Raw genomic sequence first — 115,343 nt, 5'->3', positions numbered from 1 at the left:
CCCGCTGGCTTCCCACGCCTTTGTGGAAACCGCCTACTGGCGCCAGTATGACCGCACCTTCAACACCGACACCATCCTGCTGTATGCGGAAGACAGCCATGAATTCGGTGACCTGACACTGAGTGCCGGCCTGAAGAAATTCTTCGTCGATATCGAGCGCAAGGACGATTTCGGCAATGAAGCCAACTTCAGCAAAAACAGCGACTCTGACGTTCTCTTCTCTGTCGGTGCGGTTTACAACATCACTGAAGAACTGGAAGTCTTCGGCGGCTTCTCCCAGAACTTTGCCGCCATCAAAGACGGTGTGATTGAGGACCTCTCCGACCTGGCCGGATCCGGCAATGCCGAGATCCAGGCGTCCATCGACAGTGTTGACCCGGAAACGGCTGACAACATCGACCTTGGTGTTCGCTATTCCAACGACTGGATCCGCTTCAGCCTGACCGGTTACAGCATCAAGTTTGAAAACCGCATTGAAGCCATCTGCTCCAACAACGTCAGCGGCATCGATTATCTTGGTGATGACGAATGTGCCTACACCAACGTCGGCGGCGTGAAGTCCAAAGGGATCGAGGCTTTTGTTGACATTCGTGTGAATGACAACTGGAAGCTCTATTCCGCTCTGACCGTCAACGACTCCAAGTATGCCGGTACAGATGTGAAGGTTGCCCTGGCGCCGGAATTCCAGCTGGTCGGCACCCTGAGCTATACGAAAGACGGCCTGAACGCCGGTATTTCCGCCAAACATGTGGGCAAGCGATGGGGTAATTATACCACTGCCGCTGACGGGATTACGCCGGCTAGCAATGTGGATCGTCTGCCGTCCTTCACCATCGCCGACTTCTGGGTGGGTTATACCCTCGAGGGCGCCCTGGGACTGGACGCCATCGATTTCCGCCTGAACGTCAGCAACCTGTTTAACGAAGACTACCTCGGTGGCGGTACACCGGGTGGATACTTCCTGGGCACGGCGCGCCAGACCCTGGCGACCATGACCATGAAATTCTGATCACAGAACTGAACTGGGGGAAGCCTGCGGGCTTCCCCCTTTTTTCCGTTTCAGGGGATAAAAACATGAGAAAGATTACCAGAAATAATATTACGAGGCGTGAATTTCATCTCGGTGCAGCGGCAAGCCTGGCGGGCGCGACGGCTCTGTCCACCGGGCTGATGACAGGAGGAACCGCATTCGCGAAGGAAGCGCAGAAGCCGCTGACCCGCATTCTGTTCGGTTCCTGCTGCCATCAGGACAAACCGCAGCCGATCTGGGACCCGATCCTGCAGCTGGAGCCGGAACTGTTCATTTTTCTCGGCGACAATATCTATGGTGACAGCCGGGATATGGCAGTGCTCAAGGCCAAATATGACAAGCAGCGGAAAAACTTCACCCGTCTCAGGGAAAAGACCCCGGTGGTGGCGATCTGGGACGACCATGATTTCGGCGAAAATGACGCCGGCAAGGAATATCCCTTCAAGGACCCGTCCAAGGAGCTGTTTTTCGACTTTTGGGACGAGCCCAAAGACAGCCCGCGCCGCCGCGATGGCGACGGCATTTACGGCTCCTGGCTGTTCGGGCCGGAGGACAAGCGCATCCAGGTGATTCTGCCCGACCTGCGCTATAACCGCGATGCGCTCCGCACCGTGAAGAGCAAAGAAGACTATCGCCAGCGCGACCTGGTCGGCTTCGGCCCCTATCTGCCGGTGGGCGAGGACAAAACCATGCTCGGCGAGGCGCAGTGGGCCTGGCTCGAGGAACAGCTGCAGGTGCCGGCCAGGCTGCGCATCATCGGCTCCAGCCTGCAGTATCTGGCCAATCATCCGGGCTGGGAAGGCTGGTATAACTTCCCGCACGAGCGCAAACGGATCATCGACCTGATCGAAAAGCACCGGGCCGAAGGGGTGCTCTTCATTTCCGGTGACACCCACTGGGCGGAGCTGAGCTGCCAGCGCGACGGCATGCCCTATCCGATCTGGGACCTCACCTCCAGCGGCCTGACCCAGACCTGGCCCAACGTGGGTCCCAATGTCTATCGCTGGAACGACCTCAGCTTCGCCGGGCAGAATTTCGGCGGCCTCTATATCGACTGGGAACAGAACGACCCGCTGGTGGTCATGGAAGTGCGCGACAATCAGGGCAACCGGGTCCTGCAGCACAGTATCCTGCTGTCCAGCCTGTCCTTCAAATAACTCCCCAAAAAAAGAGCCCGGCAGAATATTGCCGGGCCATGCTTCAGTTGGGGGTAGATAAACTTTATGAGGGCATAGGCATCTACTTGAACATGCTGTCGATCGGCGCCCCGGCGTCCATATCCGGATGGCTGTCTTCGTACGTCAGGCCGAGGAATTTGGCGGCGGTGGCGGCAATCTGCTTCTGGTACACTTCCTCTGTGTTCTGCATTTCCCCGCCAGCCGGAGTGTCGGGACCGATCACCGCCATCCAGATGGCGCCGTCGCCCGGGAAGTCGCTCACTTTATCCGCGCCGTCCTTGTCGGTGTAATGGAAGCGGCCGTGATGTTTCCAGTTCTCCAGCGCCGCGCCGCGGCCATGGTCGGTGGTGACGATCAGGGTGGTCTTGTCCTTGTAGCGGGGATCGCTCTGCACCCAGCTCCAGATCCGGCCGATGAAATCGTCGGCGCGGTGGGCGGCAAGGACATACTGGTCGTAAAATCCCTCATGGGCGAAATCGTCAGTCTCGCCGAGCGAGATATAGAGCAGGCGCGGGGCTTTTTCTTTCAGGTATTCAAAGGCGAAGCCGAAGGTGAAGGCGTCGAGCCGCACCGTGTCCCAGGGGCTCGGCACTTCCTTCTGCAGCTCGTTGAGGAAGGCGACTTTCTCATTGTCGCCCATGCCGGTCATTTCCTCAAACCCGGCATTGACCGGCACGCCGCTGCGGGCTTCATTGAGGATATAGGGGAACACGTCCCAGGAGCCGAAGGCGGCTTCCCGGCCCTCGAAGCCCTTCTGCTTGTTGAGCCACTCCAGCACATTAACGTTAGGGTTCAGTACCTTGTCGTTACTGTCGACGCGCGGGTCGGGCAGGCCGGTCAGGATCTCGTTATAACCGGGATAGGAGAAATGATAGGGATTGGTGACGCTCACGGCGCTGCCCTTGTCCCGGTTGCCGTAAAGCTGGCCCTTGGTGGCCACGGTGGACCAGAGGAAGGGGAAGACGGCGGCGCGATTTTTCTCGGCTGAGCCCTGGTTATAGGTTTCTTTGAACGCCTCATGGGTCTTGTGATAGGCGTTATAATCTTTCTGGTCGAAGAATTTCTTGTCGACACCGCGGAACACTTCTTCCCAGCGCACCCCGTCCAGGGTGATAAGGATGACATTTTCCGTCTTCAGCTCCTCCGCCCGGGCGGGCAGGGCGGCGAAAGCCACAGAAAAAGCAACAATAATCAGTTTAAAAAATTTCATCATACAGGTCCTGAATTTAACTCAGATCCGTGTTTATCATTGCTCTGTGATGCTTCTGTGAAGCTTTGGTGTCGGACATGTTTTTTATTTATTTCCGCCGCTAACAGGAAATATGCTAAAAAGTGAAAAAACAATCTGTCGAGGGGAATAGATGTCGTCGTCACATGCTTCCAAAAAGGTGATTTTTGCGGCGCTGGCCGGTAATTTCATGATTGCCGTCACCAAATTCGCCGCCGCCCTGTTTACCGGGTCCTCGGCCATGTTTTCCGAAGGTATCCACAGCCTGGTCGACACCGGCAACCAGGGGCTCCTGCTGTTCGGGCTCCGGCAATCGAGAAAACCCGCCGACAAGCAGCATCCCTTCGGCTACGGCATGGAGCTTTATTTCTGGACCTTCGTCGTCGCCATCCTGATTTTCGCCATCGGCGCCGGGGTCTCCATCTATGAAGGCATCCAGAAAACCCTGGATCCACATCCGGTGGAAAATATCTTCATCAACTATATTGTCCTCGGCTTTGCCCTGCTGTTCGAGGGATTTGCCTTTACCGTGGCGTTCCGGGAATTCAATGCCGCCCGCACCCGCAAGAGCGTGCTGGCTGAAATTCATGCCAGCAAAGACCCGACCATCTTCACCGTGCTGTTCGAGGATACCGCCGCCATGCTCGGCCTGCTGGTGGCCTTTATCGGCATTTCCGCGGCGGATTACTTCGATATTCCCATGCTCGACGGCGTCGCCTCCATCATCATCGGCGTGATCCTGGCCATGACCGCCGTCCTGCTGGCCTATGAATCCAAGGGCCTGTTGATCGGCGAGGCGGCGAGTTCGACCCTGGTCAAACGGGTCGAGGAAATCGCCCTCGACCATCCGGCGATAGAAGGCATCAACGAGACCCTGACCATGCACCTGGGGCCCCGGGATATCCTCTTGAACCTCAGCCTCGACTTCCGTAACGATATTCGCGCCGGCGACCTGGAAAATGTGGTCAGCTACCTGGAAAGCGTGATCAAGGCCGAATTCCCGCAGATCAAACGCATCTTCATCGAGGCCCAGGGGGGAACCGCAAACTTGAATGCAAATTAAGTTGAGCACTCGAATTGTCATCCTGGTAGCAGACGTTGCCATTAAAATCCCTAAACTCCCAGTCTGGAAAAAAAGGTTTTGGCATTATTATCTGGAAGGATTGCGGCAAAATAGGAATGAGATTGATTGGTGGGAAAGAACTCATGATGGCCGGTTATGTCCTATCAAAACACATTTTTTGGGTGGTCAGATATTGGTAATGCAACGGGCAACGCAACTCACCGAACAGCAGTTTAAAGAGTATTTCCCTCATCCTTCCTCTTTGGAAGAGTATTTTGACAACTCATATACGTATCCAGATTGTGAATTAACGACATCCTATATGCCATATGAACACAAGTCAGATGGATTTGGTCTTCTAAGTGGCAAAGTTATCGCGCTCGATTATGGAAACGATGATTTGCCAAATCTTTAGATAATAAAAATTACTACCACGACTAATGACCTGTGAAAAAGACTCGCCGATCGCCACCCGCCCCATTAAAATGGTTAACAGGTGAAACGGTTTTCTGCTATGCTGCCGTTAAAACCATCTCCTGCGGAGGAGTGGACCATAAGGGGCTTGGGGTACACGAGGAAATATGACCAATAACACCAGGATCAAAATCTACCTGCCGTTGTTCCTGCTCGTCTTTGCGCTGATCTTTTCGCTGATCCTGGCGCTGGTCTGGGGCGACGGGGACGGCTTGTCCCTCTGGCTCGACCTGCTGCCCGGTACCTTGTTGAAAGCTGTGGTGGTGATGCTGATTGTCGAGGGCCTGCTGTTTTTCTTTCTGCATGGGGAAGCAGGCCCGGCAGACCCCGGGACGGGAAGCGACAAAGCACCGGAAAAGGCGAAAGCCGAATAAAACAGATAAATTACTTAACAAGTTAACTGTTTTCCGCTAAGCTGTTCCAAACCGCTTTAACCAGAGGCCTTTATGGAAGAATTCAACCGCAGCCTGCCCATGCGCCTGCTCAGGGCGCGAGAGGTCTATCTCAAACTGTTCCGGCCGATCTTCACCACGCACGAGATCACCGAACAGCAGTGGCGGGTGTTGCGCGCGCTCCGGGACGAGGGCGAGCAGTCGGGCCAGACCCTGAGCAAAAAATGCATCATTTCCGGGCCGAGCCTGAGCCGCATCATCAGCCTACTGAACAAGAAAAAATATATCACCCGTCGGATCCAGCCCGACGACCAGCGCTATATGCTGATTGCCCTGTCGGACGAGGGCCGTGCGCTCTGTGACCGGATCGCACCGCTGATCGACGCCAAATACAGGGAACTGAAGGGCATTATCACTGAGTCCGAGACCGACCAGCTGCATGGCCTGCTCGACAAAATCATCGCCCACGACGAGTAGGCGAGGCGTCAGACCACCTCATCCTCGATACCGTTGCTCAGCACCCCAATCCCGTCCACTTCCACTTCGACCACATCGCCGGGCTTGAGCCAGATCGGCGGATCGAAGCGCGCGCCGGCGCCGGTCGGCGTGCCGGTGGCGATAATGTCGCCGGGCTGCAGTTCGGTAAAAGTGGAGATATAATTCACCAGATAGGCGATCGGATACATCATGCTGGCGGTGGTGTCATCCTGCCGCGTCTCGCCATTGACCCGGGTCCGGACCCGGAGATCGGTATAATCCTTGACCTCGTCTGCGCTCACCATCCACGGCCCCAGTGAGCCGCTGCGTTCGAAATTCTTGCCCTGGGTGACATTGAATTTGGCGTGGCGGATCCAGTCGCGGATGCTGCCCTCGTTCATGATGGTCAGTCCGGCGATATGGTTGTAGGCCTCGCTTTCCGGAATGCGGCGGCCGCCTTTGCCGATCACCAGCACGATCTCGCCTTCATAATCCAGCTGCTCGCTCTCCGGCGGGCGCACCAGATTCTCGCCGTGCGCCACCAGCGAGCCCGGTGTGCGCATGAAAATGCTGGGATATTTCTTGACCGCGCTGCCGTCCTTATATTCTTCGTTGCGGTTTGCGTAATTGACGCCGACGCAGATCACCTTGCCGGGATTGAGGATTGGTTTCAGCAGTTTGATCTCGTCGAGCGGGAAATCGGGCTCGAGCCCGGCGCATATGTCCCGGGCGGCGCTGACCAGGCCGTGGATCACCAGGTCGTCGACGGTCCTGATGTCGTCGCCCAGTTTACCTCCGAGATCCACCACCTGGTCGTCGCGGACCGCACCGAAGGAGATCTTGCCGTGCCGTTCAAAATTGATGAATTTCATGATGTCCTCCCTCTAGATCAGTCCCGCGCGCTCAAGCACCCCGTCGAGCCGCTTTTCCAGTTCCGGGGTAGCCGGACACATGGGCAGGCGATGCTCATTCTCCGGGATCAGGCCCATACGCTTCATCATATATTTGATGGGGATCGGGTTGGTATCGTAAAAGACCGACTGGTTCACTTCCAGCAGTTTCTGGTGCTGGGCCATGCCGGCCTGCATGTCATTGTCCCACACCGCCTGCACCATATCGGCCAGCACCCGGGGGCTGAGGTTGCCGACCGCATTCATCAGGCCGACGGCGCCCACGGCCATCATCGGGAAGCTCAGTTCCTCAAGCCCGACAAAGAATTTCAGTTCCGGACTGACATGGCCGAGGCAGTCACTGACAAAACCCAGGTCATTGACCGCATGCTTGAGGCCGACAAAATTGGAAGACTCATCCTTCAGGGTCCGCACGGTGTCGACGGTGACGCCGACGGCGGTGCGGCCCGGAATATGATAGATCATCCACGGCACTTCGTGATAGTCGGTCAACGCCTTATAATATTGAATCAGGCCGCGCTGCGGCGGACGGATATAATAGGGGGTGACGATCAGCAGCGCATCGGCGCCTTCCTCGACCGCATGGCGGGTGAGTTGCTCGCTTTCGGCCAGTGACTGGGATCCGGTCGCCACCACCACCGGTATGCGCCCGGCGGCGGTCTTGATGGCGAGGCTGGCGATGCGGTTGCGTTCCTCCACAGTCAGGGTAGAGGGCTCGGAGGTGGTGCCGTTGACCAATATCCCGTGCGAGCCGTTGTTGATCTGGAATTCCACCAGCCCGGCATAGGCGTCATAATCCACCTCGTCACCCCGGAACGGGGTGATCAGCGGCGGGATCGAGCCTTTCAGGCGGTCGGTTGACAGGGTCATCTTTGTCTCCTTGGCGCTTCTGCGCTACAATATACTCCTTGACAGCGGGGCGTGCAGCAGTATATTAATGAACATGTTATCTATTAACTTGTTAATTAATATACTGCTGCCTGTCAATTTGTTTTTATAGGGAAGGCGCTACCGGAGAAAAAACGTGCCGCATTTCATTGTCGAATATTCCGCCAATATCGAGAAGGAGCTGGATCTGCCGGCCTTCCTGCCGAAGATCCGCGATAAGGCGGTGGAAACCGGGGTTTTCCCGCTTGGCGGTGTGCGGGTCCGGGCGGCACGCCGGGACCATTATGTGGTGGCCGACGGGGCGCCGGAGAATGCCTTCGTCCATGTCACGGCCCGGCTTCGGGAAGGGCGGCCTTTTGAGGTGCGCAAAGAGGCCGGCAATGCTATCTTTGAGGTGATCTGCGACCATCTGCAGCCGATCTTCGACAGCCGTCCGCTTGGCATCAGTTTCGAAATGCAGGAAATCGACATGGACTTTAATTTCAAGAAGAATAACCTGCACCGGATTATGCGGGAAAAATATCCCGAGAAGAATTTGTAAGGACCAGACATCATGGGACAGTTTGAAGACAATCTGGCCAAAGCCGATCAGCTGCTGCAGCGGTTCCGGGACGCCCCCGCCGGTCATTTTATCGGCGGTGCCTGGACCACAGGGCAGAGTGGTGAGACCTTTGAAAATCTCACTCCGGTCGACAATAGTGTTCTTGGAAAAGTGGCGCGCGGCAATGCCCGGGATGTGGATGACGCCTGCCAGGCGGCCTGGTCGGCCTTTCCGGCCTGGCGCGACATGGCCCCGGCCGCGCGCAAGAAAATCCTGCATCATTTCGCCGACCTGATCGAGCGCGATGCCGAAGAAATCGCCCTGCTGGAAAGCATGGACACCGGCCAGCCGATCCGCTTCATGAGCAAGGCGGCGATCCGTGGTGCGGCCAATTTCCGCTTTTTTGCCGACCGCTGTCCGGAAGCCCGCGACGGCCAGGCCCTGCCCATGCAGGAGCATATCAATTACACCATCCGCCAGGCCATCGGTCCGGTTGGCGTCATCACCCCGTGGAATACGCCCTTCATGCTGTCAACCTGGAAGATCGCCCCGGCGCTTGCCGCGGGTTGCACGGTGGTGCACAAACCGGCGGAATGGAGCCCGCTTACGGCGGTGAAACTGGCCGAACTGGCGGAAAAAGCCGGAATACCCGCCGGGGTCTGGAACATGGTGCAGGGACTGGGTGAGGAGGCAGGCAAGGCGCTCACCGAACATCCCCATATCAAGGCACTGGCCTTTGTCGGTGAAAGCAGCACCGGCAGCATGATCATGGCCCAGGGCGCGCCGACCCTGAAACGGGTGCATTTCGAGCTCGGCGGCAAGAATCCGGTGATTGTTTTTGACGATGCCGACCTGGAGCGGGCGCTGGATGCGGTGGTGTTCATGATTTACAGCCTGAACGGCCAGCGTTGCACTTCGTCCAGCCGCCTGCTGGTGCAGAAAAGCATCGAGCAGGAGTTTGTCGCCCGCGTCGCGGACCGGGTCGCCAACATCAGGGTCGGCCATCCGCTTGATCCCGGCACCGAAGTGGGGCCGCTGGTGCATAAACGCCATTTTGAAAAAGTCATGAGCTACATGGACATCGCCAAAGAGGACGGTGCCGACATCCGCGCCGGCGGGGCGGCGGTCGCCGATCTTGCCCCCGGCAACTATGTGCAGCCGACTCTGTTTGCCGAGGCCCGCAATGACATGCGCATCGCCCAGGAGGAAATCTTCGGTCCGGTGCTGACTGCGATTCCGTTTGCGGATGAGGCCGAGGCGCTGAAGCTGGCCAACGATGTGATCTACGGCCTTTCGGGCTATATCTGGACCGCGGACGTGGGCCGGGCCCATCGCATGGCCCAGAATGTGGATGCGGGCATGATCTGGGTGAATTCGGAAAACAACCGCCATTTGCCGGCGCCGTTCGGCGGCACCAAGGCCAGCGGCATCGGCCGCGACGGTGGCGACTACAGCTTTGAATTTTATATGGAAACCAAGAATATCTGCATTGCCCTCGGGAAGCACAACATCCCCAAACTGGGCGTGTAAGGGAGACGGAAAATGGGTGAAGTGGCACTGGCCGCCAAGATTTGTCATGTCCCGACCATCTGGATGTCGGAAATGATTGAGGGTTTCGAGGGCATCCGGCAGTTCGCCATCGACGGCCTTAAGGAAATCGGCCGCCGGGCCGAGGCGCGGGGCGTGGACACCTTCATCCTCTGTGATACCCACTGGCTGGTCAACCAGGGCTTCCATGTCAACGGCCGGGATGGCTGGTCAGGCACCTTCACCAGCCATGAACTGCCGCATATGCTCAACGGGCTCGAATATGACTATAGCGGCGATCCGGAACTGGGCGACCTGATCGCAGAGGAAGGCAATGCCGCCGGCCTCAAAAGCCGCTGCCACAAGATGGAAGGCATGAACCTGGAATATGGCACCCTGATCCCCATGCGCCACGCCAATCATTTTGGCGCCAAAGTGCTGCCCATCGCCGCCAACCAGTTTTCCAGTGTTGAGGAAAACCGCATTTTCGGCGCCGCCGTGCGTCGGGCGGTGGAAAAAAGCGGCCGCCGCGTCGCCTTCCTCGCCTCCGGTTCCCTGTCTCACGAATTCGCCCCCAACCATATCTCCCAGGAAAAGCTCAACGACATCACCGACGAATTCCATCGCCAGGTGGACCTGCGGGTGATGCAGCTGTGGACCGAGGGCCAGATCGAACCGTTCCTCAGGATGTTGCCCACCTATGTAAAACTGTGCCAGGGCGAGGGGGCCATGGCCGACACTTCCATGCTGTTTGGCCTCCTGGGCTGGGATCAATACCGGGGTAAAGGCGAGGTGATCTGCGACTATTTCCCCTCCAGCGGCACCGGACAGACCATCGTCGAATTCCCGCTCTAACCGGACCTCGGGCGATATTCCCACAATCTGGTACAGGTTGTTCATATTTTTTCTACTGTTCGGATAGTCTTTGGGCTATAGTCGGGACAAAATTTCTGCATTGCCGTCATAATTCCGGCTATTGTAATCTGCTGATAATATTGGCCTTTTAACGCTATGCCCGTCCGGAATATCGAATAGAGGAACTTTTCATGTCCCTGTGCCGCCGTCTTTTTATTTCAGTTTTTACGGTCTTCCTCCTGCTGACTGCCCTGGCAGCTCAGGCGCAGATGCCGGGTGGGACCATGAAGCCGACCGTGGTTGCGGTCCGCGTTGTGGAAGAGGAAGTGGGACGGCAACTGCAGCGGGTCGGCCGCGTCCAGGCGGTGGAGAAAATCGAACTGAAAACCCGCGTGGAGGGGTTCCTGGAAAAGCGGCTGTTCGAAGAAGGCGGCCGGGTTAAAAAGGGCGAACTGCTGTATCTGATCGAACGGGCGCCTTACCGGATCATGGTCGACAAGCGACGGGCAGAACTGACCGGCGCCGAAGCTTCCTATATCAATGCGTCCGCGGCGCTGAAGCGAACCCGGGAACTGCGGAAAAAGGGCGTGGCCTCGCAGGCGAGCCTCGACAATGCCATCAACGAGGAAGTCAACGCCAAGGTGGCCCTGATGCAGGCTCGGGCCAATATGGAAGAGGCCGAGCTCGACCTCAGCTACACCGAGATCCGCAGCCCCATTGACGGGCAGATCAGCATGTCCAACTTCAGCGTCGGCAACCTGGTCAAACCGGACTCCGGCACGCTGGCCACCGTGACCAGTGTCGATCCGATTTATGTGACATTGTCGGTGTCAGAAAGGAACCTCCTCGAAGTCCGGCGAGAAGGACTGCACGACGAGAAAAAGCCGTTTTTTGCCCGGCTGCAATTGTCGGACGGTTCCATCTATGATCATGCCGGGGAATTCGATTTTCTGGGAACGGAAGTCAGCCAGACCACCGACACCATCACCGTGCGGGCGACATTTCCAAATCCGGACGGGCTGCTGTTGCCGGGCCAGTTTGTTCATGTTCTGGTCGAGGAGCGGGAAAAGCAAAAACGCCTGCTGATTCCCCAGGCGACGGTCCAGCAGGACCGGCAGGGCTATTTCGTCCTTGTGATTACCGACGACAATCAGGTCCAGCAGCGCCGGATCCAGATCGCCGGGGCCCAAGGCACCAACTATATCGTTTCCAGCGGCCTGGCCCGCGAAGAGCGCATTATTCTTGAGGGGCTGCAGAAGGTCCGCTCCGGCATGGAAGTCAACGTGGTGGAGCAATAGGATGTTTTCCGTCTTTTTTGTCAGGCGCCCCAAATTTGCGCTGGTGATTTCCATATTCATGGTGCTGGCCGGCCTGCTGGCGCTCAGCGGTCTGCCGGTGGCGCAGTTTCCGGAGATCACGCCGCCCTCGGTTGTTGTCAGCGCCAGCTATCCCGGCGCCAGCGCCGAGGTGGTGGAGCAGACCGTGGCCTCGGTGATGGAGGCCGAGGTCAATGGCGTGGAAGGCATGACCTATATGGAATCCCGCAGCACCAATGACGGCAGCTATTCCCTGACCATTCATTTCAAGGTCGGCACCGATCCGGATATTGCCGCGGTCAATGTACAAAACCGGGTGGCCATTGCAGAAAACAAACTGCCACTGGATGTGACCCGGATGGGGATTGTCACCCGGTCCCAGTCCAGCAACATGCTGATGATCGTCAATGTGGTGTCACCGGAACAGAGCCACAGCGAGCTTTACCTGAGCAACTATGCCTCGATATATTTGCAGGATGTTCTGGGGCGGATCGACGGGGTAGGGTCTGTCTCGCAGCTGGGCGCCAAGAATTACGGTATGCGAGTGTGGGTCAATCCCGACAAGCTGACCTCGCTCGGCCTGACCAGCCAGGATGTGGCGGATGCCATCGCGGCCCAGAATATTCAGGCTTCGGTGGGCAAGATCGGCGCCCCGCCCAATGATCGGGAAGTGCAGTTCCAGTATCCGCTGAGCGCAAAAGGGCGTCTTGTCACCGTCGACGAGTTCGAAAATATCGTGGTCCTGGCCCGGGAAGACGGTTCCCTGGTGCGGCTCGCGGATGTGGCGCGGGTGGAACTGGGCTCAAGTTCCTATTCCGGCAGTGCCAAAATGAACGGGATTCCGTCGGCGGCGATGGCCATTTACCAGTCGCCGGGGGCCAACGCCCTGGCGGTTGCCGATGCGGTGAAAGCCGAACTGGACAAACTGTCCGCGAAATTTCCGGCGGATATGGAATATAACATCCTCTACGACACCACAAGCTATGTGGAAGCCTCCTTGGCGGAAGTGGTGCAGACCCTGTTTATCACCTTCCTTCTGGTGGTCGGGGTGACATGGTTGTTCCTTGGCGACTGGCGGGCTGCCGTTATTCCCGCCTGCGCCATTCCGGTGTCCCTGATCGGCTCTTTTGTCGTCGTTGCGGCGCTGGGCTTTACGGTCAATACCATCACCCTGTTTGCCCTGATCCTGGCCATCGGCATTGTGGTGGATGATTCCATCGTTGTGGTGGAAAATGTGATGCGCAACATGTCGGAAACCGGGCTCGAGGCCGCGACGGCGACCGAAAAATCCATGGGCGAGGTGTTCGGCCCGGTTATCGCCACGACCCTGGTGCTTTTTGCGGTTTTCATTCCCGTTGCCTTCATGCCGGGGATCACCGGGGAGCTCTACAAGCAGTTTGCCGTGACCATCTGCGTCGCTGTGGGGTTCTCCTCCATCAACGCGCTGACCCTGTCGCCGGCGCTCTGTGCCCTGCTTTTGGGCAGGGGCATCAAATCACCGACCGGAATCTTCCATTATTTTGAACGGCTGGTGGAGGTGTTGCGAAATTTCTATGTCAAATATGTGAGGCTTTCGGCCGGCCGGACGATGTTGATGCTGATCGGCCTGTTGATCATCAGCGGCTTTACGCTGTTGCTTTTCCGAACAGTTCCCTCGGGGTTCCTGCCCATGGAGGACAGCGGCCATTTGCTGGTCAACATCCAGTTGCCGGACGGGGCTTCGCTGAACCGCACAGACGAGGTGGTGGAACAGGCCCGGAAGATGATTGCCGACGTTCCCGGCGTGACCAACATTATTTCGGTTTCCGGCTTCAGTTTGCTGGCCGGGGAATCCGCCAATGGCGGCGTGATGTTTGTGATCCTGGAACCCTGGGAAGACCGGACTTCGCTGGAAAAGCAATGGTTTTCGATCCTTGGCCAGATCAATGCCAGGGTGTCGACCATTGCGGCGGCGGATATTTTTGCCTTTCCCGTTCCACCCATTTCCGGGCTCGGTATTTCCGGCGGGGTAGAGGCGCAGGTCCAGGATTTCGAGGGACGCACCTCCCAGGAGCTGGCCGCAGCGATCCGCAGCCTGATCTTCTCTGCCAACCAAAGCGGATCCTTCGCCCAGGTCCGGAGCACCTTCAGCGCCAACCTGCCCCAATATGAACTCAATATTGACCGGGAGAAAGTCCGCACCCTCGGCCTGGACCTGTCCAATGTCTTCAGGGTGTTGCAACAGAACCTGAGCGGCTACTACATCAATGACTTTAATCTGTTCGGCAAGGTCTATCGGGTCACCTTGCAGGCAGAATCCGAATATCGTGACGAAATCCAGGATATCGGCCGCCTGTTTGTCAAGAACAGCAGCGGCGACATGGTACCGCTCAGCGCCATCATGGAGGCGGTGCCGGTCCTCGGCCCGCAAAGCGTGAGCCGCTATAATATCTATAAATCGGCGATGGTGACGGCGACACCCATGCAGGGGGTGAGCACCGGGGAGGCCATGGCCTCCCTGGAAAAGCTGGCACAGGAGGCCTTGCCGGCAGGCTATGGGATTGAATGGACCGGTACGGCCCACGAACAACTGGAGGCGGAAAAGCTGGTGCTGATGATTTTTGTGCTGGCCTTCACTTTCGCCTATCTTTTCCTGGTGGCCCAGTATGAAAGCTGGACCATCCCCATGGCGGTTATTCTGTCAGTGGTGGTGGCACTGCTCGGCGCGGTCCTGCCGCTGTGGCTGCATCCCAGGCTGGACAACAATCTTTACGCCCAGATCGGCATGGTGATGCTGATCGGACTGGCCAGTAAAAGCGCGATCCTGATCGTGGAGTTTGCCAAGAAACGACGGGAAGAAGGATTGTCGATAGAGGAGGCCGCGGTCGAGGCGGCCCGTCTCAGGTTCCGCGCCGTGTTGATGACGGCCCTGTCTTTCATCCTCGGCGTTATGCCCCTGATTTTCGCCAGCGGCGCTGGCGCTGCCAGTCGCCAGGTGATCGGCTATGTCGTCTTTTTCGGTATGATTTTTGCCACCACGATCGGAATTTTCTTCATTCCGTCGCTTTATGTGGCGGTGGAAAGAATGCGCACCAGGTTCAAAAAACAACACCAGGAAATGGCAAAAAAATCCGAGTCGGAATAATTTTCCTTTATTTTCTAACGTTTTAATATTAAAGAATGACGAAGTCTGAAGGACGCAATATTGTCAGGCAAATATTGTTCACATATTTCTAAAGTAACGCTAGAATAAGGGCCTATACACAGTCAGGCAGAAATGAAGTCCAAATGAATTTTTCCAATATTTCCATTCTCGTGGTGGATGATAATGAAAATATGGTGACCCTTCTGCAGGCCATGCTGACGGCGTTTGGAAACGAGCAGTTAAAGGTTGCCTACAGCGCCCAGGACGCGCTGAAAATCATGAAAAACTGGACCCCTGACCTGATCATCACCGACTGGCGCATGAAACCCATGGGCGGGTATGAATTTGTGAAGCTGATGCGCTCGGAGAACAATTTCCCGGAGTGTTTTACACCGATTATCGTGGTCAGCGCCTACAGTGAGATCACCCGGGTGAAGGAAGCCCAGGCGGTGGGAGTCAATCAGTTTCTGGTCAAGCCCGTCTCGCCGGAATCCCTCTACAAACGCATCATGTGGACCATCCAGCATCCGTTCCAGTACCGTCTGGTCGATGGCCGTTACGTGCCGGTGTTTGACAGTTCCGCCCAGAACAAGACCCTATCAGGACGCAAGGTCAAAGACGAAGACAGCTTTGTCTGGGATATTGATGACGAGGTGGAAGGTGACGGGATCATCTATAACTGATCCGGCCATTGCCTTATTCGGTCAGGTCGTTCCACAGGTCCTTGACCTTGTTGAAAAAGCCTGAGGATTCAGGGCTGACTTCATCTCCGCATTCATCGGCAAAGGCGCGCAGCAGCTGTTTCTGCTTTTTCGTCAGGTTGACAGGTGTTTCCACCCGGGCCTGAATGACCATGTCGCCGACCTGGCTGGATTGCAGCACAGGCATGCCCTTGCCGCGCAGGCGGTACTGTTTGCCGGTCTGGGTGCCGGCGCTGATTTTCAATGTGGCTTTTTCACCGCCAACGGTGGGAACGTCAATTTCCCCGCCCAGGGTTGCCGTCGTCATGGCGATCGGGATCTCGCAGAAAATAGTGGATCCCTCCCGCTGGAAAATCGGGTGATATTCAATATTGATAAAGATATAGAGGTCACCGGGCGGGGCGCCGCGCCGGCCTCGTTCGCCTTCACCGGCAAGACGAATACGGGTCCCGTCTTCTACCCCGGAAGGAATCTTGACTGACAGGGTTTTTGTTTCCTCGACCTGACCAGCCCCGTGGCATTTGTCACAGGGATCGGTGATGACCTGGCCTTTGCCGTTGCAGGTGGGACAGGTGCGTTCCACCATGAAGAAACCCTGCTGGGTCCTGACCTTGCCGATCCCGTTACAGGTGGCGCAGACTTCCGGGCTGGAGCCTTCCTTGGCGCCGGTTTCCCCGCAGGCGTCACAGGGGACAGCGCGCGGGATGGTGATCTTTTCTTCCTTGCCGCTGAAGGCATCTTCCAGGGTCACCGTCAGATTATATCTCAGGTCGGCGCCGCGCTGGTTGGCGCGGGAGCGCCGTCCACGGCCACCGGCCATGCCGAACAGGTCTTCAAAAATATCGGAAAAAGCGGAGTCAAAACCGCCGAATCCCTGACCGCCGCCACCGGGGCCGCCGCCGTTCTCAAAGGCCGCATGGCCGAACTGATCATAGGCAGCACGTTTCTGGTCGTCTTTCAGGATATCGTAGGCTTCGTTGACTTCCTTGAATTTGGCTTCCGCGTCCGTATTGCCTGGATTACGGTCGGGATGAAACTGCATGGCTTTTTTGCGGTAGGCCTTTTTCAGATCGGCGGAACTGGCCGATCTTTCCACTTCAAGGATTTCATAAAAACATGCTTTTGCCATTGCTACCCCGGTCTTCTACCTTTGCTGAGCGATGGCGCCGCCCTGATAGGGATTTTGATCCTTCAGGACGGCGCTTTTTCGGTTTGCTCAGTATTCTAGCGATCCACACATGACGTGTTGATTATTTGTTGTCGTTGTTTTCGTCAACTTCTTCGTAATCAACGTCAACCACATCATCGTCGGCAGAAGATTCTGTGCCGCCGGCTGCTTCGCTACCTTCGGCCTGGGCCTTGTAGACGGCTTCGCCAAGCTTCATGGCAACCTGCTGCAGGTTCTGCACAGCCTGGTTGATGGCGTCCACATCCTCACCTTCAGCCGCTTCCTTGGTGGCTTTGACTGCCTCTTCGATGGCGGATTTTTCACCGGCATCGACCTTGTCGCCATGCTCAGCCAGCTGGCTTTCCACGGAGTGGGCGAGGCTTTCAGCCTGGTTGCGGGCTTCCACAAGGGCTTTACGCTTCTTGTCTTCATCCGCATGGGCTTCGGCGTCCTGAACCATCTTTTCGATGTCCTCATCGCTGAGACCGCCGGAAGCCTGGATCCGGATCTGCTGTTCCTTGCCGGTGCCCTTGTCCTTGGCGGACACATTCACGATACCGTTGGCATCGATGTCAAAGGTCACTTCCACCTGCGGTACGCCGCGCGGTGCGGCCGGAATGCCGACCAGGTCGAACTGGCCGAGCAGTTTGTTGTCGGCAGCCATTTCACGCTCACCCTGGAACACCCGGATGGTCACGGCAGTCTGGTTGTCTTCCGCAGTGGAGAAAACCTGGGACTTTTTGGTCGGGATCGTAGTGTTGCGGTCGATCAGGCGGGTAAACACACCGCCCAGCGTTTCAATACCGAGGGACAGCGGGGTTACGTCCAGCAGCAGCACGTCTTTCACGTCGCCCTGCAGAACACCGGCCTGGATCGCGGCGCCCATGGCAACCACTTCGTCCGGGTTCACACCTTTGTGCGGTTCCTTGCCGAAGAATTCCTTTACCGTCTCGATGATTTTCGGCATGCGGGTCATACCGCCCACCAGAACAACCTCGTCGATTTCCGCCGCAGTCACGCCAGCATCTTTCAGGGCTGCTTTACAGGGGGCGACAGTGCGCTGAACCAGATCAGCAACCAGTGTTTCCAGCTTGGCCCGGGTCAGCTTGAGGGTCAGGTGTTTCGGGCCTGACTGGTCGGCTGTGATAAAGGGCAGGTTGATTTCAGTCTGCTGGGAACTGGACAGTTCAATCTTGGCTTTCTCGGCAGCCTCTTTCAGGCGCTGCAGGGCCATATTGTCGTTGCGCAGGTCGATGGTGTTCTCTTTCTTGAACTCATCGGCCAGATATTCCACCAGGCGCATGTCAAAGTCTTCACCGCCGAGGAAGGTATCGCCGTTGGTGGATTTCACTTCGAATACGCCGTCGCCGATTTCCAGAATGGAAACGTCGAAGGTACCACCACCAAGGTCGTAAACTGCGATGGTCTTGCCTTCTTCCTTGTCCAGGCCATAGGCCAGGGCGGCAGCAGTCGGTTCGTTGATGATACGCAGGACTTCAAGGCCAGCGATCCTGCCGGCGTCTTTGGTGGCCTGGCGCTGGGCGTCATTGAAGTAAGCCGGCACGGTAATCACCGCCTGGTCAACAGTCTCGCCAAGATAGTTCTCGGCGGTTTCTTTCATTTTCTGAAGAATGAAAGCGGAGACCTGGCTCGGGCTGTAGTCCTTGCCCTGGGCTTCAACCCAGGCGTCGCCATTGTCGGCCTTGATAATTTTATAAGGCACCATCTCCATGTCTTTTTTGGTGGCCGGATCGTCAAACGGACGGCCAATAAGACGTTTGATGGCAAATAGTGTATTTTCGGAGTTGGTGACGGCCTGGCGTTTCGCCGGCTGGCCGACGAGGCGTTCTCCGTCATCTGTGAAAGCAACCATTGAAGGTGTCGTGCGACCACCTTCCGCATTTTCGATAACCTTAGGCTTGGCTCCATCCATGATAGCGATACAGGAGTTTGTTGTACCTAAGTCAATTCCAATTACCTTACCCATTATAATCCTCTGTCTTGCGGCTATTCCGTTCGACCATCACATGCATCGCACGGGATACCATTTTTCAGTTACTTCAAAAATTTCCGCCGCAGTCCGGCAGCGTCTGGTTTATGAGGGTTATATAGGGGTGTTTTCCAACGCTGCAAGGCGATAATTGCCAAAAATTATATTTTTTGCGCCTTGAAACGGGCATATTGCGCTATTAATGATCAGGAACCAGACCAGAACGAAAATTATCGCGTTTCATTTACAGGAAAATACCAAGTCATGCGCGCCATATTTGTAACTATTTTTGCAGCCTTCATGTCACTATCATTTGTCTCCATCGCTTCTGCCGATGAGACGCAGATCGAAGTGACCAACGCCTGGGCAAGGCCGGTGTTTATGGCCGGGCGGACCGGTGCCGCTTATTTCATGCTGAAGAACAACGGGGCGGAAGATGACAGGTTGCTCGCCGTCAAAACCACCTTGTCGGAGCGGGCTGAACTGCATGAGCATATCCACGACCAGGGGGTGATGAAAATGCGCCAGGTGGACCATGTCGACGCTCCTGCCGGGAAGATGGTGATGTTTGCCCCCGGCGGTTATCACGTCATGATTTTCGATGTTAAGGAAAAATTGTCAGAAGGAGACAGTTTCCCCCTGATCCTGACATTTGAGAAAGCCGGTGATGTGGAAGTGACTGCCCATGTCATGAAACAGGCGCCGATGCAGGGACATGATCATTCCGGTCATCACTGAGCGGCGTCGCGGGAGCCGTTGGATTTATGGCTGACGGGAAGACGGCAGTAGAACATGCTGCCTTCACCTTCCTTGCTTTCGAAGCCAATGACCCCGTCCATCAGTTCGGTCAGTTTCTTGCTGATGGCCAGGCCCAGCCCGGTGCCGCCGAATTTGCGGGTGATGGAGGCATCTTCCTGGGTGAATTCCTTGAAGATATTTTTCTTGTTCTTTTCCGAAATACCTTTGCCGGTATCCCGGACAGAGAAGCAAATGGCTTCGGTTAGCGGTTTGCCGATCTCGCAGGGATAAGCCCGGAGGATTACGGACCCCTTTTCCGTAAACTTAATGGCATTGTCCATAAAGTTGGCCAGAACCTGTTTGAGGCGGTCCGGATCGGTTTCGATTTCCCCGGGTATGTTGGGTGAAATGTCCAGGTCAATGGTCAGGCCCTTGTCCCGCGCCCGGTAGAAGTAGATGTCGACGATATCCTCGAGGAATTCTTCCACCGGTACAGAAGTATATTCAAGGTCCAGTTTATTGGCCTCGATTTTGGAGAGATCCAGAATATCGTTGATGATGGTCAGGAGCATGTCACCGGAACTTTTCGCCGTCTCGACATAGTCCCGTTGTTTGTCGGAGAGTTCTGTGGAACGGATCAGGTCGAGCATGCCGAGCAGCGAATTCATCGGTGTCCTGAGTTCGTGGGTCATCACCGCCAGGAAATTTGACTTCGCCCGGTTGGCGGCCTCGGCCCGATCACGGGCGTCCCGGAGGGCTTCGCCCCGTTCTTCCAGCTCTGCAGTCCTGGCGCGTACTTCATTATCCAGGTTGTCGCTCAGTTCCTTCAGTTCCGCATTGGAGGCATGAAGATGCTCCACCATCTGTTCGAAGGCATGCCCGAGTTCGGCAATTTCATCTTGTCCCTTGACCTTGAGGGCGACATTTTTCTCGCCTTGGGCAATGCGCTTCGCCTTGCCGGTCAGGTCGGCCAGCGGCTTTGTAATATGGTTGGCAAAAATGCTGGACAGGAACAGGGCGATGGCCGCGCAGAAACAGGCAATCGCCAGTTGTTCAAGAAGTTGTTTATCGATGGTGGCATTGGTGCGTTGCAGGGAATATTTTACAAAAATATAGCCTATCGTATCCTCTTTGGAGATTTTTACCGGACCGCCGACCCAATAATGGTCCGCAAGATTGTGGGCACTGATCTGTTTTTGATCGAACAGGGATTGAGGAAATAATGCCGAGGCATTCTCTCCCCTCAGGGCGTTTTCCGTAGTGCCGTCGGTAAGGACTTCGCGGTTGTGGTCCAGTACAAAACTTTCAACGATATTCCTGTTGGCGGAGAGGGAACGCAGGTAATCCCGGATATTCACGCTGTTCAGATAGTACACGTCATCGGCAATGATTGAGGATATGGTCTCCACCGAGGTAACACTGTCGCGAACCTGTTGGCCGATCAGTTCCTGCCGCGAGATCGCTGTTGTGAAATAGGTCGTTGCCCCCGTCACCAGAATAATGACGGAAGCTGTAAACAGGCGCAATTTGGTGCGTATACTCTTGGTCCAGAGTCGTTTCATTCTATTTTTCAGCGCAGGGACATGGTTATTTGTTCAGAGAGCTGTCTTTTAATCGGACGTAAAGTTCCCTGATATAAGTTGTTTCCGATGGCGGCATAATATCGAATTTGGTGGTTTTTTCAGCCTTTTTCAGAATCTTCCGGCCTTCTTTCGTCAGGTCGAGCGTCGTCAGGACATTTATGATTTTAGCGGTCGCGTCGTCAGACAGGTGCGGGGACACTGTTACCGCATGACGCGGCAATAACCTGGACCGGCTGATGATTTTCAGCTTGGTCATGTCTGCATTTGACAGCCTTTCCAGCTTGATGTTGGACATGGCGCCGGCATCCGCTCTCTGGTGCAGGACCCAGGTCAGGGTATTTTCGTCATGACCGGAAAAGAAAAAGTTGACCGCATCACTGCCGAAATCATCATTTTCCCCCGGACGGGCTTCCTTCAGCGGCAGGCCCTCATCCTGAAACAATATCCGGGGCATTATATGGCCGGTTGTAGACGCGGGGTCGTCGAAGGCAATCGTCTTTCCGACCAGGTCGGGAAGCGCCTCTATGGGGCTGTCCCTGAGGGTAAAGATGACACTGTGGTAATGGGCGGTGCCTTTTTTCCAGCGTCGGAGGACCGTTTTGCTGTCGGCCAGGTCGTTCACTTTTTCGACCACCAGGGGGCTGTCCATGAAAATATCCACAACACCGTCGCGAAAGGCTTTGGCAACGGCCTCAGTGTCGCGTGCGATAAAGACGCGGCTCCGGGTATAGCCGAATTCTTCAAGGCTTTCCTGCAGGTGTTCAGCAAGCTTCTTGAATTTCTTTACTTCTTCCGAAGGTTTTTCACTGATGGAGGCAATGACAAATTCTTCCTTGGCTTTCGCGGCGAACGAAAGGGAAAGCATCAAGAAAAACAAAAATACCGCGGGAAATACTCGCCTACACACGATCAAGCACCTTAACTCGCCTCAATGAAAAAAATCTTGTTTTACCAATATAGCATGGCAATAAAAAAGGCCAGTTCGTAGACTGGCCTCAATTCATGAATATTGTCTTAAGGTTAGGCGGTGGTGTCCACATGTTCGGTTTTTTCGCCGGATCCGCCTTTGGCGACACCAACCATGGCCGGGCGCAACAGGCGGTCTTTCAGGGTATATCCCACCTGCATGACCTGGACGACTGTGCCATCCGCTTCCCCGCTGTTGGGAACTTCAAACATGGCCTGGTGCAGATTGTGATCGAATTTTTCCCCTTTGGGGTCGACCATGCGAATGCCGTGCTTCTCGAAATTGTTGAGCAGTTCGCGTTCGGTCATCTCCACGCCTTCCACCAGGGCCTTGAGGGTTTCATTTCCGTCGGCATCCTCGGGCAGGCTGTCCAGCGCCCGGCGCAGGTTGTCACTGACCGGCAGCAGGTCGCGGGCAAAGGCGGTAACGGCATAGTTGCTGGCATCCTGACGTTCTTTCTCGGCGCGCCGGCGCAGGTTCTCGGTTTCGGCAACGGCTCTGAGCAGTTTGTCCTTCAGGTCGGCGATTTCCGCCATGGCCGCCGCCAGGGCGTCATCAGCGGACTGTTCTGCTGTCTGTTCAGCGGGTGCGCCTTCTGCGTCAGCGGCCTGCTCTTCAGGTTTTTCCTGGGTATGCTCTGTGTTCTCGGTCATATCTTGTTCTTCTTGTCTTTAAAGGATGTTTCCAATCACCTTGGCGGTATAGTCAACAATGGGGATGATACGGGCATAATTCAACCTTGTCGGGCCGATTACGCCGATCACTCCCAGAATGTTATTGTCCGCGTCCATATAGGGGGATGCGATAACAGAAGATCCGGAAAGGGAAAAGAGCTTATTTTCCGAACCGATAAAAATTCTTACACCTTCGGCATTTTTGGCCAGGTCCAGGAGACTGATCAGGTCATTCTTGGTTTCCAGGTCGTCAAACAGGGTCCTGATCCGTTCCAGGTCTTCCCGGGCCTCGACATTATCCAGCAGGTTTGACCGGCCACGGACGATCAGGGTGTCGGACAGGCCGCCTTCCTTTCCGGCGCGCACTGCCAGGCCCTGTTCCACAACCTGCTGGGTCAGTTTGTCCAGTTCCGCTTTCTGCTGCTGCAATTCCTGCTGGATGATTTTCTGGGCTTCGGCGAAGGTGCGGCCGACCATGCGGGCATTGAGATAATTGCCGGCTTGGGTCAGGGCGGACGGCGTCAGGCCGTGCGGCACCTCGATAATACGGTTTTCCACATCGTCGCCTTCGCTGACCAGCACCACCAGGGCCCGGCCGGGGCCGAGATGAACAAATTCGATATGTTTCAGGGGGCGTTCATATTTCGGCGCCATGACGATGCTGGCGCACTGGGACAGGCCGGACAGCAGGCTGGTGGCCTGGGGCAGGATTTCCTCCAGACGGCTGCCTTTTTCATGGCACTTGATGCGGATATTGGTGCGTTCGTCTTCCGACAGGTTACCTACCTCCAGAAGGCCGTCCACAAACATGCGCAGTCCCAGCTCGGTTGGAATGCGCCCGGCAGAGGTATGGGGCGAATAGATCAGGCCGCTGTCTTCCAGGTCGGCCATCACGTTGCGGATGGAGGCCGGTGACAGCGGGTTGGTCAGAATTTTCGACAGGGTGCGCGATCCGACCGGGTCGCCTGTCGTCAGATAGGCATCCACAATATGACGGAAGATATCCCGCGATCTGTCGTTCAGTGTTTCCAGAAGCATGATCCTGAATCTATTCTTCCTGTGGGAAATTTCAATAATTTGCGTGCGAAAAAACGGCTGAACCGACTATTGGGGTGGACGTTGGCGCGGGATAGGGATAGAACAACGGGAATTGCACAGGAATGAGGAGAGATTTTTATGCGACCTTCCGGCCGTACACCCGACCAGCTCAGAGACGTCAAACTTGAAATCGGATTTTCCAAATATGCCGAAGGCTCCTGTCTGGCCAAATTCGGTGACACCCATGTCCTGTGCACCGCCACGCTTGAAGACAAGGCGCCGCCGTTCCTGCGCGACACCGGGCAGGGATGGGTCACTGCCGAATATGGCATGCTGCCCCGTTCCACCCACAGCCGTATGGGCCGTGAAGCTGCCCGCGGCAAGCAATCTGGCCGCACCCAGGAGATCCAGCGCCTGATCGGCCGCGCCCTGCGCGCCGTCTGCGACATGGAAGCCATTGGCGAACGTCAGGTCCGGATCGACTGTGACGTGATCCAGGCTGACGGGGGCACCCGCACCGCCTCCATCACCGGCGCTTATGTGGCGCTCTATCAGTGTTTCAAACGCATGCTGGCCGACGGCCTGATCGAGAAAATGCCGATCACCACCGAAGTAGCGGCCGTGTCCTGCGGGATTTATGAAGGAACCCCGGTGCTGGATCTGGATTATGACGAGGACAGCGCCGCCGCGACGGACGCTAACTTCGTGCTGACCGGCGACGGCCGGATTGTGGAAATCCAGGGCACGGCGGAAGAAGAACCCTTCAGCGAGGAAGAACTGCTGCGCCTGATGCGGCTTGCCAAAATCGGCGTGTCCCAGCTCGTCAAAAAGCAGAAAGAGGTTCTGGAGGGCTGAGCCATGGCCAGGAAATTCCGGGAGCACAAACTCGTTGTTGCCAGCCACAATCCCGGCAAGGTGCGCGAAATCAGTGAACTGCTGCATCCTTTCGGTGTCGAAGTCTATTCCGCCGAGGAGCTAAATCTGACTGAACCGGAAGAAACAGGCGCCACCTTCCTGGAAAATGCCGAGCTCAAGGCCAGGTCAGCAGCCAGTGAGTCCGGCCTCGTCGCCCTGGCCGATGATTCCGGCCTGGTGGTGCCGCCGCTCGGTGGTATCCCGGGCATCTATTCCGCCCGTTATGCGGTCCGGCCTGACACCGGCGAGCGCGACTTTGATTATGGCATGGAAAAACTCACCCGGGAGCTGGAAGACAAACATATCGAAAAACGCAGCGCCCATTTCAGCTGTGCTTTGAGTCTTGCCTGGCCGCCGAGCGAGGAAGAACCCGAAGGACATGCCGAATCCTTTGAAGGGCGTGTTTACGGGACATTGGTCTGGCCGCCGCGCGGGGAAAACGGGTTTGGCTATGACCCCATTTTCGAGGCGGACGGCTATCACCAGACTTTCGGGGAAATGGACCCGGAAGAAAAGCATGACATCAGCCACCGGGCCGATGCCTTCCGCAAACTGATCAAGGCCTGCTTTGAACAAAACAGCTGACGCCGCACAGTCCCTTGCCGTTTATGTGCACTGGCCCTTCTGCCGGTCCAAATGCCCCTATTGTGATTTCAACAGCCATGTGCGTGAAAGTATCGACGAAGCAGCGTGGCTCGATGCCTTGTGTCGGGAGCTGGATCATTATGCGGGCTTAAGCGGTCCGCGTGGTATCGGCAGTATTTTCTTTGGTGGCGGCACCCCGTCGCTGATGTCGGCCCGGACGGTGGAAGGTCTGATTGACCGCATCGGCAGGAACTGGTCCCTGCCGGACACGGCGGAAATCACCCTTGAGGCCAATCCCACCAGTGTCGAGGCGGAAAAATTCCGCGATTTCGCCGCTGCCGGCGTCAACCGGGTGTCGCTCGGCATTCAGTCACTCCGGGATGACGACCTCAGGGCGCTGGGCCGGGAACATAGTGTCGCCGAAGCCAAGGACGCCATCGCCCTGGCCCAGAAATATTTCCGCCGCAACAGTTTCGACCTGATCTATGCCCGCATGGGCCAGACTGTGGCCGAGTGGGAGAGGGAACTGCAGGAAGCGCTGGATCTGGCGGCCAATCACCTGTCGCTCTATCAGCTGACCATGGAAAAGGGCACGCCGTTCCATGCCGCTTATCGCAAGGGGCAGCTGATCCTGCCCGATGAAGACGCCTCGGCCGAAATGTATGACCTGACGCGCGAGGTTTGTGCCGCTGCCGGCCTGCCGGCTTACGAGGTCTCGAACCATGCCGCACCGGGGGAGGAAAGCCGCCACAATATGACCTACTGGACTTACGGCGACTATATCGGAATCGGTCCCGGCGCTCACGGCCGCTTGACGGTAGAGGGGCGACTGCATGCCACCTGCCAGCGGCGCAAACCGGAGTTCTGGCTGCGGGATGTGCAGGAAACAGGCCATGCCACCGAACAGGACGAGCTGCTGGATCGCCGGACCATGGCCGAGGAAATGATTATGATGGGTCTTCGGCTGAGCCGGGGAATTGCTCTGGCAGAGTTTCAGGCGCGGATTGGAGATCCGTTGGAAGATCATCTGGATCAAAGCCGCCTGGAAGCTCTTCTTGCTCAGGGATATCTTGATAAGGACGCGGGGCATCTTCGGGTAACAGGGAAGGGAGCGCCCCTGCTGAATTACCTTCTGGGCGAGCTCCTTGCCTGACCAGGCCGTAGAAGATTTTATCCACCTCGGAATCCGTCAGCGGCACCCGTGACGGCGGGATAAAGCTGGTCGGCGCCGGGCTGATTTCCCGGAATACCCCGGTGGTGATTTCATAGACCGCCAGGCCCCGTTCGCAACTGCCGTCGGTGCGGAAGCGAAACAGGCCGTCGATGCCTATGAAGCCGGCCGGATCGGTCAGGCGCTCATCGGAGAAATCGGGAACCGGGGTCTGCCGCACCATGGTCGCGGCCAGGGCGACGGCGTCATAACCCAGGGTGGCCAGGCGCGGGGCGGTAAGCCCGTAGGTCTTTTCATAGCGCTTGAAGAACCTGTCGCTCGTGCCTTTTTCCGGGGCGGCGTACCAGCCGCCGATCAGCGGCGGTTCATGACGCAGCATGGCGTCGTCCCACAGGCCGGTGCCGAGGAATTTAACCTTGGCCGGATCAATTTCATAGTAGGGCAGCAATGGGGCCAGCGTACGCAGCAGGGCGCCGCCTTCAGGGACCAGAATCGCATCGAAATCCACTTCGCCCAGGGTTTCCAGATGTTTGATGTCTTCCATCAGGTCATGGGCGAAATCATCATCGTCACCCAGGGATTCCAGGAAATCCACTTCATTCAGATACTCCCGGCGCCGCCTATCGTAATTGGCCAGGGTCTTGACCGGATCAAACAGTTCGTTGGCCATGGGTTTGTAGGTCTGGACGGCGGTCATGTCCCGATGCAGGCGCAGCAGGGTTTTGCCGAAAATTTCCAGCACCCGTTCGCCGTAAGCGGTTTCGGGGATCAGGGCGGCGAAACTGTCGTGCCCCTGTTCCGCGGCATATGTCAGGATTCTCTTGACCTGCTCGGCCGGGCGGAAGTTGAGCAGGTAGGCGCCGTCACCGGACACGGTATGGTCGGTGGAAAAGGCGATGATCTTGATCCCGGCTTCCTGCGCCAGCGGCTTGATGGCCCGTACATTGTCAGCAAACAGGGGGCCGAGGACGATATCCGCTCGTGCCGAGAGGACCTCTCTCATGGCGGCTTCGGCACCGGGGACGGTACCCCTGGTATCGGCGGGGAGCAGGACCAGCCGTTTGTCCCCGGAATCGAACAGGGCCATGTTGGCGGCGTTGAGCAGGGCCTGGCCGATTTCAGAATCAGGACCGCTGAGCGGCAGCAAAAGAGCGATACGGATTTGTAAGCGGGGCCCTGTTTCTTCTTCCTGCGGCGCTTCTTCCTCGCTCGGCTCGGCCAATGACGGCGCCTGGTCCCGGATTATGGGTGTCGGCGCCGGTCCGCAGCCGGAGAGGCCCGCGGCGACAACGATCAGAAGAAGGAGGAAATGTCGCAAAGAACTCATGCGCTGGAGGGAGCCTTCCAATTTTTCCGTTAAAGCCAGTAAATTCTTTAATAACCTGTATGACTGGGATAGGCTAGCCATGAATTAAGACAAAAGTTTGGACATGATTGAAAAGACTGAAAAAAAAGTGGCTCCCGGGCTGTATGTCACGGCCACGCCGATCGGCAATCTGGGCGACATTACCCTGCGCGCGCTGGAGGTTCTGGGCCAAGCCGACGTGATTGCCTGCGAGGATACCCGGGTGACCGGCAAGTTGCTCGCCCGCTATGACATTAAAAAGCCGACGATCGCCTATCACGATCACAATGCGGAACGAATGCTGCCCAAACTGCTGGATCATCTGGAGCAGGGACACAAGGTGGTGCTGGTCAGCGATGCCGGCACGCCGCTGATCTCAGATCCGGGATACCGCCTTGTTCATGAGGCCCGCAAGGCCGGCCATCATGTCACCAGCCTGCCCGGGGCAAGCGCCCTGCTGGCGGCGCTGGCCAGTGCCGGGCTGCCCACGGACCGCTTCCTGTTTGCCGGCTTCCTGCCTCATAAAACCGCGGGCCGACACAAGGTTCTGGAAGAATTCCGTTCCCTCAAGGCGACCCTGGTGTTTTACGAATCTCCGCACCGGCTGCTGGACAGCCTGAAAGATATCCGCGAGGTGCTGGGTAACCGGCCGGTGGCGGTGTGCCGGGAGCTGACCAAGCTCTATGAAGAAATCCGGCAGGGGCCGGTTGATGATGTGGTAGCCCATTATGAGCAGGCCGCCCTGCCGAAGGGGGAAATTGTTGTCGTGATCGGACCGCCGGAAGAGGCCGAAGTGTCCGACAGTGACGTGGATGAAGCTTTGGTCCAGGCGCTGAAAAAGCTGTCGGTCAAGGAGGCTGTTGCGGCGGTGACCGGCGCCACCGGTCGCAAACGCAAGGAGGTTTATGCCCGGGCGCTGGAACTGGCGGGCAGGGACTGACATGGGCTCCAGGCGCAGGAAAAAAGCCTATCAAAAAGGCGTTCTTGCGGAGATTGTCGCTGCCGCCTGGCTTAACCTCAAGGGCTACCGGATCAGGGAACGCCGGTTTAAATGCTCCTACGGTGAAATTGACCTGATAGCCGAGCGGGGCAAGACCATCATTTTTGTGGAAGTGAAGGCCCGCGGAACTGCACAAGAGGCGGCTGAGGCCATCCAGAGGCCCCAGCGCCAGCGCATCTCCCGGGCGGCAAACTGGTATATTGCCCGACATCTCCCGGAAGCCGACGCTGCTCACTTTGGATACAGGTTTGACAGCATTCTGCTTGTGCCGTGGAGGTGGCCCTGTCATATTCTTGACGCCTGGCAGGAAGAAAGTTAATAGCGATAACATGACACCAAGTTCCATAACCCCGAGTATTGCAGAGCAGTATGATTATCTTAAATCTGTCGGTCGACTGACGGATGAGGAAGTTGATATTGCCAGGACGGCGCTGATGCTGGCGGCACTGGACCGCCCGGGGATTTCCTTCCAGAAATATGAGCACCATCTGAAAATCCTGGGGCTGGACCTGGCGAATGAGGGATATGAGGCGGAAACGGCCGAGGAGCGGGCCCTGGCCCTCAAGGACGTGCTGCATGACCGGCATGGCTACCAGGGAAATGAAAAAAATTATGACGACCTGCAGAATGCCAACCTGATGTCGGTGATTGACCGGCGGCTCGGTATTCCGGTCTCGCTGGGCATTCTCTACATCCATGCTGCCCGGGCCCGTGGCTGGCAGGCGGAGGGGGTGAATTTCCCGGGGCATTTTCTGGTCCGGGTTTATGGCGAGCAGGACCAGGCGATCATCGATCCTTTTCACGGTGGCCGGGTGCTGGATGCTCACCATCTGCGGGACCTGATCCGCACCATCGGCGGCGACAAGGCGGAACTGAAGCCGGAGTATTATGCCACGATCTCGGACCGGGGAATCCTGGTGAGGATGCTCAACAACATCAAGGTGCGCTGCCTGCAGGTCAGTGATTTTTCCCTGGCCGCAGATATTCTTGAGCGCATGAGCCTTATTGACCCGGATAAAATCGAACATACATATGAGCATGGCATCCTGCTGTCCCATCTCGGCGAGCATGAGAAAAGCCGGCAGAAGCTGCTGACCTGCCTGGACCGGTTAGAGGACGGGCAGGGAGACAAACGCCTGAAAAAGCATATACTGGAGACATTGAAGGATCTGTCGAAAGCCACCAACAGGAATGTGCTTTCATTGATCAGCAACGACACGGACGAGGAATAACCGGACATGAGTTTGGCAGTGGCAATCCAGATGGACCCTATCGAGTCCATCGACATCAACGGCGACAGCACTTTTGCGCTGGGCCTGGAAGCGGAAAAGCGCGGGCATCGCCTGTATCATTATCATGTGAACGACCTGTCCTACGAGAATGGCAGGATCCTGGCCCATGCCCGGCCCTTGACCCTGCGCCGGGAACTGGGCAATCACTACAGCCTGGGCACCGAACGCCGCCTCGATCTGGGGGAACAGACCGATGTGGTGCTGATGCGCCAGGACCCGCCGTTTCACATGGGCTATATTACCGCCACCCATCTGCTGGAACATGTCCATGGCACCGGAGAGGGAAAAACCCTGGTGGTCAATGATCCCTTCTCCGTGCGTAATGCGCCCGAGAAAATTTTCCTGACCAAATTCCCGGAGCTGATGCCGCCGACCCTGATTACCAACAATATCAAGGATGTGACCGAGTTCCGCAATGAATACAAGGACGTGGTGGTCAAGCCGCTCTATGGCAACGGCGGCAAGGGGGTATTCCGCATTACTCCGAAAGATGAAAATATGGCCAGCCTGATCGAGCTGTTCCAGGAATTCTATGTGGAGCCCTTCATTGTGCAGAAATACCTGTCCGACGTGCGCAAGGGCGACAAGCGGATTATCCTGGTGGACGGTGAGGCGGTCGGCGCCATCAACCGGGTGCCGGCGGAAGGCGAGGCCCGCTCCAACATGCATGTGGGTGGCGTGGCCGAAAAGACCCTCCTGACAGAGCGGGAAATGGAAATCTGTGAAGCGATCGGCCCCGTGCTCCGCGAACAGGGACAGATTTTTGTCGGCATCGATGTGATCGGCGACTATCTGACGGAAATCAACGTAACATCGCCGACCGGCATCCAGGAAATCCAGCGCTTTGACGGCACCGACATTGCCGCGCTGGTCTGGGATGCGATCGAAAAACGGGTCGGCTGATTACCGTTCGCGGCCAGATTGCCGTTCCCGGCCAGATTATCGTTCCCGGCCAGATTATCGTTCCCGGCCAGATTATCGTTCCCGGAATGAGGTGCTCAGGGCATTGTTGATCGGTTTGACCAGATACTGCAGCAGTGTCTTGTCACCGGTCTTGATGTCGGCCACCACGGTCATGCCCGGTGTAATCCGGTTGGATGCCGGGTTGGGGCCGACATAATCCTGCGGCAATTCCACTACCCCCTTGAAATAGGTTTCGCCTTTTTCATCCATGAAGGACGAGGCGGATACCTGGTTAAGGGTTCCCTTGACGCCGCCAAAACGGGCAAAGTTATAGGTGTCGATCTTGACCAGGACTTCTTCACCGGTGGAAACATGCCCAATGTCGCGCGGGGAAATTCGTACCTCCGCCACCAGTTTGCCGGTGTAGGGGACAACTTCCGCGACCACATCGCCGGGCGGGACCACGCTGCCGGCGACCCGGTATTTCAGTCCCTTGACGATCCCGTCGCTGGGCGCCGAGACATTGAGGCGCTGAACCTTGTCGTCAAGCCGCTGCAGTTCGGCAGCGACCTCGGCCAGTTCCTTGGACAGGTTGCCCATTTCATTGAGGGCGTCATTGCGCAATGACGCCTGCAGTTCGATCAGGCTGCCTTCCGCCTGTTTGATGCCGGCCTGGACGCTGGCCTTGCGGGACCGCGTTGTGTGCAGGTCTCCTTCCGCCTTGCTGTGTTCCTTCTGCACTTCCAGAAGGCGCAGGCGGGAGCCAAGCCCCTTTTCAGTGAGTTCCTTGCGCATCCTCAGTTCTTCGGAAACGATATCCAGGGTTTTCTCCAGGGTTTTTTCCTGTTCGCTCAGTACCTTGGCCTCGTTGCGCCGTTCCGCGATCTGGGCCAGGATCACATTTTCCTGGGCCTGGCGCGAATTCTGTTGCTGGGCCAGGATTTCCTGCTGGTCGCGGACAAGAGTGGGGAAGCTTTCCGTATAGGCTGAAAAATCTGCGTCCTTGTCCAGGGCAAAGGCCTTGAGGCGCTCGATCTGCATGGACAGGGCCGCTTTGCGGGCCAGCATGCGGCCGCGTTCTGAGGCTGCCTGGGAGGGCGACATTTTGATCAGCGGCTGGCCTTTTTTGACGATCTGGCCTTCCTCCACCAGGACTTCGGCCACGATGCCGCCTTCCAGGTGCTGTACCGGCTGGACCGAGGCGGCGGGGACGATTTGTCCCTGGGCGACCGTGGTTTCGTCCAGCCTGGTGACGGCAGCCCAGGCGATGCAGCCGAACACAAACAGGCTGATAATGCCGATGGTGGAAATGATCGCTTTCGGCGGACCGCTTTCCTCCAGCAGGATTGCCCGGGACAGGAAACGGGCGTAATAGCTGACAGGTTTTTCGTGTCTGGCTTGTGCGGCTTCGGTCGCCTTTGTCACCAGGTCGCCCATGATTTCCTTTGACCGGGTGACATGGGTTCCGATTTTCGACTTGTCCGTATTTTTGTTTTTATCTGTCATCTTATTGCCTTTTCTCTGGCTGCTATGCGGTCTGCGGCGCTGTTTCCGGGAAAATGGACTGCGGCGGACCGAAATTCTTTACAAGGCCGTCCTCAAGCACCAGCACCTTGTCGGCCATTTTGATATGGCTCGGTCGATGCGACACCATAATGATGGTGCAACTGCCTTTCAGGGTGGCGAGCGTTCTCATGAAGGCCTGGTCGCCTTCATAATCCAGGGTTTTGGCCGGTTCATCCAGAAGCATGATATTTGCCCGTTTCAGGAAGGCCCGGGCCAGCGACAGGCGTTGTTTGAAACTGGACGGCAGACTTTGAATGGACTGGTCACCGATCCGGGTCTCGAATCCCTGCGGCAGGGCGAGAACTTCATCCAGGACGTTGGCCATCCAGCAGGCTTCCTCCAAGTCCACCAGCGAAGCCATCGGCTGGGCCAGGCGCAGGTTCTGGGCGATGGTGCCGTGGAAGAAGTGGCTCTGCTGCGGCACATAGGCGATGGACTGGCGCAGGATCGCCGGATTGATCTGGCGGATATCCATGCCGTCCAGGATAATCTGCCCGGCCTGCGGTTTGTGCATGGCGATCAGAAGTTTCAGGATGGTCGACTTGCCGGCGGCGTTGGGTCCCATGATGGCCATCATTTCACCGGCATTGAGGCGGAACCCGGCACCCAGCAGGGCAGGTTCAGCATCCGCCTTGTAGCGGAAGCTGGTCCGGTCCATGACCAGGTTGCCGGCAAAGGTCCTCTGGGTCAGGCTGTTCGGCAGAAGGTCGTCCTCGGACGGGATTTTCATCAACTGGTTGATCTGCTTGATGCTGTTCAGGGTCTGCTCCAGCCGGCTCAGGGTCAGAAACAGGCTCTGCAGCGGGGAGAGCACCCGCCAGACCAGGGCCATGCAGGCGATCAGGGCACCAACGGTCATGTTGCCGTCAATTACTTTCAGCACGCCGAAACCGACAGTGGCGATACCGGCGCCCATCATAATGGCTTGGGCCAGGCTCTGCAGCAGCAGGGAAACCTGGGCGGAGCGGAAATGGGTATAGGCCGTTTCCGCCGACAGGTTGCGGTATCTGTCCAGCCAGGGGTTTTCGGCCGCGGTCTGCTTGATGGTCCTGAGGTTGGACAGGGCCTCCACCAGGAAACTGTGACGGCGGGCGCGGGCCCGGCTTGAAGACGCCACATTGCGTTTCATGGCGGGGATCATGATCATGGCGACAAGGCCGAAGATCCCCATCATGGCGATGGGAATATAGGCCAGGGTGCCGCCCAGGATGGCGATCAGGGCCAGGAACAGGACCACAAACGGCAGCTCAAGGATAACATTGACCAGAGTACTGGAAAACAGGCCCTTGATGGCGTCGAATTCCTTGAGGCGGGACACCTGGCTGCCGATGGGGGCAGATTCCGTCATCATCGGCGACAGGGACAGGAGTTTCTGGAACGTGGCATTGGCGACAATATTTTCCACCCGGGCGCCCAGATAGGCCGTCTGGCGTGCACGCAGGATCCGGAGGCCTATTTCACAGCAGATTGCCAGGGTGATGCCGGACAGGAGGTAAACCAGTGACATGCCGGACTGGGACGGAATCACCTGATCGTAGATGGCCATAATAAACAGCGGCACCAGCAGGGCAAACAGGTTCAGCATCAGTGTCATGGCGAACATCTGCTTGATGGTGCCCTTGAACCGCAGGAACAGGTCCTTGACCCAGTTTGCCGGTGCCAGGTCCTCGTCCAGCTTGTTGGTCTGGGTGCCGTGTTTTGTCGAAATGAAATAGGCGGTGCCGACCTGCTTCCGGCCGTCGGTGAGCTTTTCCTGCTGGTCGGCACTGTCAAAATAACGAATGCCCTCGCGGTCCCTGGACAGAATGACGATGGGCTTGTCGTTCTGGACAAACAGGCAGGGGAACAGGCGCGGATCAATGGAGGCCAGTTCAACCTGCACCGGATCGGTTCTATAGTGCAGGTTTGCCAGGGTATTGCGGAATTCGGTCAGTTCCAGTCCGTCAGCGAAATGGGGCAGGGACTCAAACAACCGACGCAATTGTCCGCGCCAGCCGAGCGCCTGCAACAGCGGCAGCAGGCAGGCGGCATAATCCGATGAGGCATGAAACGAACCGATCTGTCCTGACTGCAGCGCCTCGGCAAGCTGGTCGGCTTTGGTCACCTTCAGGCTGACGGAATCCCGGAACCGGTCATTGAGCGAGTCAATCATATCCCGGGCCGGTCCCTTGTTGGTGGGAACCTTGTCAAATTCTATGTTCGTAGGATCAATAGGAGGTGTATCGCTCATGCGCTTTCCCCTCCCTTGCCGGGTGCTTTTGTGCTTTTCGGTTTGCTGTTATTTGGACCGACAGCTGTGAGCGTGCCGTTTTTCAGGTCATACAGCTTGTCAGCCAGTTTGAGCAGGGACGGCCGGTAGCTGACCAGCACCATGGTGCAAGTGCCCTTGAGACCGCTCATCAGTCTGTACAGGTCTTCGTCGGACTTGTTGTCGAGACCGGAGTTGGCTTCGTCAAACAGGATGACATCCGGTTCGCTGGCCAGGGTGCGGGCGATGGCAATCCTCTGGGCGATCCCGGCGGGCAGTTCATTTTGCGCTCCGTCGCCGATGCGGGTTTCATAGCCGTCGGGCATTCGGGCGAGAATGCTGTCCAGATGCAGTAATTCGGCGACATTCAGGGCATCGTCAATATGCTCATCGCCGCGGAACATGGTCAGGTTGTCCAGGATCGTGCCCTGGAACATGATCGGCCGCTGAGGCAGGTAGGCAATACGCTGGCGCAGACTTTCTGTAGAGAACCGGGCGGGATCCTTGCCGTTGACCAGGATTTTTCCTTCCTGGGGCTCGAGGCCCGCCATGAGGGCCCACAGAAGGGTGGATTTACCGGAGCCGTTGCCGCCGCGAATCCCCACAACCTGACCGCTTTCCACCTTGAGATTCACCTCGCGTAGTATGGGGGGCATATCTTTGCTGTAGCTGAAGGACAGGTTCTTCAGTTCGATGGAGTTGATCCGGTCAATGTCGGAAACTTCCTGTGTTCGTTCCGGCTGCAGGCCGTCAATGGCGGCAAGCTTGTCCTGGGCGATCTGAATATGCTGGAACCGGGTCCAGATGCTCAGAGCGCGCAACAGGGGTTGAACGGTACGTCCGGCCAGCAGGGTGCTGGCGGCCAGAGCCCCCATGGTGATATCGCCGCTGATCACCAGCAGGCTGCCGATGCTGGCGACCGCGATCATGGTGATCTGCGAGAAAATATTGCCAATCCCCTGGGCGAGGCCGTTCAGGAATATCACATTGTAGCTCGCGGCAGAGCAGCTTTCGAGCAGCTTCTCGTACCTGCGGTCCATAAGATGTTCCATGGCCATGCTCTTGACCGAATGGATGCCGCCCAGCACTTCGATAATAAAGCTGTATCGGCGATCCTCCCAGATGGCGTCTTTTTCGATGGCGTCCTTGAGCCGTACACCCAGTGTAAAAGCGATGGCGCCGAGGATAATCAGCAGGCACACCGGCACGATCAGCAGGTAACCGCCGATGACCCCCAGCAGGCCCAGGAACAGAAACACAAAAGGCAGGTCCACCAGGGTCAGGCCTGCCTGGCTGGCATAAAAGTCGCGAACGGAGTCAATGGCGCCGAACCTGTCGAGATGAACGCCGGAGGAGATTTTTTCCAGATCCTGCAGCCGTGAACCGAGGATCCGTTCCAGGGCCCGGCAACCCATGTCATGTTCATATTTGGCGCCGATCCAGCCGGCCAGGTAGGCCCGGGCGGTGCGCAACAGAATATCGATGAGAAGGACGCCCAAAAGACCAAGGATCAACAGGCTGAGGGTATTCAGGGCCGCATTGGGAATAATCCGGTCGTAAACCTGCAGCAGGACCATCGGTAATGCCAGGGAGAGGGCATTCAGCACCAGAGATGCTGTCAGGATGTCTTTTCTGAGGATGGGCATGAACCCCATCGAGTCCAGTTTATTGCCGGTACTATCTGCGCTTTTTATCATAAACAATACAACTTTTATGGTTAACCGCGGGACAATAACTGAAACCTGGGGTGCCCGGAGGAAACCGGATTTCATTTGTCCTGTGATGATTTAGATAACCCTATTGCGTTGAATAATGGTTAATAACCGCGCCCTTATTTGTTTTTGTTTCAAATTTTATGAGTATTTTATCTTTTTCATCTCCTATCAGATTGATTTTTAATGATATTTTACCGATTTGTTATCGATCTGTTAACCATATGTGGAAAGGTTTTCTTCACCACTTTTTGCTAACTTTAAAGACGGGTCTGAACAGGATGTGCCGGTTCATGCCCTGTATCTACGTGCATTTATGGATTTTATGCGCCGTTCACAAAGCTGATTGTCGGTACTGGAGTTAGAAAATGTCCACTGGTGAGTCTGGAAATAACAGTTCAAAGGCTTTCGATATCGAACTGGATCCCGTCCTGCAGGGCGCGGATCAGGTAAAAAAGACCGAACGTCCCCGCGTTTCCATGGGGGAGGACAGTGACGAGGGTACCCAGGATACTCATACGCGCTCCAACATTCATCTGGGCGGTGACCAGACCGAGGGGTCAGGCTTTCCGGAACAGCACGGCATCACTGACGACCAGGCGGCCGCACAGGAAGAAGGACAGGGTGCTCCTTCTCCCCTGCATTCGTTCCTGAGCAGGGTCAGTTCCCTGGTTTCCAGGGGTGAGCCCGCCCAGGAAACCCAGGTTGACATGGACGATGACAGCGCGCGCAAGGAACCGACATTTTCCTCCGGTACGACGGCGGCGCCGCTTGATCTGGAAGGCATGGAAAATGCCCCGACCATCGAGACGCCGCTCAACAAGCTCAGCAACGAACTTTATGAAGAAATTTTGGGTGCAACCCCGGAATTTGAAAATCGGCCAGCTGTACCTGAAGAGCAAGTTTTTGCTTCTGATGAAAATGAAGGTGCAGAAGGTGATGCTTCCGATGAGGCGCCTCAGGAGGCTGCCCCGGAAAACAATGCTTCGGCAGACAGTGGAACAACCGGCGCTGACAACGAACTGCCCGTCGCAGAAGACGACAGTTTTGACAGCGATGAAGATGCCACCGTTTCTCTTGACGTCCTGGCCAACGACACGGCCCCGGGCGGCGGGCAGCTCGTCATTTCCGGTGTCGAACTCGCAGAGGGCGCCGGTGCCGTCACCCATGACGGTCAAAAGGTTATTTTCAATCCCGGCAGCTCATACGATTACCTTGGCGATGGGGAAAGCGAGACTGTCACCATTGCTTACACCGTGCGCGACCGCAACGGGCAAAGCGATACGGCGACCGCTACACTCACTATAACCGGCAACAATGATGCGCCGGTGGATATCGCCCTGTCCGATAACAGCCTGTTTGAAAATGATGAGGGTGCGACCGTCGGCACCCTGTCTACCAGCGATCCCGATGCGAGCGACAGCCACAGCTATACGGTCAGCGATGACCGGTTCGAAGTGGTGGACGGCTCCCTGAAGCTGAAGGACGGTGTAAGCCTGGATCACGAAGCGGAAGATAGCGTAACGGTTACCGTTACGTCGCGGGATTCCGGCGGTGCTGAAGTCAGCAGGGACTTTGTACTGAGTGTGGCTGATCTGGAAGAGACGCCGGTCGATGACGGCGAAACCGTCAATGCCGGTGAAGACATACTGGCGGGCGACGAAACCACCGGTGAAGACGGCACGGCTGACGGGGGAGGTGCGGAAGAACCTGGGGTTGCCGCGAACCATGCTCCCGAGGCTGGTGCGGTTGATCTGGGGGCGACCGATGAGGATACGTCACTCACTTTCAGTGCTGACGATCTCCTGGCCAATGCTTCCGATCTTGACGGTGATGTGTTGGCAGTGATCGATGTGACTGTTGATCCGGTCTACGGGACGCTTGCTGACAACGGGGATGATACCTGGACTTTCACCCCGGCCGAGAACTTCAATGGCGCCGATGTGCCGTTCAATTTCGAAGTGACCGACGGCACCGATTTTGTCTCCTCCACGGCATCTCTGGATGTGATTGCCGTCAATGACGGCCCGGTGGCTGCAGAGAGCGAAGCTGTGACCGGAGAAAATGTGATCCTTCATGACCAGCTCCACGCTACCGACGTGGATGGTGATGAGGTGACCTACAGCCTGGTCAGTGGTCCGGAATCCGGCAGTGTCACCGTCAATGCCGACGGTAGCTACAGCTTTGATCCGGGCACTGATTTTGATGATCTGGCCGAGGGCGAGGAACGCGCGGTGAGCTTCGAGTTCGAGGTGTCCGACGGTAACGGCAGCAGCGACGTGGCCGGCATGGACATTACCGTGACCGGCGCCAATGACGGTCCTGTCGCGGAAGCGGTCGATCTCGGCGCTATTGACGAGGATACGTCAATGACTTTCTCTGCCGAGGACCTGCTGGCCAATGCGTCCGATGTCGATGGCGATATTCTGGCGGTCACCGAGGTAAATGTGGACGAGCAATATGGCTCCCTGACCGATAACGGCGACGGCACCTGGACTTTCACCCCGGCCGAAAACTTCAATGGTACCGACGTACCCTTCAATTTTGAAGTAACCGACGGAACTGACTTTGTGTCCACAACGGCCTCGCTGGATGTGATTGCTGTGAATGATGGACCGCAGGTAGATGCGTTGGCATCGCCTGAATTGTCTACTACGGAAGACACAGCCATTGTCATTCAGCCCGCAGACTTGCTGGCGAATGCTTCCGACGCGGATGGGGATGTCCTGTCCGTAACAAACCTGCGGATCGGGAATCAGGATACCGATATCCCGGTGACCCTGAAAATTTCCGGCGACCATTATGATCCGAACAATGTCGAGGATGTGGGCGTTGGCTCTCCTGAATTCGAGATCTATGTCAACGGCGAACTGGTTGAGGTGAATGGAGAAACCCGCTTTGATGTGACCGCTGAGCGCGGCGACTGGGAGTATTTCAGTTTCGATCTGCCTGCGGGCACCGAAGTTGACTCCATAGATGTGCGCTTTGTCAATGATGCCTGGGAAGGCACCGGGGACAGGGATGGGGACGGTGTAGCCGGTGAAGACAGAAACCTGATTGTCGACAAGATCAACGTGGGCGGCACCCAGGACGGTAACGGCGGCTTTGTCGGCGGCGTGACCCTGGAGGCCGAGGACGCCAGCTACGCCCGCTCTTCAGATGTGATCGATGGGCGCGAGACCATGGCCTGGTCCGGCTCCCTGCAGTTTGACATGTCAGATGTGCCGGTTGCTGATTACAGCGCCCTGGCGCCCAATGCGGACGGCAGCTGGACCTTCCAGCCGGGCGCCGACTTCAACGGCGAACTGTCCATGACCTATGACGTGGTGGATGGTAACGGCGGCGTTACAGAGGCGACAGCTACCCTGACAGTGACGGCTGACAATGATGCTCCGGTCATTACTGTCTCGATTGATGGGAACGCTCCGGTAAGCGTGGACACCAATACAGTTGTTCTGAATGTGGACGGTAGGTCCGGGCAGCTTGGTGACAATGTGACAATCGAAGGATTTTCCACTGACGGGAGTGCGGCACGACTGCAGACGTCCGGGGATGGGATCGGCATCCAGGGCGAGCGCATCGACACACAAATCGACTATGATCCCGCCACTGGCAACAGTGAACAGCTGGTGCTGACCTTTGACAATCCGGTGACGGATGTTGGTCTGGTGACGGATCGCCAGATTGAAAATGAATTTCCCGGCGGAGAGCAGGGCAAATGGACAGCCTATGACGCGGACGGCAACGAAATTGCCAGCGGTAGCCTGACCCCCGAAACCGGTACAAGGCTGAGTGGCAGCAGTTTCTCCTATGATCTTGAAACCGGCGATGTCCCGGTGGCGAAGATTGTGGTCGAGGCTACTGATGCGACCGGCCAGTCCTCCGGCGATAATTCCGAGTTTACGGTAAAGTCCGTTTCCTACACAGAGGCGCCGGATGTGCTGTCCGATGGCGCGCAGCTGGTAACGTCTGTTGCCGAAGGCGCACCGGACGGTACGGAAGCGGCGACCATTTCGGCAACCGATATCGACGGTGATGCATTGACCTATGCCATCACGGCCGGTAACGACGATGGCGCCTTTGCCATCGATCCCCAGAGCGGTGAAGTGACGGTCGCGGATGGCAGTCTGCTTGATCACGACACCCAGGCTTCACGCAGCCTGACCATTGAGGTGTCTGATGGCAATGGTGGTTCTGACACTGCTGAACTCGTGGTCAATATTGACGATGTCAATGAGAGCCCGGTCGCGGCGGCGGACAGTTTTGCCGGTACCGAAGACCAGGCGATTGCGGGTAATGTCCTGACTAACGATACGGATGTCGACGGTGATGCACTCTCTGTGGTGGCGGAGACGATCGAAACCGCAAATGGCGGCGCCGTGGAGATCGCAACTGACGGCTCATTTACCTATACGCCGGCGGAAGACTTCCACGGGGAAGACAGCTTCAGTTATACTCTGAGCGACGGCTCCCTGACCGACAGCGGTACGGTGACCCTTACTGTGGCGCCGGACAATGACGGTCCGGTGGTGGGCTCGGTGGACCTTGGCGCAACAAACGAGGACACCTCAATCACCTTCAGCGCCGATCAGCTTCTTGCCAACGCGTCCGACGTGGATGGCGACAGCTTGTCAGTCAGCAGCGTCAGCGTCGACCCGGCGTTCGGGACAGTTTCCGATAACGGGGACGGTACCTGGACATTTGAGCCGAAAGCGGATTTCTCGGGCGATGAGGTTCCTGTCAGTTTCGACGTCACCGACGGTACCGAGACCGTGTCCTCCACCGCGTCCATCGATGTGACGGCTGTGGCCGACGTGCCGGAAATGCAGATGTCCAGCACACTGGTTCTGGATCCGGACCACGGGAACTATGATATTCCCGCTGACGGCGTGATCAGCATTGACGTTTCCTATTTTGGCGTCGACGCCGGGTACAACAACTCACACGGCTTTTATGTTGCCGATGCGGACGGCAACCCGATTGGCGGCGCGATCATTCAGGACAATGTGAAGGATGGCGATGACAAGACCGTCACGATTGACACCTCCGACTATGAAGGTGGGGTCACGCTCGGGTTCTTTATCATTCCGGACGGGGACAGGCAGAATTCTGCTCTTGCCGACGGTGACCAAGTTACTTTCGACAATATCGACGGCGTCTGGACACCCATGGTGGATGGCCAGCCCCTGAGCGGCAGGAGTGCGCCGGCTTATTTCAGCGATCAAAGCCTGAATCCGGACGGTTACGATCACTTCTCGGACTCCGCTTCAGCAGGGAACCAGAACTGGGAGGACCTCTATGGTGGCGGCGACGGAGACTATACCGACGTCAATACCCAGGTGGATGTTTCTATCACACCGGACCAGCCGCAATCGGTAACTGCCGATGTGGGCAGTGCGAGCGCTCTTCCCCGGATTAGCATCGGGGCCGGCGACTTCGACGGATCAGAAAGCCTGGCGGTTAGCATCTCTGCCATTCCCGAGGGTGCGGTGCTGAGTGACGGTGCCAACAGCTTTACCGCCACAGCGGAAAACGGCAGTGTGGACATCAGTGGTTGGGATCTGGACAATTTGACCGTTCAGCCGGCCACCGGTTCTGACGATTTTGCCCTTCAGGTAACAACCACTTCGACGGATGGGGTCGGTGGTGATTCAGCCTCGACCACCCAGGCCATCAATGTTGAAATCGCCGATCAGATGCTGGAAGGCACCGCTGGCGCCCAGGATATTCAGGGGGCGGGTGGCGATGATACGCTGCAATATAACGCCGACAGTACCTGGTCCGGCTATGCGGCCCACAACGTGGAAACGGGCGAAAATGTCTCCCTCAGCGGCTACAACCGGTCCAGCGATGTGTTTGACGGCGGCAGTGGTCATGACGTGCTGCAGGGCACCGATGGCGATGACGCCCTGTTCCTGGATGACGGCATCAGTGACTTTGCCACCGGTGAACAGGCTCGTATCCAGAATATCGAGGAAATCCACATGGGTGGTGGTGACGATATTCTCGACATGACATCCAGCAAATATACCTATGACGAGGGTGTGAGCGTTGATGGCGGCGAGGGTAATGACACACTCTGGACCTCCACCGGCGACGATACACTGACCGGCGGGGCTGGTAACGACACCATGTTTGGCGGCGACGGCAATGACATGTTCATTTTCGGCCCCAATGACGGGTCTGACACCGCTTCAGGCGGCGCCGGCTGGACCGATACCATCGAGCTGAGCGGCTTTGGCGGCAGCGCTGCCGAACAGGGCTGGACCCTGACCCTGGACAATGGTGACTCGATTCAGTCCGTCGACAATGCTTCCGGCGAAATGCTGCTTAGCGACGATTCTGCCGGCACCATCGTTTTCGATGATGGCGGCGAGGTCGCCTTCGACGGTATCGAAAAAATTGTATGGTAGACGTTCAGTATTTTTACTGGATAATAACCTTAATTCAATTATGCTCCCTGAAACAGCAAGGCAGGTCAGACAACTGACTACCGGACCGGTTTTGGGGAGTATACGATATGTCGGACAAATATATTATATCCTATGGCAGGTTTATCGTCCGCTGGCGCTGGATTGTGGCTTTCCTGTGCCTCCTGTTGGCCGGCCTCGTAGGGGCCGGCGTAACCAAGCTGGGCTTTAATACCGACTACCGGATTTTTTTCGGCCCGGATAACCCGCAGCTTGCCACCCAGGATGACCTGGAAGCCAACTATTCCAAAGTCGACTTGGTGACGATCGGCCTCTATTCCTCTGAAAAGAGCGTTTTTTCGCGGCAGATGCTTGGCATCATCAAGGATGTGACCGAGCAGGCCTGGACCTTTCCAGCCGTCAGCCGGGTGGACAGCCTGACCAACTTTCAGCATACCGAAGCTGAGGGCGACGACCTTTATGTGGATGACCTGGTCAGGGATGCCGCCGATCTCACGGACGCAGATCTGGAAAAAATCCGCGCTATTGCCTTGAACGAACCGTCCCTGGTCAACCGGCTGGTGTCGGAAGACGGCCGGACAACGCAAATCATGGTCACGGTCCAGCCTGCCGATACCCAGCCCGATACCCTGAAGAAGATCGTCGCACCGATCCGCGCCATGGCGGCGCAGATTGAAAAGGACCATCCGGATGTTGAAGTTGCCCTTTCGGGCACGGTGGTGATGTCGCTGTCCATGTCTGAAGCGTCGGAAGCGGATTCGGAAACACTGATTCCCGTGATGTTCGCAGTCATTGCACTCACGCTGCTGATCTTCCTGCGCTCGGTCTCCGGCATGGTCATCAGCATGGTTGTGGTCTTTTCCTCGGTGCTTTTTGCCCTCGGTCTGACCGGGCATTATGGCTTCTATCTCAATGTTGCTTCAGCCGCCTCGCCGGTGATCATTGTCACAATCGCCGTGGCTGACACTATTCATCTTCTGGCGACATTCTACGTCCATATGCGGCGCGGCATGGCCAAAAAGGACGCTGTTGTCGAAAGTCTGCGGATCAATTTCCAGCCGGTGTTCATAACTTCGGTCACCACGGCCATCGGGTTTCTGAGCCTGAATTTCAATGACAGTCCGCCTTTCAACCATCTCGGCAATATTTCGGCCATCGGGGTTTTTGCAGCCTGGTTTTTCGCCATCACCCTGCTGCCGTCGCTTCTGGCAATTTTGCCAACGGGCCCCCTGGGCGAAACCAGGCGGGAGCATATCGTACTGGAAAACTATGTGGAGTGGGTGATTGAGCGGCGCAACACCATTCTGGTGGGCATGATCGTGTCCTGTGTTGCGGTGGCCGCATTCATTCCCCGGCTTGAATATTATGATAATTTCATCTCCTTCTTTTCCAAGAATGTTGAATTCCGCAAGGACTCCGAGTTCATGCTCGATAACCTGGTCGGCCCCTACACCATGGAACTCTCCGTCTCCTCCGGAGAGGAAGGCGGGATTGCAAATCCCGACTATATGAAGCAACTGCAGGAATTTACCGACTGGTTGGAAGCCCAGCCCGAAGTGGTCCATGTCTTCTCCATTGTTGATGTCATGAAGCGGCTCAACAAAAACATGCACGGCGATGATCCCGCCTGGTATAAATTGCCTGAAGAGCGCAATCTGGCGGCCCAGTATCTTCTTCTCTATGAAATGTCCTTGCCCTACGGCCTTGACCTCAACAATCAGATCGATATCGGCAAGTCGGCAACCCGGGTGACGGCAAGCCTGGGCGATGTGAACACGACGGACATGAAGGCGCTGACAGAGCGGACCAGGGAATGGTTTGACGCCCGGCAGGGCGAGGGCCGCATCATGACGCCGGGCGGCACCAGTCCGGGGATTATCTTTGCTTACCTGACCCGCCGGACCTTTGACAGCATGATGGTCGGGACGGGGGTGGCCTTTGTGCTGATTTCCCTGTGCCTGGTCGCGGCGCTACGCAGTTTCAGGCTGGGACTGATCAGTATTGTACCCAACGTATTGCCGGCTGTCGCGGCCTTTGGCCTCTGGGCGATCATTGACGGCAGGCTGGGGATTTTTGCCTCCGCTGTGACCGCGACCGCGCTCGGCCTGATTGTGGATTGTACCGTGCATTTTCTCAGTAAATACCGGCGGGGCAGCCTCGAGAAAGGATTGGGTCCGGAGGATTCCGTACGCTACGCTTTTGCCATGGTCGGTTCCCCCTTGTGGATCTCTTCGCTGGTTCTTATCTGTGGATTTGTGACCTTGGGATTCTCCGACTATCTTATCAATGCGAAGATGGGGCTCCTGACGGCGCTGATCATTGCCGTGGCGCTGGTGACCGACTTCCTGCTGCTGCCGACCATACTGTTGTTTGTTGACAAAAAAGGATCGAAAAAAGATGCAAATGCCTAAAGCTGCCGCTTTCCTCTCCCTCCTTTTGCTGGCGGGCCTTCCCGGCCTGTCCGCGCCGGCCATGGCCGAGACAGCGGAAGAAAAAGGACTGGCGATTGCCGAAGAAATGGATCGCCGCGATCTGGGCTATGGCGACAGCGTTACCGAACTGGAAATGATCCTGACCAACAGGCAGGGCAAGACCAGCATGCGCTATCTCAAAATCAAAACCCTCGAGGTCGAGGATCGGGATCTGGGCGACAAATCACTAGTAATTTTCGACCGGCCGCCGGATGTCAAAGGTACTGTGCTGCTGACCCATTCCAAGATCCTCGAGCCGGACGACCAGTGGATTTATTTTCCGGCGCTGGGCCAGAAGGGCCGTATCAAGCGCATCGACAGCCGCAGCAAGTCCGGCCCGTTCATGGGCAGCGAATTTTCCTACGAGGACATGTCCTCCCGCGAAGTGGGGAAATACAGCTACAAATGGCTACGGGACGAAGCCTGCGGCAGCATGACCTGCCATGTGGTGGAATCCTATCCGCTTTATGAAGGATCCGGCTATACCAAGATTATTTCCTGGATTGATACGGATGAATATCGAGTCCATAAGATCGAATTTTTCAATCGCGGCGGGGCTCACTTCAAAACCCTGATTATGAGCAAGTACCAGAAATATCTGGACAAATATTGGCGCGCCCACGAGCTTTACATGGTTAACAAGCTGACCGGTAAAACCACACGCCTGCTCATGAGTCGCTATGATTTTCAGCAGGGGCTGGAAGATATCGACTTTACCAAGTCCCGAATGAAGACGGCGAAGTAACATTCGAAACCCCTTATTTCCTGCGAGATTCCCGGCATTTGCTAAAAAATGCCGGACTTTCCCCTTTATTTATGGTTGCTGTCCGCTAATCTTGTCTCTGAATTATGGTTAATGCCGGATTAACCTTAAGGAACTGAGCAGGTTGAGGAAGAAAGCTCACAAGTTTATTTAAATACCTCGAAAGAACTATTTAAATATGCTGAGTTTTTATCTCCTTCTACATTTGTTTCTGCAAAAGTTTCCGAGAATCAATGATAAAAAGACGGGGTTATTCGTGCGCAAGACCGATACTGGAAACGGAAAAGCAAATGCCGTACTGAAACGGCGTTTGGGCCGCAGCACCGCTGTCGCCGCTCTGTCATTGACGGCCGCCCTTAGCGGTACGACGGCCGACGCGGAAGTCCTGGCGGTCCGTTCCGGCAAACATCCCGACATGACCCGTCTTGTGGTGGACCTCAGCCAGCAGGCGCCCTATGCGGTCAGCTATCTGGAGGGTCCGCGCCGCATTATCATTGAGCTGAAAGACAAGGCCGGCGAGCCGATTACACCGGCCCTGACCGAACGGGCCGAGGCAGTGGGCCTGCTGAAGGACGTTGAGGTCCGCAACCTGGAGGACAGTTTCCGTCTCGAAATCACCCTGCGCCGCCCGGCCACGGTGTCGCGCACCTTCGGCCTGCGGGCAGTGGACGGCCGTCCGCACCGCCTCGTGTTCGACCTGTTGCCGGTGAGCGAGGCGGAATGGTCACGCCAGGTTCTGGCCAGCCAGCCACCAGCCCCTGAACCGGAACCTGTCCCGGAACCGGAGCCCGTTCCGGAGATGCCGGCCGAACCGGCGCCCGTGGCCGAGCCGGTGCCGGAAGCGGAGCCCATGGAAGAGCCGTCCCCCTTTGCGGCAGAAATGGCCCCCATGGCCGAGGAACAATATAACGAAACCGTCTATGAAGACGAATATAACGGGTTTGACTTTTCCGGCTATGTGGAGGCCGAGGGCCGGGTTTATCCCCAGACCTCCTTCTATCCGGAACCGGAAGACTGGACCCTGTCCGTGGCGGCGGAGCCGCGGCTGGAATATGTCTCCGAAGACGGCAACCATATTTTCGTCGCCGACCTGTTCGGCCGCCTGGACGCCCAGGATGACGACCGCAGTCATTTCGACGTCCGGGAATTCAAATGGCTGGGCGTGTTTGACAAACTGACAGTTACAGCCGGGGTCAATACGGTCTTCTGGGGCGTCACCGAATCCAATCACCTGGTGGATATCTTGAACCAGGATGACTTCCTTGAGGATGTGGACCAGGAAGACAAGCTGGGCCAGCCCATGCTGAGCCTGAGCTACACCACCGAGGTGGGTACCTTCTCCGGCTATCTGATGACCTATTTCCGGGAGCGCAAATTCCCGGGCGCCGGCGGACGTTTGCGCATGCCGCTGCCGGTGGATTATGACCAGACGATGTATCAGTCCGGTGACGAGGAATGGCATCCGGACTGGGCGATCCGCTGGTCCCATGTGATCGGCGACTTTGACCTCGGGCTCTATCATTTCCAGGGCACCGCCCGTGATCCCGAATTTATGCTCGGGCTGGACGGGGCCGGCAATATGGTGCTGATCCCCTATTATCGCCAGATCCACCAGACCGGCTTCGATATCCAGGCGACCCGCGGCGGCTTCCTGTGGAAATTCGAGGGCATTTACCAGACCAACAACGGCACGGCAGCCTGGGGCGATGACTTCTGGGCCTTTGCCGGCGGCCTGGAATATACTTTCTATGGCCTCGGCGGCGGCTATTCCGACCTCGGCGTGCTGGTGGAATACAATTATGACGACCGCGGCGACCTGGCCACCAGTTTCCTTGAGGACGACCTGTTTGTCGGCCTGCGCTGGACCGCCAACGACGAGCAGAGCACCGAGCTGCTGGTCGGCGCCATCTTCGACATGAACACCTCCGCCAAGCTGCTTAACATTGAAGGCAGCCGGCGGATCGGCGACTTCTGGAAGGTCAGCCTGGACGCCCGGCTGTTCCTGAATGTGCCCGTGGCCGACCCCATTTATGGCTTGTCGCAGGACGATTTCATCCAGCTTCGGGTGGCCCGCTATTTCTGATTTTTCCGGGTTTTGGGCGACTCCCGCCGGTGAACATCACGATTTGGTGAAAAGCTCCGATTTTTTGTGCAACAATATTGCCTTTCCCGGCAAAAATGTATAAAATCCCCACATTCCCAGATTAGAGGCATTCATGAGGAAAAAACGGAATATCACAGTGACGGAAAAACTGACCGGCCTGGCCATCGCCATGCTGCTGGTTGGTGGTCTGTCATCTGTGGCAGGTTCCGTGCTGAATACCAAGGAAACCCGCAGGGACTTCGAGTTCGTCGGCATGAATGAAGCTGTTGATCCTGTCATTCGGGTCGAGGTGGTCGCCGGCGACGACTTTGTCTTCCACGCCCGGCAGTTTATGGATGAGCGCAGTGCGGCTGCACTGGAGCGGTCGGTGGAGATCACTCTCGAGCAGGTCGAAAAAGTCATGAGCCTTCATGAGGATCGCCTGGCCGATCTGGAAGAATCCCTGGCGGAAGTCGAGGAGATGGAGCGTATTCCGGAAGCCCTGCGCGAAGAGATGAGGGTGGAGATCTCCCTTGAAATTCATCGCGCCGAGCGTGAAGTTCGCCGGGTGGTGAGGGAAGCGGAACGCCTGCATGCGGAAAAAATCGCTGCCGCAGCGACCGCCCACGCAGAGAGCGTGGCAAGTTCGTTTAGCTCAAGGGCGGCTTCTGCGGCGGAAGTTGAGCCACTGCCGCCGGTCAGCCGCGCCCTGCCGTTGCCACCGATTTCTCCCGAGGCCCATGCTTGCAGCGATAAAGATAAAAAATCCAAGGAAAAGGGCAGCAAGGACGGCAAGGAAGGATTTCTGGAAGCCTTGTCCTACGTCTAGTTCCCACTTTTTTATTGTAATAAGTCATTGAAGTCCGGTTCCCGCCGGGCTTTTTTATTTCGCGGGTGTAAAATAAAAATATACACGCTATAGTTGTTTTCCTAAGGGATATATTCTTGGGGGAACAATGGTCGCTCACATCACAACCGTTGCATTTGTCGGTATCGAGGCCCGCCTGGTGGATGTCCAGGTGCAGGTCGCCAACGGCCTGCCGTCCTTTACCATTGTCGGCCTGCCGGACAAGGCGGTGGCGGAAAGCCGGGAACGGGTGCGCGCCGCGCTCGGCGCCATTGGCCTGTCCCTGCCGCCGAAACGGATTACTGTCAACCTGGCCCCGGCCGACCTGCCCAAGGAAGGCAGCCATTACGACCTGCCGATCGCCATGGGGGTGCTGGTGGCCATGGGCGCTATCGGCAGCGACATGACCGACGGCTATCTGGTGCTGGGCGAACTGGGCCTCGACGGCGGCTTGCAGGCGGTGCCCGGCGTGCTGCCTGCCGCCATGCGGGCCATGGAGGAAGAGCGCGGCCTGATCTGTCCCGCGGCCTGCGGCGGCGAGGCGGCCTGGGCCGGTGACCTGGACATCATCGCCGCCGACAGCTTGCTCAGCCTGATCAATCATCTCAAGGGATCGCAGCTGCTGGCGGCGCCGAAACCGGCGGTGGAGCATGATGACGCACACATCCCCGACCTCAGGGACATCAAGGGCCAGGAAAGTGCCAAGCGGGCGCTGGAGGTGGCGGCGGCGGGAAACCATAATCTCAATATGATCGGCCCGCCGGGCTCCGGCAAATCGATGCTGGCAGCTCGATTGCCCGGCATCCTGCCGCCCATGGATCCGGCGGAAATCCTGGAGGTGAGCATGATCGCCTCGGTGGCGGGCCTGCTCACTGGCGGCGGGATCACCCGGCGGCGGCCGTTCCGCAATCCCCATCATTCGGCTTCAATGGCGGCGTTGACCGGGGGCGGCTTCAAGGCCCGACCGGGCGAAGTCTCCCTGGCCCACCGAGGGGTGTTGTTCCTGGACGAATTGGCGGAATTCCAGCGTCCGGCGCTGGACAGCCTGCGCCAGCCGCTGGAAAGCGGGGAGGCGGTAGTGGCCCGGGCCAACATGCATGTGACCTATCCGGCACGCTTTCAGCTGATTTCCGCCATGAATCCCTGTCGCTGCGGCCATATTGACGATCCGGGCCGGGCCTGCAGCCGGGCCCCCAAATGCGCCAATGACTATCAGGCGAAAATCTCGGGCCCGCTGATGGACCGGATCGACATTCATATCGAGGTCCCGGCGGTGGGTGCGCTGGACCTGACCCTGCCGCCGCCGGCCGAGGGCTCTGAGGAAGTGGCCGCTCGGGTCGCCAATGCCCGCCATGTCCAGCGCGAACGCTATGCGGCCCTTGGTGTCGGCGAGCGGGTGCGCACCAATGCCGAGGCCGACGGGGAGGTGCTGGAACGGGTGGCCGAGCCGGATCCCGGCGGGCGGGAAATGCTGGCCCGGGCGGTGGAAATGATGAAGCTCACCGCCCGCGGCTATCACCGGGTGCTCCGGGTGGCGAGGACGCTGGCCGACCTTGACGGGGCCGACGGGATAGGCCAAAATCATATCGCCGAGGCGCTCAGTTACCGGCAGAAGAAAAGCTTTTAAAAAAAGAAACAACAATAGTCCGGATACCCGTCTGTGAATACATCCTCCCCTGACAAGCAAAGCTGGTGGGACGCCATCGAGATCTATCGCCGTCCGCGCCTGATCGGCATATTCAGTATGGCCCTAGGGACAGGGTTTCCGTTGACGATGATCTTGGCCACATTGACGCTATGGCTTGGCCAAGTTGGTGTGTCAGCCGCCGTCATTGGTACGTTTGCAGCGGTCAAAGTGCCTTATGCCATAAAGTTTCTCTGGTCTCCGCTAATAGACAACTTTGAGCTTCCTATTCTGGGTAAGTTGTTTGGTCGAAGAAGGTCTTGGCTTTTTGTCACACAGGCGATGTTGGTGACGGCTCTTGTTGTTCTGGGCGCCACGAATCCAGTGGAGGATATAACGCTTACATATATCGCGGCCATTTGTGTCGGGGTATGTGGTGCTTCTCAGGATATAGTAGTGGACGCCTACCGTATCGAGATTCTGAAAGACGAAGAACTGCCGGCGAGTGCGGCAATGTACCAGTATGGCTACCGTGTTGGGAACCTGATTGCAGGTTTGGGGGCGCTCTACTTTGCTGAACAATATAGTTGGCATGTTGCTTATTATGCCATGAGTTCACTGGTGTTGTTCGGGACAGCAGCTGCAATTTTCCTTGGGGAACCGGAGCTCAAAGGCGAGGAGCTAGTGCATGAAGAAGAAAAGAATATTTCCAAGTGGCTGGATATCACAGAAAAGTCCCCTTCTGTGTGGAAAATATTTGCTGAGAACCTCTATCTCAGTGTGGTTGTTCCGTTCAAGGAATTCCTGAGCAGACATGGGTGGTATTTAATATTGTTGTTCGTGCTCCTCTTGAAGGTTGGTGATGGCATGGCCTCTTCGATGACCTCCAAGATTATCGCCGACTTGGCATTTACTAATGGAGAAATCGCGTTTGCCAATAAGACCGTTGGCTTCTTTGCAACAATCGCGGGGGTTTTCGCTGGCGGTATTCTGATGAAAGTTGCAGGAACTTATCGCGGACTCTTCATTGCAACCCTGATCATGATGGTTTCCAACCTCAGTTTTGCTGTGTTGGCGGAAGTAGGACATAACGTACCACTTCTGGCCTTCACAATTGGTTTCGAGAATTTTTCCACCGGAGTGGGAGGAACACTGCTTATCGCTTATATGTCGGGGCTCTGTAATCTGGCTTACACGGCGACGCAGTATGCACTGCTTTCATCTTTCTCGAATGTCGGGTCTTCATTCCTGTCTATGCCTTCTGGATATTTATATGAGGGGCTGGGTCCGAGTAGTTTCTTCATTTTTACAACTGTCGCTGCTTTACCCGGGATAGTGCTTCTGCTCTGGATGCGCAAGCTGGGCTCCGTGTCCGAAGACCTCCGGGTCAAAAGCTGACCTCACATCTTTTTCGCCACCAGGCACAGCGGGTCGCGGCGGAAGCGGTCCTTCCAGTGCAATTTGAAGCCGTGCCGCTCCAGCAGGTAGAACAGCGAGCGCCGGCCGAACACATGTTTCTGGCCGGGCAGCGGGGCGGGGGCCTTGAGGCGGCTTTTCACCGGGCACAGGATCATCAGCATGCCGCCTGGCTTGAGGCTCAGGTAGCGTTCGCGAAAATACACATTCAGGTCTTCGGCAAACAGCGGCACATAAAGGCTGGCAATCCCGTCCAGATCCCGGTCTTCGGGGGAATAGCTTTTTTCCCCGGCGGGGCTTGTAAAGGCGCTTTCAATCCCAATATTGGTTCCGGTGCAGTAACGATGTAACTGTAATATACTTTTATCTGCGCTTCTCCTGTCGTAGGGAGAGGGTGTGCAAACGGGTGCTGTGGCGGGCAGATGTTCATAGCCGCAGAAGGCGCACAGAGACGCGCCGGTCTGGCTGTTTCTGGTCATTCGGGCGCCGCAGGCCGGACATGTTGTGGACATATTGACCATATACTGTTGTGCCATAGATCGGATTTGACCGATTGGTTACGCTTAATTTCCCTTTTATATGTAGAGAGTTAGGCGGAAAATGGAACAGATAATGTTAAAAACTTGGGTTTTTGCAAAAAAACTTTTACATTGCTGTCACGAAATTGACCCCTCCGGGGGTTATGTATCAGGGTTATGAAACTGGATAATATGAAAGCCAACGCCGAAAAGCTCAGATGGGACGAGAGTGATGACTCTCCGATTCTTGTGAAATCCGGCGTCTATGAAGTACGCCTCGCCCGCTCTGACGACGAGGTCGCCGCTGCCCAGGCCCTGCGCTACAAAGTCTTTTACGACGAGATGAAAGCCCAGCCCACGGACGCCATGCGCACCGTGTCCCGGGATTTTGACGACTTCGATAATGTCTGCGATCACCTGCTGGCGTTTGACACCAGCAAGAAAGGCGCGGACTCTGTGATCGCCACCTACCGCCTGCTGCGCGAGGAAAAGGTGGACAATGTGGAAGACTTCTATTCCTCCCAGGAATATGACCTCTCCAACCTGTTCTCCGACAAATTCCGCGAGGAAATGATCGGCGACCGCCAGCTGCTGGAGCTGGGCCGCAGCTGCGTGCATGCGGACTATCGCACCAATAATGTGATGCAGCTGATGTGGCGCGCCATCGCCCGCTATATCGACAAGCACAAGATTGCCTATCTGTTCGGCTGCGCCAGCCTGCCCGGCATCAACCCGGAAGAGATGAAGCTGCAGCTGAGCTACCTGTACAACAGCCACAAGACCCCGGACGATTACAATGTGCCGGCGGTGGATGCGCGCTACCAGAAAATGGATTTCATGACGCCCGAGGAATATGATGACCGCATGGCTCGCCGCGCTCTGGCGCCGCTGGTCAAGGGTTACCTGCGGCTCGGCTGCTTTATCGGCGACGGTGCGGTGATCGACGAGCAGTTCAACACCACCGACGTGTTTATCCTGCTGCCGGTCGACAGCATCCAGCGCCGCTACCTGGGGCTGTTCGATAATTAGGCTGTAAGGCAGAGAGAATAATCAAAGGCCCGCACTTGTTGCGGGCCTTTTTATTTGAGGTCAGCTGCCGGTTTTCTCCCGCACCATATTCACATTATGGGCCGCCAGCGCCGCCATGTTGATGATCTCGGACGCATAGGCGCCCATGGGCACGATCTGCACCGAGTGGCTGAGGCCGACCAGCATCGGGCCGATCACCGTGCCGCCGCCCATTTCCCGGAACAGCTTGGTGGAAATATTGGCCGAATGCATGCCCGGCATGATCAGCACATTGGCCGGGCCGCTCAGGCGGCAGAAGGGATATTTCTCCATGATCTCCGGGTTGAGCGCTACACCCGGGTGCATTTCGCCCTCATATTCGAAATCCACATTGCGGCCGTCGAGGATTTCCACCCCCTCACGGGAATGCTGGGCCAGGATGCCGCCTTCCGGGTTGCCGAAATTGGTATAGGACATCAGCGCCACCCGGGGCTCGACGCCGAAGTGGCGAACGATTTCCGCCGCATGTTCGGCGGTGTCGGCCATGTCTTCGGCGGTGGGCAGTTCATTGATGGCGGTATCGGCGACAAAAATGGTGCGGTCGCCCTTGACCATGATGCTGATGCCCATGGCTTTGCGGCCCGGGATCGGGTCGATCACTTTCACGATACTGTCCAGCGCCGCGGCATAATGGCGCACATGACCGGTGATCATGGCGTCGGCATCGCCCAGCGCCAGCATGCAGGCGCCGAATACATTACGGTCGGTCTGCACCAGGCGCATGCAGTCGCGGAACAGGTAGCCCTGGCGCTGCAGCTTCTGGAACAGGAATTCCGCATAGCGGTGGGTCTTGTCGCTGGCGCGGGCGTGATGAATTTCCACCTCGTCATTGCGGTCGTGGCCCATATGTTCCAGCAGGTCGCGGATTTTGTTCTCATGGCCGATCAGCACGGTCTTGCCGAAGCCGTTTTGTTCAAAGCCGAGCGCGGCGCGCAATACCGTTTCCTCGTCGCCTTCGGTAAAGACCACCCGCTTTGGATCCTGGTCCAGTTTATCATAGATCATCTGCAGGGTGCCGGTGGTCGGGCTGAGGCGGGCGGCCAGTTCCTTTTTATAGTCGCCCATGTCGATGATCGGCCGGCTGGCCACGCCACTATCCATGGCGGCTTGGGCCACGGCCGGGCTGATCGAGCTGATCAGGCGCGGGTCGAACGGGGCCGGGATGATATATTTGGGACCGTATTTGGGATGCTCGCCCTTGTAGGCGGAAGCCACTTCGTCAGGCACGTCCTCGCGCGCCAGCTCGGCGATCGCCCGGGCGGCGGCGATTTTCATCTCGTCATTGATGCGGGTGGCGCGCACATCCAGGGCGCCGCGGAAAATATAGGGGAAGCCGAGCACATTGTTGACCTGGTTCGGGTAGTCGGACCGGCCGGTGGCGACAATCGCGTCGGAACGCACGGTCTCCACTTCCTCCGGCGTGATTTCCGGGTCCGGGTTGGCCATGGCGAAAATGATCGGCTTGTCAGCCATATTCGCCACCATTTCCGGCGTTACCGCCCCCTTGACCGACAGGCCGAGGAAAATATCGGCGCCTTTCAGGGCCTCCTCCAGGGTCCGGGTATCGGTCATCACCGCATGGGCCGACTTCCACTGGTTCATGCCTTCCTTGCGGTCCTGGTAGATCACGCCCTTGCTGTCGCACATGATGACATTGTCATGGGGCACGCCCATGGCCTTGATCAGTTCGGTACAGGCGATGGCGGCGGCGCCGGCGCCATTGACCACCACCTTGGCTTCCCTGATGTCGCGCCCGGTCAGGTCCAGCGCATTGATGATGCCGGCGGCGCAGATGATGGCGGTGCCGTGCTGGTCGTCATGGAACACCGGTATGTCCATTTCCTCGCGCAGGCGCTGCTCGATGATGAAGCATTCCGGCGCCTTGATGTCTTCCAGATTGATGCCGCCGAAGCTGGGACCGAGACAGCGCACGCAATTGATGAACTCCTCCACATCCCTGCAGTCCACTTCCAGATCCATGGAGTCCACATCGGCGAACCGCTTGAACAGGACGGCTTTGCCTTCCATCACCGGCTTGGAGGCCAGCGGTCCCAGGTTGCCGAGGCCGAGAATGGCCGAGCCGTCGGAGATCACCGCCACCAGGTTGCCCTTGGCGGTATAGTCCCAGGCGGTGGAAGGATTGTCGGCAATGGCGCGCACCGGCGCCGCCACCCCGGGGGAGTAGGCCAGCGACAAGTCGCGCTGGGTGGCCATGGATTTGCTGGCAATGATTTCGATTTTGCCGGGACGTCCTGCGGAATGGTAATGCAGGGCTTCCTTGTCCCCAAACTGGGATTTTTTGTCCGTCATGATTTAACCCGTTTTTCAGTCTTGTTTCTCTAGCAGTCTTTGTCAGTCTTATCGCTTTTCCGGATCGATTTTTTTTGTTTCCCGTATCCCTGCGGGAATTGCTTTCCCGGAATGAAGGCGATAGAGTCTCATCCCTGATCCAATATGTAAAACAGGCCCGATGGATAACATGGACCCGTTTTATGAATAGAATGAAACGGTATTTAAATTACCTTTATGACAGCTATATTGAAATATTTTAACAAAAACAACCCAAAAATCTATTTGAAAATTATTTTTCACATTTTTCTCGAATGACCAGCACTATGGATAAAATGACGGCTGCAGAAGCGGATTCAACAAAAGACAAGGGGGCGTCCGGGAAAAAGACCGGCAAAAAAAACTCAAAGCCCGCCAAAGTCACGCCGATGATGGAGCAGTTCCTGGAAATCAAGGCGGCTCATCCCGACTATCTGCTGTTCTACCGGATGGGGGATTTTTACGAGCTGTTTTTCGACGATGCGGTCCAGGCCTCGGAAGCGCTGGACATCACCCTGACCAAGCGCGGCAAGCATGAGGACGAGGACATCCCCATGTGCGGGGTGCCGGTTCATGCGGCGGAGAGCTATCTTGCGCGCCTGATCCGTAAGGGCTTTAAGGTGGCGGTCTGCGAGCAGATGGAAGACCCGGCCGAGGCCAAGAAACGCGGCGCCAAGGCGGTAGTGAAACGGGATGTGATCCGGCTGGTGACGCCCGGTACCATTACCGAGGAAAACCTGCTCGACGCCCGCCAGCATAATTATCTGGCCGCCCTGTGCGTGATCCAGGGCAGCTACGCCCTGGCCTGGCTCGATATTTCCACCGGCGATTTCCACGTCAGCGCCATCGATCCCGCCAACCTGGATGCGGAACTGGCCCGGCTCAGGCCCGGCGAAGTGATCCTGCCCTCGGCCCTGCTGACCGACGAGAAAATCCATCATGTGCTGGAGGAATGGGCCGAGCGGCTCAGCCCCCAGGAAACCGACGGCTTTGACAGCCGTCTGGCGGAAAAGCGCCTGAAAAACTATTTCGGCGTCAGCGTGCTGGATGGGCTCGGCAGCTTCGGTCGGGCGGAAATGGCGGCCTGCGGCGCGTTGCTGGACTATGTCAGCGAAACCCAGAAGGGCAAAGCGCCGAAACTATCCCGCCCGGTGCCGGTGGGCGAAGACGCCACCATGATGATCGACGGGGCGACCCGGCGCAACCTGGAACTGAGCATCACCCTCGGCGGCGACAAAAAAGGCAGCTTGCTCAGCGTCCTCGACCGCACGGTAACCGGCGCCGGGGCGCGGCTGCTGGCGACCCGGCTCAGCGCGCCGCTGATGGATCCGGAGCTGATCAACCGCCGGCTCGACAAGGTTAGCTTTTTCCTCGAGGAGGAAGCCTTCCGCCGCCAGTGCCGGGAGGTGCTGAAAAAATGCCCGGACATGGAGCGCGCCCTGTCCCGCCTGTCGGTGGGCCGCGGCGGCCCGCGCGACCTGGCTGCCATTCGCGACGGGCTGGCCCAGGCCGATGACCTGAAGGATATGCTGCGCCGGGTTTGTGAGCGGCAGGCCCGGGAACAGATTTTGGCACCCCTCGAGCTGGACGAGATCATGGCCCATATGGGCACTCACCAGGAACTGGTAGACCTGTTGGCGCGGGCGCTGGCCGAAGAGCTGCCGACCATCATCCGCGACGGCAATTTTATCGCCACCGGCTTCCACGCCGAACTGGACGAGTTCCGCCAGTTGCGCGACCAGAGCCGGCAGATGATTGCGGCGCTGGAAAACGACTATCGGGACAAGACCGGCATCAGCGCCCTCAAGGTGCGGCATAATAATGTGCTCGGCTATTATATCGAGGTCACGGCGACCCATGCGGACAAGATGATGGCGCCGCCGCTGTCCGAGGAATTCATTCATCGCCAGACCCTGGCCAATGTGGTCCGCTTCAACAGTTCGGAACTGGCCCGGCTCGCCAGCAAGATCGGCCAGGCCGGGGCCCGTTCGCTGGAGCTGGAGCATGAACTGTTCGAACAACTGGTCGGCACGGTGCTGGCCGACTGGGAAGCCATCACCCTGGCGGCCCGTTCGCTGGCGCGGCTGGATGTGGCCTCATCTCTCGCGGAGCTCGCTGCCGGGCGCAACTATGTCCGGCCGAAAGTGGATGACAGCCTCACGTTCAATATCGAGGCCGGGCGTCATCCGGTGGTCGAGACCGCCCTGCAGAAGGAACAGCAGGGCCATTTCGTCGCTAACGACTGTGACCTCACCGGCGAAAACAAGCTGTGGCTGATCACCGGCCCCAACATGGCCGGTAAGAGTACCTTCCTGCGCCAGAATGCGCTGATCGCCATCATGGCCCAGATGGGCGGGTTCGTGCCGGCCCGTAGCGCCCATATCGGCGTGGTCGACCGCCTGTTCAGCCGGGTCGGCGCCAGCGATGACCTGGCCCGGGGCAGGTCCACCTTCATGGTGGAAATGGTGGAAACCGCGGCGATCCTCAACCAGTCCGGCGCGCGTTCGCTGGTGATCCTGGACGAGATCGGCCGGGGCACCGCCACCTACGACGGCCTGTCCATCGCCTGGGCCGCGGTGGAGCATCTGCATGAGGTGAACCGCTGCCGCGGCCTGTTCGCCACCCATTATCATGAAATGACCGCCCTGGCCTCGAAACTGGACAATTTATCCCTACATTATATGAAGGTCAGGGAGTGGGAAGGCGAGGTGGTCTTCCTCCATGAAGTGGGCCCCGGGGCGGCGGACCGCTCCTACGGTATCCAGGTCGCCAAACTGGCCGGACTGCCAACCGTGGTGATCAAGCGGGCCCGGCAGGTGCTGGACAGTCTGGAACAGGGCGGCCAGGGCGTCAGCAAGGGCCGGAACATGGATCTGGTGGCGGATGAATTACCGCTTTTTTCTGCTTTTCAATCGACCATGGAAACAGACAGGGCGACATCCTCGGAAGTAGAGGATATGCTGGACACGATAAATCCCGATGACCTGGCCCCCAGGGAAGCACTGGAGCTTCTCTACAGGCTCAAGGAATTGTCGGAAAAGTAAGTCAGGGCGTGCATGAGAAAAGTAAGAAACCATAAGAAGATTATCGATCCGGATAAACTGCGTCAGGCGTTCGACCAGTTCAAGGACGATCATTCTGCCGACTCCGTCCGCAAGCCGCTGCTGGAGCTGCTCAAGAAAACCTACCAGCAGGGATTTGACGAAATCCACCGGCGTTGCGATGCCGGCGAGAGCGGTATGGTCCTGGTGCGGGCGCAAAGCTACCTGACCGACGAGATTATCAAGTTCATCTACGATGTCGCCACCGGGTTTATTTTCTTTCAGCCTAATCCGACCAAGTCCGAACAGTTGTGCCTGGTGGCCATCGGCGGCTATGGCCGCGGGGAAATGGCGCCCTATTCCGATATCGACCTGTTGTTCCTACTGCCTTACAAGCAGACACCCTGGGGCGAGCAGGTGGTGGAATATATGCTCTACCTGATGTGGGACATGGGCCTGAAAGTGGGCCATGCCACCCGCACCGTAAACGAATGTATCCGCCTGTCCAAGAGTGACCTCACCATTCAGACCTCGCTGCTGGAATCCCGCTATATCTGGGGCCAGAAGGAGCTGTTTGACGAGTTTCTCACCCGCTATGACAAGGAAGTCATCGCCGGGCACGAGCCGGAATTTATCGAGGGGAAACTGGCTGAGCGCGACGAACGTCATCATAAAATGGGGGACAGCCGCTATGTGGTGGAACCCAACCTGAAGGACGGCAAGGGCGGTCTGCGCGATCTGCAGACGCTTTACTGGATTTCCAAATTCATCTATGGCGTCCATTCGGTGTCGGAAGTGGTGAAGAAAGGCGTTTTCACCAAAGAGGAATACCGCCAGTTCCAGAAAGCGGCCCGTTTCTTCTATACCGTGCGCTGCCATCTGCATTATCTGGTCGGCCGGCCCGAGGAGCGGATCACCTTTGACGTGCAGAAAACCCTGGCGGAAAAGCTTGGTTATGCCGACCGGCCCGGCTCCTCCGGGGTCGAACGGTTTATGAAGCATTATTTTCTCACCGCCAAGAATGTGGGCGATTTGACGCGGATTTTCTGCTCCTACCTGGAAGCCAAACACAAGCGCAAGCCGCGCCTGAAAATGCCGAGCTTCGGGCTCAAGAAAAAGAAGATCGACGGCTTTCCGGTGGACGGCAGCCGGATTTCGATTACCAGCGCCAAAACCATTGCCGACAATCCGGTGGAAATGATCCGCATTTTCTATGTGGCGCAGAAGTATAACCTGGATATTCACCCCCGCGCCCTGCGCCTGATCCGTCAGAATCTGAAGAAGATCGACAGGGAGGTGCGCAACGATCCGGTAGCCAACCATCTGTTCCTGGAAATTCTGACCTATCGCAAGGGGCCCGGCTCTATCCTGCGGATGATGAACGAAGCCGGTGTCTTTGGTCGGTTCATTCCCGATTTCGGCCGGGTGGTCGCCCAGATGCAGTATGACATGTACCATGTCTATACGGTGGACGAACATACCATCCGCGCCATTGAACTGCTCTCGGAAGTGGAGCAGGGGACCCTGGCCGAGGACCATCCCCTGGCCAATGAAATTATTCACAAGGTCATTTCCCGGCGTGTGCTCTATGTGGCGGTTCTGCTGCATGATATTGCCAAGGGCCGCAAAGGCGACCATTCGGTGCTGGGCGAAGAGGTGGCGCGCAAGCTTTGTCCCCGCTTCGGCCTTTCTGCGGCAGAGACGGAAACGGTGGCCTGGCTGGTGCGCTGGCACCTGCTGATGACCATGGTCGCCTTCAAACGCGACCTCAATGATCCCAAGACCATCGCCGATTTCGCCAATCAGGTGCAAAGCCCGGAACGGCTTCGGTTGCTGCTGGTGCTGACGGTGGTGGATATCCGGGCGGTCGGGCCGAAAATCTGGAATGGCTGGAAGGGGCAACTGCTCAGGGATCTCTATTATAATTCGGAAGAATATCTTCTCGGTGGCCAGATCGAAGGCAGCCACCAGCACCGCATCAGGGAGACCATCGCCGATCTCAGGAAAGGTCTGTCCAAATGGTCAGATTCGGAATTCGAAAAATTTACCGATAAATTCTATGATAGTTTCTGGCTGGCGCTGGACGACGCTCATCTGCTGCGCCTTGCCGAAACCGTGCGCGAAGCAGACGAGAAAGGCGAAACCCTGACCATTACCACCCGGTCTGACGAGTTCCGGGAAATCACCGAACTGACCATCTATACGCCGGACCATCCGGGCCTTTTTGCCCGGATCACCGGGGCTATTGCGGTGAGCGGCGCCTCCATTCAGGATGCCAAGATTTTCACCACCAAGGACGGCATGGCGCTGGATACCTTCTGGATCCAGGAAAGTGACGAGAGCGCCTTTGACGACAAAACCAAGCAGGAAAAACTGAAGCAGAACATCCGCGATACCCTGCTGGGCAAAATCCTGCCGCGGGAAGTCCTGGAGAAGCGCCGCAGTGCCAAGGTCAGCAAACGTACGGCTGTCTTTACGGTGGAACCGGTGGTGTTGATCGATAATAACGCCAGCAACACCTTCACCGTTATTGAAGTGAACGGGCTGGACCGTGTCGGCTTCCTGTATGACCTGTCGCGCACACTGATGGACCTGAAGGTGACCATCGGCAGCGCCCATATCGCCACCTACGGCGAGCGGGCCATTGCGGTGTTCTTCCTCAAGGATCTGTTCGGCCATAAAATTACCCACAAGACGAAACTGAACCAGATCGAGAAAAAATTGCTGGAAGTCTTGTCAGAGGACAAAAGCTCGGGCAGAGTGGAGCGGAAAAAAACCGATAAGAAAGTTCTGGAAGCCTCCTAAGGCCCGTGCGCCGGGGTGGCAGGGAAATGTTTCGCTCACATGTCCATTCTTAAAGCCACCGCCATTTTCGGCAGTTTTACTTTTTTAAGCCGTATTCTCGGATTTGCCCGCGATATCCTGCTGGCCTCCATCCTCGGCGCCGGCATGGTGGCGGACTGCTTCGTGGTCGCCTTCAAACTACCCAATTTTTTTCGCCGCCTGTTTGCCGAGGGGGCCTTCAGCGCGGCCTTTGTGCCCATGTTTTCCGCTACCCTGGAACAGGACGGCCGGGAAGAAGCCATTGTCTTTGCCGAGGAGGCCTTTGCCGGCCTGCTGATTGTCCTGCTGTTGCTGGTGGGGTTGATGGAACTGTTCGCCCCGGCGGTCATTTATGTACTGGCCGGCGGGTTTGTCGATGACCGGGTCAAGTTCGACCTTGCGGTGTTGCTGACCCGGATTACCTTTCCGTTTATCCTGTTTATCTCGCTGGTGTCCCTGCTGGGGGGCATATTGAATTCGCTCGGTCGTTTCGCGGAAACGGCGGCGATGCCGATCATCCTGAACATCTTCCTGATTGCCGCGCTGGTGTTTTTTGCCAATATGCTGGATACCCCGGCCCATGCGCTGGCGGTCGCCGTATCGCTGGCGGGACTGACCCAGCTTTTCTGGCTGTGGGTGGCCTGCCGCAGGGCCGGTTACCGCATCCGGCTCAAATGGCCGCATATGACCCCAAAGGTCAGGGAACTGCTCAAGATTATGGCGCCGGCGGCTTTGGGCGCCGGGGTGATCCAGATGAACCTGATGCTGGACATGATCCTGGCCTCGCACCTGCCGGACGGCTCCATGTCCTTCCTGTTTTATGCCGACCGGCTCAACCAGCTGCCGATCGGTGTGATCGGGGTGGCGCTCGGCACGGTGCTGTTGCCGATGTTGTCGCGGGAGATCGCCGCAGGCAACGGCCAGCAGGTGATCCACAGCCAGAATCGCGCCATTGAAATGGGCCTGTTCTTTACGGTTCCGGCGGCGGTGGCCTTTATCGTGGTGCCGTATGAGCTGATTCATGTGCTGCTGGAACGCAACCGCTTTACCCCGGAAGATACCGTGCAGACGGCCATGGCGCTGGCCGCCTATGCGGCCGGATTGCCGGCTTATGTGCTGGCCAAGGTCTTCAGCCCGGGATATTTCGCGCGCAAGGACACCAGGACCCCGGTGAAATTTGCTATGATCGCGCTGGTGGTCAATGTGGTGCTCAATATCGCCCTGATGATCCCGTTCAAACATGTGGGCCTGGCCCTGGCGACGGCCATTTCCGCCTGGGTCAATGTGGCGCTGCTCTGCCGTGGGCTGATGCTGCGCGGCCATTTTCATTTTGACAGCCGGGCCTTGAACCGGCTGGTGCGCTATGTGATCTGCAGCCTGTTGATGGGAGCTGTGGTCTGGTATGTCTCCACGCTGACATCACCGCTGATCGCCGGGGCGTTGGCGGAAAAAATCGCCGGAATTTCTGCTCTGGTAGTTACCGGGATCGCGACCTATATCCTGCTGGCGTTCCTGACCGGCGCGGTGCGCAGGGAGGACCTGGCGGTCCTGCGACGCCGAAAAAGCTGATCTCGTGAGCGGGCGAGGGAAAGTCTTCTTGACCCTGTAACAATATCTGTCCATAAAACCCTGACAACACGCATCGCTAACTCAGGGGCATGTCCAAAGTGACCCGAAACAGGACAACAAAGATGACCGAGACCAAATCTTCTTCAACTCATGCCAAGTCTTCCTCCACTCAAGAGCGCGTATTTTCCGGCGTACAGCCGTCCGGGAACCTGACTCTTGGCAACTATCTGGGCGCCATTCGCAACTGGGTGGGCCTGCAGCAGGATTATGAAAGCATTTTCTGCGTCGTGGATCTGCATGCCATTACCGTGTGGCAGGAGCCGGAAGTGCTGCGCAACGCGACGCGTGAGGTGGCCGCCGGCATGATCGCGTCCGGCGTGGACCCGAAGCAGTCCATCATCTTTAACCAGAGCCAGGTGCGCCAGCACGCGGAACTGGCCTGGATCTTCAATTGCGTGGCGCGGCTCGGCTGGTTGAACCGGATGACCCAGTTCAAGGAAAAAGCCGGCAAGAACAAGGAACGGGCCAGTGTCGGCCTCTATGTCTATCCCAACCTGATGGCGGCGGATATCCTGTTGTACAAGGCCACCCATGTGCCGGTCGGCGAGGACCAGAAACAGCATCTGGAGCTGACCCGGGATATCGCCCAGAAGTTCAACAGCGACTATGGGGTGGAGTTTTTCCCGGATGTGGAGCCGCTGATTCTGGGGGAGGCGACCAGGGTGATGTCGCTTCGCGACGGCACCAACAAGATGAGCAAGTCTGACCCCTCTGACATGTCGCGCATCAACCTGACCGACGACCGGGATACCATCGCCAAGAAAATCAGGAAGGCCCGCACCGACGCTGAACCATTGCCGGAAACCCCGGACGGGCTCGAAGGACGTCCGGAGGCCAAGAATCTGATCACCATTTTCGGTGCGCTGGCGGGCAAGTCTTCCGCTGAGGTCTGCAGCCAGTATGCGGGCAAGGGGTTTGCCGACTTCAAAAGGGATCTGGCCGACCTCAGCGTTGATGTCCTGGGGCCCATCACCGAAGAAATGAAGCGTCTGACCGAGGAAAAAACCTATGTGGACAGCGTGTTACGCGAGGGTGCTGACAAGGCAGCGGCCATCGCCGAACCGATCCTTCAGGAAATTCACGAAATTGTTGGTTTCTTGAAACCGTAAAATCGGTTTATTATATAAACAGATAGTGTGGGACCGGGAAAGAAAGGCAAAGTTCATGAGCAAGGTGATCAAAGGTATATTTGCACTCTGTCTTCTCGGCATGCTTTCTGCCTGCAGTCAGACATTTACTTCAAATGTGACCAGCTTCCATTCGCTGCCGCGCCCCAGCGGCGAGAAGATCGTTATCGTTCCCATGGATGACAGCCTGCAGGGAAGCCTGGAGTTCGCCACCTATGCCAACATGCTGGGCAACCAACTCGGCAAGCTGGGATATAAACCGGCCAATGGCGGCACCGCCGACCTGGTTGTCGAGCTTGATTACGGCGTCGATAACGGCAAGGTTTTTGTCCGTTCCTTCGGCGGATATTCCCCGTATGGGTACTGGGGGGGCTGGCCCTATTATGATCCGTTCTTCGACCCCTACTATGGATATGGCTACTATGGCTATTGGCCGCGCCGCTCCTGGTACTATGGTGGTTTTTACCATCGGCCGGAAGTGCAAAGCTACGTGAAATACAACCGCATTCTCAAGGTCAATATCCGGCCCAATTTCGAAGGGGCGAAAAATATCTATGAAGGGCGCGTCGAAGGGATCGGGCGCAGTAACGATCTGACGGAACTGGTTCCGCTGATGATCCAGGCCCTGTTCCAGAATTTCCCGGGTGCAAGCGGTACAACGCAAAAGGTCGTGATTGACCTGGACAAAGATAAATAAGACATAACCAGCCGGGGGAAAGGCCCATGTGGCAGAAGTTTACGGATTTCAGATACTGGATCGCGGACCATATGAGTTTTTCTGTGGTCCGCACCCTGCTGCTCGGGCTTATTGTGCTGGTTATTCTCTATTTTGTCCTGGGCGCCGTCTTTATCCACCGAATCAATGATGATCCGGAATTCAAGCCGGAGAATTATGCGAGCCAGGGGAATTCCAGCCATGCAGTCACCATAGCGGCCGCCCTTGTGGACAGGGAAGTCAACAGGAACTCATGGATCAGTAACGATCCTTTCTTCTATCCCAGTGCCCTCCTCGATAATATGGCCCATTATCAGCAGGGGATTATTTCGGTGGTTGCGCGCTTCAGTTTTGACCTGAAGGATCAGCTGGGCCGCACCCGGGGTTCCAGCATGGAGGATCCGGACCTGAAAAATGCCACCAGCGCCCTGCAGTATGCCGGGGATCAGTGGATCTGGGAGCCCTCCATATCCTTTTTCCCGGTTTCCTCGTCGGAAGCCCAGTACCGGGCCGGGCTGGCAAAACTCCGCGCCTATAACAATAAAGTGGCGGACGGCTCTGCCGTATTTGAACGCCGGACGGACAACCTCCAGGTCACCCTTGAACGTTTTGCCGTGGATATCGGGGCCTCTTCGGCCATTATCGACCGGCATATCCGCGAGGGGTTCGGCTGCATGTTTGATATCGAGGCCGATGACGTTTTTTATAATGTGAAGGGGCAGGCCTACGCCTATTATATGATCCTGCAGGGGCTGCGTCAGGATTTTGACCAGATCATCACCGATCGCGAACTTACAAACACCTGGGATGAGATGGAAAAAAGCCTGCTGGCGATTATCGCCCTGGACCCGACGGTGGTGTCCAACTGCTCTCCGGATGCCATGTTCCTGCCCAATCATCTGGCCGCTCAGGGCTTCTATCTGCTTCGGGCCCGGACCCAGCTCAAGGAGCTGACCAACATCCTGCAGAAATAATTCCTGTTGCCAATGCCTCCTTGCGGGTGGCACAATATGTCGAAAGTTAATCATACCGGGATCGGAAGTAATGGCCCTGACGGACCGCAAATGGAAGTTTCTGGTGATCGCTGACGATACACCTGAGTTCAAGAAAGTTCTTCGCCTCGCTGCTTTGCGGGCATCAAAGGTGGGCGGCAGTGTAGTCATGCTGCACATTATTCCCCCTGCCGATTTCCAGCACTGGGTCAGTGTCCGCGAGCTGATGGAAGAAGAGGCGCGTCAGGAAGCGGAAGGGATGATGAATGGTTTTGCCCGGGACGTTGAAGTCCTGTCCGGTATGACGCCCGAACTTGTTATACGCTCCGGCGATCCCAAGGATGTCATCGTTGACTATATCAGGGAAGATATGGACGTCCACCTCCTGGTGCTTGGCGCTGACGTCGGCGGGGATCCCGGGCCCCTGATCCGGATTTTTCGCGAGGAACTGCTGGATGTTTGTCATATGCCGGTGCTTGTGGTGCCCGGCAACATGACGGACGAGGAAATCGACAAATTCGTCTAAGTTATTGTTTTCCGGGGATATTGGCTTCGGCAATTGCGGGCAGGAATTTAGCGGCCAGTCGGTCAACCAGGTCTTTGTGTTTTCTGTTGACGACGTGAAAGCCAGGGTACTCTATGTAATTTTCCCTGATCAGGACCAGGTCACTCATATCAACACCTTTCTTTTGCAGACGATTGAGCTCAACCTTTGGCAGCAGTATCAGTCGCACTCTGCCGTTCCGGAGCAATTTCAGCATATGGGCTCCGTCATCCGTGCCGATGGAGGCCGGATTTTTGACCATTTTTTCGATCAACAGGGAGTTTCGCGGGTAGGCGACAGCTATGTTTTCATCCGCAAGCAGTATTTCCGGTTCAGGTGGCGGTACATCAGGGCGTTTTATGCCGTAAAGGTCGATTTTTATGGTTATCAACCGCACCGGAATGAGGATCAGGTTTTGATAGTGCTCTATCACAGATGTCGTACGAACCAGGTCGGCATCCAGGATGCCCCTGTCCACCATGGCGATGCACCTGTTGGCCGGCAGGATATGCCAGTGGACATCATAGCCGAATTCCCTGTAAGATTTTTCAACGATATCCCGAAGGCCAACACTGTACGTGAGTTCCAGGGGAGTGCAGATATCGAACGGTTTCCCAGCAGTTTCAGAATTTACCGCCCGTATTGAAAAAGCCTGCAGGATCAATGTAAGACTGATGATCCACGCCATTTTGCGGTAAAGTGAAATAGCACCCGAAACTTTTATCATACGTCATCATATAAGAATATGACAATCTATGCGAGTGAATAGTGTATGGTAAATCCACTATTCAGGTTAGTCCGGTGTTTCCAGCCTTTGACGGAAACCCTTGGCCAGTTCCGCGGCAAGGCCTTCGTGTTTGCGGTTCAGAATGTGATGGCCGGGGATTCTAATATAGGCCTTTTGTATCTGATAAAGGCCGGTCATGGCTTTTCCGTTGTTCTCCATCTTTTCGGCCTCTGTCGCACTAATCAAAATGTAATCAACCCGGCCTTTCCGGAGCAGGGCAATCATCTGATCCGCACTGTCGGCGCCCAGCGTGCTGTGACTTGCCGCCATATTCCTGACATGGAGAAGATGGGAGGGGTAGGCAACACGATACCGGTGATCCGAAAGCAGTGTTTGCGGATCCGGGACAGGGTCGTCCGGCGGCGCCAGGCTGTAGAGATTTACGTCAGCGGAGAAAAGTTGCACGGGAACTGAAACCAGGTTGGGGTATTTTGTCGTAACGACCGGGCTCCTGCCGATGTCCGCATCAAGAATGCCCTGGCTGACCATCATGACGCAGCGGTTAACCGGCAGGACATGCCATTCAATTGTCAGGTTCAGGTCCTGATAAGACTGTGAGATCAGGGCCTTAAGTTCTTCGGCGTAATAGAGTTCGAGGGGAATGCAGATACGGATATTCTCGCGCGAACTGTTTGTCTCTTCCGCCATGGCGCACACCACAGAAAACGGAAGACTTAGGAAGAAGACTATGATGTTTCGGCAAAAACGCATTATTCAGTCCCGAATCCCGGATCAGACAAGATACATATATAGCATAGTATTTGTTAACAAAAGACCGAAAGATACTTGATTTTCGGCCGTTCCCTTGCCATTTAAGAGAAAACAAACTCAGGGTATAATAATGTTTATTCAGACAGAGCAGACGCCGAATCCGGCTACGTTAAAGTTCCTGCCGGGCGAGACCGTGCTGGAACAGGGAACGGCAAACTTTACACGTGTGGAGGATGCCGCCGGTTCACCACTGGCAAAGGCCTTGTTTGCCGTTGACGGTGTGGCAGGTGTATTTTTCGGCTATGACTTTATCACCATTACCAGCGATGGACGGGACTGGGCTGAACTCAAGCCCGTGATCCTCGGTACAATCATGGAGCATTTCACCGCCGGGCTTCCGGTGATGGAAAAAGTGGCGGCAGAAGTGCCCGAGAGCAGCGGGGAAGACGATGAGATCGTCACTCAGATCAAGGAACTGCTTGAAACCCGGGTACGGCCGGCGGTCGCACGGGACGGCGGCGATATTGTATTCCATGCGTTTAGCGACGGCATTGTCTATCTGCATATGCAGGGTGCCTGTGCCGGGTGTCCCAGTTCAACGGCGACCCTGAAATACGGCATTCAGAATCTTCTGAAACACTATATTCCCGAAGTGGAAAGCGTCGAAGCCGTCTGACCGCCTGGTCAGTTCGAAGGCTCAGTTTGCCGGTTCGGTCCCGCCCGGCACAAAGAAGGGCAGGCCGAACCAGTACCAGCGCCCGCCGGGCCCCGGCATGGTGCAGTTCACCCTGCTGCGCCCCTTGGGAAAAGGCTTGTCAAACCGGATCTCCACCCGGTTCCCCCCGATCAGTTTTAGTTCCGCGGCTTTGTCCAGATGGGAAGGGAAGCAACTCATGGCGGAAAGTCCCCGGACGGATTTATCGACGGTAAAGCCGATCAGGGGCGGGTTTGTTGTTACAGTGGGGTCGGTGGGAAGGATGTCCCGCACCGGCAATGCCCGGGAATTGGAGATCAGCCGGAACCTACTGAGCGTGGCATATTTTTCGTTGAAGGCAAAACGCGGCAGGGCGAAAATGTCGAGCCGGCTGCTGGCGGTGCCGGAATGCTGGCCGAACCCGGCTTTCAGGCCGAGCGAGCGGGCCAGTTCTTCGATTTCCGCACTATATTCGCCGAACGGGTAGGCCAAAATGTCGGGGACATAGCCAAGTTCCGCTTTATAACGCGCCGACGCGGTTTCCAGGTCCTGTTTGACCTGTCCGGGCGTCATGCGCAACAGATGCTCGTGGCTATGGCCGTGATGGCCGATGCTGACCAGGGGATCCTGGTTCATTTCCCGGATCTGGTCCCAGGTCATATAGCCGTCCACCTTCAGGTCAACCGGCTCGCTCGAGGTGAACAGGGTGAAGGGGAAACCTGCTTCGCGGAGGATCGGCCAGGCGTTTTCATAGATGGAGAGATAGGCATCGTCTATGGTGATGGCGACCGTTCGCGTCGGCAGGGGAGTCTTGTTCTCGAAGGCCTCTATAATCTCGGATAGCGGCACCACATTATATTTTTCCTGTTTCAGTTCTTCGATATGGGCCCGGAACTGCTCGAGAGTGATGTTGGTGCTCGGATATTTGTCTTCGCCAAAGCGGTGGTACATGATGACGACCGCGGAGTCCTCGGTTTCCTCTGCCAACGCGGCGAAGGAGCAAAGAAATATGTAAATTCCCACGAGGACGGGAGCCAGCAATTTACGAAAGAGAGATGCGCCTGTCATGTCAACCCTGGTTACTGCCTGAAAACACTATCTGAGTTATTTTAGCGGGGAGTATATACAGGTTTGTACAAAAAGGGAATTCCCCCCAGACAGTTGCCGGATGACGGCTGCAGCGCCAAGAGGGGCAAGGGCGAAGAAAGTCAAAATAGTCGTTTCCAAGCCAGACGGCGATTTGTATATTCTACTCCTATACAAGACAATCAAACCGTACACGTAAAAGGGTATAACGATGACAGATCAAATTCTCTCTGACAGGGACCTGGACGTAATTTTTCGCGAGGCCCGTTCCTTCAAGGGATGGCAGGACCGCCCTGTTTCAGACGTCACGATCCGGGCGATTTATGATCTGCTGCGCTGGGGACCGACGGCGTTCAACGCTTCTCCGGCCCGTTTTGTCATGGTGCAGAGTGAAGAGGCCAAGGCGAAGCTTGCGGGTTGCGCGATTGACAGCAACAAGGACAAAATCCTCACGGCGCCCTTTACCGTTGTGGTCGGATATGATCTGGATTTCCCGCAAACCCTGCCGGATCTTTTCAAACTTTATCCCGGTGTGGAGAAACTGTTTGACGGTAACGAGGGGCTGACCCGGGAAACGGCATTCCGCAATTCCAGCCTGCAGGGCGGCTATTTGATGATTGCGGCCAGAGCGCTGGGGCTTGACTGCTGTCCCATGTCCGGCTTTGATCCGGCAGCGGTGGAAAAGGCTTTTTTTGATGGCAGCAATGTCAAGGTGAACTTCCTCTGTTCCATGGGGTATGGCGACAAGGACAGCCTTCCGCCGCGTCAGGAGCGGCTGACGTTTGACCAGGCCTGCAAGATTGTCTGAGCGCGTTGTAATCATTTCCGGTACGACTTCGAGGCGGCGGTTATATGAATATTCTGGCCATTGATACCGCCCTGGGGGCCTGTTCCGCGGCCCTGCTGGTGGACGGAAATATTGTTGCCTGGCGCTATGAAGATCGTATGCGCGGCCATGCGGAACGCCTGTTGCCCATGGTGGAGGAAGTGTTGCAGGACGCCGGCCTGCCGAAATCGGACCTCCAGGGGATTGCCTGCACCCGGGGGCCGGGAACCTTTACCGGCGTTCGCATCGGATTGTCCGCCGCCAAGGGCTTGTGTCTGGCCCTGGATATTCCGCTGGCGGGCTTTACCACCCTGGAAGTCGTCGCCCACAATGTCATCGGCTGCGACGACGTGAGTGAGGGCCCGCTCTGCGTGGCCCATGACGCCCGGCGCGGCGAAGTTTATTTCCAGCAGTTCACGTTTTCGGGTGGGGACATCAGTGCCGGCTCGGAAGCGAAGGCAGTCCCTCTGGACAACATCCGCGAGGAACTGCCTGCCGGGAAGTGTAACCTGATCGGGACCGGCGTGGACCTGGTGCTGGATAACATCCCGGAAGAAGAAAGCGGCCATATTCATGTGCCGGGGGTGAACGGGCAACCGGACGCCCGGGTGATGGCTGTCATGGCGGCAAAGAATCCGGACCGGTTTGAAAAGGAACGGGGGATCGCTCCGCTGTATCTGCGGGCGCCGGATGCGGTCATGCCCAAGGTCGTGCCGCTTCCTTTCCAGGAAAACAAATGACCGGGAAAGACCTGTCCTTCCATGTTTGCGGTGTGGAAACTGCCTCCCTTCTGGCTGAACTTCACGGCCTCGGGTTCGAACACACGCCCGAGAGGGCCTGGAGCATCGAGGAATTCAACACTCTTCTCGCGATGCCGGGGGTCTTCGGGCTTGTCGCCATGCTTGGAGATGATCCGGCCGGTTTCCTCCTCGTCCGCCAAGTGGTGGATGAAGCGGAAATCCTCACCATCACGGTCAGGCCTGATTATCGACGTCAGGGGCTGGCCGGTCGCCTGCTTGGCCAGCTAAAGGCGATGTTGCGCGACGGCGGCAAAACAGAAAAACTTTTTCTGGAGGTGCGCGAAGACAACAAGGCCGCCCGGGCACTATACACCAGGCAGGGGTTTGAAAAGATCGGCCTCAGGGAAAACTATTACAGTGGACAGAATGGAGGGGCGCTCGACGCCATTCTGATGGCCTGTACACTTAGCTGATATTCAATATCTCCAACCGCATTGTCAATTTTGAAACAGGGTTAACACAAACTTGAAAAACACTGGTGCCGGATGATAGAATGTGTATATTTTACGCATATCTAGCGTATTATAATTAAACAACTCAGGGCATATAATGACGTCAGAAATCGAAAATCTTTGTATCGAAAAGGGCATGAGAATGACCGACCAGCGCAGGATTATTGCGCAGGTTCTGTCTGAGGCTGAAGATCATCCGGATGTAGAGGAGGTATACCGCCGTTCTGTAGATATTGATCCCCACATCAGTATTGCTACGGTTTACCGGACGGTGCGCCTGTTTGAGGAAGCCGGCATTCTCGAGCGCCATGACTTTCGCGACGGCCGGTCGCGCTACGAGCCGGTGCCTGATGTACATCATGATCACCTGATCGATATCGAAACCGGTGAAGTTGTCGAGTTCAACGAAAAAGAGATCGAAGCTCTTCAGGAAGCAATTGCCAAAAAACTGGGATACAAGCTGGTTGACCATCGGCTCGAGCTGTATGGCATAAAGATCAAGTAGGCTTGAAAAACTGGTAATTGTCTCCATCTGATGCTATAGACGCTGCCTTGCAGGCTTCTGCAGGGCATTATCTTATGCAATGATGAAAATTTTAAACGGAATTGAATGCGGACATATTTCAGGATCGTAAAAGCGCTGTTTTATCTGACTGTCCTTTTGCCGCCGACTATCCTCGTTAAAAAGATAAAGTTTCCCGGATATAAGATCTGGCCCCACTGGGTGCATGGGAACCTGTGTCGTGCATTCAATGTCCGTATCACTACCGAGGGCAAGCCCCACGAAGGGTCGACGACCCTGTTCGTCTCCAACCATGTTTCCTGGCTTGATATCCTGGTGCTGGGCAAGGTCATCAAGGGCGCCTGTTTTATTGCCAAGAAGGAAATGGCAGGCTGGCCTGTCCTGGGATATCTGGCCGGCCTGCAGCGGACCATTTTCATTGACCGTTCCCGCCGCTCCGATGCGAAAAACCAGAAACAGGAACTGCATGAGCGGATGAAGGAAGGGGACAGCCTGATCTTGTTCCCCGAGGGGACGACCGGGGACGGCACCCGGGTCCTGCCGTTCAAAAGCGCCCTGTTCGGGGTGACGGAAAAGGTCATGGATCTGCACGTGGACGAACAGGGCCATGTGGACGACCTGATGGTGCAGCCGGTGACCATCGTTTATCGCCGGATCAACAATATGCCGGTCAATCGCAGCAGCCTGTTCAAAATCGCCTGGATCGGCGACATGGAGCTGGCGCCGCATCTGATGAGTTTCCTGCGGCTGCTCAAGGTGGAAGTGGAGGTTCATTTCCACAAGCCGGTATCGCGCAACCTGTTCAAGACCCGCAAGGAACTGGCCACCTATTGCCACCGTACGGTGGAAAAGAGACTGCAGGATTGTCTGCGCGGGCGCCGGCACGAGCTGTCCCGCACTTCAAAAGTTGACTCCTGACAGCACAATGGTAGATTGCGCGCGCATTTAAAGGCGCTTTTTGATACACTCTGGCCAAAATCGAACCAAGGTGCCGGGGATACAGGTATTTCCAGATGGACAAGACGAATACAAAGAAATTTTATATCAAGACCTACGGCTGCCAGATGAATGTCTATGATACGGAACGTATGGTGGACGTGATGGCGCACGAGGGCTATGCGGTGACCGAAAGCCCCGACGAGGCGGATCTTGTCGTACTCAACACCTGCCATATCCGGGAAAAGGCGGCGGAAAAGGTCTATTCCGATATCGGCCGCCTGCGCGCCATGAAAGAGAAGAAGGCGGACGACGGCAAGGATATGGTGCTGGCGGTGGGCGGCTGTGTGGCCCAGGCCGAAGGTGACCAGATCATGAAGCGGGCCCCCGTGGTGGACATGGTGTTCGGGCCGCAGACCTATCACCGCCTGCCGGACATGGTCAAGCAGGCAACCTCACAGAAAGCCGTCGGCGAAAAGCCGCGCATCCTGGACACCGATCTGTCGGTCGACGAAAAATTCGAAAGCCTGGGCAAGAAAGACGTGGAGCAGAAAACCTCTGCCTTCCTGACTGTCCAGGAAGGCTGCGACAAATTCTGCACCTATTGCGTGGTGCCCTATACCCGCGGCGCCGAATTCTCCCGCAACATCGAGGATGTGATGACCGACGCCCGCAAGCTGGCCGAAGCCGGCGTGGTGGAAGTGACCTTGCTGGGCCAGAATGTGAACGCCTACCACGGGGTGGGCGAGAACGGCGAGGAATGGTCGCTGGCCCGTCTGATCCGGGAACTGGCCCGGGACCCGGGCTTCCAGCGCATCCGCTACACCACCTCCCATCCGTCCGACATGACCGAGGAGCTGATCCGGGTCCATGCCGAGGTGGAACAATGCATGCCCTATCTGCATCTGCCGGTGCAGGCCGGCTCCGACCGGATTCTCAAGGCCATGAACCGGCATCATACAGCGGACAGTTACCGGAAAATTATCGAGGACCTGCGCAAGGCGCGTCCGGAAATCGCCCTCTCCGGCGACTTCATTGTTGGTTTCCCGGGGGAGACCGACGAGGAATTCCAGGAAACCATGCAACTGGTCCGGGACATCGGTTATGCCCAGGCTTACAGCTTCAAATACAGCGCCCGTCCGGGCACCCCGGCGGCGACCATGGAAGATCAGGTGCCGGAAGAGGTCAAGGCAGCCCGTCTTGCCGAACTGCAGGCGGAACTGAGCCGCCAGCAGGTGGCCTTTAACGAGGGCACGGTGGGACAGGTCCTGCCGGTGCTGCTGGAACGGCGCGGCAAGGGAGCCGGCCAGCTGGTCGGCCGCAGCCCCTATATGCAGGCGGTGCATGTGACCCTGGGCGACGACAGTCTGCTGGACCGGTACTTCGGCCGCATCGTTGATGTGGAAATACTGTCCGCCGGGCCCCACAGCCTGAAGGGCCAGATTATTGAAGAGGCGGCGCCGGTCGCCGCCAGGGGGTAGGGATCATGGCACGGGACAATAACGGCATCAGTGAAGAAATCATCCTCGAGTTCGAGGACAATCGCCTGCTCGCCCTGCTGTGCGGCGAGCATAACGTGCATCTGTCCCGTATCGAGCAGAAGCTGGGCGTGACCCTGATCGGCCGCGGCAATCTGATTTCCATCATCGGCGGAATCGAGGTTACTGACCTGGCCCGCTCCGTGCTGCTCAGGCTCTATGAACAGCTGGAACGGGGGCAGGATGTGAGTATGGCCGAGGTGGACGGGGCGATCCGGCTGGCCTATGTTACCGAAAGCCCGGCCGATGAGAGCCTGCTGCTGAAAAAGCGCGAAAGCGAAAACGAGATCGTGATCCGCACCCGCAAGACGGTGCTGAGCCCGCGTAGCGCCAACCAGGCCAAATATATCGAGGCCCTGCGTGACCGGGAAATGACTTTCGGCCTCGGCCCGGCCGGTACCGGCAAGACCTTCCTGGCGGTGGCCATGGCCACATCCTTCCTGCTGGAAGGCCGGGTGGAAAAGATTATCCTGTCCCGTCCGGCAGTGGAAGCCGGGGAAAAACTGGGTTTCCTGCCCGGCGACATGCGGGAAAAGGTCGATCCTTACCTGACGCCGCTGTTTGATGCCTTGGGCCAGATGATTTCCCGGGAGCAGACCGAACGGCGGATCGAACGCGGCGACATCGAGATCGCGCCGCTGGCGTTTATGCGCGGCCGCACCCTGTCCAATGCTTTCGTCATCCTGGATGAAGCCCAGAATACCACCCCCATGCAGATGAAGATGTTCCTGACCCGCTTTGGGGAAAATTGCCGCATGGTGGTTTGTGGTGACCCCTCGCAGGTGGATCTGCCGGACGGTTCCCGTTCCGGCCTGGCCGATGCGCTGGACATCCTGCCGCGGATACAGGATATCGCCTTTGTCAATTTCACCGCTGCCGATGTGGTGCGCCATCCTCTGGTGGGCAAGATTGTTGATGCCTATGACCGGAAAGACGCGCAAAAGAAAAAGCGATGAGCGCAGCCGATATCCAGCTGGACATTAATCAGGAAGAGCCGGCCTGGAGCCAAGAGCTGCCGGGGGCAGAAGGCCTGATCCGCACGGTGCTGGAAAAAATCATGTCCGACAGCCCGGAAGGGGTGGTGTTGAACCGCTTTCCCCATCTTGAACTGAGCGTTCTGCTGACCAACGACGAAAATATCCGGGTCCTGAACCGGGACTACCGCGGCAAGGACAAACCGACCAATGTGCTGTCCTTCCCGGCGCTGTCTGACGAGGAGCTGGACGCCTGGTTTCATGCTGGTCAGGACCTGCCCGACTATCCGGTGTCGCTCGGCGATATCATCCTGGCCCTTGAAACTGTGCAAAATGAAGCCATATCTTCCGGCAAAAGTCTGGAAAATCACTTCTGCCATCTGATTGTTCACGGATTGTTACATCTTTTGGGATATGACCATATGAATGACGCCGAAGCAGAGGAGATGGAAGGGCTGGAAAAGGCGATCCTCGGCACTTTAGGGATTGACGACCCCTATGGCGAGATGTCAACCTAACTGGACAAATTTGAGATATTTGCTCAAAGAACGGGAAAATGAACCTACAAAACGGCACGATCGGGGAAAAGGCGGAAGCCGAACCGTCCTCGAGTAACAAGGGTGGTTTCTGGAGCTGGTTGAAAAAGCTCGTAACCACCCGAAATGGCGACGCCTCCCTCAAGGAAAGCCTCGAAGAGGTGATTGAGGAATTTGAGGCGGAAGATTCCTCCCTCAGGGAAGAAGAACGCTCCATCATCAAAAATACACTGGCCTTTGGCGACAAGCGCGTGGACGAAATCATGGTGCCGCGGGCGGATATTATTGCCGTCGAGGCCTCCACCGGGTTCGAGGAACTGATGCAGGTCTTTCGCCAGGCCAGCACGTCCAGGCTGCCGGTTTACCGGGAAAGTCTTGATGAAGTCATCGCCATGGTACATATCAAGGATGTCTTCAAGGCCTTTGCCTCCCGCGAAGCGGAAGACGGTGAGTTGCCGCCGCTGAAAAGCCTGCACCGGCCAATCCTGTTTGTCCCGCCCAGCATGCGGCTGATGGATATTTTGGTCAAGATGCAGGCCACCCATATCCACATGGCGCTGGTGGTGGATGAATATGGCGGCACCGACGGTCTTGTCACCATTGAGGACCTGGTGGAGCAGATTGTCGGCGATATCGAAGACGAGCATGACATCGTCGCGGAAGAACTTCTTTCCGAGCTGCCGGGCGGTCGGCTCAGGGCGGACGCTCGCCTGACCATTGAGGAGCTTGAGGACCTGCTCAGTCTGGACCTGCTGCCGGACGAGCAGGATGATGACGTGGATACCCTCGGCGGCCTGGTCTTCACCCTGGCCGGCAGCATTCCCCATGTCGGGGAAATTGTCGAACATGACAACGGTCTTCGCTTTGAAATTATCGAAGGCGATGAACGCCGGATAAAAACCATCTTGATCCATCGGCCAAAGCCTGAAACTATGCCACCAAACAATCAGGCAGCTGGCGGGGATTCAGGAAATGGTGATTGAGAAGGCAGAAACAGCAAAGACCGCAGGCCATATCCTTCTGGAAAAGATTGTAGAGTGGACCAGGCAGCGCAGTTCCCTGCAACTGGTTCTGCTTTCTTTTGCCGCCGGCCTCCTTTCTGCGCTGTCATTTGCCCCCTTTTACGCCCTGCCGCTGCTGTGGATCAGCTATCCTTTCCTCTGTCTGGCGCTGCGCGATCAGAAAAAAAAGAGTGAGGCTTTTGCCGTCGCCTGGTGGTTCGGGTTCGGTCAGTTTTTCATGGGCTTTCTCTGGATCGCCAACAGCTTCTACCTGCAGGATGATGTGCCGGGCTGGATGGGGTATTTCGCGGTCGGCAGCCTGGCGGGCATGCTGGCGATCTACAGCGGTCTTGTCGGACTTGTGATGAATCTGTTCTGGCGCCGGTTTGACAGGAAACGAGCCCTGTTGCCGTCGCTTCTGGTTTTTGCAGGGCTGTGGAACCTGTCCGAATGGGCGCGGGGACATTTCTTCACCGGCTTTCCCTGGAACCTGTCCGGCTATGCCTGGGGGTTTTCCGACAGCATGCTGCAGTCCGCCAGTCTCTGGGGAATTTACGGGCTGGGGCCGGTGACGATGCTGTTTGCGCTGGCGCCGCTGGTGTTTCTCGCATTGTCCGGGGATCGGGCAAAGATGTTCCTGGCCGCAGGGATTTATGTCCTGGTGTTTGCGGGGCTCTTTTTCTTTGGCGAGCAGCGGCTACAGCAGGAAACAAACTATGTCGAAGATGTGGGATTGAGACTGGTCCAGCCCAATATCAACCAGCGGGACAAATGGGCACGGGACAAGAGGGCGGATAATTTCCTCGACTATCTGGCCATGAGCGACCGCCGGGGCAAGGATGGCATCACCCATATCATCTGGCCGGAGACGGCGGTGATTTACTTCCTCGACCAGGAGCCGTCGCGTCGCTACCTGATCGCCGACATGCTGGGCGACGATGGCGTGCTGCTGACCGGCTTCCCGCGGCGCGAATGGGACCGGGACGGGATGAAAATCTACAACTCTTTTATCGCCATCGACAGCAGCGGCCAGATCGGGGCGCTGCATGACAAAACGCACCTGGTGCCTTTCGGGGAATATATTCCGGCATTTTTCAGGGTATTGCTGCGGGCGATCGGGTTCGAACGGGCCGTCGGCGGGCTTGACTACAGTCCCGGGCCGGGGCAGTTGACCCAGTATATCCCCGGCACACCGCCCTTTGGCGTACTTGTCTGCTACGAAATCATTTTTCCCGGTGAGGTGGTCGACCCGCAGAACCGGCCGGACTGGCTGCTGAATATTACCAATGATGCCTGGTATGGCACCATGACCGGACCCTACCAGCATTTTCTGCAAACCCGGGTCAGGGCCATAGAAGAAGGCCTGCCGGTGGTAAGGTCGGCCGGAACGGGGATCTCTGCGGTGATTGATTCCTATGGGCGCGTCATAAAAAGCATTGATCTTCAAAAGCGTGGTGTAATCGACCAGATGTTGCCAAAAAAACTAGTGAATCTCACCTATTATGCGCGTTTCGGTGATATCATCTTTGTAATTGCAACGCTGATTATTATAATGATCGGAACAGTTGCAGCCAGACGTTGGAGCTCGTTGTAAACTGCAGCATATAAGTTAATACTTGACCTTAATATTATTCGTTACTAAAAAATAAGCTGCAGTGCGTGGGGTCGGATCTAGTTAGAGTAACCTTTTGATTTGGAAAAAAATATGAATAAACCTGTTCCTAATCCTGTAGATGTACATGTAGGTTCACGTGTAAGACTTCGCAGAACACTCCTCGGAATGAGTCAGGAAAAATTGGGCAAAGCGCTCGGCCTCACCTTCCAACAGATCCAGAAATATGAACGTGGCGCGAACCGCATCGGTTCCAGCCGTCTTTTTCAGCTTTCCCAGATTCTTGACGTACCTGTATCCTTTTTCTTTGATGACATGCCTGATGATGTGGCGTCAGGCCAGGGCAGCAAAGACAAGGAAGCGCAAACTTTTGAAGCAGACCAGATGTCCCGCAGGGAAACTCTGGAGCTTGTTCGCGCCTATTACAAGATATCCGATCCGGCTGTACGCAAAAAGGCGTTTGAATTGGTCAAGGCCCTTGGAAACTCGGCTTTGGCGGAAGATTGACCTTCATATTTTCTGCGCGTCGCAGTTGAAACGGGCAGCCCGGCTAAGATCGTTCCGAAAAGATGGCACAGTCCTTCCTGTATAGAATAATGACACGGGAGGAATGGGCCGTCTTTCGCTCTCAAGGAAGTTTTGCCGGTTCCTCCCTCGACCAGTCGAGCGGATATATTCATCTTTCAAGTGCTGCGCAGGTGCCCGGCACCCTGGAAAAATACTTTCACGGCCGCAAAGACCTGGTCCTGCTTTCCCTGGATCAGCAAAAACTTGTGCCCGGTTTCCTGAAATGGGAAATTTCGCGGGACAATGAAAAATTTCCCCATTATTATGCCGACCTGCCCCTGGGGGGCGTGGTTCGGGTCGACGACCTGGAACTGGAACAAAACGGTAGGCATATCATTCCGCTCTGAGGACATAAATGGATTTATATTCGCTGGCAAAACCCTTGTTTTTTGCCTTCTCGCCGGAAACCGCCCATGGCCTTTCCATTAAACTGTTGAAAGCCGGGCTGGTCCCCTCATCACATGAAAAGGACGATGACGCCCTGCGGGTCAAGCTCTGGGGATTGGAGTTTCCCAATCCTGTAGGCCTTGCTGCGGGGTTCGACAAGAATGCGGAAGTTGCCGACGCCATGCTGGCCCAGGGCTTTGGCTTCGTGGAAACAGGAACCGTAACCCCGCGGCCGCAGCCGGGAAATGAAAAGCCGCGTATCTTCCGGTTGGAGGAAGACCAGGCTGTCATCAATCGTCTGGGGTTTAACAACCGTGGCCTGGAAGCCTATGCCATCCGTCTGGCCCGCCGCCGCGAGCTGGACAAGAGAGGAATTGTCGGGGCCAATATCGGGGCCAACAAGGACAGCGAGGATCCGATCCAGGACTATGTGACCGGTCTGGACCGTTTGCTGGGCCTGGCGGACTATTTTACCGTCAATATCTCTTCTCCCAATACGCCCGGCCTCAGGAAGCTGCAGGGCAGGGCGGCCCTGGATGAACTCCTGTCCAGGCTGCTGGAGACCCGGGAGGCTGCCACCAGCCGGTTCAGGATCATGCCGCCGTTGCTGGTCAAGATCGCGCCTGACCTGGATGAGAATGAGAAACGGGATATTGCCGAAATAATCGTCAAGCATAATATCGACGGCCTGATCGTCAGCAACACCACGGTGGGACTGCGCGATACACTGCAGTCATCGCAACGGGAGGAGAGCGGCGGGCTCAGCGGTCAGCCCCTGTTCGACTTTTCAACGGGCGTCCTCGCGGATATGTACCGGCTGACCGAAGGGAAGGTCCCGTTGGTCGGGGTCGGCGGTATCAGCAACGGCCGTCAGGCTTATGAGAAAATCAGGGCCGGCGCTTCATTGGTGCAGCTTTATTCCGCGCTGGTGTATCACGGGCCGGGGCTGGTCCGGTCCATCAAGAAGGAATTGCGCGACTGTCTTTATGAAGACGGATATTCGGAAATATCACAGGCGGTCGGGGCAGCCCACAAGTAGAGGGCTGCCGGTAATTCAGTGGCGGATCAGTCGTCGCCGTCTTTCATCATGGACTGCAGGTAGTTCTGTTCGCCAACCTTGTCCATCAGGCTGAGGTTGGTTTCCAGCCAGTCCACATGCTCTTCCTCGGATTCCAGGATGTCTTCCAGCAATTCCCGGCTGATGTAATCCTTGACGGATTCGCAATAGGGAATGGCTTCCCGCAGGTCCTTCATGGCGTCCATTTCCAAGGCCAGGTCGCCTTCAAAGATTTCCCGGACATTTTCACCGATTCGCAGCGTATTGAGGCTTTGCAGGTTGGGCAGACCTTCCAGGAACAGGATGCGTTTGGTCAGCTCATCCGCATGTTTCATCTCGTCGATGGATTCTTCATACTCATGCTCTTCAAGACCCTTGAGGCCCCAGTCGCCGAGCATGCGGGAATGCAGAAAATACTGATTAATAGCGGTGAGTTCGTTTTTGAGAATTTTATTGAGATATTCGATGACTTTTTTGTCGCCCTGCATTGTTTTCTCCTGCGCATGGTGGTTGGAGCCAGTGTACAGTGGCGGGATTATTCAGTCAATCTATTGATATTACATGATTTTTTATACTAATAATGAAAAACATTAGCAGCCGGGGCCGGTGTGATCAGGCCACCTGGCAGGGGCGGGCTTCCTCTTCGAGAACGTCCAAAGCCTTGCACGTACACTGACCGCACTGAACCTCCACTCCCATGCTTTCATAGAAGTCGGAAATGTGGGTATCCGGTGCGCAGTTCCTGGCGGCCTGGCGCACGGTGGATTCTTTCAGAGCGTTACAAATGCAGATATACATCTCGAGTCTCCCAAACCATCGAAGAAAATATGATGTAATTAATAATTATTGTCAACTAAAATAATAATCACTCTCAATAGCCATTTCATTGATCTGCGTCAGCCGGGGTGGATTTTTATTTTCTTTCAGCTATATAAGGAAAAACAGCAGGAGGAAAAAATGACAGTAACCATCTATCACAATCCCCGTTGCAGCAAGTCCCGCCAGACCCTGGCGCTGCTGGAGGAGAAGGGAATCGCGCCGGAAGTGGTGGAGTATCTCAAGGATGTCCCCACCAAGGCACAGCTTGCCGATATTCTGAAGATGCTGGGCATGTCTTCAGCCCGCGATTTGATGCGCAAGAAGGAAGCGGAATATAAGGACAATGGTCTGGATGACGACAGCCTGAGCGAAGACCAGCTGCTGGACGCCTTGGTCAAGCATCCCAAGCTGATCGAGCGTCCCATCGTGATCAAGGGCGGCAAGGCGGCAATCGGCCGTCCGCCGGAAGCCGTGCTGGACGTCCTGTAGGGTCTAAAAAGATCAGCTGGAAAGGCCGCCCCTGGAGGCGGCTTTTTCTATGTCCGGGTAATGCCGGATCAGGGTCAGCGCCCGCATCACCATGAAGGCGGTGTAGCTGAACCACAGGCCGTGGTTTTCCCACAGCGGCAAAGTGATTGCCAGGCACAGGGCGTAAAACAGCACCGACAGGATCATGCCGTTGCGCATATGGGCGCCGGCGGTAGCGCCGATGAAAATGCCGTCGAACAGAAAACTCCACACCGAGAACAGCGGCAGCAAAATCAGCCACCACAGATAATGGCGGGCCTCGAGCCGGATGGTGTCCAGATCCGTGAGCAGGGCGACGATGCCCGAGCCCAGCAGGGCATAGAGCAGGGCATAGGCGAGGGCGGCATAAAGAGCGAATTTGCCGGAGACCAGGGCCGCCCGGCGCAGGGCGTTGGGGTTCTTGCGGCCGGTGGCCTTGCCGACCAGGATTTCCGCCGCCTGGGCGAAGCCGTCAAGGCCGTAGGAGGTCAGCATCTGCAGTTCCATCAGGATGGCATTGGCGGCGAGGATGGCGCTGCCGTATCGTGATCCGAGGATGGTGAAGCTGGCCATGGCGGCCATCAGGCACAGGGTGCGGATGAAAATATCCAGGTTCAGTTTCAGCAGGCGGGTCAGGCCGTCACTATTCAGGATTTCGGCCAGGGCAGAGCGTCTGAACGGCGACCTGCCGAAGTAGCGCCGGTATTGCCGGTAAATCAGGAAGACGGACAGGAACGCGGCGAGAAATTCGGCCAGGGCGGTGCCCAGGCCAACGCCGTCCACATCCATGCCCAGCCCATAGACCAGATAGATATTGAGGGCGATATTGGTGACATTCATGAATATCTGCACCAGCAGCGCATCGCCCGCCCGGTGCATGCCGAGCAGCCAGCCGACGGCGACAAAGTTGAACAGGGCGAAGGGCGCGCCAAAGATACGCAGATTGAAATAGCTGTCCGCCAGATCCTCGACGTGAGCCTCGGCGGCGGTGAGCTGGAAAGAGAGTGACGTAATCAGCGGGCTGGCGAGGATCAGCAGCGCTCCGATCACCAGGGCCAGGAAGGTTGCCCGGAACAGGACAACGCTGCTTTCCCGGGCGTCTTCCCGCCCATAGGCCTGGGCGGCAAAGCCGGTGGTCGCCATGCGCAGGAAATTGAAACCGTTATACAGGACGCTGAAAATCATGGCGCCCAGCGCCAGGGCTGCGAGATACTCCGGTCCCTCGAGGTGGCCCATGATGAAGCTGTCCGCCAGCCCCAGCAGGGGAATGGAGATGTTGGCCAGGATGGAGGGGACGGCAATGGCCCACATCTCGCGCGAGAGCGCGCGGTCCTGAGGGGGAACGGCATCGTTTGCGGGTGTGAGTTTTTTCATGCGGGCATCTTAGATAAAAAGATGTAAAATGGAACGCCAAAATCTTTTTACGGCCGATGTCCGGCGATCGTTTGGCCGTATAAAATATAGGGATAGGATAAATAAAACATAAAAATAGTGTTTATTAAAATATTTTACATTAAATCTTGAAAAAATAAATTTTCTGCTTTAATGACCAGTGTGAGTAAAAATACCGGACTGCATTGATGTCTGTCATGTTGCTTTCCGGGCCGTTTGCCCATATATCAGGGAACAATTTTCATTTCCCCGATCGGGAAACAGAAGAACAAGGATATCAAGATGGACGGGCAAGCTACTGCTGCAGTTGGGAATGAAACCCTGGAAGAAATGGAATCTGTCGTTGTCCGCTTTGCGGGCGATTCCGGTGACGGGATGCAGCTGACCGGGACGCAGTTTTCGGTGGCCACGGCGCTGGAAGGCAGTGACCTGTCGACTTTCCCGGATTTCCCGGCCGAAATCCGCGCCCCTGTCGGCACCACCTTCGGCGTTTCCGCCTTCCAGATCAACTTCGGTTCCGTCGAAGTGTCCACCGCCGGTGATGCCCCCGACGTGCTGGTGGCCATGAACCCGGCCGCCCTGAAAGTGAATATCGCCAACCTGAAAACCGGCGGCCTGATCCTGGTCGATGAATCCGCCTTTAATGCGAAAAACCTGAGCAAGGCCGGCTACGACAGCAATCCCCTGGAAGACGGGTCGCTGGCCACCTACCGGATCGAGAAGATCGATATCAGCAAAATGACGCTGGAGGCGGTCAAGGAGTTCGGTCTCGGCAACAAGGATGCGCTACGCTGTAAGAATATGTGGACTCTTGGTCTGGTGCTGTGGATGTTCGGGCGCAAGCGTCAGCCGATCATCGACTGGCTCAATGACAAATTTGCCAGGAAACCTGAAATTGCCGAGGCCAACATCGCCGCGCTCAATGCCGGCCATGCCTATGGCGAAACCGTCGAGATTTCCGGCAATATCCGCCAGTTTCATATCGGCAAGTATCATGAGGAGCCGGGTGAATATCGCACCGTCAACGGCAACCAGGCCCTGTCCTGGGGCTTGCTGGCCGGCTCCCAGCTGGCCGACCTGCAACTGGTGCTGGGCTCCTATCCGATTACTCCGGCCTCGCCGCTGCTGCACACCCTGTCCGGGCTCAAGGATTTTGGCGTCATCACCTTCCAGGCCGAAGATGAAATTGCCGCCGTCTGCGGCGCCATTGGCGCGTCCTTTGCCGGCGGCCTTGGTATGACGTCAAGTTCCGGTCCCGGGATCGCGCTCAAGACCGAAGCCATTGGTCTTGCCATCAGTACCGAACTGCCGCTGGTGATCGTCGATATCCAGCGCGCCGGTCCGTCCACCGGCATGCCGACCAAGACCGAACAGTCCGACCTGTTCCAGGCGGTCTGGGGCCGCAATGGCGATGCGCCGCTGGTGGTGATTTCCACGTCCAGTTCTGCTGACTGTTTCGATGTGGGGGTCGAAGCGGTTCGCCTCGCCACCAAATATATGACTCCGGTGATGGTCCTGTCCGACGGCTATATCGCCAATGCGGCGGAACCCTGGAAGATCCCGGATGTGGACAAGCTGGAGCCGTTCCCGGTCAAGTTCCATACCGAAAAGGAAGGCTTCCATCCCTTCCTGCGCGATCCGGAAACCCTGGCCCGCGTCTGGGCCAAGCCGGGGACGGAAGGCCTGATGCACCGCATCGGCGGCATCGAGAAGAGTTACGACAGCGGCCATATTTCCTATGATCCGGAAAACCACCAGAAGATGACCGATGTCAGGCGCGACAAAATCGCCAATATCGCCAACGACATCCCCGAACAGGATGTGACCACCGGTGTTGAGGGCGGCAAGCTGGCAGTGGTCGGCTGGGGCTCCACCCGGGGCGCCATTCACCAGGCGGTGAACAAGGCCCGCAAGGAAGGATATGATGTTTCCCATATCCATATCCGCAATATCTGGCCGTTGCCGCGCAATCTGGAGGAGCTGCTGAACTCCTATGACCATGTTATTGTGGCGGAAATGAATGCCGGGCAGATGAATGCCCTGCTCAGAAGCCAGTATCTGCTGGAGACAACCTCGCTGACCAAGGTCACTGGCCAGCCCTTCAAGATCGCCGAGATCGAGGACGCCATTCATTCAGCCCTGGGAGAAGTAAAATGACGGAACAGGTGAAACTGAAAGCAAAGGATTTTGCCACCGACCAGGAAGTGCGCTGGTGCCCGGGCTGCGGTGACTATGCCATTCTCAAGGGCGTGCAGACCGCGCTCGCCAATATCGGCGCGACCCCACATAACACGGTATTTGTTTCCGGGATCGGCTGCTCCTCCCGTTTCCCTTACTATATGGAAACCTACGGCTTTCATACCATTCACGGCCGTGCCCCGGCCTTCGCCACCGGCGTCAAGCTGACCAATCCGGAGCTGGATGTCTGGCTGATCACAGGGGACGGTGACGGGCTCAGCATCGGCGGCAACCACACCATGCACGTGATCCGCCGCAACGTGGATGTACAGATCCTGCTGTTCAACAACGAGATCTACGGCCTGACCAAGGGGCAGTATTCGCCGACCTCCAAAGTCGGCACCCATACCCCATCTACGCCGATGGGCTCTGTGGATTCCCCCTTGATCCCCTGTCATTTTGCGCTGGGCGCCGGAGCCCGTTTCATCGCCCGGGCGGTGGATACGGACCTGAAAAGCCTGCCCGGCATCCTGGCCCGGGCCAAAGAGCACAAGGGCGCGTCTTTTGTCGAAATCTACCAGAATTGTATCGTGTACAATGACGGTACGTTCGATCATTTCACCGACAAGAAAGTGGCGGCCGACCGCCAGCTCCACGCGGTGCATGGCGAGAAGCTGATCTTCGGAAAAGAGAAAAACCGCGGTGTGGTCTTTAATGCCCGGACCATGGGGCTTGAGGTGGTGACCATCGGGGAAAACGGCATTACTGAAGACGACATTCTGGTTCATGACGAGACCAACCTCAACCTGGCCCGCATGCTGGTCGACCTGCACGGACCGGACATTCCGGTGGTGGTTGGCGTGATCTATTGCAATCCGGCGGAAAGCTATGAAACCGCGGTGCACGCCCAGATCGACCAGGCCCAGGCGGCAAATCCCAAACCGTCGCTTAACGCGCTGCTGCGCAAGGGCCGGACCTGGATTGTGGAATAAGCGACGTCAGATATCGAGTTGAAAACGCCGGCTTTTCAGTCGGCGTTTTTATTTACGCAGGTTTTTTTGATCCGCCGCGTATTATCCTGTGAGATCTGAAATGGTATAAGGCCGTATGGTCGCGACGAAAGACAATGAACGACAACAGTCGGGGATAACGGACGAGGCACTGATCCTGCGGGTCGGTGACGGGGATCGTACGGCCTATAAAATATTGATGGACCGTCATTTGCGGATGAACCTTGCCTTTGCCACCCGGCTTCTGGGCAACCCCCATGAGGCGGAGGACGTGATGCAGGAGGCGTTCGTGCGGGTCTGGAAGCACGCCGCGAACTGGGACCCGTCCCGCAAGACCAGGTTCACCACCTGGTTTTACCGCGTCGTGATGAACCTGTGCCTGGATGTGAAACGAAAGCGTCGCCCCTCCGTCGATCTGTCCGAGGCCACAGAAGTGGAAGGCGACGAGCAGGCGGCAGACGGCCTGCTGGAAGAAAAACAGCGTGCCGAGCGGGTGGCCGAGGCGCTGGATAAACTGCCGGAGCGGCAGAGGTCGGCGGTGATCCTCTGCTATCTCCAGGGAAAGTCCAACAAGGAAGCCGCAGAAATACTGGAAGTTTCCGTGAACGCCCTGGAGGCGTTGCTGGTCAGGGGGCGCCGGAAACTGGCGGAGATTTTGTCGAAGGAGAAGGGTGATCTCCTCGAGGAGACAGGATGATGGATGAAAAAGACCTGAACAAATATCTCGACCTTTACGGTCGTCACACCGACCCGGACCTGTCAAGGGATCTGGTCGACAGGCTGATGCGTGTGCCCCATGAAGTAGAACAGGCGCCTGTCTCCCTTTTCCGGGCGATCCGTGATCTGGAGTTCTGGCAGTATCTGGTGCCACGCATGGCTGGTCTGGCCCTGGCCTGTGCCGCGGGCATCTATTTTGGAACGCCGTCTGACAATAGCATTGACCTGGTCGCCTATGACCTGGCCGTGAATGATTATTTGCTGCTGAGTAATGAGTTTCTCGAGCAGGAGGATAACAGCTGATGAAGAAGATTTTGAGTAACAAATGGGTCCATATCCTTTTGTTTGCATCCATTATTGTGAACGCCTTTTTGGCGGGGTTTATTTTCTCCCGCGAGGGCAGGGACTTTGACCGGATGGAGAGAAGGCCGCACATCAAGTCCAGCCTGGCGTCCCTGACCAGATATCTGCCGCCGGATCAGCGTCGGGCGTTTTTCAGGGGACAGAGAGAAGAGTTCAGGGACACAATGGGTGAAATTGCCGGCATCAACCGGCAAATCATGGAACTTCTTGCATCAGACCAAATTGATCAGGAAAAGCTGGACGAACTGCTGCACAGGGAAAGTGAACTGCAACTCAAGCAGATCAGCCGCTTCCAGGAAAGCCTGATCAATGGGCTGCTACAGATGTCCCCTGAACAAAGAAAATCCGTTCTGGAACAAGCCCGCCGCAATTTGGAAAAATGGCGGCAGGCTCATCCTGACTGGAGCCATGGACCGGGCGGTCCTGACGGACCCGGTGGACCGGGTGGTCCCGGCGGCCCCGGTGGTCCGGCGCCTTTCGGTGATGACATGCCTCCGCCGCCGCCTGAAGATATGCCGCCCCCGGGGGAATGACCCGGGCCGTTGTTTACATATTGTTAATTATTTATTGAGCATTCCGTGCTACCCTGCCCAGTCTGAGAGTTTGACAACAGGATAGACATGATCGGTTCGGTATCACCAGTCCAGACAGCAATCTATCACGCGCCGCACGCCGGTGACGGCGCTCATGCTGTTGCAGCCGAACCTTCGGACAAGCCTTCCGCAACCTCCAACGCTATTGATCAGCAGGCCCTGAGCGAGGAAGAGAAAGCCAAGGTCGAAGAGCTCAGGAAGGTAGACCGGGAAATCCGGGCTCATGAACAGGCCCATAAAGCCGCCGGCGGACGATATGCCGGTTCCGCCTCCTTTGAATATCAGACCGGCCCCGACGGCAAGCGCTACGCCGTCAGCGGCGAAGTCCCTATCAATGCGGCGCCGGTCGAAGGCGACCCGGAAGCGACGGTCGAAAAAATGGACCAGATTGTTTCCGCCGCGCTGGCGCCGGCGGAACCTTCCGCCCAGGATCGCAAGGTTGCGGCCCAGGCCCGGGCCGCCAAAAACAAGGCCCAGGCGGAGCGGAGCGCCCAGAAGGTAGAAGAAAGCCAGGCTGCGCTGGGGCCGCAGGGAGGGCGCGGTCAAGTTACCGCCCAGCAACCCGTTCCTGAAGTGTCCGCCTACCAGACAGCCGACACGTTGGTGGTGTCAGGGATCCGCTCTGAAATATCTTTTGCCGTCTAGCAACTTCTGAAAAGACCGGTTCGCTCCCCGCATTGTCTTCAATCGGTGAAGACAGGGAACCGATGTCGTCTTTCTTGGGCGATTAGCATTTTGTTAACGTCTTGTTATCAATTCATCCATATATGATTATAGCCTAACTAATGTGACTGTACTACCGGTGTTTGGGATCAGTGCATGTTGCAGCGTATTTGTAGTTGGGGGGTCCAATTTGGAAAGTGAGTATGGACAACCACGAGCTATCGCAGGGAATTGGCCGGTTTTTCCGGCGTTTGAAGGTCAGGACAGTATTCTTCATCCTGATGCTGATGATGGCGATGATGTTTCTGTTTTCTCATTTTTATTCCATCAAGAACTATACAGATTTCATTTCGGGCAGGTCGCAGGAGAGCACGGAATATCTCTTGCGGGTTATGGTCAGGGACCGACTTCACGATCATAGTGAGGAAAAACTCCGGAATTTCCTTGAATTTCTCTCAAGGTCGGGTTTCTTCGACCTGACCACAGACCAGTTGCAGGACAGGACAGGTGTCGAAAAAAATCTGGCGGAACGAATGGCTGTATTCGAGGATGACGCCCAACATCACAATATGGCGACGCTGAGAATTTATGATCGCTCGAATGAAGTGATCGGCGCATGGGACCTGAACGATTTCGTCTCGGCACAAATAGCACAGGGCAGACTCCAGGAGATAGTTGAGAGCCTTGATCCTGTCGTCTCTAAGGATTTCTATGGCAGATCCGATAAGGGGGTGCCTTATCACCTGTACCATCAGCCGCAGGAGAACGGAACCAGGCTGGTGATTGTAACCACACCCCTGATCGTATTTTCCGGACTTGCGAAAATCATTAAAGGGGATCTCCATATCCTCAATGACCAGGGACAAACTATCTTCCAGGATCTGTTCTATGATGCGGACCAGCGCGAAAAGCTCGCCGAATATATCAGGCCGCTGGATCTGTCGCTCAATATTGCCGGGGAACCCTATAACGACCAGTTACACCTGAGGGTATATGTCGATGAAGAACTGGTCCGGCTCCAGGAAAATACCATCCGGACCTACAGTATCCTTTTCGCCATTTTGGGCGCGGCGGCCGTCTGGATTCTCGGCAATTATCTCCTGCGTGTCGGGGTGCTTGAGAGGATCAGGCAGGTTTCCCACGCATTGAACATGATTGTACGGGGCAATACCGATGTGGAAATCCCCCCTGCCACCGACGATTCCCTTGGCAAGTTGAGCCGGAGCCTGAAGCGGGTTGTGGATTATCAGATCGAGAAAAACCAGCTTCTGGAAGAGTTGGCCCGGGCGAAAAAAACAGCGGAATCCGCCAACCGGGCCAAGTCTGAATTCCTGGCCAATATGAGTCATGAACTCCGCACGCCGCTTAATGCGATCATCGGTTTTTCCGAAATACTCACCAGTGATTTCATCGGCATGAACCGGGAAGAAAAAATGAAGGAATATGCAGGGGATATCAGGGACAGCGGCCATCATCTGCTCAATATTATTAATGATATCCTTGATCTGGCCAAGGTTGAGGCCGGGCATATGGAACTGGATGAAAAGAGTGTCGATCTGATTGAAACGGCGGAACATGCCAGCAAACTGATTGCCCCTCAGGCAAGAAAGAAAAATATCACGATACATCAGCATATTCCGGAAACCATGCCGCACTTGATTGCGGACGACAGGATGATCATTCAGATCCTGGTTAATCTTCTGTCAAATTCTGTCAAATTTACACCAGCCGGCGGCGAGGTTGTCATTTCTGCCCGGCTGGATGAAAAGGGCCGTTGTGTGTTGTCTGTATCCGATAACGGTATAGGAATCGATGAGGAAGAGCTTGAAGAGGTGCTTAATCCCTTCCAGCAGGTGGACAACAGTTATGCCAAGGAGCACCAGGGCACAGGTCTCGGCTTGTCCCTGGTGCGGGCTTTTGCCGAACTCCATGAAGGCAAAATCGGGATCGAGAGTGAATGGGGGCTTGGCACGACGGTCAGTGTTACTTTCCCGGCACGTCGTGTCGTCCGGCAGACGCAGGGCTCCATGTTTACCGAAAGCTATTTCCTCGACGTGGCAAGATCCGCCGCCAACCGCGGATAAAATAAAACCCGGCGCCTTCTGGGAAAGGGCCGGGTCACAGTCTGTGGGTATAACAGGGGAAACCAGGATGGTTGCGGATTTCCCCTGATCGGGCTTCCTGAGCCTGGGAAGATATCAGCCTCGCATTACATGTTGCTGGCGGCTTCGGTCCGGTTGGCCAGGATAATCTCATTCTTGTTGCTCATTTCAAGAGCTTTCGTGAACAGCTTGTGGGCTGTTTCCTTCTTGTTCAGGGCCGTCAGGGCAACGCCCTTGTTGTTCATGGCCTTCCAGTTGCTGTCATCATATTTGAGGGATTTGTCACAGCTCGCCAGGGCTTGTTCCAGTTCGTTATTCAAGGCCTGTACGGCGCAGATATCGGAGTAGATCCGGCTGCGCATTTCGCCGTCCATGGGTTTTTTGGATGCCTTCTTGAGGTACTTGAGGGCCTTTTTATATTTGCCGGCGGCCATGTTTTTTTCCGCCAGTTCGTGCAGTTCGCCCTTGCCGCCGTGCATCAGCAGGGAGGCGGCGGAAAGGTCCGCGGCCTGTGCCGGGGCGAGAGAGGCCAGTGAAAAGGCGCCGGCCAGGACCAGGGCAGCCAGTGTATGTCGTGTAAATCCGGTAGTCATTGCAAAATCTCCTATTCTTAGCTGCACCATAATCCATAAACATATTGAATAGCAATTTGCTATATAGTAATAATACCTATTCAAATATGAATGGAGGTGAGGATGGACTGGAATGCGCTGAAGATTTTCAAAGTGATTGCCGACAGCGGCAGCCTGTCCGCCGCCTCCCGGCGCCTGAATATGAGCCAGCCGACCCTGAGCCGCAAACTGGTGGCGCTGGAAGAAAGCCTGGACAGCCAGCTGTTCCAGCGCCTGCCGAAAGGGCTGGTGCTGACCGAAGCCGGGGAGAAAATCATCACCCTGGTGGAACAGATGGAAGAAAGGGCCCTGGATGTGGAAAAGGCGGTGACCGGACAGAACAAGCGCCTGGAAGGCACCGTGCGCCTGACCACCACGGAATTTATCGGTACATACTGGATGCCGGAACTGATGACCGAGTTTCGAGATACCTATCCGGGCATTTCCGTCGATCTCAACATCGACATGGCGCCCCGGGACCTGTTGCGCCGGGAAGCGGATGTTGCCGTCCGGCTCGGCTATCCGCGGCAGCCGGACCTGATTGCCCGCAAGATCGGTGCTTTGGCCAATTTTCTGGCTGCTCACCCCGCTTATATCGCAAAATATGGAAAGCCGGAACGGCTGGCGGATATCAAGGATCATCTGGGGATCGGTCTACAAGAATCGCTCATGCACCATCCCGAGGTCTGGAAAATCTATCGCATGTTTCAGCCTCTCAACCTGGTCCTTACCAGCAACAGCATGTTGGCCAATTACGAAGCCATCAATCGGGGGATCGGTATTGGTTTTCTGTCTAATCCCGCCTGGGAGAAATATCCTGATCTGGTGGAAATTGATCTGAAAGACGCCGAGCCATTGATGCTGGACGTTTGGTTGGTAACTCATGCGGACATTCAGCATAATGCCCGCATCCGTGCGCTGTATGATTTTCTGGGCGATCGGCTGTCCGCGAGACTGAAGGCAATGGCGGTGCCTGGGGGCAAAGAAAAACCCGGACCAAAAAAAACCGGGACAGAGGCACCGTCCCGGGTTGCGTAAGGTTATTTTCCGGCCTACATGGCCCGGATTACATGGCCTTGACGATATCCTCGACCATTTTCTTGGCGTCGGCAAACAGCATCATGGTGTTGTCACGGAAGAACAGCTCGTTCTGCACCCCGGCGTAACCGGCGGCCATGCCGCGCTTGACGAATAGCACCGTGCCGGCATTTTCCACATCCAGCACCGGCATGCCGTAAATCGGGCTCGACTTGTCGGTCTTGGCGGCCGGGTTGGTGACGTCATTGGCGCCGATGACAAAGGCCACGTCGGTCTGGCTGAACTGGCTGTTGATATCCTCGAGCTCGAACACTTCGTCATAGGGCACGTCGGCCTCGGCCAGCAGCACGTTCATATGCCCCGGCATGCGGCCCGCCACCGGATGGATGGCGTAGCTGACCTTGACGCCTTCTTCCTTCAGCAGGTCGGCCATTTCCCGGAGCGCATGCTGGGCCTTGGCCACCGCCATGCCGTATCCCGGCACGATGATGACGGAGCCGGCGTTTTTCATGATGAAGGCGGCATCTTCGGCGGAACCCTGCTTGACCGGGCGTTCCTCCACTTCACCGCCTGCTGCCGCGGCATCCTCGCCGCCGAAGCCGCCCAGGATCACGCTGATGAAGGAGCGGTTCATGGCCGCACACATGATGTAGCTGAGGATCGCGCCGGAGGAGCCCACCAGGGCGCCGGTGACGATCAGGGCGTTATTGCCGAGGGTAAAGCCGATGCCGGCCGCGGCCCAGCCGGAATAGCTGTTCAGCATGCTGACCACCACCGGCATGTCGGCGCCGCCGATCGGGATGATGATCAGGAAACCGATCACAAAACTGGCGGCCATGATGTACCACATCAGCATGCCGCCGCCGGAAGCCGCGCCTTCGCTGAGGCAGAAGGCAACGATCAGCCCGATGATGCCGAGCGCCAGCAGGCCGTTGATCAGGTGCCGGGCCGGCAGCAGGATCGGCTTGCCGGACATGTTGCCGTTGAGTTTGGCAAAGGCGATCACCGAGCCGGAGAAGGTGATGGCGCCGATCGCCGCGCCAAGCGCCATTTCAATACGGCTCGCCACATAGATATCGCCGAAGGCGTCGGTAATGCCGTAAGCCCGCGGTTCCAGAAAGGCCGCCCCGGCCACCAGCACGGCGGCGAGGCCGACCAGACTGTGGAACGCCGCCACCAGCTGCGGCATGGCGGTCATGGGGATGCGCCGGGCGATGACCAGGCCGATCCCGCCGCCCACCAGCAGGGCGATGATGATCCAGGTGTAGGAGACGATCTCCGGGTTGAGGATGGTGGTGATGACGGCAATGGTCATGCCGATCATGCCGAAGGTGTTGCCGCGCCGGCTGCTTTCCGGGGAGCTGAGGCCGCGCAGCGACAGGATAAACAGGACACCGGCCACCAGATAGGCGAGCGCGGTCAGGTCCGCAATCATTTGTTCAGACATACTCAGACCCTCCCTTACGCTTTATCGCCGCCGGCGGCGGGCTTGTCTTTTTTCTTGTACATGGCGAGCATGCGCTGGGTGACCGCAAAGCCGCCGAAGATATTCACCGCGGCCAAGGCGATGGCGATGATGCCCAGCACCTTGGCCAGGCTCATGCCTTCCGGTCCGCCGGCGATCAGGGCGCCGACAATAATCACGGAGGAAATGGCGTTGGTCACAGCCATCAGCGGGGTATGCAGGGCCGGGGTTACGCTCCAGACCACATAATAGCCGACAAAGATAGCCAGCACGAACAGGGAAAGCTGGGACAGGAACGGGCTGGCGTGGGCCGCCCCGGTGGCCACATCGGCCATTTGCTGCAGTTTTTCCATCTTAGTTCCCTCCTGAAATGAAGTTGGGATGAATGATTGAACCGTCGCGGGTCAGCAGAATGCCGCTCACGGTTTCATCCTCGTAATTGATATTCAGCGCCTTGCTCTCTCCGTCCACATGGGGGGTGATGAAGTTGAGCAGGTTCTTGGCGAACAGGGCGCTGGCGTCGGCGGCGAGGCGGCTCGGCATATTGTGGTGGCCGACGATCTTGACGCCTTTGTGTTCGACGATCTCGCCGAGCTTGCTGAGCGTCACATTGCCGCCCTGTTCCACCGCCAGGTCAACGATCACGCTGCCCGGCTTCATGCTTTCCACCATTTCATCGGTGACCAGTACCGGCGCGGCGCGGCCCGGGATCAGCGCCGTGGTGATGACCAGGTCCTGCTTGGTGATGGTGTCGGCGATCAGCTTGGCCTGCTTGGCCTTATACTCGTCGCTCATTTCCCTGGCGTAGCCGCCGGCGGTTTCCGCCTGCTTGGCTTCCTCGTCATCGACCATGACGAATTTACCGCCGAGGCTTTCCACCTGTTCCTTGGCGGCCAGGCGCACATCGGTGGCGGAAACAATGGCGCCGAGCCGTTTGGCGGTGGCGATGGCCTGCAGACCGGCGACGCCTGCGCCCATGACCATGACCTTGGCCGGGGCAACCGTGCCTGCGGCGGTCATCATCATCGGGAAGGCGCGGCCATATTCATAGGCGCCGTCAATGACGGCCCGGTAGCCGGCCAGGTTGGACTGGGACGACAGGATGTCCATGCTCTGGGCCCGGGTAATGCGCGGCATCAGCTCCATGGCATAGGCCTCGATCCTGCCCTTGGCATAGATGTCCAGCATGGCGGTATCCGCATAGGGGGCGAGGCTGGCGATCAGCCTGGCGCCCGGTTCGACCAGGGCGATTTCATCAAGGTCGCCTTCGGCTGCATGCAGCGGCCGCTGCACTTTGAATATAATCTCTGCCCCTTTGTAGGCGGCGGCGGCATCGGCGGCGATGGTGGCCCCGGCCGCTTCATATTCGGCATCCGTGATGCTGCTTTGCAGCCCGGCTCCTTTTTCCACCGACACCTCAAAACCAAGCTGGATCAGCTTTTTGACCGTGTCGGGGGTCGCGGCGACACGCTTTTCATGCGCCCGCCGTTCTTTTGGAATTGCTAATTTCATACCGACATTTTCCCATTAGTTTCTTTTACTTGATTGTATTTTATCTTTGTCTTTATGTGCTTTGATGCAAATCACACCATCGCACGAAAATGTTCCCTCATGTGAAACGGTATTCCAGGGCACACTTGTGCCGGTGACAGAGCGAAGTCTATCATGAAAAATGCACAGCTGTCACAGATGCCCTCAGGGAAAGTGTAGACAAAATAAATTATTGTGCAACGCAAATAAACGGGATGTTTGTCTGCGATACTAATGGTTTAGGGTGAAACCAATCACTCCAGCTGGTCGATATAGCCGGCGATCATGTCGAGTCCGGTATTCCAGAAAGCCGGGTCGGAAGCATCCAGTCCGAAGGGTTTCAGGAGGTCCCGGTGATGCAGGCTGCCGCCGGCGGCCAGCATGCCTAGATATTTGGCCTCGAACCCTTCGGGGGCCTTGAGGTAGGTGGCATAAAGCGAGTTGACCAGGCAGTCGCCAAAGGCATAGGCATAGACATAGAAGGGGCTATGGATGAAATGGGGGATATAGCACCAGAAGTGCCGGTATTTGTCATCAAAGATGAAGGCGTCGCCGAGGCTTTCGGTCTGTACGTCCATCCAGATTTTGCTCAGGTCCTCGCTGCTCAGTTCGCTGTCCTTGCGGGCGTTATGGACCCGGACCTCGAAATCATAGAAGGCGATCTGGCGCACTACGGTATTGAGCATATCTTCCACTTTGCCGGCGATCAGCAGCTTCTTGCGCGCCTCGTCCTTTTCCGCATCGAGCATGGACTGGAAGGTCAGCATTTCGCCAAACACGCTGGCGGTTTCAGCCAGCGTCAGCGGCGTGGAGGACAGCAGTTCGCCTTGTCCGGCCGCCAGCACCTGGTGCACGCCGTGGCCGAGCTCGTGGGCCAGGGTCATGACATCGCGGCTTTTGCCCAGATAATTGAGCAGCAGGTAGGGGTGGGCGTCGGTGACGGTCGGGTGGGCGAAGGCGCCCGGTGACTTGCCGGGACGGACCGGGGCGTCGATCCAGTTATTGTCGAAGAACTTCTGGCCGACCTCCGCCAGTTTGGGGGAGAAGCGGCGGTAGGCTGAGAGCACCGTCGCGGTGGCGTCATCCCACTGATAGAGTTTATCGTCGGTTTCCGGCAGCGGCGCATTGCGGTCCCACCAGTTTAGCTTGTCCACCCCGAACCACCGGGCCTTGAGCTTGTAATAGCGGTGCGACAGCCGGGGGTAGGCGTCCTTGACCGCGCCAACCAGGGCGTCGACCACTTCCTGCTCGACCCGGTTGGACAGGTGCCGGGCGGTGGTGGGGTTTTCATAGCGGCGCCAGCGGTCCTCGATTTCCTTCTCCTTGGCCAGGGTGTTGGTGACCAGGGTAAACAGGCGGATGTTCTTGTCGAAGGTCTCGTCCAGGGCTTCGGCGGCGGCCTTGCGCATCGCTCCGTCCTTGTTGCTCAGCAGGTCGAGGCATTCTTCGGTGCCCAGTTCCCGGACCTCGCCGTTGTCCGGGTCCCGGAAGCTGAATTTAAGCCCGGCCATGGTCTCGTCGAACAGCCGGTTCCAGGCGGCGCGCCCGGCCACCGATTTCTCATGCAACAGTTCTTCGAGCTTGTCTTCCAGCTGGTAGGGACGATAAAGCCTGACCCCGTCAAACCAGGAGGCATAACGCCGCAGCTCCGCTGAACTGTCCAGCCAGCCGTCGATCACCTTGTCGTCGATCTTGTTCAGTTCCAGGGTGAAGAACAGCACCTTGCTGACGATGTTGTTGAGCTTTTCATGGGCGGTCTGGTAAAACTGGGCGATCTTGCCGTCGGTCATGTCCCCGGCATAGAGCAGACCGGCGTAGCTGTAGATGCGGCCCATTCTGGTTTCCATCGCTTCATAGGCCGTCAGGGCCTCGAACATTTCTTCTGCGGACAGGCTGGATAATTTGCCTTTGTAGCTTCCGGCAAATTCTTCGGCCTGCTTCATCAGGTGGGTGAAATCCTGTTCCAGTTCCTTACAGTCGAGCGCGGGATAAAGGTCGGTAAGGTCCCAGTGGGGAAGTTTGGTGATGTCCAGGTCCTGTTTGGTCATGTCTGATGTGTCCTGATTTGAACGATGGGAATATCTTTTCATATAGGGGATTTGCCGGGGACGCCAAGGGCCGGCCGGCGTCCAATTTTGACAACATGCCGTAAAAATGGCCAAAAATCATCCCAAATTGGGACAATCTCGGGGATTTTTCGGTTTTTTTAACTTTTGTCCCGTATTGGGACATTAGGGAAAGAAAAATAACTATAAACAAAGCAGAATGTCGATATGAGAAAACTGATCCTGATCGTCGAAGATGAGGAAACTCAACGCAAGATGCTCCAGATCGCCCTGGAAAAGGCCGGTTACAATACGGTCATGGCCAGCAGCGGTCGGGAAGCACTCGATATGTTGTGCGGTGTGCAACCTATCCAGGTGGACCTGGTGCTGCTGGACCTGGTGCTCGGCGATATCAGCGGGATTGAAGTTCTGGAAAAATTATCCGAGGAAAACCTGATTGTACCGGTCATTGTCCTGACCGCGCACAGTAGCCTGGACTCTGCGGTGAATGCCATGCGGGCCGGGGCCATCGATTTCATTGCCAAACCCGCCGGTGTGGACCGGCTCAAGGTCTCCATTGAAAACGCCCTCAAGCTGAACCAGCTGTCCGGCGAGGTGTCACGCCTGACCCGCAAGTGGGACGGCATCATGAATTTCCAGGACCTGATGGGGGACAGCCCGGCAATCCGCCAGGCCATTGAACTGGCCAAAAAAGGCGCCCGGGCCAATGTGCCGATCCTGCTTGAAGGGGAAAGCGGGGTTGGTAAGGAAGTTTTCGCCCGCTCCATTCAGGGCTCCAGTGACCGCGCCGGCAAACCCTTTGTGGTGGTCAACTGCGGTGCAATCCCGGCCAACCTGGTGGAATCCATCCTGTTTGGCCATGAAAAGGGATCCTTCACCGGCGCCACGGAACGGCATGAAGGTAAATTTGTCGAAGCCGACGGCGGCACCATTTTCCTCGACGAGATCGGAGAACTGCCGCTTGATCTGCAGGTCAAGCTCTTGCGGGTGCTGCAGGAAGGTGAAGTTGACCCCATCGGCAGCCGGGAATCGGTCACGGTGGATGTGCGGCTGATTTCCGCCACCAACAAGAAGCTGAAGGACCTGGTGGAAACCGGTCATTTCCGGGAAGACCTTTATTACCGCCTGAATGTGTTTCCGATCACCCTGCCGCCGCTCAGGGAGCGGGCCGGGGATATCGAGAAACTGGCCCTGCATTTCGTTGACAAAATCAGCGCCGCCGAGGGCCGTGTCCGCAGGCCGCTCAGTGAAGACGCCCTGAATCTGCTCAACAGCTACAGCTGGCCCGGAAACGTGCGCCAGCTTGAAAATGCCATCTTCAGGGCCGTAATCCTGTCCGAGGGGGAAAATATTACGCCGGAAGATTTCCCCCAGATTCTGGCAACCCTGCATAATCATCCGGAAAATTTTGAGGGCAGTGCCTTGTCTGTCACCTCTGGGGGGGAGGCCGGGGGGTATTCGATCTCGCCAGTCGCCGTTCTTGATGACAAAGGCGATATCCGCCCCATGGCCGAAGTGGAAAACGACATGATCACCCTGGCCATTCGGATGTATGACAACAAGATGTCCGAGATTGCCCGCCGCCTCGGCATCGGACGTTCCACGCTATACCGGAAAATTTCCGAACTGGGTCTTGATGCCGCCACGGACAAGGATGGCGACCAGGACGCTGCTCCAGATAATTCTTGAATTCCTCCCGCTCAGCCGCAATATATTAAGTCCTGTCAATATTAAGGGTTTGAGGAATGATTTATTTGCTGGCTTTCTTTTTGCCGCCCGTTGCCTTGTTTGTCTATGGCAAGATTTTCCAGGCAATCATCAACCTGGTGATCTGGATTGTGGGATTTGTTTTCCTGCTGCTGGGCGGCTGGATATTGTGGGGGATTGCGGTCGGCCACGCCATTTTTGTCATTCATAGCGCCAAGGCGGATGCCCGCACGAAGAAAATCGTCGAAGCCATGAATATGGACAAATAGGACTGACAACAGGTTTGGCAAATAAAAAGGGCGGCCGTGCCGCCCTTTGATCGTTTCCGGACTGTCCCGCTTATCCCCGGATCATGCCCAAGGCATGGGCATAGGTATCCAGCAGGGCTTCCATTTCCTGGCGGTCATGTTCTTCCATTTTACGCAGGCGGATGATCTGGCGCATGATTTTCACATCAAAACCTGTGGCTTTGGCTTCGGAATAGACATCCTTGATGTCTGCCGCCAGATTGGCTTTTTCTTCTTCCAGACGTTCGATGCGTTCAATATAGGACCGTAAGGCCTCTGCAGCGATGCCACCTGCTTCTGTCATGAATATTGCTCCTGCTTTGAAATTTGAGCCCGATTTGAAATTTGAAGACGCACATTATCCGGCTGCCCGGGGCAGCGCAACCGGAAATTCAAACTAATTCAGAATGGCGGGGACAGGCCTCACAGTTCCTCGTTTTTCCTGAGGCTTTCCTCCATTTTCTGCATCTGTTCCGGGGTGGCTTCCGTCTGGTATTTTGCCGCCCATTCCTTATAGGGCATGCCGTAGATGATTTCGCGGACTTCGGCCTTGTCCAGTTCGATGCCGCGCTCTCCGGCGGCGTCCTGATACCAGTTGGCCAGGCAGTTGCGGCAGAAACCGGCGAGCCCCATCAGGTCGATATTCTGGGCGTCAGTGCGTTTGGAGAGGTGGGACAGCAGCCGGCGAAAGGCGGCGGCTTCTATTTCGATGCGGGTCTGTTCGTCCATAGTAATTCCTGTTGTTAGAATTTCTTGATCACAGTCAGGCTTCTGTCCTGGGCGAGTTCTGCAAGCTCTTTCCCCAGCAGCCGGGCCCATTTCTGCTGGCCGGCAGCCGTGTTAATTTCATTTTGCCGGACCTCGATCGTGACCTGGGGGTAGCCGTGATCGGCGCCATGCCGGTTCATGGTATGGAACAGGTCGCGGCCGGAATAGGGTTTGTTGTCGCCGACCATCAGCCCGTGCTTGTGCTGCAGCCGGTCGATCAGTTCCCGGGCCAGGCGCGGATCCCGGTTCCACAGCATGCCCGCGTGCCAGGGACGGGGGGCGCCGTTCATCACCGGGGTGAAGCTGTGCATGCCGCACACCAGCGGCACATGTCCGCCGCGGGCCTTGTGCCTTACCAGCTGTTCGGCCCGGTCGTGGAAGGGATGGTAAAATCGATCCAGACGGTCCCGGGTTGCAGCCTGGTCCAGGTTCCGGTTGCCGGGGATCACGGTTTTGTCGCTGACGTCCGGGATCAGGGTGGCATGATCCGGTTCCCGGTTGGGATCGATCAACAGCCGGGAAAAGCGCGCCAGGATGGCCGGCGCATCCAGCGCCTCAGACATCTGGCGGGTAATTTCCGCCATGCCGATATCCCAGGCGATATGGCGCTGCAGGTCCGGCCCGCTCAGGCCGAGGTTGTCGAATTCCTCCGGTATGAAGTTGCTGGCATGCTCGCAGATCAGCACAATATTGGCTTTTCCCTCGGGATTGAGGATTTCATAGGCCTCGGTCTGTTCCGCGGCGGTGGCGTGTTTGCGGGATGTCTGCTGCATGTCTCTTTCGTTTTCCGGATTACCCTTGTGACTAAGGTATGCAGCCGTCCGGTAAAGTCAAGTAAGGGAGTGGAGCCAGCATCTAAGGGGGTTATAAGAACAGTAAAATTATGAATTAACAGCAAAATGGTTAACTGCAGTATCATAAAAGATTCACCTTGTTGGTTCAGTATGTTATTAATAGGGGACAACGGCTTTTCATCCAGTCTCAAGGATAACTTCATGCACCGCCAGCGCTGTACCAGAATCATTGCCACCCTTGGTCCCTCCAGCAATACCGTCGACATGATCCGCAAGTTATCGGATGCGGGGGCGGACGTCTTCCGGCTCAATATGAGCCACGGCGCCCACAAGGATGTGGCGGCGCTGCACGGCATGATTCGCGAGGTGGAGCAGCAGACCGGCCGGCCGATCGGTATCCTCGCCGACCTGCAGGGCCCCAAACTCCGCATCGGTGCTTTTGAGAATGACAAGGTTACCCTGCAGGAGGGGCAAAAATTCACCCTGGATATGGACAAGGCGCCCGGAAGCGCGGCGCGGGTTGAACTTCCCCATCTGGAAATTTTCGAGGCGGTGCAGCCGGGCACTCACCTGTTGCTCGACGACGGCAAGATCAGGTTGATGATTGACAAGGTCTCGCCCGAGGTCATTGAAACCACTGTGGTGGTCGGCGGCCCGTTATCCAATCGCAAGGGGGTCAATGTGCCCAATGCGATCCTGCCGCTGGCGGCGCTCACGGAAAAGGACCGCAGGGATCTGGGTTTCGTCCTCGACCTCGGTGTTGACTGGGTGGCCCTGTCTTTCGTACAGCGGCCGGAGGATGTCCGGGAAGCCCGCGAGATTATTGGCGACCGGGCGGCGATCCTGTCCAAACTGGAAAAACCCTCCGCCCTGTATGCTCTTGATGAAATCATTGCCCAGTCTGACGCAGTGATGGTGGCCCGTGGCGACATGGGCGTGGAACTGCCCATGGAGGAAGTGCCGCCGAAGCAGAAGAAGATTATCCGCCATGCCCGCCGGGCCGGCAAGAGCGTGGTAGTGGCGACCCAGATGCTGGAAAGCATGATCAACAGCCCGGTCCCGACACGCGCCGAAGTGTCAGACGTGGCCAACGCCGTGTTTGACGGGGCGGACGCCATCATGCTGTCTGCCGAGTCTGCTGCCGGGTCGTATCCGCTGGAGGCGGTCAGCACCATGGACCGGATCGCCACCCGCACGGAAAGCGAACCCAGCTACCGCCGTGCCCTCAGGCAGGAAGAAACCAAGCTGGAATCCACTTCGGCCGATGCGCTGAGTGCGGCCGCCAGCCAGGTGGCTCTGACCATCAAGGCCAAAACCATTGTCACCTACACCGGTTCCGGCTCCACCGCGCGGCGGGCGTCGCGTGAACGGCCGGTGACTCCCATGCTGGTGTTAACCCCCAATCTGGAGACGGCCCGCCGGCTGACCCTGTTCTGGGGACTGAACTGCGTCCATACGGCGGATGCGGTCAATTTTCAGGATATGATCGACAAGGCTTGCGACATGTGCCTGGAATACGGCTTTGCCCGGGAGAATGATTATATTGTGATCATGGCCGGGATGCCCTTCGGCACACCGGGCAAAACCAATGTCCTCAGGATTGCCCGCGTGCAGGCGGACCACCAGGAAAGCTAAGCCAACAGCCCCTGGTTGAGGAGTTCTTCGGTGAGCCGTTTCGGGGACTGGAAATGATGGGTCTGGAACCCTAACGCGTCCGCAGCAAGGATGTTTTCCTTCCGATCATCAATGAACAGGGTTTGCTCGGCCGGGAAACCGGTTCGCTCCAGCAGGATTCGATAGATTTGCATGTCCGGCTTGATTACCCCTTCGTGGCCGGAGACGACCACATCCCGGAAACTGTCCATGAACCCATAGGCGCGGCGGAAATCGTCATATTTCTCTTTGGGGAAGTTGGTGAGGGCGAACAGGGGCACGCCGTCGGTATGCAGCTTCCTCACCAGGTCCACATTCTCACGGATTTCTCCGTTGAACATTTCCTTCCAGCGACTGTCATAGGCGGCGATCATGTCTGCGTGGTCCGGGAAGCGGGCAGACAGTTCCGTGATTCCCTCGCGAAAGCTGAGGCCGGCGTCCAGACGGTTGTGCCAGTCCATGTTGCAGATATTGTCCAGGAAATGATCGAGGTCCCGCGGGTCATTCCGGAACAGGGGCGCAAAGGCATTGCGGGGATGCCACCTGACCAGCACATTGCCGAGGTCAAACACAACACAGGCTGGTTTTCGTTCGCTCACGGGATGATGCACTGGACGACTCCGGCCGTGGTCAATTGTGGCAACAGAGGTTCCCACAATGAAGAAGACCGTGCTCTTGGGGGGGAAGCACGGTCTCCTATTAACTGTCAGCATTGCGCCAACAGCGAATTCTAGTCTTGGTCACTCAGCCCTGACGCGCCTTAAAACGGCGGTTGGTCTTGTTGATTACATAGACCCGGCCACGACGGCGGATCACACGGCAATCACGGTGACGGTTTTTTAATGACTTTAATGAATTTACAATTTTCATCGCTTTGTCCGTCCCAAATTTACTGTGGTCGCACAAAGGCGACAATTGAACTTGCGGCGGAAACTATATGCGATCCGTATAAATGTCAACTAAAGAAAACCCGCTTTTCTGCAAAAAAAACCGACAAATATCCCGAACCGGCAGCAAGCTGCTGCAAAATCTAATGTTTCTTTATCTATCGTTAACGGAGATGCCCTTATGATACTACAAACAGGCAAAAATACAATGTGAAAACGATGAACGGCTTATTGGATGAAAAACAGACAGAACGGCTGAGTAAGTTAGCCCTTGAACTGTCTCATGAAATTGGGTTTGTAACTGAAGTCAGCGGTAACGGCGTTGTGGCGCTGTGTGCGCTGAAATCACTGAACCGGTCCCTGGAAACGGATGATTCGACTCTGCCGCCCGGTCAGATCGGGGCCATCGTCAAGATCAAGGTGATCAAGGGATTTGTCTATGCCTCGGTGCGGGAAGTGGTCCGTCAGGAAAATTCCACCGGCCCGGTCGAGCATGTGATCATGTACCTTGATTATCTGGGACACGGGGTCAAGGCCCCTTATGCGCCGTCCGGGGTTCTGTTTGACCGGGGCGTGTCTGATTTTCCGTCCCCGGGGCAGATGGTTTACGAGACCACCCTGGACGATATCGAATCCATCTTTGGCGCCAACGATAGCAATCATTTTCACGTTGGCACTGTTTTTCCCCAGCATGTCACGCCGGCCAGCGTGATGACCGACGCCATGCTCGGCAAGCATTTTGCCGTGCTGGGCAGTACCGGTACGGGTAAATCCTGTACCGTGGCGCTGCTGCTTCACCGGCTGGTGGAACGGATGCCCAACAGCCATATCCTTATGCTGGACCCTCATAATGAATATGAGGCCGCATTCCGGGATTGCGGCGAGCATTTCGATATTAACAACCTCCGGCTTCCCTACTGGATGATGAATTTCGAGGAACATGTGGAAATGTATGTGGGGCTGAACAGGTCCGCCGACCGGGAGGTGGAAATTGACATCCTGCGCCGCTGCCTGCAGGCCGCCAGAATCGATGCCGCTGACGCCCTGAGTTCGGAAAAGATCACGGTGGACACGCCGATTCCCTATAAATTGTCATTCATGCTCAAATATCTTGAAAACGAGATGGGCAAGCTGGAAAATCCGGATACTCTGAAGCCCTTTATGCGCCTCAAGAACAAGATCGAGGAGCTGCGCCGCGATGCCCGTTTCAGCTTCATGTTCTCGGGGCTGCTGGCCAACGACAACCTGGCCGAGGTGATCGGTAACCTGCTGCGGTTCCCGGTGAACGGCAAACCGGTATCGACCATCGACCTGTCAGGTGTGCCGTCGGAGATCGTGAATGTGGTGGTATCCATGATCAGCCGCCTGGTGTTTGACTTTGCGGTCTGGAGTAAGGGCCGGGACGCCAAACCAATCCTGCTGGTCTGTGAAGAAGCGCACCGCTATGTGCCGACCGAAAATCATACGGTTTTTGCCTCCACCCGCAAGGCCATTGAACGGATCGCCAAGGAAGGCCGTAAATACGGCGTGTCCCTTGGACTGGTGTCCCAGCGTCCGGCAGACGTTTCCGAATCCGCCCTGTCCCAGTGCGGGACCATTTTCGCCATGCGCATGAACAATGAACGGGACCAGAATTTCGTTGAGCATGTGATGCCCGAAGGGGCCAAGGGGTCGCTGGCAGCTCTGTCCTCGCTGCAGAACCGGGAGGCCCTGATTGTGGGGGAAGGGGTGCGCGCACCGGTGCGGGTGAAATTCGACAATCTTGATGAGCACAAGCGGCCGTCAAGTACGAATCCCGAATATTCCAGCGACTGGCAAAACGACATTTCCGACCGGGCCTTCATCTTTGATGCCATCAAGAACTGGCGGACCCAGGGACGGTAACGCGGGAAATAGCGCGAATCATGTCTTTCAGGGGAGCGGCAGGGGCTGCTCCCCTTTGATTTTGTGCTGGTCTCGGCGGGAAAAATAAAATCCCACTTATCCTGTTAACGATATTTTTAAAGTTCCCCCCCTATAAGGTGACTGTAAGGGAGAAGTCTGTCCGGATTTCAGGGCACAGGCAAAACAGAATAGTTGGGTACCTCCCTCTGATTTTAATTTTAGATAACGGCTTGGCGGATAAAAGTATGAGTGATAATGAAATCTTGAATACAAAAACCAGTAAGACAGGCAGTTGGTTTACCATTCGAAATTCTTTGTTTGGAATTGTGGGGATGCTTGTTCTGTCTGTATTAACATACAGTGCCATGTCTGCGTTCCAGGCAGCGGATGAAATGTCTGAAGCGGATCTGATCGTTCAGGTGAATGAAACTTCAGACCATCTGCTGAATGCGGCACATTATTTCTCTGTGGAGCGCGGGATCGTCAATACGGTTCTGGGAAGCGACACGGCAGGCAGTTCTGCAAAGCGGGCCCAGGCAGAAGCTGAAAGCGAAAAAGCTGATGCTGCCTACAAAAGCGCGCTCGGGATGGCACAGGATATCGATGAATTTGCCGGCAAAAAAGAGCTGATTGGCGCTGTCGAACAGGCATATGCCGAATATCAGAATGCTCAGAAGGCTGCCTATTTAGCGATGGGTGCCGACAAGGCAGACCGCCCGAAGGCCGAATATGTTGACGAGACTGGTAAAAGCAAATCCTCCCGAGCTGATCGTCACTTCTATAAAATGACATCAAACCTTATTGATGCTCTGACCGATCTGCGGATGGGACTGGTTATGGAAACCGGCATTTCCAACAACAAGTTCGCCATTTCGCAGCAGCTTAAACATGCTCTGTTCGTCATGAGCGACTATGCTGACCAGGAATGGGCCGTGATTGGCGCTGCCATCGCCAGCGAACGTCCGCTGTCCTCCCTGCGCATGCAGCTGCTTTCCGTTTACGGCGGCCAGATCAACGCCTCCTGGAACCAGACACATGCCTTCCTGGATCGCAGCTATGTCGACTCCAATATGGCGAAAATGATGACGAAGGTGGAAGATGTGTTCTTCAAAGAATATGCAGAATCCCTGCGTCAGAGCGTTTATTCCGCTTCACAGATCGAGGAGCCCTATCCGGTCACTGCCGATCAGTGGGTTAATGCGGCCTCTGATGCAACGCTTCCGATCCTGGAACTGAGCAGGGCGGCCGGGGAAATGACTGCCGTTATGGCCGAGGAAACCTCCTCAGCTGCGACCGGCAGCATGGTATTCGCTATCTTTGTTCTGCTGACAACCATGGTGGTTGGCGGTGCAGCGATCTGGATGGTGGTTTATCGTGTGGTCAAACCGCTGAACGATCTTGGCGAGGTCATGAGCGACATTGCCGAGGGTGATCTTGACGCCGAGGTTCACGGCACCGAGCGCGGTGACGAAATCGGCATCATGGCTCGCGCCCTGCAGGTCTTCAAGGATGCGGCGATCGAGAAAATCCGTCTCGAGGATGAACAGCGCACCGCTGAAGAAGAACGCCGTAAGCAGAAAGAAGCCGAAGCTGAATCCCAGCGTCAGGCCGAGGAAGAGCAGCGTCGTCGTGAAGAGCAGCGTGAAGAACAGGCCCGCGAAGAGCGCCGTCGCGAAATGCTGGCCCTTGCTGACGACTTTGAGGCTTCTGTGATGGAAATCGTGAACAGCGTTTCCACCGCTTCCGGTGAAATGGAAGTGGCTGCCCAGGGCATGTCTGCGGTTGCCGAAGAAACCAACCGTCAGTCCCAGGCTGTGACAGCCGCGTCCGAGCAGGCCAGCGCCAACATCCAGATGGTGGCCAGTGCTGCAGAGCAGCTGTCCGCTTCGGTCAAGGAAATCAGTGGCCAGGTCTCCCAGTCCAGCAGTTACTCACGTAACGCTGTTCAGGAAACCGAACGCGCCACCGGCGAAATCCAGGGCCTGGTGTCTGCTGCCCAGAAGATTGGCGATGTGATCAACCTGATCAACGACATTGCCAACCAGACCAACCTGCTGGCCCTGAACGCCACCATCGAGGCCGCCCGCGCCGGCGAAGCCGGCAAAGGGTTCGCTGTTGTGGCGTCCGAGGTGAAAAACCTGGCCAGCCAGACGGCAACGGCAACCGAAGAGATCACCAGCCAGGTTGGCGGTATGCAGGCTGCGACTGAAAAAGCCGTGGCTGCCATCACCGGCATTGAAAATGTGATCAAGCAGATCGATGAGACATCTGTCACCATCGCCTCTGCCGTGGAAGAGCAGGATGCCTCCACCCATGAGATTGCCCGTAATGTTTCCGAGGTATCTGCCGGTACCCAGGAAGTTACCAGCAATATTCACGAGGTGAATGAAGGTGCGAAGAGCACGGGTGAAGCTGCCGGCGCCGTACTGACGTCTGCCCAGCGCCTGTCTGCACAGTCCAATGAACTGCGCCAGCAGCTGGAGAACTTCCTGAGCCAGATCCGCGCCGCCTAAGGCACGCTGATATTCAAACAGTATATGCGTATTTTGCTGACCGGTAAGATACGCATATATTTATCGAAAAGAATTCCGGAGAAAAAAATAACAAAAAGCCTCCGCTTCCGGCAGATCCGGGGAATAACAATAACAAACCTGGTCCGGAGCAGTTTTAAACAAGGGGTAGAGACTGGGAGGAGCGCCTTAACAGGCGCTCTTCTTTTATGATAGGGGTACCATTTCAGACGGTCAGGACAATCTTCCCGGCGTTTTCCCCGCTTTCCAGCCAGGCATGGGCCCCGTCGGCCTCATCAAGGGCAAAACTGCGGCCCATCAGTGGTTTGACTTTGCCTTCTGACAACAGTGGCCAGACGTTGGCTTCCAGCTTTTCCGCAATCATCTGTTTAAAGGCCACTTCCCGGGCGCGCAGAGTAGAGCCGGTAAAGGTCAGGCGTTTCAGCATGATCGGCAAGACATTGACCTCCACCCTGGGGCCTTTCTGGACCGCAATCATTACCAGGCGACCATCCTCGGCCATGACTTTCAGGTTCCGGTCTACATAATCGCCCGCCACCATATCGAGCAGGACGTCCACACCGCGGCCGCCGGTAAAGCCTTTCACTTCCTCGACAAAGTCCTGGCTTTTGTAATTGATCGCCAGGTCGGCCCCAAGGTCGCGGGCGACGGTACATTTTTCATCGGAACCACAGGTGGCAATCACCGTGGCGCCAAAAGCCTTGGCCAGCTGGATCGCGGTGGTGCCAATGCCGGAGGTGCCGCCATGCACCATGAAGGTTTCGCCTTCATTGAGGGCGCCGCGGTCAAATACATTGGACCATACGGTAAAAAAGGTTTCCGGCAGCGCCGCAGCTTGGGCCATGCCGAGGCCGTCCGGCACCGGCAGGCAGGTGCCCGCGGGGGCGGCGCAATAGCCGGCATAGCCGCCGCCGGTGACCAGGGCGCAAACCTCGTCGCCGATTTTCCAGCGTTCCACATTTTTACCGACAGCGACGATCATGCCGGCCACTTCCAGGCCGGGAATGTCGGAGGCGCCGGGCGGTGGCGGGTAAAGTCCCTTGCGTTGCATGATGTCGGGGCGGTTGACCCCTGCGGCAGCGACCCGGATCAGGACTTCTCCCTCTTTCGGCGCCGGCAAGGGCCGCTCGGCTGGTTTCAGGACAGGCGTCCCGTCGGCTTCGGCGATTTCTATAACCTGCATATTTTCGGGGAGGGGCACGGACATGGGAATTCCTGATTCAATGTTGCTGTAAACGTGGTTATACTGTTCAAAATGAAAGATCTGCGGAAAAAATCAAGAGGCCAGTGAGGAATAGATGTGATGGATGATGAAGAATTTGAACTGTTAAAGGGCTCAAGTCTGGAAGATGTCTGTCGGGAAGACCTTGCTATCCATTCCATCGAATATCTCAGGGAGAGGATTGATCTGCTGAAAGCGGAAATTACCCGCACGGAAGCAGAAATTTCCAGCAAGCACGGCGCACGCTCGGCGGCGGAGGATATTTTCAAATAATAACAGGGAGATAGTCGCTAGAGAGGGGTAAAACATGGAGAACCGACCTGTTTCAGGCCGTTTCCGGGCACAGGCGAGCCAAGTATATGAAACTATAGGATTATGTTAACGATAACAGGTGTATAGTTTGGGTGTTTTAACAGGGGAAAGAAAAAGGTACTTGAACTGGTGAACAGGTACAGAAGAAGAATTTGTTTTGGTCCAGGCAGAGTAGGGGGTTGTCAAGGTGAGATCTGAAACGGGAAAGCCCGTGACCGGACGTCATTCAGCAGCCCGCCTTACCGCCGGGAAGCGCCGAATAGCGGGGAGCGCCGGCTCCGTTGCTGTGCCGTTCCTGCTTGCTTCCTGCAGCGAGTTTGAAGGTTTTGCTGTCGCGCCGCCCCAGAATACGGTCCAGCAGGTCAGTGGACTTGTCGTGGATGGGTATATCGAAGGCGCCACAGTTTTCCTTGATGAAGACGACAATAATATTCTCGATGACGGTGAAGTCAGTGTCACTTCAGATAGTTCAGGTGCTTTTCAGTTGGAAGTGGAATCTGGCGCTACGGGAACCCTCACGTCGATTGGTGGCGTTGATACCAGTACCGGGGTTTCCTATGACGGGCTGGTCCTGACCGCTCCGGCGGGATCCACGGTCATATCGCCGCTGACCACACTGCTTGTCGGGGGAGTCGAGGAAACTGTCGTCAGGACCGCTTTCGGTCTTGCCGATACCGTGGATATTCCAAGCTACGATCCCGTCGCCGCCGAAGCCGGTGGCGATCCCGATGCAGCGTTTGTGCTGCATGCGGGGCAGACGGTCATTGCTCTGGTTCTGAATATTACTGCCCTGATGGAAGGGGCAGGGGTGAACAATGACGACAATGGGCTGCAGGCCGCGGTTACGGAGCAGATTGTGGCAACCCTGCTTGAGGACGCTACTGCAGACCTGTCCGATGCCCTGGTTATTGAAAATATCATAGATGCGCTTGACGCGGCGGATAATCTTTCTGCTCCGGTGACCCAGGCGGCGGCTGGGGCAATCGCACAGGTCCTGGACGAATTGGCGACAACGCCGGGGGTTTCTTCCGGTGAAAACCAGGCGGCAGCCATTGTTGCAACCTATATTCTGCCGGAAAGCCTGTTCGGCCTGTCGGCGGGGGAGGTATCCGTCGCCGATTTGTCAGCAGCGTATGACGAAACCGCCGTTGGACAGCTGGTGGATGCCTTGGCGGAGGAAGGCGACGGGCTCACCGTTGTGGATGGTGTCATGACGGCGGTTCCCGATTTTTATCAGGTTGACGCCGGAAGAGAAACTGTTCTGCAGGCGGCTGATATTCTTGCCAACGACATATCCGACGCCGGCCTGGAGATGACGGCTGTGGCGCTGGCGGCTGATACACCGATCGGGGTGCAGCTTTCCTTTGATGCTGCGAGCGGAGAAATTATGATCAACACGCCGCCTGATCTGGTTGGCGAGATAAGAATTGAATATACTGCAAGCAATGGCACCCAGCAGGATATTGCCTATATCGTCGTCACCGTCCTGAATACCGCGCCGGAAATCAATTCGGGGGACGGTGCTGTCATCGCAGAAACTGTCGGTACGGATGATGTGATTTATACGGCAACCGCTTCCGATTTTAATGGCAACGACCTTACCTTCGGACTGACCGACGATGCGTCCGGCCTGTTTGAGGTCGATCCGGTAAGTGGCGAAGTCACCCTGGCGGCTGGACAGTCCCTGGACTATGAAACCGCTACCTCCCACCAGATTACGATATCGGTCAGCGACGGCATCGCTATTGTTGAAAAAAACATCACCATTACGGTGGAGGATATTGATGAGGCACCGCAGTTTACCTCGTCTGCCAGTACGGTGGCGGCAGAAAATATCGCAGAAGATGTCGTGGTGTACACAGCACAGGCGACAGATGCGGACGCCGGGGCATCACTGACATACAGCCTGACCGATGACGCAGCCGGGAAGTTCGAGATTGATGCGGCCAGTGGCGAGGTTACGCTGGCGGCGGGGCAGTCGCTGGATTATGAAGATACGGCGTCCTATCAGATTACAGTGTCCGTGACTGACGGTACGCATACGGTCGAGCAGGATGTGACGGTCACGGTGGGGGATGAAAACGAGGCCCCAGGTTTCACCTCAGGGGCCGGCGCCACGGTGAGCGAGGATATCGCAGATTCAGTTGTAATATATACCGCCCAGGCGACAGATCCCGATGCGGGGGCGACGCTGACATTCAGCCTGACCGATGATGCTTCGGGACTTTTCGAGATCGATGCGGTAAGCGGGGTTGTCTCGCTTGCGGCCGGTCAGTCCCTGGATTATGAAAATTCCACTTCCCACCAGATTACGGTGTCCGTGGCTGACGGTACAAATACGGTCGAGAAAGATGTCACCATCAGCGTGACCGACATCAATGAGTTTCCCCCGGTCCTGACCAGCGGGACGACGACCCTTGCCGGGGAGGGCTATTCGGAAACGGATGTCATTTATACCGCGACTGCGACCGATGGCGATGATTCCGCCAGCCTGGTATACAGCCTGACGGACGATGCCTCGGGCACGTTTGAAATCGATGCAGTGACAGGTGAAGTAACCCTGGCTGCGGGCCAGACCCTTGATTACGATGTGACGCCCTCTTACAACATCGAAGTACAGGTCAGTGACGGATTAAGCACCGATACGCTGTCAGTGACGATCAATGTTGTCGACGAACCGGTGGATGGTAAGCTTGCCCTGTCGACTATCGAGGCAGGCAGTGTTGCCGGTATTACGGTCTGGGGGGCAGAGGGCGGCGACCAGAGCGGGATCTGGGTGTCCTCGGCCGGTGATGTCAACGGTGACGGCCTTGACGATTTCCTGATCGGGGCATCCGAGGAAACAACCGGCGGGGCAAGCTCCGGCGCGACCTATCTTATATACGGCGGCACGGACCTGTCTTCCTTCAGCCTTGCGGATATCGAGGCCGGGGACCCGTCGTCAGGTATCGCTATTTTCGGATCCGCTGCTTCGGACCTGAGCGGCAGTATTGTCTCGAGCGGCGGTGATATCAACGGGGACGGCTATGACGATATATTGATCGGCGCCCAGGGGGAAAGCACGGGCGGAGCAGATGCCGGGGCCTCCTATGTGATTTACGGCGGCAACAGCCTGGTGAATATCGACTTGTCGGATATCGAGAGCGGGGACGGCAGCAATGGCATTATCGTCACCGGCGCGCAGGCTGGCGATTACAGCGGGCTGGCGATTTCCTCGGCCGGTGACATCAACGGGGACGGGTTCGATGATTTTGTTATCGGTGCCTATGGTGAGGACACGACCGATACCGACGCCGGGGCGTCCTACCTTGTCTATGGCGGTACCGGGCTCGTGAATCTCAGCCTGGCGGATATCGAAGGTGGCGACGGATCCCAGGGGTTTGTCATCTACGGTGCCGAACTGGACGATTTCAGCGGCTACACGGTCTCTGCGGCCGGTGATGTGAATAATGACGGCTATGACGATTTTCTCATCGGGGCGCGCGGTGAAGACACGGGGGGAGGCGAAGCAGGGGCAACCTACCTGATTTATGGCGGCAGCGGTCTGTCCGATATCAATCTGGCAGACATCGAAAGTGGCGGCGGAGCCGATGGGATTGCAATCTACGGTAATGACGCCAGCGATGAAGCAGGCCGCGCACTTGCCGCTGCCGGGGATGTCAACGGTGACGGTTATGACGATTTTATTGTCGGCAGCTATGGAGAAGACACCGGAGGGTCTGCGGCCGGTGCCACCTATGTTCTTTTTGGCGGTGCCGGACTGACCAATTTCGACCTGCAACAGGTTGAACTGGGGATTGGCGGTCACGGTATTATGATTTACGGCGGTGAGGCCAATGACTTCAGCGGCTATTCAGTTTCTTCCGCCGGTGACCTCAATGGCGATGGTTACGATGATATCCTGATCGGGGCTTACGGCGAAGACAGTGGCGGCGGTGCCTCCGGCGCCTATTATGTAGTTTACGGGGCTGCCTCGCTGGTCAATATTGACTTGACGGCGATGGAAGCCGCGGACGGCAGCAAAGGTTATTTTGCGGTTGGTGCTGAAGTGGGAGACAAAGCCGGCTATTCTGTTTCGTCCGCCGGGGACGTCAATGGTGATGGCTATGATGATCTGGTTGTTGGCGCCCTTTATGAAGATACGGGAGGACTTTCGGCCGGCGCCTCCTATGTGATCTATGGCGGCGACAACACCGGCGATGTCATTGAAGGGACCGTCGGGGACGATGCCTTGGTTGCCGACGGCGGCGCCGGCGCCGGCGACAGCCTGGTCGGTGGCCTCGGTGACGATACCCTCACCTCCGACGGCGGCGGCGATGTGCTGTACGGCGGCTACGGCGATGATACTTTCATTATCGATACAACTGATTTCTTCCGCCTCGAGGGCGGCGGCGGGGCGGACAGCCTGCGGCTGGACGGCAGCGACCTCGACCTCACGGCAATCAACAACAATAACCTCAGCGGCCTGGAAACGGTCGACCTGGCGACCGACGGCGGCGCCAACGCGCTGACCCTCGACATCATGGACCTGATCGACATGACTGACAGTGACGACCGGCTGGTGGTGATGGGCGATGGTTCCGACAGCCTGACCTTTGCCGCGAGCGCCATCCTGGCCGTGACCGATGTCATCGGCACGGAAAATATCGACGGCCAGGACTATGATGTCTATACCTTCAGCAACGGCGACGGCGACGTGGTCGGCACCCTGCTGGTGGACCAGGATATGTCGGTGAC

General features: G+C 56.7%; 95 protein-coding genes and 2 pseudogenes (1 of these 97 running past the window's edge). 65 read left to right on the top strand and 32 right to left on the bottom strand.

Annotated features, from left to right (window positions below; all coding sequences use genetic code 11):
- Both FIV46_RS10025 and FIV46_RS10020 read left to right on the top strand, forming a co-directional pair.
- Positions 1–1,009 carry the 3' end of a TonB-dependent receptor gene (locus FIV46_RS10025; protein WP_139940789.1) on the top strand. Its footprint begins 1,250 nt before the window's first position, so only the last 1,009 of its 2,259 coding nucleotides appear in the window; its start codon lies off the left edge, out of view; it ends in the stop codon at positions 1,007–1,009.
- A 65-nt stretch (positions 1,010–1,074) separates the two neighbouring features.
- Positions 1,075–2,187, top strand: coding sequence for an alkaline phosphatase D family protein (locus FIV46_RS10020; RefSeq protein ID WP_219846065.1), 1,113 nt, complete (start codon positions 1,075–1,077; stop codon positions 2,185–2,187).
- Between the two features lie 82 nt (positions 2,188–2,269).
- Here the strand turns inward: FIV46_RS10020 and FIV46_RS10015 are convergent, their stop codons facing one another.
- Positions 2,270–3,418 (bottom strand): alkaline phosphatase family protein, encoded by a 1,149-nt coding sequence (locus FIV46_RS10015; RefSeq protein ID WP_139940788.1) that lies wholly within the window; start codon positions 3,416–3,418, stop codon positions 2,270–2,272.
- A 151-nt stretch (positions 3,419–3,569) separates the two neighbouring features.
- On the opposite strand from FIV46_RS10015, the gene FIV46_RS10010 reads away from it, so the two are divergent.
- The 4 genes from FIV46_RS10010 (at position 3,570) to hpaR (ending at position 5,842) form a co-directional block, all read left to right on the top strand.
- The gene (locus tag FIV46_RS10010; RefSeq protein ID WP_139940787.1) at positions 3,570–4,499 is read left to right on the top strand and encodes a cation diffusion facilitator family transporter; all 930 of its coding nucleotides are present in this window, start codon (positions 3,570–3,572) and stop codon (positions 4,497–4,499) included.
- Positions 4,489–4,914, top strand: a complete 426-nt coding sequence (locus FIV46_RS10005; RefSeq protein WP_139940786.1) for a hypothetical protein — start codon at positions 4,489–4,491, stop codon at positions 4,912–4,914. The genes FIV46_RS10010 and FIV46_RS10005 overlap by 11 nt, the downstream gene beginning before the upstream one ends.
- Positions 4,915–5,080: 166 nt before the next feature.
- The gene (locus tag FIV46_RS10000) at positions 5,081–5,347 is read left to right on the top strand and encodes a hypothetical protein (protein WP_139940785.1); all 267 of its coding nucleotides are present in this window, start codon (positions 5,081–5,083) and stop codon (positions 5,345–5,347) included.
- Between the two features lie 72 nt (positions 5,348–5,419).
- Complete coding sequence (gene hpaR / locus FIV46_RS09995; protein ID WP_139940784.1) at positions 5,420–5,842, top strand: homoprotocatechuate degradation operon regulator HpaR; 423 nt, start codon at positions 5,420–5,422, stop codon at positions 5,840–5,842.
- A gap of 8 nt (positions 5,843–5,850) precedes the next feature.
- On the opposite strand, the gene FIV46_RS09990 is transcribed toward hpaR, so the two are convergent.
- Positions 5,851–6,714, bottom strand: coding sequence for a fumarylacetoacetate hydrolase family protein (locus tag FIV46_RS09990; RefSeq protein WP_139940783.1), 864 nt, complete (start codon positions 6,712–6,714; stop codon positions 5,851–5,853).
- A 12-nt stretch (positions 6,715–6,726) separates the two neighbouring features.
- Positions 6,727–7,623, bottom strand: a complete 897-nt coding sequence (dapA, locus tag FIV46_RS09985) for a 4-hydroxy-tetrahydrodipicolinate synthase (protein ID WP_139940782.1) — start codon at positions 7,621–7,623, stop codon at positions 6,727–6,729.
- Positions 7,624–7,777: 154 nt separating this feature from the next.
- Between dapA and FIV46_RS09980 the strand changes: the two genes are divergently transcribed.
- The 6 genes from FIV46_RS09980 (at position 7,778) to FIV46_RS09955 (ending at position 15,687) form a co-directional block, all read left to right on the top strand.
- Positions 7,778–8,182 carry a 5-carboxymethyl-2-hydroxymuconate Delta-isomerase gene (locus tag FIV46_RS09980; RefSeq protein ID WP_139940781.1) on the top strand — a complete coding sequence of 135 codons (405 nt, stop codon included), beginning with the start codon at positions 7,778–7,780 and terminating at the stop codon, positions 8,180–8,182.
- A gap of 12 nt (positions 8,183–8,194) precedes the next feature.
- Positions 8,195–9,712 (top strand): 5-carboxymethyl-2-hydroxymuconate semialdehyde dehydrogenase, encoded by a 1,518-nt coding sequence (hpaE, locus tag FIV46_RS09975; protein ID WP_139940780.1) that lies wholly within the window; start codon positions 8,195–8,197, stop codon positions 9,710–9,712.
- Positions 9,713–9,724: 12 nt separating this feature from the next.
- Positions 9,725–10,564 carry a 3,4-dihydroxyphenylacetate 2,3-dioxygenase gene (gene hpaD / locus FIV46_RS09970; protein ID WP_139940779.1) on the top strand — a complete coding sequence of 280 codons (840 nt, stop codon included), beginning with the start codon at positions 9,725–9,727 and terminating at the stop codon, positions 10,562–10,564.
- 191 nt (positions 10,565–10,755) lie between these two features.
- Positions 10,756–11,862: an efflux RND transporter periplasmic adaptor subunit gene (locus tag FIV46_RS09965; protein WP_139940778.1), complete on the top strand. Its 1,107-nt coding sequence runs from the start codon at positions 10,756–10,758 to the stop codon at positions 11,860–11,862.
- Between the two features lies 1 nt (position 11,863).
- A complete protein-coding gene (locus FIV46_RS09960; RefSeq protein ID WP_139940777.1) occupies positions 11,864–15,004 on the top strand; it encodes an efflux RND transporter permease subunit in 3,141 nt (1,046 codons plus the stop codon).
- Between the two features lie 143 nt (positions 15,005–15,147).
- The gene (locus tag FIV46_RS09955) at positions 15,148–15,687 is read left to right on the top strand and encodes a response regulator (protein WP_139940776.1); all 540 of its coding nucleotides are present in this window, start codon (positions 15,148–15,150) and stop codon (positions 15,685–15,687) included.
- Positions 15,688–15,700: 13 nt separating this feature from the next.
- On the opposite strand, the gene dnaJ is transcribed toward FIV46_RS09955, so the two are convergent.
- Both dnaJ and dnaK read right to left on the bottom strand, forming a co-directional pair.
- Positions 15,701–16,834, bottom strand: coding sequence for a molecular chaperone DnaJ (dnaJ, locus tag FIV46_RS09950; protein WP_139940775.1), 1,134 nt, complete (start codon positions 16,832–16,834; stop codon positions 15,701–15,703).
- Between the two features lie 121 nt (positions 16,835–16,955).
- Positions 16,956–18,860 carry a molecular chaperone DnaK gene (gene dnaK / locus FIV46_RS09945; protein WP_139940774.1) on the bottom strand — a complete coding sequence of 635 codons (1,905 nt, stop codon included), beginning with the start codon at positions 18,858–18,860 and terminating at the stop codon, positions 16,956–16,958.
- Positions 18,861–19,163: 303 nt separating this feature from the next.
- Here dnaK and FIV46_RS09940 point away from each other — a divergent pair, with 303 nt between their 5' ends.
- Positions 19,164–19,601 (top strand): copper chaperone PCu(A)C, encoded by a 438-nt coding sequence (locus FIV46_RS09940; protein ID WP_219846064.1) that lies wholly within the window; start codon positions 19,164–19,166, stop codon positions 19,599–19,601.
- Here the strand turns inward: FIV46_RS09940 and FIV46_RS09935 are convergent.
- The 4 genes from FIV46_RS09935 to hrcA form a co-directional block, all read right to left on the bottom strand.
- Positions 19,595–21,163 carry a sensor histidine kinase gene (locus tag FIV46_RS09935; RefSeq protein ID WP_139940772.1) on the bottom strand — a complete coding sequence of 523 codons (1,569 nt, stop codon included), beginning with the start codon at positions 21,161–21,163 and terminating at the stop codon, positions 19,595–19,597. The two genes, FIV46_RS09940 and FIV46_RS09935, sit on opposite strands and share 7 nt — an antisense overlap.
- A 25-nt stretch (positions 21,164–21,188) precedes the next feature.
- Entirely contained in the window at positions 21,189–22,049 is an 861-nt protein-coding gene (locus FIV46_RS09930; protein WP_139940771.1) for a phosphate/phosphite/phosphonate ABC transporter substrate-binding protein, read from the bottom strand.
- 155 nt (positions 22,050–22,204) lie between these two features.
- A complete protein-coding gene (gene grpE, locus FIV46_RS09925; RefSeq protein WP_139940770.1) occupies positions 22,205–22,804 on the bottom strand; it encodes a nucleotide exchange factor GrpE in 600 nt (199 codons plus the stop codon).
- A gap of 18 nt (positions 22,805–22,822) precedes the next feature.
- Positions 22,823–23,863: a heat-inducible transcriptional repressor HrcA gene (gene hrcA, locus FIV46_RS09920; RefSeq protein ID WP_139940769.1), complete on the bottom strand. Its 1,041-nt coding sequence runs from the start codon at positions 23,861–23,863 to the stop codon at positions 22,823–22,825.
- A gap of 138 nt (positions 23,864–24,001) precedes the next feature.
- Between hrcA and rph the strand changes: the two genes are divergently transcribed.
- Genes rph through hemW form a run of 3 tightly spaced genes read left to right on the top strand, consistent with a single transcriptional unit; the run spans position 24,002 to position 26,516 of the window.
- A complete protein-coding gene (rph, locus tag FIV46_RS09915) occupies positions 24,002–24,718 on the top strand; it encodes a ribonuclease PH (RefSeq protein ID WP_139940768.1) in 717 nt (238 codons plus the stop codon).
- Between the two features lie 3 nt (positions 24,719–24,721).
- Positions 24,722–25,363, top strand: a complete 642-nt coding sequence (rdgB, locus tag FIV46_RS09910) for an RdgB/HAM1 family non-canonical purine NTP pyrophosphatase (RefSeq protein ID WP_139940767.1) — start codon at positions 24,722–24,724, stop codon at positions 25,361–25,363.
- Positions 25,347–26,516: a radical SAM family heme chaperone HemW gene (gene hemW, locus FIV46_RS18285; protein WP_139940766.1), complete on the top strand. Its 1,170-nt coding sequence runs from the start codon at positions 25,347–25,349 to the stop codon at positions 26,514–26,516. Before rdgB ends, hemW begins: the two co-directional genes overlap by 17 nt.
- A gap of 703 nt (positions 26,517–27,219) precedes the next feature.
- On the opposite strand, the pseudogene FIV46_RS18280 reads toward hemW, so the two are convergent.
- A pseudogene (locus tag FIV46_RS18280) lies at positions 27,220–27,861 on the bottom strand (penicillin-binding protein activator); the annotation flags it as partial.
- A 103-nt stretch (positions 27,862–27,964) separates the two neighbouring features.
- Between FIV46_RS18280 and rsmI the strand changes: the two are divergent.
- From rsmI to gshB, 4 genes are read left to right on the top strand one after another with little or no spacing between them, the layout of a single operon-like run.
- The gene (gene rsmI, locus FIV46_RS09895; protein ID WP_139940764.1) at positions 27,965–28,819 is read left to right on the top strand and encodes a 16S rRNA (cytidine(1402)-2'-O)-methyltransferase; all 855 of its coding nucleotides are present in this window, start codon (positions 27,965–27,967) and stop codon (positions 28,817–28,819) included.
- Complete coding sequence (locus tag FIV46_RS09890; RefSeq protein ID WP_246056918.1) at positions 28,785–29,198, top strand: YraN family protein; 414 nt, start codon at positions 28,785–28,787, stop codon at positions 29,196–29,198. Before rsmI ends, FIV46_RS09890 begins: the two co-directional genes overlap by 35 nt.
- Positions 29,199–29,208: 10 nt before the next feature.
- Positions 29,209–30,111, top strand: a complete 903-nt coding sequence (locus FIV46_RS09885) for a SirB1 family protein (RefSeq protein ID WP_139940763.1) — start codon at positions 29,209–29,211, stop codon at positions 30,109–30,111.
- 6 nt (positions 30,112–30,117) lie between these two features.
- Complete coding sequence (gene gshB / locus FIV46_RS09880; RefSeq protein WP_139940762.1) at positions 30,118–31,074, top strand: glutathione synthase; 957 nt, start codon at positions 30,118–30,120, stop codon at positions 31,072–31,074.
- 72 nt (positions 31,075–31,146) lie between these two features.
- Here the strand turns inward: gshB and FIV46_RS09875 are convergent, their stop codons facing one another.
- From FIV46_RS09875 to FIV46_RS09865, 3 genes are read right to left on the bottom strand one after another with little or no spacing between them, the layout of a single operon-like run.
- Positions 31,147–32,580: an HlyD family type I secretion periplasmic adaptor subunit gene (locus FIV46_RS09875; RefSeq protein WP_139940761.1), complete on the bottom strand. Its 1,434-nt coding sequence runs from the start codon at positions 32,578–32,580 to the stop codon at positions 31,147–31,149.
- Positions 32,581–32,602: 22 nt separating this feature from the next.
- A complete protein-coding gene (locus tag FIV46_RS09870; protein ID WP_139940760.1) occupies positions 32,603–34,870 on the bottom strand; it encodes a peptidase domain-containing ABC transporter in 2,268 nt (755 codons plus the stop codon).
- Positions 34,867–36,534 (bottom strand): peptidase domain-containing ABC transporter, encoded by a 1,668-nt coding sequence (locus FIV46_RS09865; protein WP_181163175.1) that lies wholly within the window; start codon positions 36,532–36,534, stop codon positions 34,867–34,869. The genes FIV46_RS09870 and FIV46_RS09865 overlap by 4 nt, the downstream gene beginning before the upstream one ends.
- Before the next feature lie 434 nt (positions 36,535–36,968).
- On the opposite strand from FIV46_RS09865, the gene FIV46_RS09860 reads away from it, so the two are divergent.
- The 7 genes from FIV46_RS09860 (at position 36,969) to FIV46_RS09830 (ending at position 52,217) form a co-directional block, all read left to right on the top strand.
- Entirely contained in the window at positions 36,969–43,013 is a 6,045-nt protein-coding gene (locus tag FIV46_RS09860) for a tandem-95 repeat protein (RefSeq protein WP_139940758.1), read from the top strand.
- Between the two features lie 107 nt (positions 43,014–43,120).
- Positions 43,121–45,442 (top strand): efflux RND transporter permease subunit, encoded by a 2,322-nt coding sequence (locus tag FIV46_RS09855; RefSeq protein WP_139940757.1) that lies wholly within the window; start codon positions 43,121–43,123, stop codon positions 45,440–45,442.
- On the top strand, positions 45,429–46,247 hold the full coding sequence (locus FIV46_RS09850) for an outer membrane lipoprotein-sorting protein (protein WP_219846062.1): 819 nt from the start codon (positions 45,429–45,431) through the stop codon (positions 46,245–46,247). The genes FIV46_RS09855 and FIV46_RS09850 overlap by 14 nt, the downstream gene beginning before the upstream one ends.
- Before the next feature lie 274 nt (positions 46,248–46,521).
- Positions 46,522–48,348: an AMIN domain-containing protein gene (locus tag FIV46_RS09845; protein WP_181163174.1), complete on the top strand. Its 1,827-nt coding sequence runs from the start codon at positions 46,522–46,524 to the stop codon at positions 48,346–48,348.
- Positions 48,349–48,505: 157 nt separating this feature from the next.
- On the top strand, positions 48,506–49,177 hold the full coding sequence (locus FIV46_RS09840) for a hypothetical protein (protein ID WP_219846061.1): 672 nt from the start codon (positions 48,506–48,508) through the stop codon (positions 49,175–49,177).
- A 127-nt stretch (positions 49,178–49,304) separates the two neighbouring features.
- The gene (locus FIV46_RS09835) at positions 49,305–50,822 is read left to right on the top strand and encodes a YifB family Mg chelatase-like AAA ATPase (protein WP_139940754.1); all 1,518 of its coding nucleotides are present in this window, start codon (positions 49,305–49,307) and stop codon (positions 50,820–50,822) included.
- Positions 50,823–50,855: 33 nt separating this feature from the next.
- Positions 50,856–52,217 carry an AmpG family muropeptide MFS transporter gene (locus tag FIV46_RS09830; RefSeq protein ID WP_139940753.1) on the top strand — a complete coding sequence of 454 codons (1,362 nt, stop codon included), beginning with the start codon at positions 50,856–50,858 and terminating at the stop codon, positions 52,215–52,217.
- 2 nt (positions 52,218–52,219) lie between these two features.
- On the opposite strand, the gene FIV46_RS09825 is transcribed toward FIV46_RS09830, so the two are convergent.
- Positions 52,220–52,714, bottom strand: a complete 495-nt coding sequence (locus FIV46_RS09825; protein WP_139940752.1) for a hypothetical protein — start codon at positions 52,712–52,714, stop codon at positions 52,220–52,222.
- A 216-nt stretch (positions 52,715–52,930) separates the two neighbouring features.
- Between FIV46_RS09825 and FIV46_RS09820 the strand changes: the two genes are divergently transcribed.
- Positions 52,931–53,782: a GNAT family N-acetyltransferase gene (locus tag FIV46_RS09820; protein WP_139940751.1), complete on the top strand. Its 852-nt coding sequence runs from the start codon at positions 52,931–52,933 to the stop codon at positions 53,780–53,782.
- A 60-nt stretch (positions 53,783–53,842) separates the two neighbouring features.
- Here the strand turns inward: FIV46_RS09820 and FIV46_RS09815 are convergent, their stop codons facing one another.
- Positions 53,843–56,131: an NADP-dependent malic enzyme gene (locus tag FIV46_RS09815; protein ID WP_139940750.1), complete on the bottom strand. Its 2,289-nt coding sequence runs from the start codon at positions 56,129–56,131 to the stop codon at positions 53,843–53,845.
- 305 nt (positions 56,132–56,436) lie between these two features.
- On the opposite strand from FIV46_RS09815, the gene mutS reads away from it, so the two are divergent.
- The 7 genes from mutS (at position 56,437) to FIV46_RS09780 (ending at position 67,002) form a co-directional block, all read left to right on the top strand.
- Positions 56,437–59,193 carry a DNA mismatch repair protein MutS gene (mutS, locus tag FIV46_RS09810; protein ID WP_219846060.1) on the top strand — a complete coding sequence of 919 codons (2,757 nt, stop codon included), beginning with the start codon at positions 56,437–56,439 and terminating at the stop codon, positions 59,191–59,193.
- Positions 59,194–59,205: 12 nt separating this feature from the next.
- On the top strand, positions 59,206–61,995 hold the full coding sequence (locus FIV46_RS09805) for a [protein-PII] uridylyltransferase (RefSeq protein ID WP_139940749.1): 2,790 nt from the start codon (positions 59,206–59,208) through the stop codon (positions 61,993–61,995).
- 39 nt (positions 61,996–62,034) lie between these two features.
- Positions 62,035–63,582 carry a murein biosynthesis integral membrane protein MurJ gene (gene murJ, locus FIV46_RS09800; RefSeq protein WP_139940748.1) on the top strand — a complete coding sequence of 516 codons (1,548 nt, stop codon included), beginning with the start codon at positions 62,035–62,037 and terminating at the stop codon, positions 63,580–63,582.
- A 122-nt stretch (positions 63,583–63,704) separates the two neighbouring features.
- Complete coding sequence (trpS, locus tag FIV46_RS09795) at positions 63,705–64,751, top strand: tryptophan--tRNA ligase (RefSeq protein WP_219846059.1); 1,047 nt, start codon at positions 63,705–63,707, stop codon at positions 64,749–64,751.
- A 55-nt stretch (positions 64,752–64,806) separates the two neighbouring features.
- Positions 64,807–65,466 (top strand): DUF4136 domain-containing protein, encoded by a 660-nt coding sequence (locus FIV46_RS09790; RefSeq protein WP_139940746.1) that lies wholly within the window; start codon positions 64,807–64,809, stop codon positions 65,464–65,466.
- Between the two features lie 26 nt (positions 65,467–65,492).
- Positions 65,493–66,458 (top strand): DUF2333 family protein, encoded by a 966-nt coding sequence (locus tag FIV46_RS09785; RefSeq protein WP_139940745.1) that lies wholly within the window; start codon positions 65,493–65,495, stop codon positions 66,456–66,458.
- A gap of 70 nt (positions 66,459–66,528) precedes the next feature.
- Entirely contained in the window at positions 66,529–67,002 is a 474-nt protein-coding gene (locus FIV46_RS09780) for a universal stress protein (RefSeq protein WP_139940744.1), read from the top strand.
- Between the two features lies 1 nt (position 67,003).
- Here FIV46_RS09780 and FIV46_RS09775 read toward each other — a convergent pair whose 3' ends face one another.
- Complete coding sequence (locus FIV46_RS09775; RefSeq protein WP_139940743.1) at positions 67,004–67,747, bottom strand: hypothetical protein; 744 nt, start codon at positions 67,745–67,747, stop codon at positions 67,004–67,006.
- A 66-nt stretch (positions 67,748–67,813) separates the two neighbouring features.
- On the bottom strand, positions 67,814–68,455 hold the full coding sequence (locus tag FIV46_RS09770; protein WP_139940742.1) for a hypothetical protein: 642 nt from the start codon (positions 68,453–68,455) through the stop codon (positions 67,814–67,816).
- A 193-nt stretch (positions 68,456–68,648) separates the two neighbouring features.
- Here FIV46_RS09770 and FIV46_RS18410 point away from each other — a divergent pair, with 193 nt between their 5' ends.
- Entirely contained in the window at positions 68,649–69,194 is a 546-nt protein-coding gene (locus FIV46_RS18410; protein WP_139940741.1) for a NifU family protein, read from the top strand.
- Between the two features lie 453 nt (positions 69,195–69,647).
- On the opposite strand, the pseudogene FIV46_RS18470 reads toward FIV46_RS18410, so the two are convergent.
- A pseudogene (locus tag FIV46_RS18470) lies at positions 69,648–70,163 on the bottom strand (polysaccharide deacetylase family protein); the annotation flags it as partial.
- Between the two features lie 346 nt (positions 70,164–70,509).
- Here FIV46_RS18470 and FIV46_RS09755 point away from each other — a divergent pair.
- The 13 genes from FIV46_RS09755 to FIV46_RS09695 all read left to right on the top strand — a co-directional run bounded on the left by FIV46_RS09755 (position 70,510) and on the right by FIV46_RS09695 (position 81,489).
- Positions 70,510–71,106 carry a malonic semialdehyde reductase gene (locus tag FIV46_RS09755; protein WP_139940739.1) on the top strand — a complete coding sequence of 199 codons (597 nt, stop codon included), beginning with the start codon at positions 70,510–70,512 and terminating at the stop codon, positions 71,104–71,106.
- A 44-nt stretch (positions 71,107–71,150) separates the two neighbouring features.
- Complete coding sequence (gene tsaB, locus FIV46_RS09750) at positions 71,151–71,864, top strand: tRNA (adenosine(37)-N6)-threonylcarbamoyltransferase complex dimerization subunit type 1 TsaB (RefSeq protein ID WP_139940738.1); 714 nt, start codon at positions 71,151–71,153, stop codon at positions 71,862–71,864.
- Positions 71,861–72,337 carry a ribosomal protein S18-alanine N-acetyltransferase gene (gene rimI / locus FIV46_RS09745; protein ID WP_139940737.1) on the top strand — a complete coding sequence of 159 codons (477 nt, stop codon included), beginning with the start codon at positions 71,861–71,863 and terminating at the stop codon, positions 72,335–72,337. Before tsaB ends, rimI begins: the two co-directional genes overlap by 4 nt.
- 136 nt (positions 72,338–72,473) lie before the next feature.
- On the top strand, positions 72,474–72,881 hold the full coding sequence (locus tag FIV46_RS09740; protein WP_139940736.1) for a Fur family transcriptional regulator: 408 nt from the start codon (positions 72,474–72,476) through the stop codon (positions 72,879–72,881).
- Between the two features lie 219 nt (positions 72,882–73,100).
- Positions 73,101–73,817: a lysophospholipid acyltransferase family protein gene (locus FIV46_RS09735; RefSeq protein ID WP_181163173.1), complete on the top strand. Its 717-nt coding sequence runs from the start codon at positions 73,101–73,103 to the stop codon at positions 73,815–73,817.
- A 95-nt stretch (positions 73,818–73,912) separates the two neighbouring features.
- Positions 73,913–75,316 carry a tRNA (N6-isopentenyl adenosine(37)-C2)-methylthiotransferase MiaB gene (gene miaB / locus FIV46_RS09730; RefSeq protein WP_139940734.1) on the top strand — a complete coding sequence of 468 codons (1,404 nt, stop codon included), beginning with the start codon at positions 73,913–73,915 and terminating at the stop codon, positions 75,314–75,316.
- 5 nt (positions 75,317–75,321) lie between these two features.
- Positions 75,322–76,329: a PhoH family protein gene (locus tag FIV46_RS09725; protein ID WP_139940733.1), complete on the top strand. Its 1,008-nt coding sequence runs from the start codon at positions 75,322–75,324 to the stop codon at positions 76,327–76,329.
- A complete protein-coding gene (gene ybeY, locus FIV46_RS09720; RefSeq protein ID WP_139940732.1) occupies positions 76,326–76,865 on the top strand; it encodes an rRNA maturation RNase YbeY in 540 nt (179 codons plus the stop codon). The genes FIV46_RS09725 and ybeY overlap by 4 nt, the downstream gene beginning before the upstream one ends.
- 38 nt (positions 76,866–76,903) lie before the next feature.
- A complete protein-coding gene (locus FIV46_RS09715; RefSeq protein ID WP_139940731.1) occupies positions 76,904–77,866 on the top strand; it encodes a hemolysin family protein in 963 nt (320 codons plus the stop codon).
- A complete protein-coding gene (gene lnt / locus FIV46_RS09710; protein ID WP_139940730.1) occupies positions 77,856–79,478 on the top strand; it encodes an apolipoprotein N-acyltransferase in 1,623 nt (540 codons plus the stop codon). The genes FIV46_RS09715 and lnt overlap by 11 nt, the downstream gene beginning before the upstream one ends.
- Positions 79,479–79,589: 111 nt before the next feature.
- A complete protein-coding gene (locus tag FIV46_RS09705) occupies positions 79,590–80,003 on the top strand; it encodes a helix-turn-helix domain-containing protein (RefSeq protein ID WP_139940729.1) in 414 nt (137 codons plus the stop codon).
- A gap of 89 nt (positions 80,004–80,092) precedes the next feature.
- Positions 80,093–80,410 carry a DUF952 domain-containing protein gene (locus FIV46_RS09700; RefSeq protein ID WP_139940728.1) on the top strand — a complete coding sequence of 106 codons (318 nt, stop codon included), beginning with the start codon at positions 80,093–80,095 and terminating at the stop codon, positions 80,408–80,410.
- Between the two features lie 8 nt (positions 80,411–80,418).
- Complete coding sequence (locus FIV46_RS09695) at positions 80,419–81,489, top strand: quinone-dependent dihydroorotate dehydrogenase (RefSeq protein WP_139940727.1); 1,071 nt, start codon at positions 80,419–80,421, stop codon at positions 81,487–81,489.
- Between the two features lie 26 nt (positions 81,490–81,515).
- Here FIV46_RS09695 and bfr read toward each other — a convergent pair whose 3' ends face one another.
- Entirely contained in the window at positions 81,516–81,995 is a 480-nt protein-coding gene (bfr, locus tag FIV46_RS09690) for a bacterioferritin (RefSeq protein WP_139940726.1), read from the bottom strand.
- 124 nt (positions 81,996–82,119) lie between these two features.
- Positions 82,120–82,305, bottom strand: a complete 186-nt coding sequence (locus tag FIV46_RS09685) for a bacterioferritin-associated ferredoxin (RefSeq protein WP_139940725.1) — start codon at positions 82,303–82,305, stop codon at positions 82,120–82,122.
- A 159-nt stretch (positions 82,306–82,464) separates the two neighbouring features.
- Here FIV46_RS09685 and arsC point away from each other — a divergent pair, with 159 nt between their 5' ends.
- The gene (gene arsC / locus FIV46_RS09680) at positions 82,465–82,815 is read left to right on the top strand and encodes an arsenate reductase (glutaredoxin) (RefSeq protein ID WP_139940724.1); all 351 of its coding nucleotides are present in this window, start codon (positions 82,465–82,467) and stop codon (positions 82,813–82,815) included.
- Positions 82,816–82,827: 12 nt separating this feature from the next.
- On the opposite strand, the gene FIV46_RS09675 is transcribed toward arsC, so the two are convergent.
- Positions 82,828–84,207, bottom strand: coding sequence for an MATE family efflux transporter (locus FIV46_RS09675; RefSeq protein WP_139940723.1), 1,380 nt, complete (start codon positions 84,205–84,207; stop codon positions 82,828–82,830).
- A gap of 300 nt (positions 84,208–84,507) precedes the next feature.
- Here FIV46_RS09675 and FIV46_RS09670 point away from each other — a divergent pair, with 300 nt between their 5' ends.
- From FIV46_RS09670 to FIV46_RS09640, 7 genes are all read left to right on the top strand, one after another.
- Entirely contained in the window at positions 84,508–86,382 is a 1,875-nt protein-coding gene (locus tag FIV46_RS09670) for a 2-oxoacid:acceptor oxidoreductase subunit alpha (RefSeq protein ID WP_139940722.1), read from the top strand.
- Positions 86,379–87,395 (top strand): 2-oxoacid:ferredoxin oxidoreductase subunit beta, encoded by a 1,017-nt coding sequence (locus FIV46_RS09665; RefSeq protein ID WP_139940721.1) that lies wholly within the window; start codon positions 86,379–86,381, stop codon positions 87,393–87,395. The genes FIV46_RS09670 and FIV46_RS09665 overlap by 4 nt, the downstream gene beginning before the upstream one ends.
- 115 nt (positions 87,396–87,510) lie before the next feature.
- Complete coding sequence (locus tag FIV46_RS09660) at positions 87,511–88,110, top strand: RNA polymerase sigma factor (protein WP_139940720.1); 600 nt, start codon at positions 87,511–87,513, stop codon at positions 88,108–88,110.
- Positions 88,110–88,433 carry a hypothetical protein gene (locus tag FIV46_RS09655; protein WP_181163172.1) on the top strand — a complete coding sequence of 108 codons (324 nt, stop codon included), beginning with the start codon at positions 88,110–88,112 and terminating at the stop codon, positions 88,431–88,433. Before FIV46_RS09660 ends, FIV46_RS09655 begins: the two co-directional genes overlap by 1 nt.
- Positions 88,433–89,026 (top strand): periplasmic heavy metal sensor, encoded by a 594-nt coding sequence (locus FIV46_RS09650; RefSeq protein ID WP_139940718.1) that lies wholly within the window; start codon positions 88,433–88,435, stop codon positions 89,024–89,026. Before FIV46_RS09655 ends, FIV46_RS09650 begins: the two co-directional genes overlap by 1 nt.
- An 87-nt stretch (positions 89,027–89,113) precedes the next feature.
- The gene (locus tag FIV46_RS09645; protein WP_139940717.1) at positions 89,114–89,731 is read left to right on the top strand and encodes a putative metalloprotease CJM1_0395 family protein; all 618 of its coding nucleotides are present in this window, start codon (positions 89,114–89,116) and stop codon (positions 89,729–89,731) included.
- A 221-nt stretch (positions 89,732–89,952) separates the two neighbouring features.
- Positions 89,953–91,833: a sensor histidine kinase gene (locus FIV46_RS09640; RefSeq protein ID WP_139940716.1), complete on the top strand. Its 1,881-nt coding sequence runs from the start codon at positions 89,953–89,955 to the stop codon at positions 91,831–91,833.
- Positions 91,834–91,958: 125 nt separating this feature from the next.
- On the opposite strand, the gene FIV46_RS09635 is transcribed toward FIV46_RS09640, so the two are convergent.
- Positions 91,959–92,444, bottom strand: a complete 486-nt coding sequence (locus tag FIV46_RS09635; RefSeq protein WP_139940715.1) for a tetratricopeptide repeat protein — start codon at positions 92,442–92,444, stop codon at positions 91,959–91,961.
- Between the two features lie 102 nt (positions 92,445–92,546).
- On the opposite strand from FIV46_RS09635, the gene FIV46_RS09630 reads away from it, so the two are divergent.
- The gene (locus FIV46_RS09630; protein ID WP_181163171.1) at positions 92,547–93,500 is read left to right on the top strand and encodes a LysR family transcriptional regulator; all 954 of its coding nucleotides are present in this window, start codon (positions 92,547–92,549) and stop codon (positions 93,498–93,500) included.
- A gap of 28 nt (positions 93,501–93,528) precedes the next feature.
- Here the strand turns inward: FIV46_RS09630 and FIV46_RS09625 are convergent, their stop codons facing one another.
- From FIV46_RS09625 to FIV46_RS09610, 4 genes are all read right to left on the bottom strand, one after another.
- Entirely contained in the window at positions 93,529–94,947 is a 1,419-nt protein-coding gene (locus FIV46_RS09625) for an NAD(P)(+) transhydrogenase (Re/Si-specific) subunit beta (protein ID WP_219846058.1), read from the bottom strand.
- Positions 94,948–94,961: 14 nt separating this feature from the next.
- Complete coding sequence (locus FIV46_RS09620) at positions 94,962–95,318, bottom strand: NAD(P) transhydrogenase subunit alpha part 2 (protein WP_181163170.1); 357 nt, start codon at positions 95,316–95,318, stop codon at positions 94,962–94,964.
- 1 nt (position 95,319) lies between these two features.
- Positions 95,320–96,477 carry a Re/Si-specific NAD(P)(+) transhydrogenase subunit alpha gene (locus FIV46_RS09615; RefSeq protein ID WP_139940713.1) on the bottom strand — a complete coding sequence of 386 codons (1,158 nt, stop codon included), beginning with the start codon at positions 96,475–96,477 and terminating at the stop codon, positions 95,320–95,322.
- 272 nt (positions 96,478–96,749) lie between these two features.
- Entirely contained in the window at positions 96,750–98,543 is a 1,794-nt protein-coding gene (locus FIV46_RS09610; protein ID WP_219846057.1) for a M3 family oligoendopeptidase, read from the bottom strand.
- A 225-nt stretch (positions 98,544–98,768) separates the two neighbouring features.
- Here FIV46_RS09610 and FIV46_RS09605 point away from each other — a divergent pair, with 225 nt between their 5' ends.
- Together FIV46_RS09605 and FIV46_RS09600 are read left to right on the top strand one after the other, a co-directional pair.
- The gene (locus FIV46_RS09605) at positions 98,769–100,250 is read left to right on the top strand and encodes a sigma-54-dependent transcriptional regulator (RefSeq protein ID WP_139940711.1); all 1,482 of its coding nucleotides are present in this window, start codon (positions 98,769–98,771) and stop codon (positions 100,248–100,250) included.
- Positions 100,251–100,306: 56 nt separating this feature from the next.
- Positions 100,307–100,537: a YqaE/Pmp3 family membrane protein gene (locus FIV46_RS09600; RefSeq protein WP_139940710.1), complete on the top strand. Its 231-nt coding sequence runs from the start codon at positions 100,307–100,309 to the stop codon at positions 100,535–100,537.
- Between the two features lie 70 nt (positions 100,538–100,607).
- Here FIV46_RS09600 and FIV46_RS09595 read toward each other — a convergent pair whose 3' ends face one another.
- The 3 genes from FIV46_RS09595 to FIV46_RS09585 all read right to left on the bottom strand — a co-directional run bounded on the left by FIV46_RS09595 (position 100,608) and on the right by FIV46_RS09585 (position 102,096).
- Entirely contained in the window at positions 100,608–100,859 is a 252-nt protein-coding gene (locus tag FIV46_RS09595) for a DUF2312 domain-containing protein (RefSeq protein ID WP_139940709.1), read from the bottom strand.
- A gap of 119 nt (positions 100,860–100,978) precedes the next feature.
- Positions 100,979–101,284 (bottom strand): DUF1244 domain-containing protein, encoded by a 306-nt coding sequence (locus FIV46_RS09590; RefSeq protein ID WP_181163169.1) that lies wholly within the window; start codon positions 101,282–101,284, stop codon positions 100,979–100,981.
- A 14-nt stretch (positions 101,285–101,298) separates the two neighbouring features.
- Positions 101,299–102,096 carry an N-formylglutamate amidohydrolase gene (locus tag FIV46_RS09585; protein ID WP_139940708.1) on the bottom strand — a complete coding sequence of 266 codons (798 nt, stop codon included), beginning with the start codon at positions 102,094–102,096 and terminating at the stop codon, positions 101,299–101,301.
- Positions 102,097–102,318: 222 nt separating this feature from the next.
- Between FIV46_RS09585 and pyk the strand changes: the two genes are divergently transcribed.
- Positions 102,319–103,752 carry a pyruvate kinase gene (gene pyk / locus FIV46_RS09580; protein ID WP_139940707.1) on the top strand — a complete coding sequence of 478 codons (1,434 nt, stop codon included), beginning with the start codon at positions 102,319–102,321 and terminating at the stop codon, positions 103,750–103,752.
- Here the strand turns inward: pyk and FIV46_RS09575 are convergent.
- Both FIV46_RS09575 and ykgO read right to left on the bottom strand, forming a co-directional pair.
- Complete coding sequence (locus tag FIV46_RS09575) at positions 103,749–104,381, bottom strand: HAD family hydrolase (protein WP_181163168.1); 633 nt, start codon at positions 104,379–104,381, stop codon at positions 103,749–103,751. The two genes, pyk and FIV46_RS09575, sit on opposite strands and share 4 nt — an antisense overlap.
- 133 nt (positions 104,382–104,514) lie before the next feature.
- On the bottom strand, positions 104,515–104,640 hold the full coding sequence (gene ykgO, locus FIV46_RS09570; RefSeq protein ID WP_139940705.1) for a type B 50S ribosomal protein L36: 126 nt from the start codon (positions 104,638–104,640) through the stop codon (positions 104,515–104,517).
- Between the two features lie 236 nt (positions 104,641–104,876).
- Between ykgO and FIV46_RS09565 the strand changes: the two genes are divergently transcribed.
- Positions 104,877–106,541: an ATP-binding protein gene (locus tag FIV46_RS09565; protein WP_139940704.1), complete on the top strand. Its 1,665-nt coding sequence runs from the start codon at positions 104,877–104,879 to the stop codon at positions 106,539–106,541.
- A gap of 392 nt (positions 106,542–106,933) precedes the next feature.
- Positions 106,934–109,054, top strand: coding sequence for a methyl-accepting chemotaxis protein (locus tag FIV46_RS09560; RefSeq protein ID WP_181163167.1), 2,121 nt, complete (start codon positions 106,934–106,936; stop codon positions 109,052–109,054).
- 223 nt (positions 109,055–109,277) lie between these two features.
- Here FIV46_RS09560 and FIV46_RS09555 read toward each other — a convergent pair whose 3' ends face one another.
- Complete coding sequence (locus FIV46_RS09555) at positions 109,278–110,279, bottom strand: NAD(P)H-quinone oxidoreductase (protein ID WP_139940702.1); 1,002 nt, start codon at positions 110,277–110,279, stop codon at positions 109,278–109,280.
- A gap of 96 nt (positions 110,280–110,375) precedes the next feature.
- Between FIV46_RS09555 and FIV46_RS09550 the strand changes: the two genes are divergently transcribed.
- Together FIV46_RS09550 and FIV46_RS09545 are read left to right on the top strand one after the other, a co-directional pair.
- Positions 110,376–110,567, top strand: coding sequence for a DUF1192 domain-containing protein (locus tag FIV46_RS09550; protein ID WP_139940701.1), 192 nt, complete (start codon positions 110,376–110,378; stop codon positions 110,565–110,567).
- A 250-nt stretch (positions 110,568–110,817) separates the two neighbouring features.
- Positions 110,818–115,343 (top strand): beta strand repeat-containing protein (locus tag FIV46_RS09545; protein ID WP_181163166.1); only part of this gene is annotated, 4,526 nt, incomplete at its 3' end.

It is taken from the genome of Emcibacter nanhaiensis, assembly GCF_006385175.1.
Lineage (GTDB): Bacteria > Pseudomonadota > Alphaproteobacteria > Sphingomonadales > Emcibacteraceae > Emcibacter > Emcibacter nanhaiensis.
This window is presented reverse-complemented; position numbering and strand designations above follow the sequence as displayed.

Bases quoted from the DNA above. Each gene is read 5' to 3' on its own strand.
- FIV46_RS10020 (WP_219846065.1), top strand. From the start codon at position 1,075: ATGAGAAAGATTACCAGAAATAATATTACGAGGCGTGAATTTCATCTC.
- FIV46_RS10015 (WP_139940788.1), bottom strand. From the start codon at position 3,418: ATGAAATTTTTTAAACTGATTATTGTTGCTTTTTCTGTGGCTTTCGCC.
- FIV46_RS10010 (WP_139940787.1), top strand. From the start codon at position 3,570: ATGTCGTCGTCACATGCTTCCAAAAAGGTGATTTTTGCGGCGCTGGCC.
- FIV46_RS10005 (WP_139940786.1), top strand. From the start codon at position 4,489: ATGCAAATTAAGTTGAGCACTCGAATTGTCATCCTGGTAGCAGACGTT.
- FIV46_RS10000 (WP_139940785.1), top strand. From the start codon at position 5,081: ATGACCAATAACACCAGGATCAAAATCTACCTGCCGTTGTTCCTGCTC.
- hpaR (WP_139940784.1), top strand. From the start codon at position 5,420: ATGGAAGAATTCAACCGCAGCCTGCCCATGCGCCTGCTCAGGGCGCGA.
- FIV46_RS09990 (WP_139940783.1), bottom strand. From the start codon at position 6,714: ATGAAATTCATCAATTTTGAACGGCACGGCAAGATCTCCTTCGGTGCG.
- dapA (WP_139940782.1), bottom strand. From the start codon at position 7,623: ATGACCCTGTCAACCGACCGCCTGAAAGGCTCGATCCCGCCGCTGATC.
- hpaE (WP_139940780.1), top strand. From the start codon at position 8,195: ATGGGACAGTTTGAAGACAATCTGGCCAAAGCCGATCAGCTGCTGCAG.
- hpaD (WP_139940779.1), top strand. From the start codon at position 9,725: ATGGGTGAAGTGGCACTGGCCGCCAAGATTTGTCATGTCCCGACCATC.
- FIV46_RS09965 (WP_139940778.1), top strand. From the start codon at position 10,756: ATGTCCCTGTGCCGCCGTCTTTTTATTTCAGTTTTTACGGTCTTCCTC.
- FIV46_RS09960 (WP_139940777.1), top strand. From the start codon at position 11,864: ATGTTTTCCGTCTTTTTTGTCAGGCGCCCCAAATTTGCGCTGGTGATT.
- FIV46_RS09955 (WP_139940776.1), top strand. From the start codon at position 15,148: ATGAATTTTTCCAATATTTCCATTCTCGTGGTGGATGATAATGAAAAT.
- dnaJ (WP_139940775.1), bottom strand. From the start codon at position 16,834: ATGGCAAAAGCATGTTTTTATGAAATCCTTGAAGTGGAAAGATCGGCC.
- dnaK (WP_139940774.1), bottom strand. From the start codon at position 18,860: ATGGGTAAGGTAATTGGAATTGACTTAGGTACAACAAACTCCTGTATC.
- FIV46_RS09940 (WP_219846064.1), top strand. From the start codon at position 19,164: ATGTCACTATCATTTGTCTCCATCGCTTCTGCCGATGAGACGCAGATC.
- FIV46_RS09935 (WP_139940772.1), bottom strand. From the start codon at position 21,163: ATGAAACGACTCTGGACCAAGAGTATACGCACCAAATTGCGCCTGTTT.
- FIV46_RS09930 (WP_139940771.1), bottom strand. From the start codon at position 22,049: ATGCTTTCCCTTTCGTTCGCCGCGAAAGCCAAGGAAGAATTTGTCATT.
- grpE (WP_139940770.1), bottom strand. From the start codon at position 22,804: ATGACCGAGAACACAGAGCATACCCAGGAAAAACCTGAAGAGCAGGCC.
- hrcA (WP_139940769.1), bottom strand. From the start codon at position 23,863: ATGCTTCTGGAAACACTGAACGACAGATCGCGGGATATCTTCCGTCAT.
- rph (WP_139940768.1), top strand. From the start codon at position 24,002: ATGCGACCTTCCGGCCGTACACCCGACCAGCTCAGAGACGTCAAACTT.
- rdgB (WP_139940767.1), top strand. From the start codon at position 24,722: ATGGCCAGGAAATTCCGGGAGCACAAACTCGTTGTTGCCAGCCACAAT.
- rsmI (WP_139940764.1), top strand. From the start codon at position 27,965: ATGATTGAAAAGACTGAAAAAAAAGTGGCTCCCGGGCTGTATGTCACG.
- FIV46_RS09890 (WP_246056918.1), top strand. From the start codon at position 28,785: ATGCCCGGGCGCTGGAACTGGCGGGCAGGGACTGACATGGGCTCCAGG.
- FIV46_RS09885 (WP_139940763.1), top strand. From the start codon at position 29,209: ATGACACCAAGTTCCATAACCCCGAGTATTGCAGAGCAGTATGATTAT.
- gshB (WP_139940762.1), top strand. From the start codon at position 30,118: ATGAGTTTGGCAGTGGCAATCCAGATGGACCCTATCGAGTCCATCGAC.
- FIV46_RS09875 (WP_139940761.1), bottom strand. From the start codon at position 32,580: ATGACAGATAAAAACAAAAATACGGACAAGTCGAAAATCGGAACCCAT.
- FIV46_RS09870 (WP_139940760.1), bottom strand. From the start codon at position 34,870: ATGAGCGATACACCTCCTATTGATCCTACGAACATAGAATTTGACAAG.
- FIV46_RS09865 (WP_181163175.1), bottom strand. From the start codon at position 36,534: ATGCCCATCCTCAGAAAAGACATCCTGACAGCATCTCTGGTGCTGAAT.
- FIV46_RS09860 (WP_139940758.1), top strand. From the start codon at position 36,969: ATGTCCACTGGTGAGTCTGGAAATAACAGTTCAAAGGCTTTCGATATC.
- FIV46_RS09855 (WP_139940757.1), top strand. From the start codon at position 43,121: ATGTCGGACAAATATATTATATCCTATGGCAGGTTTATCGTCCGCTGG.
- FIV46_RS09850 (WP_219846062.1), top strand. From the start codon at position 45,429: ATGCAAATGCCTAAAGCTGCCGCTTTCCTCTCCCTCCTTTTGCTGGCG.
- FIV46_RS09835 (WP_139940754.1), top strand. From the start codon at position 49,305: ATGGTCGCTCACATCACAACCGTTGCATTTGTCGGTATCGAGGCCCGC.
- FIV46_RS09825 (WP_139940752.1), bottom strand. From the start codon at position 52,714: ATGACCAGAAACAGCCAGACCGGCGCGTCTCTGTGCGCCTTCTGCGGC.
- FIV46_RS09820 (WP_139940751.1), top strand. From the start codon at position 52,931: ATGAAACTGGATAATATGAAAGCCAACGCCGAAAAGCTCAGATGGGAC.
- FIV46_RS09815 (WP_139940750.1), bottom strand. From the start codon at position 56,131: ATGACGGACAAAAAATCCCAGTTTGGGGACAAGGAAGCCCTGCATTAC.
- mutS (WP_219846060.1), top strand. From the start codon at position 56,437: ATGGATAAAATGACGGCTGCAGAAGCGGATTCAACAAAAGACAAGGGG.
- FIV46_RS09805 (WP_139940749.1), top strand. From the start codon at position 59,206: ATGAGAAAAGTAAGAAACCATAAGAAGATTATCGATCCGGATAAACTG.
- murJ (WP_139940748.1), top strand. From the start codon at position 62,035: ATGTCCATTCTTAAAGCCACCGCCATTTTCGGCAGTTTTACTTTTTTA.
- trpS (WP_219846059.1), top strand. From the start codon at position 63,705: ATGACCGAGACCAAATCTTCTTCAACTCATGCCAAGTCTTCCTCCACT.
- FIV46_RS09790 (WP_139940746.1), top strand. From the start codon at position 64,807: ATGAGCAAGGTGATCAAAGGTATATTTGCACTCTGTCTTCTCGGCATG.
- FIV46_RS09785 (WP_139940745.1), top strand. From the start codon at position 65,493: ATGTGGCAGAAGTTTACGGATTTCAGATACTGGATCGCGGACCATATG.
- FIV46_RS09780 (WP_139940744.1), top strand. From the start codon at position 66,529: ATGGCCCTGACGGACCGCAAATGGAAGTTTCTGGTGATCGCTGACGAT.
- FIV46_RS09775 (WP_139940743.1), bottom strand. From the start codon at position 67,747: ATGATAAAAGTTTCGGGTGCTATTTCACTTTACCGCAAAATGGCGTGG.
- FIV46_RS09770 (WP_139940742.1), bottom strand. From the start codon at position 68,455: ATGGCGGAAGAGACAAACAGTTCGCGCGAGAATATCCGTATCTGCATT.
- FIV46_RS18410 (WP_139940741.1), top strand. From the start codon at position 68,649: ATGTTTATTCAGACAGAGCAGACGCCGAATCCGGCTACGTTAAAGTTC.
- FIV46_RS09755 (WP_139940739.1), top strand. From the start codon at position 70,510: ATGACAGATCAAATTCTCTCTGACAGGGACCTGGACGTAATTTTTCGC.
- tsaB (WP_139940738.1), top strand. From the start codon at position 71,151: ATGAATATTCTGGCCATTGATACCGCCCTGGGGGCCTGTTCCGCGGCC.
- rimI (WP_139940737.1), top strand. From the start codon at position 71,861: ATGACCGGGAAAGACCTGTCCTTCCATGTTTGCGGTGTGGAAACTGCC.
- FIV46_RS09740 (WP_139940736.1), top strand. From the start codon at position 72,474: ATGACGTCAGAAATCGAAAATCTTTGTATCGAAAAGGGCATGAGAATG.
- miaB (WP_139940734.1), top strand. From the start codon at position 73,913: ATGGACAAGACGAATACAAAGAAATTTTATATCAAGACCTACGGCTGC.
- FIV46_RS09725 (WP_139940733.1), top strand. From the start codon at position 75,322: ATGGCACGGGACAATAACGGCATCAGTGAAGAAATCATCCTCGAGTTC.
- ybeY (WP_139940732.1), top strand. From the start codon at position 76,326: ATGAGCGCAGCCGATATCCAGCTGGACATTAATCAGGAAGAGCCGGCC.
- FIV46_RS09715 (WP_139940731.1), top strand. From the start codon at position 76,904: ATGAACCTACAAAACGGCACGATCGGGGAAAAGGCGGAAGCCGAACCG.
- lnt (WP_139940730.1), top strand. From the start codon at position 77,856: ATGGTGATTGAGAAGGCAGAAACAGCAAAGACCGCAGGCCATATCCTT.
- FIV46_RS09705 (WP_139940729.1), top strand. From the start codon at position 79,590: ATGAATAAACCTGTTCCTAATCCTGTAGATGTACATGTAGGTTCACGT.
- FIV46_RS09700 (WP_139940728.1), top strand. From the start codon at position 80,093: ATGACACGGGAGGAATGGGCCGTCTTTCGCTCTCAAGGAAGTTTTGCC.
- FIV46_RS09695 (WP_139940727.1), top strand. From the start codon at position 80,419: ATGGATTTATATTCGCTGGCAAAACCCTTGTTTTTTGCCTTCTCGCCG.
- bfr (WP_139940726.1), bottom strand. From the start codon at position 81,995: ATGCAGGGCGACAAAAAAGTCATCGAATATCTCAATAAAATTCTCAAA.
- FIV46_RS09685 (WP_139940725.1), bottom strand. From the start codon at position 82,305: ATGTATATCTGCATTTGTAACGCTCTGAAAGAATCCACCGTGCGCCAG.
- arsC (WP_139940724.1), top strand. From the start codon at position 82,465: ATGACAGTAACCATCTATCACAATCCCCGTTGCAGCAAGTCCCGCCAG.
- FIV46_RS09675 (WP_139940723.1), bottom strand. From the start codon at position 84,207: ATGAAAAAACTCACACCCGCAAACGATGCCGTTCCCCCTCAGGACCGC.
- FIV46_RS09670 (WP_139940722.1), top strand. From the start codon at position 84,508: ATGGACGGGCAAGCTACTGCTGCAGTTGGGAATGAAACCCTGGAAGAA.
- FIV46_RS09665 (WP_139940721.1), top strand. From the start codon at position 86,379: ATGACGGAACAGGTGAAACTGAAAGCAAAGGATTTTGCCACCGACCAG.
- FIV46_RS09660 (WP_139940720.1), top strand. From the start codon at position 87,511: ATGGTCGCGACGAAAGACAATGAACGACAACAGTCGGGGATAACGGAC.
- FIV46_RS09655 (WP_181163172.1), top strand. From the start codon at position 88,110: ATGGATGAAAAAGACCTGAACAAATATCTCGACCTTTACGGTCGTCAC.
- FIV46_RS09650 (WP_139940718.1), top strand. From the start codon at position 88,433: ATGAAGAAGATTTTGAGTAACAAATGGGTCCATATCCTTTTGTTTGCA.
- FIV46_RS09645 (WP_139940717.1), top strand. From the start codon at position 89,114: ATGATCGGTTCGGTATCACCAGTCCAGACAGCAATCTATCACGCGCCG.
- FIV46_RS09640 (WP_139940716.1), top strand. From the start codon at position 89,953: ATGGACAACCACGAGCTATCGCAGGGAATTGGCCGGTTTTTCCGGCGT.
- FIV46_RS09635 (WP_139940715.1), bottom strand. From the start codon at position 92,444: ATGACTACCGGATTTACACGACATACACTGGCTGCCCTGGTCCTGGCC.
- FIV46_RS09630 (WP_181163171.1), top strand. From the start codon at position 92,547: ATGGACTGGAATGCGCTGAAGATTTTCAAAGTGATTGCCGACAGCGGC.
- FIV46_RS09625 (WP_219846058.1), bottom strand. From the start codon at position 94,947: ATGTCTGAACAAATGATTGCGGACCTGACCGCGCTCGCCTATCTGGTG.
- FIV46_RS09620 (WP_181163170.1), bottom strand. From the start codon at position 95,318: ATGGAAAAACTGCAGCAAATGGCCGATGTGGCCACCGGGGCGGCCCAC.
- FIV46_RS09615 (WP_139940713.1), bottom strand. From the start codon at position 96,477: ATGAAATTAGCAATTCCAAAAGAACGGCGGGCGCATGAAAAGCGTGTC.
- FIV46_RS09610 (WP_219846057.1), bottom strand. From the start codon at position 98,543: ATGACCAAACAGGACCTGGACATCACCAAACTTCCCCACTGGGACCTT.
- FIV46_RS09605 (WP_139940711.1), top strand. From the start codon at position 98,769: ATGAGAAAACTGATCCTGATCGTCGAAGATGAGGAAACTCAACGCAAG.
- FIV46_RS09600 (WP_139940710.1), top strand. From the start codon at position 100,307: ATGATTTATTTGCTGGCTTTCTTTTTGCCGCCCGTTGCCTTGTTTGTC.
- FIV46_RS09595 (WP_139940709.1), bottom strand. From the start codon at position 100,859: ATGACAGAAGCAGGTGGCATCGCTGCAGAGGCCTTACGGTCCTATATT.
- FIV46_RS09590 (WP_181163169.1), bottom strand. From the start codon at position 101,284: ATGGACGAACAGACCCGCATCGAAATAGAAGCCGCCGCCTTTCGCCGG.
- FIV46_RS09585 (WP_139940708.1), bottom strand. From the start codon at position 102,096: ATGCAGCAGACATCCCGCAAACACGCCACCGCCGCGGAACAGACCGAG.
- pyk (WP_139940707.1), top strand. From the start codon at position 102,319: ATGCACCGCCAGCGCTGTACCAGAATCATTGCCACCCTTGGTCCCTCC.
- ykgO (WP_139940705.1), bottom strand. From the start codon at position 104,640: ATGAAAATTGTAAATTCATTAAAGTCATTAAAAAACCGTCACCGTGAT.
- FIV46_RS09565 (WP_139940704.1), top strand. From the start codon at position 104,877: ATGAACGGCTTATTGGATGAAAAACAGACAGAACGGCTGAGTAAGTTA.
- FIV46_RS09560 (WP_181163167.1), top strand. From the start codon at position 106,934: ATGTCTGAAGCGGATCTGATCGTTCAGGTGAATGAAACTTCAGACCAT.
- FIV46_RS09555 (WP_139940702.1), bottom strand. From the start codon at position 110,279: ATGTCCGTGCCCCTCCCCGAAAATATGCAGGTTATAGAAATCGCCGAA.
- FIV46_RS09550 (WP_139940701.1), top strand. From the start codon at position 110,376: ATGGATGATGAAGAATTTGAACTGTTAAAGGGCTCAAGTCTGGAAGAT.